The organism is Paraplanobispora siamensis, assembly GCF_016863175.1.
Lineage (GTDB): Bacteria > Actinomycetota > Actinomycetes > Streptosporangiales > Streptosporangiaceae > Planobispora > Planobispora siamensis.
The window spans coordinates 112890-226875 of sequence record NZ_BOOJ01000022.1; the positions used below are offsets into that span (position 1 = coordinate 112890).

Below are 113986 nucleotides of genomic sequence, written 5' to 3' on the forward strand. Positions count from 1 at the left end.
CGCCGAGGAAGACGATGCCGAGATAGTCGATGGACTGCCTGCCGGGCCGGGAGGTGGCCGGCAGCACCGAGGCCACGACGATCAGCGCGAGCACGCCGATCGGCAGGTTGACGTAGAAGACCCAGTGCCAGGACAGATGGTCGACGAACAACCCGCCCAGCAGCGGCCCGGCGATGCTGGAGACGGCGAACACGGCGCCGAAGAGCCCCTGGTACCTCCCGCGCTCCCTGGCGGGCACCACGTCCGCGACGATCGCCTGGGCCAGCACCATGAGCCCGCCGCCGCCGAGTCCCTGCAGCGCGCGGAACCCGATGAGCTGGCCCATGTTCTGCGACAGCCCGCACAGCGCCGAGCCGACCAGGAAGATGACGATCGCGCTCTCGAACAGCCGCTTGCGACCGTACTGGTCACCGAGTTTGCCCCACAGGGGCGTCGAGACCGTCGAGGCGAGCATGTAGGCGGTGACCACCCAGGAGAGATGGCTCAACCCGCCGAGGTCGCCCACGATCGTCGGCAGGGCCGTGGAGACGATCGTCTGGTCCAGCGCCGCGAGGAGCATGGTGAGCATGAGGGAGGCGATGATCAACCCCAAGCTCCTGGTCTGCCGCTGCGGTTCCCGAGTGTGCATCCTGCCCCCTGATTGACGCACGGCGCTTCATACCCAAAGCGACTAAACAGTCACTTAACGAATACAGTTATCCACAGCTTTGGGGCCCGATCTCTTCCGGCCCTCTCCGCGGGCGCTAGTGTCTGCGCCATGGTCACTCGCGCGGACGTCGGAGTCATCGGCGGCTCAGGTTTCTACTCCCTGCTCGACGACGCCACGGAGGTGGAGGTCTCGACGCCGTACGGCCCGCCCAGCGACGTCGTCACCGTCGGCCGGATCGGCTCCCGCTCGGTGGCCTTCATCCCCCGCCACGGTCGCGACCACCGCTTCCCGCCCCACCGCATCCCCTACCGCGCCAACCTGTGGGCCCTGCGCTCCCTCGGCGTCCGCCAGGTCCTCGCCCCCAGCGCCGTCGGCTCACTCCGCCCCGAGATCGGCCCCGGCACCCTGGTCGTCCCCGACCAGATCGTCGACCGCACCTCCGGCCGCGTGCAGACCTACTACGACGCCGGCGGCGTCGTCCACGTCGCCTTCGCCGACCCCTACTGTCCCACCGGCCGCCAGACGGCCGTCGAGATGAGCCGCTCCGCCGGCTGGGACGTGGCCGACGGCGGCACCCTGGTGGTCATCGAGGGCCCCCGCTTCTCCACCCGCGCCGAGTCCCGCTGGTTCACGGCCAACGGCTGGACCATCGTCGGCATGACCGGCTTCCCCGAGTCCGTCCTGGCCCGTGAGCTGGCCATGTGCTACACGTCGCTGTCCCTGGTCACCGACCACGACGCGGGAGTCGAGGCCGGCGAGGGGGTCACCCACGAGGAGGTCCTGGCCTTCTTCGCCGCCAACGTCACCCGGATGCGCTCACTGGTCACCGACCTCATCACCGCTCTCCCCCAGGACCGCACCTGCCAGTGCCCCCGAGCCCTCGACGGCCTGAAGCTCCCCTTCGAACTGCCCCAGTAACCGCCTCCGGAGGCCGCCGCCGGCTTTCCGCCCCCTCCCTCCGCCACCGTTCATCCGGCCTTCCGTTCATCATCTGATCTGCCACCGTGCACTTCCCGTCTCCCTCAACCGCTCGTCACCTGCTCACCTCGTCGCACCCGTACGGGACCCCCACCCACCAAGTCGGCCCCTGGTCCCCGAGAAGCCCGTTCCTCGTCCACCCACTGTTCGGCGCACTCACCACCGGGCTCCCCGCGCCCACCCGCCATCTGCTCACTCCGTACGGGAGCCCCCGCTCCCCGAACCGGCCTGCGGTCCCGGGCAGGTCCGCCCTCTGCCGCCTTCCGTCCGTCTGCTGTTCACCGCGCCCGCCACTCGGTGAGGGACATCCGCCTCCGGAGGAGTCTCCGACTCCGGGTGAGCCTGTTTCCCCGTCCGTTCGCTGTTCGTCCCGTCCGTCTCCGGGCTCCGCGCCGCCCGGCTTTCCACCCATGGAGTCAGCCATGCGCGTTCCCGGCCGTCCGGCGAGCCAGAGTTCCCCCGATCGCGGTCTCCTCGGCCGTGGACCCTCGGCCCCGGGGCACGGGCCTCTCGCCGGAGGGTTCCCCGGCCACGGCATTCCGGCGGACCGCGGGCCCTCGGGTCACGGCTCGCGGGAAGGCCACGGGCTTGGCGGGGGTCGCGTCTCCTCGGGTCGCGTCTCCTCGGGTCGCGGGCTTCCGGTGGGCCGCCTGCTGTCCCGCGGCCTCCTCGGCCGTCGCCGCCGGGTGCTCGCCGCCGTCCTGGCCGCCCTCGCCATGGCGTGTGCCGCGATCGGGCTGCGGCCGGACACCTCGTCCGTGACCGTCCTCGCGGCGGCCCGGGACCTGCCCGGCGGCGTCCTGACCGCCGCGGACGCCGTACCCGTCGCTTTGAGGCCCGGCACCGCCCCCGACGGCGCCCTGAGACCGGGCACCCCGGTCGCCGGCCGGATGCTGGCCGGGCCCATGCGCCGGGGAGAGCCCTTCACCGACGTCCGGATGCTCGGCCCCGACCTGCTGGCCACCCACCGCCCGGGCACGGTCGCCACCCCCGTCCGGGTCGCCGACCCCGACAGCGCCCGCCTCCTGTCGCCCGGGGACACCGTGAACGTCCTGGCCTCCCCGGCCGACTGGGACGGCTCCGAACCCGCCCGGAGCATCGCCGAGGGCGTCACGGTCCTCGCCCTGCCCGCGGACGAGTCCGGCCGCGGCGCGCTCATCGTGCTGGCCACCACGCCCGGGCAGGCGGCCGAGCTAGCCTCCGCCCAGTCCGGTGGCAGACTGTCGATCACCATGGACGCTCTACGGCGGTAATTCCGCCGCGCAGGGGTAATGGGACATCCACCACATCGGAAAGACGCGTGCCCGCCGTCAATGTTCTGGGCAAGGAGTAGTGACCATGCTGAGCGGATTCAAGAAGTTCCTGCTGCGGGGCAACGTGCTCGAACTGGCCGTGGCGGTGATCATCGGTGCCGCCTTCAACTCCATCGTGCAGTCGCTCGTCAAGGACGTCTTCACTCCACTGCTCGCGGCGGTCGGCGGTCAGCCTCACTTCGAGAATCTGGAGATCAAAGTGGGCGCCAGCGCGATCAGGTACGGCGTGTTCCTCAACGCGGTGATCTCGTTCCTGATCGTGGCGGCGGTCGTCTACTTCTTCATCATCACCCCCTACGAGAGGCTCACCGCCCGGTTTTCCACGCCGGAGGAGACGTCGCTGCGCGAGTGCCCGGAGTGCCTTTCCGAAATCCCCAAGGCAGCCGTCCGCTGCTCGCACTGCACCGCGCAGATCGCCCCCATGACCGAGCCGAAGAGCGCGTCCTCCTAGAGGCCCGGGAGTTCGCCGAAGGCGCGTGGAGGCCGCCGGGCTTTCTGCGGACGCCGGAGGGCGGGCGGGGTCTCTGAGGCTCTAGAGCAGCGACCCGATCTTCGGGTCGTACTCCCAGTGCCAGGGCTCGAAGGGGCTGACGTAGGCCCACTGCGGGTGGATCCAGCCGAACTTCTTGCCGTTCGCCTCAAGCCAGTTGAACTCCGGCGACCGGAAGTTCTGCACCCCGCCGCACAGGTCCACGGCCAGCCCCAGCCCGTGGTTGCTCCGGCCAGGTACGGCCGCCAGCCCCGGGCGCCGGTAGTACACCGACTGCTGCTCGGCCAGGCTCCGATAGCTGTCCGTCACGCACATGGGCTTGCCGAACCGCTTGCGGTAGGCCTCGTTCAGGCTGATGAACGCGAGCGCCGCGTCGGCCCGCAGCTCCTCCCCCTTCTGCTGGAGGGGGCACAGATAGAGCTTCGGGATCAGGCCGTTGGGGAAGTCCTGGAGCGAGGCCGCCCTGGTCGGATTGCAGCCTCCCGCCGCCTGACCGGACTTGTCGACCTTGACGCCCAGCTTCACCAGCGCCTGGGTCAGCGACTTGACGATCTTGTCCGAGCGCGTCTTGAGCGTCTGGATCTCGGCGCCCATCTGGGCCTCGGCCAGCAGGCCGTCCGCCCGCAGCTCCTGCGCCTCGGTGGCGAGCCGCTCCCGTTCGGCCTGCAGGCGGCTGCTCTCCTCCAGGATCCGGTCCCGCTGGGCCACGAGCTGGGTCGTGTCGGCCATGGCCCGCAGCGTGGAGCTGTCGGAGGACCCCGACAGCAGGCTCGCCAGGTCGCCGCCGACCGGCTGCTGGTAGATCAGAGTGATGAGATCCGACAGCGGCTGCCGCACCTGGGCGAAGGCCCTCTCCGCGGCCTGCAGCTCCCGCAGCTTGGCGGTGAGCTCCTTCTGGGTGGCCTGGATCTTGGCCCGCCGCTGCTCCAGCGCCTTGGTCGCCGCCTCGAGGTCCTTGGCCGCCTTCTCCGCCTCCCGGCGGAGCTCCGTGAGGTTCACCGGGTCACGAGTGAGAACGGTCTCGGTCTCCACCTGCTGACGGGCGGGAACGGTCTTCGCCTCCACCGGCGCCCGCTCCGCGGCAGCGGTTCCCGGCAAGAGGGACGTCATCGTCGCGACGACGGCGATCAGACCCGCTGATCGACGAGGTGGCACGTTCGACCCCTCCGTTTGCGAACTCGTGACCTGGGTCAGCCACGCACGCTACTACAGCTCACCGAGTGCACGAGCCAGCCTCCCACAGCCGCTATGCGCCGAACGCCCGTTTCCGGATTTTCCCGGCAAAGCTCTTACGGTCCCCCGTGGCGCCTCAGGCTTCTTACCGGGCCTCCTCCAGGCAGACCTCCCAGAGCCAGGTGCCCCGCCATTCCGGCGAACATCCGACGCTGACATCCACGTCCACCCCGCCCGAGACGTTGTTCACCTGTCCCTTGCCACCGGAACCGGAACCAGGGCCGGAACCAGAGCCTGAGCTGGAGCCGGAACCCTGCCCGTTCCCTCCGACACCGGGCCGCTGCCCGTTCCCGGCCCCCTGTCCGCTCCCGCCTCCGGCCGGTCCGCTCCCGCCTCCGGCCTGTCCGTTTCCAGGACCCGCCTGACCGCCTCCGAGGCCTGCCTGACCATTCCCTCCGGGCCTGGGCCCTGCCTGCCCGGATCCTCCGCCCCCAGGCCGGATCCCTCCGCTTCCGGGCCGGGTTCTCCCGTCTCCGGGTCGCTCGCCTGCCCGTACTCCGGGTTCCGCACGCCCGTCCCGCCCGTTCCCGCGACCGGCCTGCCGGGCCCCGTCGTTCCCGGCACGCCGATTCCCCCCGGATCCCGTACGGGCCTCCCCGGGCACCACCGACGGCCCGTAGGCAGACGAGCCCGCCCACACCCAAGGCCGCTTCCGGCCGCCTTCCTGCTGCTCCCGGGCTCCCCACGGGCCGACGGAGGCCCCCCACATCACATGGGGAGCCTCGCCCTCCCAGCCCGTCGTGACAGAGGGCATCCATCCGCCGTAGGCCCGATCAGGAGAGGAAGTACGGCCGGACACCGAAGCCACCGGCGGCGGCACCCGCCTCGGCTCCGTCATCACCACGCTGGCGGGCACGAGCGTGACTGGCATCATGGCGATCGTCCCGTCCCAGGGCTGCGCGCTCACGCCATGTCCGCAACCCGCCGTGCCATAACGCGAGTCCACAACCGCCGTCCCATGGCGGGAATCCGCCGTCCCGTATGGGTGGCCTACATCCGGCGTCCCATGGCAGGAGCTCGCATCCGCCATCCCGTACGGCGAGCCCACGTCCTTGCCACCACCCGCCGCCTCGTATCGCGCGCCTACGCTCTCCCCGCCGGCAGCCGTCCCATATCCGGTGATCGCCGTCTCGTATCCGGCGAGTTCCCCGACCAGCAGGCCACCCGCCAGCAGCGCCGGGGCGCACATCGCCGCCCCCAGCACCGCCGGCCGCACCACCCGCCGCTTCCGGCTCCGTCCCCACCGTCCTCTGATCACGAAGCGTGACACTAGTCATCCCGGTACTCCCCCCACCCGCCCGCTTGCCATCCCTTTATCCCAGCTCAGCGAACCGATGACCCGCCAACTTCCCCCCACAGCCCTCCCAAGCGCGCACGAACGCTCCATTTTCGCTACTCTTACATGCAGTCCCTGCCTCCGTAGCTCAGGGGATAGAGCACCGCTCTCCTAAAGCGGGTGTCGCATGTTCGAATCATGCCGGGGGCACTCTCTTGACCAGCCGCCAAGCCTCTGACCAGGGGCTCAGCGTGCGCTCTTCCAACGATCACATGCAGTCGAGTGCCACCGCAGGCAGCCATAGGCCAATGATCGCGAACCATGCGCGAACCAGACCCGCCAGCATTTGCCCAGGTCGTCCCAAGAATGCGAAAGCACTGAGGATCCGACTCCATGGTGCATAAGGTTGTTGAGCAGGGGAACGCCGTGTAATCGCCCACGAGAGGCGCATGCGTTCTGGGAGCATGCCAGCATGCCCCCCATTGAAGCGCTAGCGATCAAGGCCGCCACGTCATCGCTTGGAACGCTCCTAAAGATGGCCAACGACGCCGGAGTGAAGAAGTCGGTGAAGCGGCAACGGAAGATCGAGACAGGTGATCGACTACTGGTAGCGGCGACCGGCTTGTGTGCCTGCGTGACGGCACACCATGTGGCGTGGGAGTCGCCGCGGTCCAAGTGGTTGACAATATTGTCGTTCATCGCCCATATCCTGCAGGGCCGAGCATGGACGGGTGAGTGGAGTGCAGGCCTCGGGAACGCCTCCCAGCAAGTCATCGCTTGGGACACCGCTGGCGCTAGAGAGCTGATACCGGCTGTCTTGGATAAGAGCGAACGGATGGCCCTGCTCTTCCTAGAGCTGAGCATGTGCGGCGACAAGCAGCTCGTCGCAGCCGGCTACCAGATGGCAACCACTGCGCTGGAGTTCCGTGGAGGACAGAACGATCGGCAGCGTATGGAGGCTGCGGTAGAGGTGTTCGGGATGCAGCGCGAGTGGCTCTCCCGGCCATGGTGGCGGCGGTTGGTGTGGTGGCGACGGCCGAAGGTCACAAGGTGAACTGAGCAAGCGGCTCGGTTTCATTACCGAGCCGTGTGCTCCCATCCGCAGAACTGCGGGTTACTCGTCGAGCGCTTCGGAGATCTTGCTATTAGCTCGCGCCTGCTGTCCTTCAATGCACTTCGCATAGACGCGTAAGAGAACGTCAACGCTGTGCCCCGCCCGCTTGGCCACCTCGGTAGCCGGGACTCCGGCGTTCAGCCACAGGGACACGGCGGCGTGCCGCAAGTCATACGGCCGGGCCGCGAGCGGCGAGGCGACCTGTTCGGCAGTGAGTGCCCGCCTCCGAGCCTCCTGCCAGACGCCCGAGTATGCCGAGGAGGAGAACGACTGTCCCTTGGAGGTACGGAACAGCCGCCCATCAACGGCAACGCCGTACTTCTCGATGTGCGCTTGCAGGACAGCAACCAGGACGGGCGGGATCGGGATCTCTCGTGTGTCGTCCGTGGCCCGGTGCTTCAGGCCCCGAGAGTCGTGGGTCTCCCCCGAGTTGGTCCACCGCTTGTTCGCCTGGGGGCGCGCCTTCTCAACCGTGAGCAGGCCCCAGCCTTCTTCGGGGAGGTGGCAGTTCTGACGGCGCAGGCCCGCCGCCTCCTCCGGCCGGAGCGCGGCGTAGTACATGCACGCGAACATGCCGTGGAGCCGCCCGCCACGGGTTCGGCCAATCGCGGGCACGGCGGCCAGCAATGCACGGGCTTGTTCGGGGTTGACGACCGTACGGGGGTCGATGGTGCCCACGGCCTTGGGCGGAGTCCACTTGACCGAGTGCAGCGGATTGGCGGGGAGCTCCTTCTGCTCCACGGCGAGTTCGAGTAGGTGGTGAAGAACCTCCCGCTTGCGGCGCACCGTATTGGCAGCGGCATCCTTGCCGATGAAAGTCATCGAGATGGCATCGAGGGCAGTCCGCACGACGCGAGGATCTTGTAGGTCGACCAGGGGCAGCGATGCCCTCTCCAGCCAGGACAGCACCGGCACCAGGGCACGGGGCAGCTCCGCGCGTCGCTCCTCGGGCAACAGGGCGTGATTGCGCAGCACTTCGCGCATGTCGCTGTCCTTGGGCCGGTTCGGCAGGTCAGCCACCAGCGCCGGGACGAGAGACAGCAGGCCGTAGACGTCGGTCTCCCGGGTCCGCGCCGCCGAGGTACGCCACCGGTCGACTACGTAGGCCCGCGCGAACTCCAGAAACGTCGGCCCCACCGGTTGCTCAGCGGCGAGCATCGACAACGGCAACCCGGTATCGACGTCGAACGCCTCCCCCGCCTTGGCTGCCTGCCGCAGATCGGACAGGAAGCTCTCGGCGAGGCCTTTGGTTCGAAAGCTCTTGGACTTGGGTTTACGGGCCACCGTCCAGCGCACGAGGTAGGACAGCGTCTTACGATCCTTGCGCCGCTGGATCTCCCAGAACTTCACGTCATAGCTGGTGTTCACGCCGCCTCCCGGCGAGAGTCGAGCCAGGAGAGGAGATCGCTCCGCCAGACGCGCAACTCACTGTTAGGGAGCTGAATGCATACGGGCGCACGGCCGAGCTCACGCCAGCGGTAGAAGGTCCGTCGAGAGACGCCACCCAACTCGTCGAGGACCTGGGGGACGGTCAGAAGTTCGTCACGCCGACTCATCCGGCATCACCCCCGCCGCCGGCCGCCAGGACGGGTAAGGCCGTGCCGGTCAGCGCGGCGGCCAGAAGGGCGTCACCGGCCGAGTAGCCCTTGCCCGCGTACTCCCACTCGGCGATCACGAGAACGGTGTCCTCGTCGAACAGTGGAAGCCGTCCGGTCGTGGCCGCTTCGTCCCGAACGAAGGCCGTCCGATCGGCCCGGATATCGCCCAGGGTGATGGAGTAGTGCCGGGACCGGGTGGAGAAGTGGCCCCGGAAGCCGAGCATGTGCGCCCAATGGATCAGCCGGAGGTCGGCCAGCTCGCCGAGTTCGCCGAGGCGGAAGCATTCGGCGATGAGCCGCCGGGCGTGCTCGCGCAGCGGCAAGGCGGCCAGGTCGTCGAGTGGGCTGAGACGTCGATCCAGGGTGCTGACGCATTCGGCCGCCTTGGTGGCGTACTTGGCGATGTAGCCCGCCACCGCCTGGTCGGAGAGGCCGCCGTCCATGGTGATCGGGCGGACGTCGAGCTGATCGCCCCAGCGCAGCACTCGGGCGGGATCGTCAACCGTCGCCGGGACGGTGAAGCTCACGGCATGGACCGCATGCTCTACGGCCTCTGTCAGCGCCTCAACCGTCGCCCAGGCCGGAGGAGACGCGGCCGGTCCCGCGGGACCGTCGAGGCGGATGACGGCGTGGAAGTGGACCACGCCGCGCCGCTGGTACTCGGCGACCTTCGCAAACGAGATCGTCAGGTGCTGGCGGAGCTCCCGCAGGGTCAGGCCCTCACTCTTGGCAAAGCGCCGGCGGAGGGCATCGGTGAAGCGCTGCCAGAGCTTCGGGGATACGGCGTTGAACAGCACGCTGCCCGCGTAGTCGTAGCAGTCGGGGCAGAGCGGTTCGCCGAGGCGGGGATCGTCGGCGCTGTGCCGGGCCGTGCAGGACATGACCTTCCCGTGCGGGCAAGTCGGAGCGTCGCGCCGGGCATGGCAAGGCAGGATCTTGCCGTCCTTCTCCCGCCGGGCGTGCACGGTGCCGAAGGACGGAGCAGTCAACGTGACGAACAGGCACGGGTGCGCGGTGACGGTGGCCGGGACGCCCTTGCCGCCGACCAGGCCCGCGCGAATGAGTTGGTAGGTGTCGGCGCGATAGGTCTCGGCGCAGGTCGGACAGCGCGAGGCCCGCCGGGTCTTGCACGGCAGGCGAAGCACGCCGTCCGGCTCGTGGCGGGTGCTGTAGGAGTGCAGGAGTTCGCCGGTGGCCCGGTCGATGTGGTCGACGCGGCCCCGCAGGTGGATCGGCTGTCGGCATCCCCCGGTGCGGTGGATCTGGGCGGCCCAGCGGGCATAGCGCGGATCGTTCAGGCGGGTGATCATGCCTGCGATTGCGTGCGGACGCATGTGGGTTGCGGGCAAGATGGAGACCTCCTTTCGCTCGTTCGGGTGAAGGGATGGCCCCCGACCTGGCAGGCGTCTTGGCGGATGTACGGCCAGGCCGGGGGCGCCGAAGGCTCAGCAGAAGCCGAGGCCCTCGCAGTGGAGACAGATCTCTCCGTAGGAGTCGAGGCCGCCGCCGCCGCAGTAGCAGCAGCACCAGCGCTTGGGCTCGATCGGTGGAAACGGCTGAGGGTCTGGCGAGGTGATCGCCTCGTCGGCGAGGTCAGGCCGCATCGGCGGCCTCCGGGATGACACAGCCGGAGTAACTGGTGTCGGCCGCATGCTGGGCGCGCCGGGCGGCCAGGATCGCGAGTGCCTCGTAGCCGACCGGGCCGAAAGCGAGGCGCGCCTTATGGTGACCGTAGATCGTGTCCGAGGGGTCGGGTACGGTGCCGAGCAGCGCGGCGATCCGGTCGATCTCGGCGATCATCTCGGCGTCGGTGCCCCGAGTGGGGAAGTACAGGAACGTCATGTCGTGACGGGGTACGGGAACAGCGGGGTTTGCCTCCAGGAAGGCGGCCAGGTCCCGAAGGCCCCGGATCACGGCGGTTCGGTAGTCGGTGTTGGTCATCGGTGCTTCTCCTTTCGTCAGGCGGTTTGCAGGGCGCTCAGCAGGTCTGTGGCGAGCTGGTGGGACACGCCCAGCCGGGCGCGCAGGGTGTCGCGGGTGATCGGTCGGCCGTGGGTGGCGTGGTAGTCGTCGGCTACACGCCGGGCGTAATCGACGAGTTCGGATGCGGGTTCGGCGGAGACGAGCGCAGGAACTTCGGCCGGTCCGGTGACGATCTCCGGGGCAGACTCCGGCAGCGGTACCGGGGACGGTTCGGGGTGAGGAGCCGAGGCGCGGCGTTCCAGCATGGAGACGGCGGTCAGGAATGCGCCCGCCGGGGTCGCGGCGCAGATCCATCCCCACGCCGACGGGTCGGCCTGGTTGAGGTTGGCGGCCAGGGACAGGACGATCCCGGCGGTCAGGACCAGGGTCGGCCAGGAGATCGGTCCGGAGCGGACGCGGCCGGTCTTCTTGTCGCGCTGGCGTTCCCGGGCGGCCATCACGCAGGTGAGGTCGATGCACACGGCCACCGCCCAGGCCATCCAGCCGGACTGCCCGTGTTCGGTGGCCGTGTCGCGGATGTGGGTGAACGATCCGGCACCCGCAATGACAGCCAGGATCAGAATCGGTCCGGAGTCCAGCAGTCGGCAGGCAAGGCGTCGCATCGCATCCCCCTTTCAAGTGATCGTTCAGGCCTTGAGCAGCTCGTCGAGGTCGGCATCGTTGATCTCGGCGTCGTGGGTGCCTTCGGTGAGATCGGCCCAGGACGGGGTCAGATCGGCATACATCCGGGCGGCGTGTTCGGCCGCGTGCTCGGCGACGTAGAAGGAGCGCGCCCGATACCACTGGCCGTCTTGAGAGGCCACGATGGCGACGCCGGGTGTCTCAGCGGCGATCGAGCGAGCCGAGACCAGGGCGGCCGGGTCGAGATCGCCCAGGGTCATGGTCGCGGTCTCCGGATCGTTGACCCGGTGGCAGATGCGTCCGGAGCACTGCGCGCGGAGTGCGGTCACGCCGGGGCCGAGGTCGGAGCCGATGCGCTGGCCGCAGCAGAACAGGTAGATCCCGAAGGCCCGCCCGAGCTGCGCCACCCGCAGGAGCGCAGTCGAGGTCTTGGCGATCTCGTCTTTCTCGCTCTTGTCGGCCATCAGGTACAGCTCGGCCAGCTCGTCGACCAAGACCACGATCGGGACCGGGCGGATCGCCGGCGGGAGCTGCCAGATGTTGCGTGCCCCGGCTTGGCGGCACAGGCCCATGCGGTCGGCCATCAGCGCCACCAGGTCATCGAGCAGGCTGACCGACTCGGTGCGGCAGGTTGCCAGGGCCGACAGCCGAGGCGCGTAGGGGGTGAACTCCACGCCGCCCTTGAGGTCGAAGCCGACCAGGGCCACCGGTTGCGGTGCCAGTCCGACGATCAGGGCATTGGCGAGGTTGGACTTGCCGGACTGGGTGGCTCCGGCGTTCATCCAGTGCGGGACCGTACGGAAGTCGAGCACCCAGGGTTGGCCGGTCTCCAGTCGTCCCACGGTGACCTTCAGCAGTTCCGTAGAGGCCGGGATCTGGTCGACCCGCACCAGTGGATCCCGCATGGTGGCGGCCAGCACGATCCGGCCGGGGCGCGGGGAGGAGACCCGGACGGCGTGCACCCGCCAGGAGTGGGCGAGTTTCTCAGCGGCCTGGTTGTAGTCCTCGGGAGTCTGCCCTTCCAGGGTGTGCAGGGTGACGCGCCAGCCGTAGCGGGTGGGCTTGGGCAGCCACATCCACGGCTTGGTGTCGACGGCGACCCGTTTGAAGCGGCGGCGGACCGTCACGGTGCCGGTGGAGACGAGGGCACTGGGAGCGAGAGTGAACCAGAAGCGTTGGCGCTTCTTAGTCAGCCCGCAGCCCAGAGCGATCTTGCGCCAGGTGGCCCGGACTGTGATGGCGGTCAGCGGGTAGCCGATCAGCAGCCAGAAGGATCGGTAGTGGGTGCGCCGCCAGACCCACAGGCACACCAGCAGGCAGAGCAGGCCGAGGAGTGACCAGAGGACGTCAGTCACGTTCGCCTCCTGCCGGCTTGCCGGAGACGGGAACGATCGAGGCGGCCTTGTAGCTGATGCCCCAGCGCAGTTCGCCGTTGCGCATCTGCTCCCAGGGGTAGCCGATCATGCCGGTCGGGATGACGTCCTGGCCCTGGGTGATCGGGGGTTCGCCGGAGGTGCCGACCTTGACCAGTTCCATCCGGCCGAACTCGTCTTCGGCCAGCAGCACGGTCTCGTAGATGGTGTTGCCCTGCTTGTCGACCTTGATCTTGCCGCTCTCGTAGTCGAGCAGGCGGGGACGGGGTGCCTTGGCGCAGCTGAAGCGCAGGCGGTGGGCGTCGACGGGGATCGGGATGTTGCGCATGATGGGTGACCTCCTTATTCATCCTGGTCAACATAGTTAACCTAGTTGGCTGGGTTGTCAATGTGCTCGTGGTTGGCTTGGTCGCCGCCCTGTGCTGAACTAGAGGCACTGACGGCGAAATGAGGGGCGGGATGGTCAAGCACACCGGGCGGCCCGGCTACCTGCAGATCGCCGACAATCTGCGCGAGAAGATCCGGGGCGGATCCCTGGCGCCCGGCACTCCGTTGCCGTCCACCGCGCAGCTGGCCGAGCAGTACGGCGCGTCCTTGAGCGTGGTGAAGATGGCCGTCGGTCTGCTGCGCAATGAGGGCTTGGTCATCGGCCAGCAGGGCAAGGGCGTGTTCGTCCGGGACGATGTACCGCCGGCCCCGCCGCCCACCGACGAGCTGGCCGAGATCCGCCTCACGCTGCGCGACCTATCGGAACGACTGGCGAAGGTCGAGGCGCAGCTGTCCGACCGTAGGTGAGGCTGTCACCTCGCACGTGGCAGCCGGTAATCCGGCGTGCCAGACCTGCCGCGCGACTCGGCGGCACCTCAGTCAGACGCATCCGCCGGTCTTCCTGGCGCATGCCGATCATGACGAGCACGTAGCCGACAAACACGGCGGCGCTGAGAGCCAGGCCGATGATCAGCGGGATCGCGCTCATGACCAGATCACCCGCGCCTGGCTGCGGTTGCGGGGACGGCCGGCCGGACGGCGGGTCTCGCCGCGCCGGGTGCTCGCCTTGCGCTTGCCCTCCTGGCGCTTGAGCCAGAGCTCCCGCGCCCGGCACTTGCGACACAGGGTCTGTCCCTCGCCCAGAGCCGCGCCGCACACGCAGGTGGGGGTCTCGTCGAACTCGTCGGTGATGGTCGTGTTGATCATTGGTATCGCTCCTCTCGGTTGGTGGTTGCTGGCTTGCGATACCGAGAGTGCGCCGATCAGGGGGGACGAGATCACTACAGGACGGGACATGTTCAGGACGTCCGGTCTACGATTGCCACGTCCCTGGACGTCCCCTCTGGGCAGGTGGAATGGCGAACGAGCGACTGCGCGCGGCCCTGCTCGAACGCGGGGCATCGGTGGCCGAGCTGGCCGAGTCGATTCAGGTCGACCCGAAAACCGTGGAGCGGTGGATCACTAAGAACCGCACGCCGTACCGGAAGCACCGTTTTGCAGTGGCGTCGTTCCTGAAAACGGACGAGTCCTACCTGTGGCCCGAGGCGCTCACGCCTCAGCAGGTAGCCGCCGCATCCGAGAGCGAGATCGTCACGGTCTACCCGCATCGCTGGGCCGTACCGAGGGACGCTTGGGGACGTCTGTTCTCAGCGGCCAACCAGGAGATCGGCATCCTCGTCTACAGCGGCCTGTTCCTGGCTGAAGACACCGGTGTCCTGCGCTTACTCGCCGAGAAAGCTGAGGCGGGGATACAGGTACGCGTTCTCTTCGGTGATCCCGACTCCGCCGAGGTCGCCCAGCGTGGCGCGGATGAGGGCATCGGTGAGGGCATGGCCGCTCGCATCAAGAACGCTCTCGTATTGTTCCGGCCGCTTCTGCGGCTCGACAGCGTGGAGCTCCGGCTGCACCGGACCGTGCTGTACAACTCCGTCTACCGCGCCGACGATCAGCTTCTCGTCAACACCCACGTGTACGGCCAGCCCGCCGCCAACGCGCCCGTGCTGCACCTGCGCAGAGTGGCCGGCGGCGACATGGTCACCACCTACACCGACAGCTTCGACGCCGTCTGGGCCGGCGCCCGGCCCGTAGAGTCCTGATCATGGCCCGCCGCATCGACTTCTACGACGACCCCGCCGCACCCAAGCCCAACAGTCTCGTGCCCTCGGTGAACGTCGTGGTCACCAACGACGCAGGCGAGATTCTGCTGATCCGCCGCAGCGACAACGACAACTGGGCCGTGCCCGGCGGAGCCATCGACCTCGGTGAGTCACTGCCGGAGGCGGGCATCCGCGAGACGCTGGAGGAGACCGGTATCCGCTGTGAGATCACTGGAATCGTCGGCACCTACACCGACCCCCGCCACGTGATCCTCTACACCTCCAACGGCGAGGCGCGTCAGGAGTTCTCCATCGTGCTCACCGGCCGAGCCGTCGGGGGCGAGCCGACACCGAGTGACGAGTCTCGGGAAGTGCGCTGGATGCCGCGCCAGGAGGTCGAGGCGCTGACGATGGACCGATCGATGCGCCTGCGAATCGGCCACTTCCTGGCCGGCCGGGCGACGCCGTACATCGGGTAGAAAGCGCCGGAACTCCGGATGCCGCCACGGAGAGGGAGGCGTCTCCGGATTCGCCGGGAAGTGTCTGAGGCGAGCTGTAGGGTCCGGCATCGAGTCAGTACCGATCATGGAGAGTCACTGTGGACGTTCATGAAGCCGCTTTGCGCTGGACACAGGTGTGGACCACGGGATGGGTGCAGAAAGACACCGAAGCCATCGTCGCGTGCCAGGCCGAAGACGGCGTCCATTGGTCGACGCCCTTCAGCTCCCCTCACCAAGGGCGCGCCGGGCTCAGGAAGTACCTTCAGGAGGCGTTCGCGTCAGAGGTCGAGCCCACACAGGCCCGGTTCGCCATACCCCTGGTCCGGGGTGACCGGGCTGCGGCGGAGTATTGGGCGTTGTGCCGCTACGCCAGCGGTCCGCTGACCATCTCGGGATGCACGATGCTGCGGTTCAATGCGGAAGGCTTGGTCATCGAGTCCCGGGATTATTCGTACGTCAAGCCTGGTCATCAGCCTTTCCCGTTCAGCTGGTGAGCTGAGCTCCCTGACCGGCAGCGAACTATGAGCCGGATACCAAAGCAGTTCGGACCGCGTGGACGGCTGAGGTGATGCACGGGGTGGCATTGCGGATGGAGCGGCTGACCAGGTGCTCGGGGCCGTAACGGGAATGGATCTCCGCGAGTCGGTCGACGACGTCGAGGGGAAGGCCATCGGGACTGGTGGTCATGTCGCAGTAGATCAGCGCCTTCACCAATTCCGGACGTTCCTGATCGAACTCGGTAGTCAGCGCGTCAATCAGGCCGCGTTCGGTGGCTTCGTAGACCGCGCAGGAGTGGTACGCCACGAGGCGGCACAGCACCTCGTCGGCGGCGTGCACGTCGCGCAGGTAACGGGCGCCATCGAGGGCGTGAAGGCCGGTGTCGACGAGATCGGGCGCGTATCCGATGTCGTGCAGCCAGGCAGAAGCGATCAGCAGGTCTACCTCTGGGCCGAGGATGGGTGCGAGTGTCTCGGCCCGCGCGGCTACCCCTTGCGAGTGTGCCCACCGGCGTGGCAACGGCTCTTCGAGGAGGTCTCTGGCCAGGTCACGCGCCCACTCAGCTTGTCCCATGCGGTTCACGATAAGGGCCGGACCTGGGGAGACTTCCAGCGTCCGGCCCAGACGTCCCAAGACGTCTCAGCGCGGCAGGGCACACACGAACCGGCCCTTGCCATGCTCGGTGGTGATCAGTCCCTCATGCTCCAGCTCGGCCAAGGCCTGACGGATCGTGTTACGCGAGACCCCGTGCTCACGCCGCAGGGCATGCTCGCTGGGCAGTACGGCGCCGGCCGCCAGCATCCCACCGCAGATCTGAGTACGCAGGGCCGCGGCGATCATCTGATAGCGATACAGCGGCCCATCAGGCGAGCCGTCACCAATCACCACACGCCCTTTGCCTGGCAAAGTAGCGATCAGCCCTTCGGCCTCCAGGAGGGCCAGACCCCGGCGGGTCGTGGTCCGGGCCACGTGGAACTCCGCCACCAAAGCCGCCTCAGACGGCAGCGCGCTTCCCGGCGGATAGGTGCCTGTGGCGATCCGGGCGCGGAGTCGAGCGGCGATCTGGTCATAGACCCGCCCACCGGTCAGCCACCGGCCCTCGTGCTTTGGCATCGGCTCAGCCGCGGTAGGCATCGATAATCTTCGTGAGGTCGAGGCCGAGGTCTCCCTGTTCCCCCTCGTGCCACCCGGTCCGGGCCGCCACGACGATCTGATCGGCCGCCGGCAGAAGGTGCAGGCACGAGACCCGCTCATCGGCCTGATCTCCCCAGTAGAACCACTGGAATGCCAGGTGGACATAGACCCGGCGGGTCCGGAAGGCGTGATCGGTCACGTCCAGGCACGGGCGGCCCTTCTGATCGACGATCAGGACCGCGGTCGTGTTCCGGTCGATCAGTTCCCCGCGCAGCGCGGTCAGTAGCTCGACCTGGTAGGCGTGCTGGCTGGCTTTCAAGGTGCTCACGGCAGGACTCCCATCGGTGTGGAGGGGCGGGGAGCCCCGGGCGCTGGGCTCCCCATGCCGTCGAGCGTGGTTTCCCGGGGAGGACTCCGGCACCGCGAGTTAGGGACGTCTAGGGACGTCTTGTGTTAGCGTCGCAGGTACCGACCCTGCGAAGGGACGCCCCTCATGAACGAGAACCTCCGGCACGCCCTCATCCGTGCACGGCTGCAGCCCGTCGATGTGGCCGCCCGCCTGGCCGTGGACCCCAAGACCGTCTCCCGCTGGGTCTCCGGACGCATCCCCCATCCCCGCCATCGTCTGGCGGTCGCCGATCTGCTCGGCACCGACGAGGACGAGCTGTGGCCGGAGGAAAGCCGGGGCCGGCGAGGTGTCTCCGGAGAGCTCAAGGCGATCTACCCGCACCGCTGGGCCGTACCGGCTGAGGTCTGGCGCAGCTTCTTCCAGGCCGCCGAGAAAGAGATCGGCATCCTGGTCTACAGCGGCTTGTTCCTCGCCGAAGACACCGGGATCCTGCGTGTCCTCGTCGAACGAGCCCGCGCAGGCGTGCGAGTGCGGATCCTGCTGGGCGACCCCGACAGTCCGGCTGTAGCAGCCCGAGGCGCAGAAGAAGGCGTCGGCGGCGACGTCATGGCCGCCCGCGTGCGCAACACCCTTGCCCTGTTCCAACCGCTCCAGGACGTCGAGGGCATCGACATCCGGCTCCACCGGACAGCGCTGTACAACTCGATCTACCGCGCCGATGACGATCTGCTGATCAACCTGCACGCCTACGGCACCCGCGCTCCCGAGGCACCGGTCATCTACCTGACCCGCAGCGAGACCGACAGCATGGCAGCGACCTACCTCGACAGCTTCGAACGCCTCTGGGCCGGCGCATCACCGCTACCGCGATCGTCGAAGCGGACGTCTCGTTGAAGAAGCCGCCTGCACTCTGCTGTCACCTTGGCCAGCTCTTCCCGAAGGCTCAGCATCCGCTGCCAGCGGCAGTTCCCACTGGGAACAGGCGCGAGATCGATCACCAGAGCACGCAGAGACTGAAAGTGAAGGTCGATCTCGCCCAGCCGCTCCATGAAGGCCGAATAGCCGAGAACCGTGGAGACACCCCCCTCGTGAGAGATCAGCGCCTCTCCGATGGCGACCTGCTCCCACTTCATAACCTGCCTGTCCTGGCCGGCACAGCCCGGACTGTAGGAGGTCGGGTAGTCCGCCAGCGCGCCCGTTACTCCTCGCACGCGTGACCACAAGTCGTCCTTATCGCGCTGGAGCAGATACTCATCCACTCCCAGCCGATCCTTCATGATCTGCACCCGCGCGAAGTACTGCCCGAACAGGTAGAGAGTCGATGTCAGGAAGTACTCGTGGGTGTTGGACCAGTTCTGATCACGCCTGGTCTCCCAGTCACGAGCTAGCGCGGGGAACCCCTGGTTGTTGAGGATGTTGTCCAGTCTGGCGGAGAGCTCCTCTGCGGCGACGAACAAGGGGCCGGCACAGACAGCGATCTGGCGCTGCACCTGATCAGCCCTATCTTCAGCTCGCAGCCGGAGTGCGGCATCCAGCTCCCGCCGGAAGGTCGCCTCGATCTCCGGTTTCCTGGCGAAGCGGAAGGTGAAGTGCGCGAGCGCCAACGTGAAGATCGTGGACAAGCCTCCTGTGATCAGCCCGGTTACAACAAGATCCCTTGCAGACTCTGCGGCCATGACGCCCCCGACACAGTGAAGATCCTGTCACCCGTCTAGACATCCCACGATCACACAGTGATCATTCAATCACAATGAGCTACTTGCCCGATCGCGTGCCAAGATCGAAAGAAACTTATCTCTACGTCTTTAAAGGCGGCTCGCCTGCGGCGATCCGCCGCGCGTTCGGGCGGTCTGCTGGCCGCGCTGCGGCTCTCCGGCCGGTCGCGGCCAGCACCGGCCTACGCGCAACCAATCCCTAGATCACACGCAAGCTCGTAATCAAGATCGAGGCCCCACCCGTGTCGAGGGCTCGCAGCAGGTCCGCACCTGTGGAGCCTTCGTCATCACTCATTCACTGCCTGCCAGTTATAGTACTAAGATTTCGCAGAAGCCCAGAGCGCGGGGCATCGGCAGATGGATGGGAGTCTCGTGAGTACGGAAGAGCTGGCCCAAAAAGGCTACCTCACCACAGAAGGCATCAAGGGGAAACGCTTTGGTGATTTCGAACTACTTGAGCTGGGCGCCACTACGCTCTCAACTTTGGCAAAAGAAGGACTAGACTTCACTCCCGCGAGTACAATCTCATTCCCATGCACGCAATATAAACCTCCCGCCCGCGCTAACCTATGCAAGCCGGATTCCGTATACCTTCACCGCGTTGGAAATCGAGCTTTCCCAATCGCGGTTGCCGAGTGGAAAGCACGAAGCCGCTTCAAAAAGGGTAACGACGCGCTCGCTGCTGCAGAGCAGGCAGTCGTGAGCGCGTTGGCCATGGGAGTGAGAATTGCCATTACTACAGATGGCACGCGCTTCCAGTACATTGATGCAGTTGCCTCGGCCAGCGAGGGAAGGATTGTCAACTTCCCGGAAACGCGCGACTTCGGCCCTGCGGTTCTATCCGATCTCTATCGCGGCGAATCTGACGTCGTGCGCGACCCCAAGCCTCTAGCGGAAACAGTCTGGCAGATAATCTGGCACGCAACAAAAGCTGAACCAAAGGACTGCCTTCTTACCTTTGTTGAAATCTTCATGCTCAAGTTCCTGTCGGATAACCTACCCCTGGCGGTACTCCCTGCAGACTTTCGGTTCGATATTCTCCTCACCGACCCTGAAGAATTCGCCAAAGCGAAGGGTAGCACTCAGATCGAATACTACGTCAATAGTATTCGCCCGAAAATTAAGCAGATATTCGCGGAACGCCTGACGGTCTCAGATGAGCACGTGCGCAATATCTTCGGTCTCGCAGCCGTCGTTTCCCAAACGACCATTATCAATGGTTTCGCATTCCTGCGTTCATCGCCTACGACCACCATCCCTTCGTACAATCGCACCTTCTGCGAGATTCTTGCAGAATTTCAACGATTCGGCGCCCTAACGAACATCGATCCTGAGTTTAAGCTTCGCCTGTACGAGACCTTCCTGCGTCGCTCGGCTCGCCAGCAACGGCTCGGTCAATTCTTCACACCCAGAAACATCGTTAAGCCGATGATCAGGATGGCAATGCTCAACGCCCTGCCAGATAACTCGGTCGTTCTAGACCCCGCAGCAGGTGTCGGCGGATTCATACTTGAACCGCTTCTATTCCCCGATGCGCTTCCCGGCAACGTCACATTCAAGGACGGTGAACCGCAACAGAGGGTAAAACTCATCGGTGTCGATGTAGATGTCTCCACAAACATTCTGGCTAAGGCGAATATGCTCCTTCATCTCGCCGAGTCGGTTAGAAACCCGGATACAACCACAGATGCTCTAAACCAAGCGCTAGCAAATACATTCCTGCTGATCAATGAAAATGAAACGCTGGGATCATTGCTACAGCCGCCACGGGATTCCGTTGATGTCATCCTTACTAATCCCCCTTACGTCACGCAAGGGTCCTCAATCTACCGCAAAGAGATTGAGCATCTGCAGGGTCCTCGTAATGGCGTATCTCTTCGCGATTACTACGATGTTGGAGGGTTGGGCGTCGAAGCCCTCTTCCTTCGCTATATTTCAGGAGCCCTAAAGCCTGGCGGTCGAGCCTTCGTCATTGTTCCTCTAGGCCTGCTGAATCGCACGGCCCAACGTCTAAAAGATGAACTACTCAGTGAATGCAATATCCGGGCAAGCATCCAGCTTCCTCGGAATGCTTTCTTTAATACAGCCCAACCCACATATATTCTGGTTCTAGAGAAGCGGAAGACTTCAGCACAATCCCGTCCCCCGGTATTCTGTGGGATCGCTCGAAGCATCGGGGAGACACTGGACTACGAACGCGTCCCCACGCCAAACGACAACGATTTGTCTGTATTGGCGGATCTATTTGTTCACTACCTCCAAAATCCCGTGGAGGTAACACCGACCCGCCCGTTGACATACGAGGGTTGCGAATTCGCGAAGCTCGTCCCTTCTGACGCATTTGCACCTGACGAGCGCTGGGACGTCGTAAGGCACTGGACTGACGCTGAGCACGTTGCTCTTGGTGAGCGCGCAGAGACCATTGATCGTGCTGAGTTCATCGACCTAGCAACTGACACCCTGCAGGACCTAATTGGAGAACTACAGCAGGCAAAAGAAGAGCTCGCGAGTCTCTCGGCAAGGAAGACGGCGAAGTTCAGTCTTTCTGACCCCGAGAGGTTCCAAATCCGCTCAGGAATCCGAATCCGAAACGTAGATCTCCGCGAGCATCCAGGAGACGTGCCTGTATATTCGGTGTTTACGCGACCCGATACCGTTAAGGGCCATATATCACTTGCATGGCTAGAGGAGAAAGGTTATCCGCCTGAGCCTTTCCCCTCTGTTACGGTGATGGCTACTGGTGCGTCGGCAGTGGGCACTGTCTTCTACCGCGAAGCTGACTGCGTCATGACGGATGACGTAGTAATAGTGCAACCATGGTCGATTGAGCGTGGGGCAGAGTGGCTCGACGATGCCATACGTAATGGTGGACCGGTTGAGCCCCCGTCCTCAGACATAGATCTTGGCTATCTAGCCGTTGCTCTTAGCCAAACGATTGCTCAAGGCGGTTATCTCTATGAGGCGAAGCTGTATACGCGACGCGTCAGGCAGCTAGAGATCGAAGTGCCAATTACGGAGACAGGAGAGCCCGATCTCGATCGGCAGCGACAGATAGCAGCGGTTGTTAAGCGCTTGGATCACATCCGAGCCAAACTGCAGGAGGCAGGTGCTTGGAGTAAGAGCGTCCGTCTCTCTTGATCTTATCAAGCTATTGGACCGATGGCCCGTTCCACATGCCCTCTGTCGGTTCTTCTTCAACTGCCGGCTCTTCGTCTTGTCTGGTGGCTTCCACAAGTTCTCCGGAAGCCACCGCAGATAGAGCACGCGCAGCCCCATCGATCAGATCTTTATAGGTGATCACTTCAACGCGGTTCAGGGCCGCATTGTATGTACGAAGAGCCTCAGCTAGTTCCCGCTCTGTACAATCCTTGACGAAAAGAGGATGTCCAATCACCACAACTGCAGTAGCTCTACTGCAATCTATTTGAAAATCCGTCCATATAGAGTCCCGCTTATGGTCCAGAGATCGCAAGTAGTTAACACATTGCATGGCGGCTTCATGAACCTTGCCGCTTACAATGAGATGCTTACGGGGCTTCTCCACTAGTTGAGGGACATTGGCCTGCTTCAGCTCCACAATATGCAGAGACCCATCAGCCCTAATTAGAGGGATGTCGATGATATCCAGGACCGTTAGTCGACGCCTATCTTCCTTTCGGATGAAATGACCGCCAAATATCCACCAGTTGTCATCCAAAACTTTCTGGATATCATGCTCGGTTGAGCGTGGGTTCTCTACTACAGCGCGAAGATTTCCGAGGGCCTTGTGCTGCCGTCGAATTTCGAAGAGCCCGGAAAGTAGTGCGATTCCCTCACTATCTATAAGCTGATCAACCAGGCCGGGTGCCGAAGCGAGTGTTTTTATGACCTCTGCCACTCTATCCAAAGACAGGTCACCTGTGTGAATGGATTCAAGCATTGCCTCAGGCAACGACACATCATCAACCCTGATGTAAGTTCCTGTGCTAGGCATGGCGCCGTTAAGAAAAGCAAGTAGTGCATCAATCTCTGCGTCTTCGCAATACCATCTGCGCTCAGGCTTTTCGTCGAATCGATATCCAGCACCCCATAATTTCGCGGCGTACTGCTCTACCGAGAACTCTCTCTTCCTGATCTCTCCTGTGTCCCTATCACCGTAGGTACGGAGTTTAGCGGCCTTCCACGCCTGAGGACCCTTTTTAACCTCAAGCGTCTCAGCGGAGAGAACTTTCGGGTTGCTGATGTCTTCTGCAACCCTGACACGGAAAGCCCGTTCGGCAGCGGTACGGTCCACAGCCCGGAAGGCTACATCTGCTGCACTTCGTTGTATAGCCGGTTGACGGCAAACGAGCGATAGACGGTCGATTTGCGACGCGAATCCGTTTGATTCAACGGCCGACACGATCATGTCATCCTCGACAAGGACAAGCTTGCTGCCTACCGCCTCAATGTCATGAGCAACCGGGTGTGAGCGCGCCCACCTGTCGAGTCCATAACCTACTAAGCGTTCATATTACGAAGCTCTGGGAGACTTTCCGCAGGTCAGAAGCCGAGCTGAGCCGACTGGCCCCTCTCCTAATGGAAGTCCTTGTCCTGCCGCGGGGCTTCCGTTCCTCGGGCCTGACGGCCCTGCGGTACGGGTCCCCTTGCCACCGAGTGAGCAGAGTTGGTCACCTGCCGGGGCGCTGTACCGCAGCGGGGTACAACACTCTCGCCTCACACGGGCGCACGCCGCCGGTCGGCATCTGCCACTTGAGTAAGGACGCCCCCCGTCGTACCTGGCCTCCGTTTGCAAGCAGGCAGCCATGCCCCGCACCGTTTCCGACCCCGAGCCTGGTGAGTGCGGGACATGTGCGGGATGACCTTGCAAGAGGTGCGGGTTGCGTGGGACGTTCAAGCAGCTCACACCGCATGTGCCAGCCATACGGCCGCCGCTCTCCTAAAGCGGGTGTCGCATGTTCGAATCATGCCGGGGGCACTTATCGCGACAAAGCCGGATAAAGCCCCTCCCGCTTCTGCGCGTCGGCCGCGAAGATCAACTTGGGTCACCGGGCAAGGGCTCTCGGATGGGCTGCAACTGGAGTGTTTTCGCCCCACCTTCCAGCATGCTAATTAGCATGCTAACTAGCATGTTAGTTAGCATGTCTCGTCTGGGCTGGTCAGGGGATACGGATGCAGGACGAGGAGCTCTTCGAGATCATCGCGAACCTCCGCACACTGGGTGGGGACGTCTCTGACGTAGAGGTGAAGAAGTCCCACCGTGAGCTGCCGAAGACGGTCCGGGAGTCCCTCTCCGCCTTCGCCAACACCCATGGCGGAGTGCTCATCCTCGGCCTGGACGAAACCGCCGGGTTCGCGGCGACCGGCGTGCACGACGCTGCGAAGCTCTCCAACGACCTGGCCTCGCTCTGCTCCACCGACATGGAACCCGTCCTTCGGCCATTGATCCGCGTCCATGACTTCGAAGGCGTGAAGCTCATCGTCGCGGAGGTTCCCGAACTCGACCCCGCCCAGCGGCCGTGCTTCTACCGGGGCGCCGGGATGACCAAGGGCAGTTTCGTTCGTGTCGGTGACGGCGACCGGCGGCTGTCGAGCTACGAGGTCCAGATCATGCTGTCCTCCCGAGGCCAGCCGCGCGAGGACGAGCAGAGCGTTCCCGGGACCGGTCTGGAGCTACTCGACCCGATCATCCTGGAGACCTTCATCGCGCGGCTCCGGGTCAGCAGGCCGTACGCCTTCAAGGACCTTGATCGAGATGCTCTGCTCAGGCGGGCCAAAGTAGTGGTGACCGGGCCTGACGGCACGGACGCGCTGTCTCTGGCGGCGCTGCTCGCGCTCGGTTCCTACCCCCAGGAGCACTTCCCGCAGCTGATGGTCAGTTTCGTTCACTATCCCCCGTCCGCCGGTGACGCATCGGCTGCGGAGACCCGGTTTCTGGACAATGTCACCATCGAAGGCCCTATCCCCGTCATGGTTCGCGACGCTCTGGCCGTGATCCGGCGGAACATGTCCCGAAGAGCGATCATCGGCGGAGCCGGTCGCGAGGACGTCTGGGAATATCCGGAGACCGCGCTCCGGGAGGCCGTGGTCAACGCGCTCGTGCACAGGGACCTCTCCAGCGCTTCCCGAGGCACACAGATCCAGATCGAGATGTATCCGGACAAGCTGATCGTCCGGAGCCCGGGCGGGCTGTTCGGTCCGGTGACCATCGACAACCTCGCCGACGAAGGAATCTCCTCCACTCGAAACGCGACTCTGATGAGGATCCTCGAGGAGGTTCCCATCCCCGGTGAGACGCGGACCGTCTGCGAGAACCGTGGCTCTGGAATCCGTGCCATGGTCTCCGCCCTACGAGCCGCGGGGATGAGCCCGCCACAGTTCGATGATCGAATCGCTTCTTTCACCGTCACCATCCCCAACCATGCGCTTCTGGGTGAGGAGACCGTGAGATGGATCCAGAGTCTCGGCGAGAGAGGTCTCGCTGACAGCCAATGCATCGCGCTGGCAATGCTCCGGGACGGAGAAATCCTGGACAACCGCTCCTATCGGAGCACGGCCGGTGTGGACTCGCGTGTCGCCACGGCCGAGCTACAGGACCTCGTCGCCCGCGAACTCGTCGTCCAGATCGGAACCAGACGATGGGCACGCTACGAGCTGTCGCAGCGGTTACGTCGCCGAGTCTCCGGAGAGACGCCGGCCTCCACCCGGACCGACCGGCGTCCGCAGTTGCTGAACGCGCTCGGCGATGAGACCCTCTCGAGGGCCGAGCTGGCCCGCCGTACCGGACTCACCGATCAGACAGTACGGCGCTGGCTCTCGCTCATGAGGAAGGAAGGCACGGTCGAACTGGTCGGAAGCTCGCCGAGGAGTTCAAGCGCCCGGTACCGCCGGACCCGCCAAGGCTCCCTCTTCCCAACGACCGATCCCCGTTGACGGGATCTCGCCTGGACGTGCCTCTCGGCTACCCTCTGGATGGATCTCCTCATCGCCCCTTGACCGCTGCGACGTACCTCTCCATTGCAAGGCGGCCGGGAGAAACTGCAGGTCCAGACACCGTAGATTTGCGCCGTGCCCGGCCGGGGGCACTCTCCTGACCGCCGGCTACCTCGCCCACTGCCGCCCGGAAGTGCTGGCGGGACTGCCTGAGCTGCGTGCCACAGGATGGTTGGTCGGGATCGTCACCAACGGAACCGCGGACGACCACTCCGGCGAGATCCGGCGGACGGGCCTGGCCCATGCCGTCGAGGGCCCGGCGCTCTCGGGCATCGAGGGCATCGAGGGCATCTGCGATCCTGAGACGGGTCTATTCGAGATCACCACCGAAGCTCGGATAGTCGGAGACATCCCGTTGCGGGCATCAGTGGAGGATGCGCGGCCGGCCTGCGCACGATCTGGATCGACCGTGGTGTCCAGGCCCGCCGTACATCCTCCGCCGGCCACGTCGTTACCGATGTCATCCACACGATCGGCATCCTGGGCGACACCGGTGAACGACTTCTCAGGCAGACCTCGAACACTCCCTGGGATGCGAACAGACTCCACCTCGGAGAGCGGAGCCCCGGAGAAGCTCCTCAGACGCGCCAGGGCATGTGCTGGAGGGTCCAGGTGTTGCCGTCCGGGTCGGCGAAGCGGGCGTAGTAGACGCCGCCCAGGTCCTCGACCGGCTCCACGTCCGTGCCGCGTTCGATGAGTTCCGCGCGGGCCTTCTCGATGTCGCTGACCACCAGGTGCAGGCCGCGCAGCGTGCCGGCCGGCATGTCGAGGGACTCGATGCCCTCGGTCAGAGTGATCGAGCAGGCCGAGCCCGGCGGGGTGAGCTGGACGACGCGGACGCCCTCTGCGGGCCGTACGTCGACGTCCGCGTGGAAGCCGAGGCAGTCGGTGTAGAAGGCCTTGGCCCGGTCGATGTCCGTGACGGGCACGGGGACGAGTTCGAGGAGGAACATGCCGGGGCGGACGGGCGGGGCGGTGTGGTCGGCGGGGACGTCGGTGACGTCGGCGGGGATCTCGGTCTGCGTGGGCCGGGGCTGAGTGGCCTGGGTGGGCTGGGTGTCGGTCATTGCGTCTCGCCTTTCGTGGTCATCCCGTTGAGCATCTCGGCGAGACGGTCGTACGCCTCGCCCGCGCCGCGTTCCATGGGGGTACGGAGCACGCTGTCGCGGATCTCCCGTGAGGGATAGCGCGCCGTGGTGGTCATCGCGGTCCGGCCGTCCCGCTCGTCGAGGACGGTCGTGACGAGGGCCTCGCCTTCCTCCCAGCCGTCATGGACCTCGCTCTGCACCAGCCGGCCGGGTGCGTCGATTTCGTGGAACACCCCGCCGAGACCCATCTCGGCGCCGTCCGGCCCGCGCGACACGAAGCGCCAGGCGCCGCCCGGGCGCAGGTCGACCTCACAGACGACGAGGTGCCAGCCGCGCGCGCCGTGCCAGCGCCGGAGCAGTTCGGGCCGGGTGAAGGCGTCGAAGACGAGCCGGCGGGGTGCGGTGAAGGTCCGGGTGAGCAGGAGATCGGTGTCGGACAGCGCCCGCACCGTCAGGCCTTCGGCCTGTCCCTGCCCCGAAGTCATGGGGTTCCCCGTTCGGTGGCGTCCGGTCCGTCGTGATCGAGCTCGCCGAGCAGGGCGTCCAGCCGCTGGTAGCTCTCCTCCCAGTAGGAGCGGTAGTCCGCCAGCCAGTCGACGGCGTCTCTGAGCCGAGCGGCCTCCAGGCGGCAGGGCCTGCGCTGCGCGTCGCGTCCACGCGAGATCAGCCCGGCCCGCTCCAGCACCCGCAGGTGCTTGGAGATGCCCGGCTGGCTCATCGCGAACGGCGCGGCCAGTTCGGTCACCGTGGCCTCGCCCTCCCTCAGCCGGGCCAGGATCGCCCGCCGGGTCGGGTCGGCCAGCGCGGCGAACGTGGCGTCGAGAACGTCGGTAGCCATGTTGATTACCTTCCGGTTTTATAACCAGACAGTTTTCTACCGCGCCGGTCTCGGCCCCGTCAAGGACTCGGGTCGAGTGATCACGCCGCAGTACGGCTGCAGCGCCTCGGCTGATGTCGCCGTCACCGGTTTTCCGTGGTCAGCGGTGTCCCAGGACGTTGACCACCCGGCCGTTCGGGTCGCGGACGAAGAACCGGCGGACGCCCCACTCCTCGTCCTGCAGCGGGTGCACGATCTCGGCGCCGTGCTCGCGCATGGCCGCGTAGGCGGCGTCCACGTCGTCCACCTCGATGCTCATGTCGGGGGTGACGGGTGCCGTCTTGTCCGCGGTCATGATGCTGACCTGCGCGGTGGGAGCGGACGGGGAGGCCAGGGTCACGATCCAGCCGTGGTTCATGACTTCTTCCAGGCCCAGGAGACCGTAGAACTCCGCGCTCTCCTTCGGGGCCTCGGACTGGACGTTGGGGACGATCCGGCGGGCGGGCATCGGCGGCTCCAATGACGAGCTCGGCTCCTGTGACGAGCCGGGGAATGCGGTTCTGATCCTTTTGCCTACCGCGACAGGTGGAGCCGCGCTACCGCGGCGGGTGGAGCCGGTTTTCAACCCGGTGGTTGTATTCTGCAAGATCTCTCCGGGCTAGGGTTCCTCCCGCGGCTTCTCGTGTGGACATCAGGACATCGGGGGAAAGGCCCTATGAGAGCAGCACTCGCTGTCGTCTCCGCTCTGCTCGTGGCTACGCTGGCGGCCTGCGGCATGCTTCCGACCGGAACCGGAACCGGAACCGGAACCGGAACCGGGGCCGAAGCCGGGGCGGGGGCCGGAGGCAGCAGTCAGGAGCAGTCTCGCGTGGCCCGGTCCTCCACCCCATCGGTCACCACCCCTGCCCCGTCGGTCACCGGCTCCCCCTCGGCGTCCGCAGGACAGGAAACCGCCGAACCGACCAGCTGCCCCCACGGCGAGCTCATCCCCGCCGTGGAGATCCCGGCCGTGCACGCCGACCCCGTTCACATCCCCGAGGCGACGATCGGCGGCGAGAAGATACCGGCGGCCACCATTCCGGGGGTGGACATCCCGGCCCAGCGGATCCCCGCCCAGTGCACCGAGATCAAGCCCGCTCCCGGCGGTTGTCTGGGCGCGGCCAGCATTCCGCCGGTGACGATCCCGGCCGTGGAGATCCCCGGGGTGGAGATTCCGGGAGTGGAAGCGGGCGGCATCAAGCTCGACCCCGTACGCGCCGAGGCCGTCAGCGCCGAGGCGGTCCACGCCGGCGGCGTCTCCACACCCGAGGTGTGTCAGATCAAACCGAAGGACGGCGGGCTCGTGCCGTACGTGATCAGGCCGTACATCATCCGCCCCTTCGTCATCAGGCCCTTCGTCATCAGGCCGTACATCGTCCGTCCTCACGCATGCAACGACCAGGGGGAATGCATCCCCTCCGTGGAGGTGCCCTCAGTAGAGGCACGGGCCGTGGAGGTGAAGGCGGTGGAGATCCGCGCGGCCGAGCTGAAGGCGTACGAGGTCGGCAAGAGCGAGGTCCTGGAAGGCGAGGACACGATCGCCTTCAGCCTCGACGCGGACGTCCTGTTCGACTTCGACAGCGCCGCCGTCAAACCGGCCGCCGCGGCCGAGCTTAGGCGCATCGCCCGGCGGATCGCCGAGAGAGCCTCCCCGGACGCGACCATCCGCATCGACGGCCACACCGACTCCCAGGGGGAGGACGCCTACAACGTCACCCTGTCCCGCAAACGCGCGCAGGCCGTCCTGGACTGGCTGACGGCCAAGGGAGGACTGGACCGCTCACGGCTCGAGGCAACCGGGTACGGCGAGACCCGGCCGACCCGGCCGAACACCGCCGAGGAGGGCCGGGCGAAGAACCGCCGCGTGGTCATCTCCACCGACACCTGAGTCCGGGCCGTCGCTTCCCGTCGCTTCCCGTCGCTTCCCGTCCTTCCCGCGCCGCCTCATCGGACAGAAACGGCTCCGGCACCGCCCCGCTTCGCCGTATGACGTCGGACCGTCGCGACTTCCGTCTTTTTCAACCTCAAAAGCACCGTACGGCTCGACTGCACCGTCACCCACCATTCAATTTTGTCCGCCTGCGGCCAGCGGCCTTCACGTTCACCTTGAACGGTTCTACGGTGTGAACGGCTGCAGCTTCACTGTGCGACGGTGCACCGTCGCAAACGCGTTTCCTCTTTCCGGCGAGATCGACACATCGGCCGAAGACTCGCTCCTCGGTTCCGTCGGCCTTTTCGAAACGTAATCCGTACGGCGGATCACCGGAGATGCGGAGTATTCCCAACCGCCGCCGTCCGCCTCGGCACCGTACACGGGGCGAACCTCCGGAGAGCGCCTGCGGCACGTCCCCCGCCATCCCTGAGAAGCCCGGATCCCGGGCCCTACACCGAGGACGACACATGACCGAGTCCCCTCAGCGCGGTCACAGCGCGGCCGAGTTGCTGCAGCAGGAAGCCGCCGCATTCCGCAGTCGGCGCCGCACCTTCGACAAGGGTCTCATCGCCGATACGGCGTGGAACGGCTGGCGCCTGTCCCCCGACTCTCTCGTCCTGTTCCTCTACGACAATGACGGGCACTACGCCTACGAACTCGAGCTGCTGCGGTTGACCGACTCGGCGCACATTCTCGACTGGGTGCTCATGGTGAACAAGAAAGGGCTGCAGGCGATCGACACCGCCAAGGTCACCCTCGGATTCATCCGGATGATCGACGACATCCTGAACCTGCAGTCGAACGTGTGCGGTTCCGGCGCGAACAAGCAGCTGACAGCCCAGCAGATACGCGACCTGGCAGCCGCGTATGTGCACCGTTTCAATACGGCCTGACACTCCGGCGGGCCGGTCGGCACCCGAGTCCAGACCGTGACTCCTGCTCACCCCACCGGGCGGTTCAGACCCCGGGTGGCGACGGGCCGCCCCGCGGTCGCTACTTTGTCCCCGGCGAGGGTCCCCATCGAGCACGGGAGCAGGCGGGGCGACAATGGCCGTGGCCGAGGTGGATCGGGCCGACATCGCGTGGCTGCACGCAGCCGAGGCCCTGGGGATGACGTGCAGCCTGACGTTCGTCCGAGGGGTCGACGAGGTCGAGGCGCTGCGCCGCCTGGGTGCGGACGAGGGTGACATCGAGCTGTTCACCGGCGGGGAGTGTCCGGTGCCCGAGGCCGTGCGCGCGTGGCGGTCGGGCGAATGGACCGTGGTCATCGAGAGATGGGACAACCGGCTGGTCGACTCCGGGGCCCTGGACGCGCTCTCGGCGGGGACCGAAGCGATAATGATCTTCTGCAACGTCAACGCCTGGAGCGGGTTCGAGTACGTGGTCGACGGCGAGCCGGTGACCTCTTTCGACCCGGTGACCCCGGACTGGCGTGAGGGCAGTGATCCTGACCGGTTCGTCGAGATGATGCGCCAGGCCGGTTTCGATCCCGGCACCGATCCCGTAGACGTCGACTACGAGATCGATTCTCCGGGCTTCGAGGGGGCGTTGCTCCTGGCGACCCGGCTGACAGGCGTCGTCCTCACCCCCGAGGTCTTCCACGGCCCGCTCCCCGGCGCCCGGGTGAAGTGACCGCCGGGGAGCGGGACGGGACGGCCGGTAGTCAGAGGCCGCGGACGGCGGCGATGGTGAAGGGGGTTCGGGGGGTGCCCTCTCCCAGCGGGCCGCCCTTGTCGAACTGTGAGCGGACCACGTAGAGGGTGCCGCCGACGCGGACCAGTGTCGTCGGGAGTTGCAGTGCCTCGTCGGTCGCCGTGCGCTCGATCCGGGCGGTGGAGCCGTCTCCGGAGATCCGCCAGCGGCTGATCGTGTGGGTGGTGTTGTGGACGGCCCAGAGTCTGCCCTTCTGCAGTTCCAGGCCGTCGGCGTGGAGCATGTCGCCGCCGTGCAGGGCGACCCGGCGGATCGCGCCCGAGGCGAGGTCGATGCGGTAGAGGTCGCCGCCGACCATGTCCACGGTCAGGAGGTGGCGCCCGGTGGGGTCGGCGACGATTCCGTTCAGGCTGAAGGCGCCGGGCTCGCGGGGGTCGAGGACGCCGCTCAGGTCGAAGCGGGGGGTCAGCGGCACGGGGTCGCCGCCCGCCTTGGCCAGTTGCCCGGGGGTGACGCGGTAGACCACGGCGCGGATGCTGTCGGTCAGGTAGGCGGTGCCGTCCGGGGTGACGGCGAGGTCGTTGACGAAGCGCGCGGCCTCGCCCGGGACCTCGAAGCGGGCCAGCAGGCGGCGGCTGCGCGTGTCGTACACCGAGACCCCGGTGCTGGAGTCGGTCACCCAGAGGCGTCCGCGCCGGTCCACCTTCAGTCCGTTGGCGGTGTCCCGGCCGTCCGCGCCCGCCGGCAGGAATACCTGGGCCACGCGCCGTCCCGGGGTCATCTTGAAGACCGTTCCGTCGGTGAACGACCCGGCGTACAGGTCGCCGGTGCGCGGGTCGGCGGCGATCCCCTCGGGATAGACGCGGTCTCCCGGGAGTTCGTAGGCGGTGGAGACGCGCAGGCGGGTACGGAGGCCGGACGGGGTGGAGGCATCGGCCGCCGAGGCCGTGCCGTACGGGGTCACGGTGCTCGCGGCCGCGGGGAGGACCGAGGCCGCTCGGGCGTTCGGGGATCCCGGGGCCGCGTGGGCGGCCGGGGCGAAGGACAGGCCGGCGGCTAGAGCCGCGGTCGCCACGGCGAGGGGCTGGCGGAATCGGGACACGCTGTTTCTCCGTTCGACCGTTCGGGAGTCATTAGATAGCCGTCTTTAGAACGAGTCCTTACAGTAATTAGAGTTCTAATGCTCGTCAACATACAAACCTTCTGGGCCGTTAACATGCACAGATGACCTCGATGCCGCTTCCGGAGCGCCTGGGCTCCCACCTCAAGCGCGCCGAGCAGGCGCTGAGCGCGGCCAAGCAGGCCGCGCTGAAGCCGGCTCAGCTGACGGTGTCGCAGTACGCGGCCCTGCTGCATCTGTCGCAGAGCCCCGGCATCTCGGCCGCCGCGCTCGCCCGGGCGTGCGCGGTCACCCCGCCGACGATGAACACCGTGCTCAAGAACCTCCAGGAGAACGGCCTGATCGAGCGCACCCCGCACGAGTGGCACAAGAACATCCTGGAGACCCGGCTCACCGAGAAGGGCGAGCGGGTGCTGGCCGAGGGGGACGTCCGCGCGGTTGAGGTCGAACGGGCCCTCGCCGCCGAGTTCAGCCCGGAGGAGCGGGAGACGCTGATCGCCCTGCTGGGCCGCTGCACCGCGTTCCTCCAGTCGGCCCGCCCCGACTGAGACCCGGCCGCTGAGACCCGGCCACTGAGACCCGGCCGCTGAGACCCGGCCGCTGAGACCCGGCCCGCCCCGGCGAGCCGGAGACGCGGTCCCCGCGACCGTGGTCCCCGCGACCGTGCCTTGCACGTTTTCGCAGGCGGCGGTAAAGCCGGTGGCAAGCGGTGCTCTGTATCACTGGGACATGGCGCCCGCGGCGGCAGGGACGGCGGGCCTCACCCCGGGAGTGCCCTCGATGAACCGTCGCCTGACCTTCACGATGACCACCGCGCTCGCGCTGGCCGCCACTCTGTCGGCCGGACTGCCCGCCCACGCCGACACCGCCGACACCGCCGACACCGCCGCGACGACAGCGACGACAGCGACGACAGCGACGACAGCGACTAAGACTGCGAAGACGACGACCGGCAAGTGCAGCATCCAGCCGTACGGCCTGATCGGTGCCCGGTGGGCCGAACTGGGCGGCGAGGACAGCGTGTTCGGCTGCCCGACCACGCACGAGAGCGACATCCTGCTCAACAACGTCGGCAAGGCGGGACGTCGGCAGAGCTTCACCAACGGGCAGATCGCCTGGTCGCCCCGGCAGGGGCCGAACATGGTGGTGGCCGCCTGGTCCCGCAACGGGTACGCCTACTTCGACTGGAAGACGACCGCCCCGCGCCGCTACGACAAGTTCATCGTCCGCTGGACCAGCGCCGCGGACCCGCACGGAGCCCAGAAGGACGTCGCCGGCGGCACGCGCGGGCGGACGTGGACACGCGTCCGGACCAACAGCGGCTACCGCTGGAACGTCGAGGGATGCGACACCGGCGTCTTCGGCTCCAGCTGCGAGCAGGGCTGGACGATCTCGGTCACCGGATGAGGAACCCGGCCTTTCACGGACGCAGGGCCTTGAGGGTGAGGTCGACGAGGGCGTCGGCGTACTCGGGGGTGAGCGGCCCCGAGCGGTGCAGCCAGCGCTGGTGGAGCGGCCCGTAGAGCAGTTCGAGCGCCAGGTCCAGGTCGGCGTCGGCGGCGATCTGACCGGTCTCCTGAGCGCTGCGCAGGCGGGCCTTCTTGGCCTCGTCGAGCGGGCCTGCCAGTTTCTCGCGGTACTGCGCGGCGAGGTCGGGATCGTTGATGATCTCGGTGGTGAACGCCCGGATCGGCGCCTCGAAGCGCGGGTCGGCGAACTCGGCGACGGTGGCCCGCATGACGGCCTTGAGGTCGGCCTCGATGTCACCGGTGTCGGGCAGGGCGATCGACTCCTCATCGCCGCTCCGGCTCAGCGAGAGGAAGGCGTCGAAGACCACGGCCCCCTTGGAGCGCCACCACCGGTAGATCGTCTGCTTGCCCACGCCCGCCCGCGCGGCGATGGCCTCGATGGTGAGCCTGGCGTAGCCCACCTCCAGCACCAGCTCGCGGGCGGCTTCCAGGATGGCCTGCCGTGATCGCCGGCTGCGGCGGGCGGGGTTCGGCTCCTTGGCGGCGGACACGCCGGTGAGGCTAGCACGGGGCGAAACGAGACGTTCCGTCTTCACGCGCTGACCTCGGCGGAGCGGAATTATCTCGGCCCCGTCTGACGCCCACGGTTCACGATCTCCTCGCCGCGACGTACCGTCGGGCCATGACCGATGATCCGCTGGAGTCGCTGCGACGGCTCTGCCTGGCGTTGCCGGAGACCACCGAACGGCTCAGCCACGGTGAGCCGACCTGGTTCATCCGCGACAGGAAGACGTTCGTGACGTACGCCGACCACCATCACGACGACCGGCTCGCCTTCTGGTGCGCCGCCCCGCCCGGCGTGCAGGAGGCTCTCGTCGCCCAGGACCCCGAGCGTTTCTTCCGCCCGCCGTACGTCGGCCACCGCGGCTGGCTCGGGGTCTATCTCGACGTCCCCCAGGACTGGGACGAGATCGCCGAGATCGTCACCGAGGCCTACCGGGTCGTCGCCCCCGCCCGTCTGGCCGCCCTACTGAAGTGACACCTAGTCCTCCGTCCTGGCCGGCCTGAGCGGGTCGTGGCCGACCGCCATCAGGGACCGCCGCTGCCGGTCGTCCTGGGCGGCGGAGGCGGCGTGGGCCTCGGCGTCCTCGGCGATGCCGACAACACGGCGCATCGTCTCCAGGTCGCCCGGGGTGAGATCGACCTTGCGCTTGCCGAGGATGTTCAGCACCTCCTGGCCGAGCTCGGGCATCCAGCGGCCGGGATTCTCGGGCGAGGCGTCCTCCCCCGAGCCGGCGGCCATGAGGAAGTCCCTCAGCTCCCCCGACGACATGTTCACGAACTCGTGGAACTCCTGCCACAGCCGGTCGAGCTCCGGATCGGAACGGTCGGTCATGGTGTTTCCCCCTGTCACTGTCATATGAGAGACCCGGCGCGGCCATATGAGAGGCCCATATGAGAGGCCAGGTACGGCCGTGCCCCGGGTCGGCGGGATCGGGGGGACTCAGCCTCCCGGGGCTTCCGTTCCCCGGACCGGGCGAGCAACGCGCTAGATACGGACAAATGGCGCTATTTTTCCGTCGCGTCGACGCGAGCACCGTACGGTCCCGCTGTCGACGCGAGCACCGCAGGGCCCCGCTGTCGACGCGGGCACCGTACCGCCCCCGTCGCTCCGTCGCGTCGGCACGACCGCCTCACACCGCGGACGGGTAGGTCTCCATCTCCTTCTCGTCCGACGGCTCCTCGTGCAGCGGGTGCACCGCCTCGGTGCGGTCCAGCCAGATGAACGCGTCATAGCGGCGGCCGAGCGCCGTCGGCACGTAGTTCCCCCACCGCTCGCGCTCCGGGTGGTAGACCACGCCGACGGCCCGGTGGCCCATCGGCCGGTCGTACCAGGCGGGCCGGTCCCCGGCCTCGGGCACGATGAACAGCGCCCGCTCCAGCCCGGAGCCGTGCAGCACGGCCTCCAGGGACGCGGCGCGCGCGGGCGGCACCTCCATGACCTCGGCCCGGCCGCCCCACCGGTCGGCCGCCACGACCGTGCCCCGGTGCGTGCCGAAGCCGACGAGCACCACGTCGTCCTCACCGTGGCGCTCGCGGACGAGCTGACCGAGGTTGGTCATCCCGGCGGCGGCCATGTCGGTGGCGCGGGCGTCCCCGATGTGGGTGTTGTGGGCCCAGACCACCCCTCTGGCGTCGTCGCCGTAGAAGTCCGTCAGCCGGTCGAGGGTGTCGGCCATGTGGATGTCGCGGATGTTCCACGACTCCGGGCCCCCGCCGACCATGGCGCGGTAGTACTCCTCCGCCCCGGCCACCACCTCGGCGTTCTGCCGCGCGGCGAAACCCGTCTCGTCGTCGGGCGTCGCCCGGTCCACCGCCGCCAGCAGGCCGACGACCTCCTTCTCGCAGGACTCGGGGGTCAGGCGGGTCATCATCCCGTACTGCTGCGGGTCGTGACCGTACGCCTCGAAGCAGTGCACCGCGCGCATCACGGTCTCCATCTGCCCGGGCAGGTGCCGGGCGGCGTAACCGCGGACGGCGTGCAGCGAGTCCCACAGGCTGTAGACGTCCAGACCGTGGAAGCCGCAGCGCCGATCGGCCGGCTGGGTCTCGTTCCACCGGCGCAGCCACCGGCAGAACTCCACGACCTCCTCGTTGGCCCACATGAAGGTGGGCCAGCGGGCGAAGGCGTACAGGGCGTCGTAGGGGTCCTCGGCCCCGGGACGGGTGACCGACCGGTGCACCCGCTCGCAGTCGGGCCAGTCCCCCTCCACGCCGATGAACCGGAAGCCCTTCTCCTCGATCAGCCGACGGGTGAGCGCGGCCCGCCAGGAGTAGAAGTCACGGGTGCCGTGGCTGGCCTCCCCTATCAGGACGTGGCGCGCGTCCCCGATGCGCGCCAGCAGTGGATCGAGGTCCTCCGGCGCGGCCAGCGGCAGCGCCGAGCGCCTGATCTCACCGACCGACCGCCCGATCTCGTCGGCCGATCGCCTGATCTCCTCGGCCGACCGCGTGATCTCGTCGGATGACATCTCCGCCCCCTGGGGACTACTTCCCGCGGACCCGGCCGCTCCGGGGCCGCCCACGGCCCCCTACCCCGGGGGTTTCCTCCCATTCCGGTGCTGAACTGCGGGGACGCCGCCCGCCGCACGTCCCGGCGGCACGACACACACAACGCACACGCAACGCACACGCAACGTACACAGACGGTGAATCTCTTAGATCGGAGGGTAACCGTCCGATAGGAGCGCAAAGAAACGGGTGCCGCCGTCAGCGAAAGGAGCGGAGGATGGGACTGCCGTTCCTCATTCTGCTGTTCACGCTGGCGACGGTCGCGGCCACCGGCGTGGCCGTCGCGGCCTGGCGCCGGCGCGCCACACCGGCGGTCGGCATCGTCGCCCTCATCGCCGCGGCGATCGCGATGTGGTCCGCGACCGAGGAGCTCACCGTCCTGAGCTTCGACCCCGGGGTCATCCGGCTGCTGACGGTCGTGAAGTACCTCGGCGTGTGCGGGTGCATGGCGGGCTTCCTCTGCCTGTCCAAGGCCATGATCGACCGCACCTGGCGGGTCCCCCGGCGGACCGCCCTGCTGCTGACGATCGAGCCCGCCCTCGTGACGGCCGCGATCGTGACCAATCCCTGGCACCACCTGTTCTTCGTGTCGGACGAGCTGACCGGAGCGCCCGAGGTGCGCATCCCCGAGTTCGGCCCGCTGTTCTGGGCGCACACCGGTTACAGCTATCTCCTGCTGTGCGTCGGCGTGGCGAGGCTGGTGAGGGCGTGGATGCGCGGCCCGCGTTTCCAGCGCCCGCTGTACGGCTACAGCCTGCTGAGCCTGACCCCCTCGACCGTGTGCAACACGATCGGCCTGCTGGGCCTGGTACGCGTCGCCGACATCACGCCGATCGGCTTCTGCGCCACCACGATCATCGTCTACACGGTCATGGTCCGCCGCTCCCTACTCGAACTCGTCCCGGTGGCGCGCGAGCAGCTCTTCGACGTGATCGGCGACGCGGTGATGACGGTCGACCTCTCGCACCGCATCCTCGACCTCAACGCCGCGGCCGACCGCATGGCCCGCAAGCTGGCCTCCGGCCTGCCCTCCCGGCTCATCGGGTTCTCCTTCACCGAACCGCTCGGCAGGCTGTCGCTGCCCGACCGCGGTGAGACGGACGTGACCATCGTCGCGAGCGGCGGCATCGAGCTGAACATGCGCATCAGCGCCCTGCACGACGACCGGGCCGGGCACGTCGGCTGGGCCATCGTCGCCCGCGACGTCACCGCGCTCCATCAGCAGCGCCGTGAACTCGAACGGGCCAACGCCTGTCTGGAGGAACAGCGCAGCGAGCTGGAGTCGGCCAACGCCCGCCTGCACGAGCAGCGCAACGAGCTGGAGTCGGCCAACACCCGCCTGCACGAGCAGTTGCGCACCATCGAGGCGCTCCGCGCCGACCTGGCCGAGCAGGCCGTACGGGACGCGCTGACCGGCCTGCACAACCGCCGCCACCTGATGGAGGTGCTCCAGCGGGAGGTGGCGCGGGCCGCGGCGGAGGGCTCGCCGCTCAGCGTGGCCGTCCTGGACGTCGACCACTTCAAGCAGGTCAACGACCGTCACGGCCACCGCGCGGGGGACGAGGTCCTGGTCCGCTTCGCGCGGCTGCTCACCACGCTGGCCGCTTCGGCCGGTGAGGGCACCGCGGTGGCGCGCCACGGCGGCGAGGAGTTCGTGATCGTGTTCGCCGGCGCCACCGGCGAGCAGGCCAGGGCCAGGGTGGACGCGCTGCGCGAGCGGGTGGCGGGCGAGCCCGTCACCGTCGGCGGGCAGGAGCTGTACGTCACCTTCAGCGCCGGCGTCTCGGCCATCGTCCCCGGACAGAACCCCGACGACCTGCTGCACGCCGCCGACGAGGCCCTCTACGCCGCCAAGCACGGCGGCCGCAACCGGGTCGAGCTGGCCGCGGCGCCGGACACCGGAGCACCCAGCGCCGCGGCGTGACCCCCGCGGCCGACGCCGGCACCGCGGCGTGACCCCCTCAACGGCAGCCGGCACCGCCGCACGGTCCTCACCGAGCCGTCAGGGACGGGCCTCGATGATCAGGTTGTAGTCGGTGGCCAGTGCCACCCGGACCGTGCCGAACCCGGCCTCGCGGAGCACCTCGGTCAGGCGCCCGGCCCCCGCCTGCGCGCCCAGCCCGACCCCGGGGCCCGCGGGCTCCCCGGACGGGACCTGCGACAGCGCGTTGGGCACGCACAGGAATGTCGAGGCGGCGTAGTAGCTCATCGAGATCGGGTTGCCGATCCGGTCCTCCAGCCGGTCGGCGGCGGCGGGCTCGACCAGGAGCAGAGTGCCGTCCGCAGCCAGGCCCCGCCTGGCCGCACGGGCGGCCGCCACCGGGTCGCCCATGTCGTGCAGGGCGTCGAAGAAGCAGATCAGGTCCCAGGGACCGGCGGGGTCCTCGGTGGCCTCGCCGACGTGGAAGTGCACGCGGTCGTCCACCCCGGCCTTGACCGCGGCCTGGCAGGCGGCCTCGACCGAGGCCTCGTGGGAGTCGATCCCCTCGAAGCGCGAGGCGGGGAAGGCCTGCGCCATGAGGACCGTGGAGGTGCCGTGTCCGCAGCCGACGTCCAGGACGCGGGCCCCGGCGCGCAGCCGGTCGGCCACGCCGTCCAGGGCGGGCAGCCACTGGTCCACGAGCGACATCCGGTAGAGCGGCCCGAAGAAGCGGTTCACCCCGCTGAACAGCCGCGCGTCGTGCCGGTGCCAGCCGAAGCCCGCCCCGGTGCGGAAGGCCTCGGCGATCTCGTCGACCGCCAGCCACATGGCGGCCCCGCCCTCGATCTGCCCGGAGCACGCGGTGACGGCCTCGTCGTCGGCCAGCACGGCGGCGTGCTCGTCGGGCAGCTCGAAGCCGCCGGTCGCGGGATCGTAGGCCAGGTGGCCCGCGACGGCCTGGGTGGACAGCCACTCCCGCAGGTACCGCTCGGACAGGCCGGTGCGTCCGGCGAGCTCGGCGCTGCTCAGGGAGCCGGCCCCGGCCATCGCCCGGAAGATGCCCAGCGTGTCCCCGAGGTAGTTGGACAGGCTCAGGCTCGCGCCCAGGGACTCCTGGGCGATCTGAAGGTGGAACTGCTCGATCTTGCTGGCGTCCATGTCGTGTTCTCTCCGTTGGTCGTCCGGTGGATCACCAGGAGCATCGGGGCCGGTGCTGTCACGGCCCTGTCGTACGGCTGTCGCGCGCGGCACGGCCGTACCGCGGAAGCCGCGGCGGGGCCGTACCCCGGAATCAATTGGCACATCGCCAACAACGCTATTGGCGATGTGCCAATAGCGTGTTTCACTGAAGTCATGGACGAGCCCCGAACGCTTCCCTTCCGGCCCGGCGACCTGTCGTGGAAGATCATGCGTGAGCCGATCCTGGCCCTGGGGTCGGCGCCGACCCTGCTGCTGCAGGTGACCCACCCGCTGGTCGCCGCGGGCGTGCGCGACCACTCCGACTTCCGTTCCGACCCGTTCCGCAGGCTCTGGCGTACGGCCGACATCATGCTGAAGCTGTCCTTCGGCACGCCTGAGGTCTCCGCCCGTCAGTCGACGATCCTGCGGCGCATGCACGAGCGCGTCGGCGGCACCAGCGACGAGGGCGTGCCGTACCACGCGATGGACCCCGACCTGCTGACATGGGTGTGGGCGACGCTCGTGCAGAACGGCGCCGACCTCTACGGCCGGATCTTCGGCGCGCTGTCGCCCGGCGAGCTCGAGCGGTTCTACCGGGAGCAGAAGCTCGTCGCCTACGCGTGCGGGGTGCCGCAGGGACACTGCCCGGAGACCTACGCCGACTTCACGGCCTACTTCGACCGCGTGGTCCGCCAGGAGCTGCGGTCGACGGACGTGGCCCGGATCGTCATCGAGACCGGGCAGCGGTTGCGGGTCCCGTGGCCGCTGGGGCCCGCCTCCCACCACCTCAGCATGCTCGTCGCAGGAGCGCTGCTCCCGGCGAAGCTGCGCGGCGAGCTCGGCATCCCCTGGAACGCCTCCAGGGCGAGGGCGTTCGCCGCCGTCATCGCCGCCAACCGGGTGGCGGCCCGGGCCGTCCCCACCCGCCTGCGGCAGTGGTCGACCGGCTATCTCGTGGCGCGCGAACGCCCGCTGAAACTGTTCACCGCCGCCGCGCGCCGGTGACCTAGGCTGGCGGCATGGCCTCTCCCCGCTACCGCCGGCTCGGCCGTGACGAGCGGCGGGAGCAGATCCTCGCCGTCGCCCGCCGGATGTTCACCGAACTGCCCTACACCGAGGTCTCCACCACGGCGATCGCGCGGGAGGCGGGCGTGCAGCGCGGCCTCGTGCATTACTACTTCGGCGCCAAGCGGGAGCTGTTCCTCCAGGTCGTGCGCCACCTCACCGCGACCCTGGCGACGCAGTTGCCGCCGCTGCCGGAGGGCCTGTCGCTGGAGGAGATGGTCGACCTGTGCGTGGCGCACTTCCTGGACGCCGCCGACGCCAACGCCACGACCTGGTTCGCGGCGGTCGACGCCGAGGGCTTCGGCCAGGACCCCGAGCTGACGCGGATCGTCCACCGGACGCGAGACCTGACCGTCGAGCATCTGCTGAAGGCCCTGCGCGTCCCCGGGCCGACCGACACCCTGCGCGCCGTCCTGCGCGCCTACTCCGGGCTGGCCGAGGTCGCGACCCGCGAGTGGCTGCAGCACAAGGCCCTGAGCCGCGCCCAGGCGCACACCCTGCTGGCCAGGTCGCTCCTGACCCTGGTCAGGGACATCGCCCCGGCCGTCGAGCGCTCCTGATCACCCGCGTCCCTCCGGACGGTCGCCACGCACCACCGGATGCTCCGGCAGCTCGTCCTCGTCCATCTTCCGGGTGTCGCGCGGCTCGACGTAGGGTTCCTGATCCGGCGGAAGGCCTTCCTCGATCGCGCGGGCGCGGGCGAGCTCGGCGTCGAGCTCCACTCCGAGCAGCACCGCGATGTTGGTGATCCACAGCCAGACCAGGAAGACGATGACGCCCGCGAGGGCGGCGTAGGTCTTGCTGTAGGAGGCGAAGTTCGCCACGTAGAACCCGAACGCCAGGGAGGCGATGATCCACACCACGACGGCCAGCACGCTGCCCGGCGTGACCCACTTGAAGCCCGGATGCGAGACGTTGGGCGCCGCCCAGTACAGCAGGGCCAGCACCAGCATCACGGCGATGACCAGGACCGGCCACTTGGCGATGCTCCAGACGGTCATCGCGGTGTCGCCGAGGCCGATGAGATCTCCGGCCCTGCGGGCCAGGTCGCCGGTGAACACCACCGCGACCGCGCCGGCCGCGGTCAGGATCACCAGGACGGTGGTGATGGCCAGCCGCAGCGGCAGGGTCTTCCAGATGGGCCGGCCTTCGGGCATCTCGTACACGACGTTGGCGACGCGCATGAACGCGGCCACGTATCCCGAGGCCGACCAGAGCGCGACGGCGATACCGATGATCGCGGCGATCCCGGCCGCCCCCTGGCTCTTCTGCAGCTCAGTGAGCACCGACTCGATGGTGGTGCGGGCGGGCCCGGGGGCCAGCGTTCCCAGGTTGTCGATGAGCGACTGGGTCGCCGACTGGCCGAACAGGCCCAGCAGGGAGACCATCGCCAGCAGCGCCGGGAAGATCGACAGCACCGCGTAGTAGGTCAGGGCCGCGGCCCAGTCGGTGAGCTTGTCCTGCTGGAACTCCTTGGCCGTGCGCTTGAGGACGCCCCACCACGAGCGCTTGTGCAGCTCGGTGGGGCCGTCGGGAGAGCTCTCACCCCGCGGTCTGCGGCCGCCGGAAAGGGTCCCCTTCTCCGTCCCACGCGCCCGGCCGTCTGAGCGGTTGCGGACGTCGTGACCGGATGACTGGTGGACGTCGTGATGGGTCATGGGTGCACCGCCTGTGAGTCGGAGCCGCCCGTGTCCCGCCGCGGCGGGACACGGGCGTGGTTCGTTCGCCGGCTAGGAGCCGTAGTGGGAACGGGACTGGTCGGTCACCTGGTGGGCCTGTTCCCTGGCCTGCTCACCGGTGTTCTTGGCCGCGTCGGTGGCCGTCTCCCTGACGTTCTGGGCGGCCTCCTGGGCGGTGCCCTTCACGTTCTGAGCGGCCTCCTGGGCGGTGCCCTTCACGTTCTGGGCCGCCTCCTGGGCGATGCCCTTGGCCTCCTGGCCGAGGTGCTGGGCCGAGTCCTGCAGCGCGTCCTTGACGGGCGCGATCACGTCGCCCGCCTGGTCCTTGAGCTGCTCGACGGCCCGCTGCTCGGCCTCGGTCCTCGGGATGAGGGTCGCGGCGAGCAGCCCGGCGCCGAAGGCGATCAGACCGGCCGCCATCGGGTTGCCCTGCGTGCTCCGCATGGCCTGCTCGGGCGCCTCCTTGACCGCCGTGGCGGCCTGCTGCGCGCCGTGCTTGACGGTCTCGGCCGCCTGCTGGGCACCGTGCTTGACGGTGCCGGCGGCGTCGGAGGCGGTGCCCCGCACGGTCTCGGCGGCACCCGCGGCGGTGTCGCGGACACTGTGGGCGGCGTGCCCGGCCTGCTGCCGCACCTGGTGGGCGGCGTGCGCCGGGGTACCCATCACGCGCTCGCGCACCGTGCGCATCTTCTGACGCACCCGGTCCTTGCGGCGCTGCACGATCCGCGTCGGGCTGGTCCGTTCGGCGAGCCGGTCCACGTCGGCGGCCAGCTCGGCCCGGGTGGCGTTGATCTCGGCCCTTATTTCGTCAGGTCCCGCGCCCATTGCGCATCCTCCTTGAGCGTTTCGATGGTCTGTTCCGGCTTGGGCGACACCTGCTTCAGCTTGGCGCGTCCGCTCAGGAACAGCGCCGCGCCGATTCCCGCCCACACGGCGGCGACGATGAGGGCCGCCCAGCCCAGGGGCATGACGGCCCCCAGGCCGAACATGACGGCCAGCGTCACCAGCAGCGCGACCATGTATCCGGCGAACCCGGCGCCGCCGAGCATTCCGGCGGCCTTGCCCGCCTTGACGGCCTCCTGGCGGACCTCGGCCTTGGCCAGTTCCACCTCCTGGCGGAACAGTTTGGAAAGATCGTCCCCGATCTCACTGACCAGCTGCCCGAGAGACGGCTGCTGGTGGTCGGACTGGGCCGGCATGCTCATCGCGGCTCACCACCCCAACCCGTCGGCGGGGACGTGGGGGTCCCGGTCGGCCGCTCCTGCGGGTAGCCCGGCTGGGCGGACGGGACCGGCGGGGCCGGGTAGGTCGTCTGGACGGGCTGCGTCGGGTAGCCGGTCTCGGCCGGCGGCACCGGGTAGCCCGTCTCGACCGCCGGAGCCGGATAGGTCGTCTCGACGGAGCCCAGAGTGGACGGGGTCGTGGAAGCGGAGTCGTTCTGGCCGGAGGAGCCAGAGGAGTCCGTGACGGCCTTGGCGATCCGGCCGGCGAGGAAGCCCGCGGCCAGCGCCCCGGCCAGGAACACCCCCGGACGGCGCCGCGCGAAGTTCTGCAGGTCCTCCACCACTCCGCCGAGCCCGTACTGCTCCAGGTAGTCGGCCGCTCGCCGTCCTCCGTCGGCGACCTGCTGGACCACCCCGGAGACCGGGGAGTCCGGTTTGGCTGCCTCACCCATCGAGGCCAGGTCGTCGGCCCACTGGCGGATGCCCTGGGCCGCACGCTGGCTCTGGTACTGCACCTGAGCGCCGGCGCGGTCCTTCAGCTGGCTGGCGGCGCGGAGCGCCTGGTCCTTGGCCTCTCCGGCCACCACCCGCGTCTGTTCCTTGGCCGTTCCGGCCACGTCCCCCGCAGCCTGCCTGGCCTGCTGGGCCGTCTCCCCCACGGCCTGCTTGGCCTGCTGGGCCGTCTCCCCCACGGCCTGCTTGGCCTGCTGAGCTGTCCCGCCCCCGGCCGACCCGGCCGGTTGGGCCGTTGTGTGCAGCTCCCCGCTCTGCCCCGGGCGCTCCCCCATCCCGGCTGGATACTCGTTCACCGATGCCTCCAACGGTTGTGCGTCTTCGGTCGAAAGCGCCGCTACCCCCGTCGGACCTGGGCATTCATAAATCATCCAAAACAGGCCCAACGATTTCCTTTCGTGGACGAATTTTCGGGCCACGACCTCGGGTTGGAGTCCCCGACGACATCGGTGAAGAAAAACGTGAGAGATCCGCCGGGCGGACGCGACCCATCGCCCGGCCAAGGAATCCCCCGCCGGATCCCGCCGGGACCAAGTCCTGACCATGATCGCCCCCAGTCCGGCGTCCCGTTCCGGGCCCCGGGTACGCCTGCCTCTGATGGCATGGTTGGCCACGTATCGGGGGGTTCGTCATGAAGAAGTTCGTCATGCAGAGGAAGGCATGGGCGACGGGTTGCGTCGCGCTCGCGGTGACGTTCGGGGTGGCGGCGTGCGGAACCGCCGGGCAGACGGGCGAGACCAACAACGACGCCGCGACCGTGGCTCCCAGCAACACCCCCGGCGCGACGGGCAACGCCGCCGGATTCAAGATCGGGCTGCTCCTGCCGGAGTCGAAGACGGCACGGTACGAGAAGTTCGACCGCCCGTACATCACCGAGGAGATCGCGGCGCTGTGCCCCTCCTGTGAGGTCGTCTACAACAACGCCAACCAGGACCCGAACCAGCAACAGCAGCAGGTCGACTCGATGCTCACCAACAACGTCAAGGTCCTCATCCTCGACGCGGTGGACGCCAAGGCGATCGCCTCCTCGGTGGCCAAGGCCAAGCAGCAGGGGGCCAAGGTGGTCGCCTACGACCGCCTCGCCTCGGGCCCGGTCGACGGCTACGTCTCCTTCGACAACATGCAGGTCGGCAAGATGCAGGGCCAGGCCCTGCTCGACGAGCTCAAGAAGGGCGGCGACCCCAAGCGCGGCCCGATCGTGATGATCAACGGCTCGCCCACCGACCCGAACGCGGGCGACTTCAAGAAGGGCGCCCACTCCGTCCTCGACGGCCAGGTGACCATCGGCAAGGAGTACGACACCCCGGACTGGAGCCCCGACCAGGCCAACACCCAGGCCACCGGCGCGTTCACCGCGCTCGGCGCGGACAAGGTCATCGGGATCTACTCCGCCAACGACGGCATGGCCGGCGGCATCGCCCGCGCGATGCAGAACGCCGGCGTGCCCAAGAACACGCCGCTGACCGGCCAGGACGCCGAACTCGCCGGCATCCAGCGCATCCTGCTCGGCACCCAGACCATGACCATCTACAAGCCGATCAGGCCCGAGGCGAAGGCCGCCGCGCAGATGGCCTTCGACCTCGGCTCCGGCAAGACCGTGCAGGGCAGCGGGACTGTGGACAACGGGAGCGGCTCGCCGATCCCCGCCCAGATCATGCAGCCGATCGTCGTCAACAAGGACAACATCAAGGACACCGTCGTCAAGGACGGCTTCTGGAAGATCGAGGAGATCTGCACCGCCGACGTCCAGGCGGCCTGCCAGTCCGCCGGGCTCTCCTGACGGTCATGACGACCATCACGAGAACGCCCGTACTCGCGCTGGAGGGGATCAGCAAACGCTTCGGCGCCGTGCAGGCCCTGACGGAGGTCGACCTGGAGGTCCACGCGGGCGAGGTGGTCGCCCTGGTCGGGGACAACGGCGCCGGCAAGTCGACGCTCATCAAGGTGATCGCGGGCGTCGGGCCACCCGACAGCGGTGAGATCCGCTGGGAGGGCAGCGCGGTCACGATCCCCAGCCCCGGCGCGGCCCAGTCGCTGGGCATCGCGACCGTCTACCAGGACCTCGCGCTGTGCGACAACCTCGACGTCGTCGGCAACCTGTTCCTCGGCAGGGAGCTGGGGCACTTCGGGGTCCTGGACGAGGTGGCGATGGAGAAGCGCTCGCGCGACCTGCTGCACACCCTGTCCATCAGGATCCCCAGCGTCCGCATCCCGGTGGCCTCGCTCTCCGGCGGCCAGCGGCAGACCGTGGCGATCTCCCGGTCGCTGCTCGGCAAGCCCAAGATCGTGATGCTGGACGAGCCGACCGCCGCCCTCGGCGTGGAACAGACCGCCCAGGTCCTCGACCTGGTGGAGCGGCTCCGCTCCCAGGGGCTCGGAGTGATCCTGATCAGCCACAACATGGTCGACGTCAAGGCGGTGGCCGACCGTGTCGCCGTCCTGCGGCTGGGCCGCAACAACGGCGTCTTCGACGCCAAGCGGACCACGCAGGAGGAGATCATCTCCGCGATCACCGGCGCCACCGACAACGCGGTCTCGCGCCGGCGCGCCCGCACCGATCAGCCGAAGGACGGCGCCGATGACTGACCCCACGGGAGAGGACCCGCTGGCCGGCCCGACACGTTCGGGGCGTCACGCCAAGTCGGGGAGCTTCGACGATCCGGTGGCTCCGGCGGGCCCGGCCGCGCAGGCCCAGATCGACCCGCGGCTGCTGGTCCGCGAGCAGGGGCTGGCCGGATACCTCGGCGAGTTCAAGCGCCGGATGCGCAGCGGCGAGCTCGGCTCACTGCCCGTCGTGGTCGGCCTGATCGTCATCTGGGCGGTCTTCCAGAGCCTGAACAGCCAGTTCCTGTCGCCGCAGAACCTGTCGAACCTCAGCGTCGACATCGTGGCGACCGGCCTGATCTCGGTCGGCATCGTCTTCGTGCTGTTGCTCGGCGAGATCGACCTGTCGGCCGGCGCGCTCAGCGGGGCGGCCGCGGCGGTGCTGGCCGTACTCCACGTCAACCAGGGCTGGAGCCCGCTGGCGGCGATGCTCGCGGCCGTCGCGGTCTCCACGCTGCTCGGGTTCGTCCACGGGCTGTTCTTCGCCAAGGTCGGCGTGCCGTCGTTCGTGGTCACCCTGGCCGGGATGCTGGCCTGGACGGGCCTGCAGCTGTGGGTGCTGGGCCCCAACGGGACCGTCAACCTTCCCTACGAGGGCCTGGTGGCCAGCCTGACCAGCACCTACTTCAACCAGGTCATCGCCGCCTACGGCCTGGCGGGCGTGGCGGTGGCCGGCTTCCTCGTCATCTCGCTCGTGGGCAACGCCCGCCGCCGGAGCGCGGGGATCCCGACCCGCACGACGGGTGACGTCATCCTGCGCACCGCGGTCCTGGCGGTCGTGGCGTTCGGCGCGGCCTACGTCCTCAACCAGTACAAGGGCCTCCCCCTGGCCCTGCTGATCTTCCTGGTGGTCGTGGTCGTCGCCGACTTCGTCCAGCGCCGCACCCGCTACGGCCGCAAGGTCTTCGCTGTCGGCGGCAACATCGAGGCCGCTAGGCGCGCGGGCATCAGCGTGGCCACGGTGCGGATCTCGGTCTTCATGATCTCCGGCGCGATGGCCGCCGTGGGCGGCGTCTTCGCCGCCTCCCGCATCGCCTCGGCCAGCCAGGCGACCGGTCAGAGCAACGTGCTGATGATGGCCATCGCCGCGGCCGTCATCGGCGGCACGAGCCTGTTCGGCGGCCGGGGCACGGCCTACTCGGCGCTGCTGGGCATGCTGGTCATCCAGTCGATCGCCTCCGGCATGGCGCTGCAGGGCGTGAGCAACTCGATCCAGTTCATGGTCACCGGTGCCGTCCTGCTCGCCGCCGTGGTCATCGACTCGGTCTCGCGGCGCAGCCAGAAGGCCGCCGGGCGCGCGTGACCGCGTCGCCGGGAACCGCGTGAGCCGGGCGGTCCGGTCGTCCGGCGGTCAGCGGTCCGGCGAGGCGTCGTCCCGCCGGGTCACCTCGAAGTAGACGCGGATGGTGGTGCCCCGCGCGTCGGTGTGCATGCGGACCAAGTCGCTGAGGAGATGGGTGATGAGCAGCCCGCGGGAGCCGAGTGCCCGCAGGCCGGCCGGGTGGCGTCCGGCCAGCGGGTCGGTGATGTGGCCGGCGTCGCTGACGGCGCAGACCACCCGGCCCTCCTCCAGCCAGATCCGCAGGGTGCCGGACCCTCCGCCGTGGTCGAGGCTGTTGGCGGCCAGTTCGTTGACGACCAGCCGCAGGTCCTCCAGGCGATCGCCGCGCAGTCCCATCCGGGTGGCGTGCTCGACGGCGAAGGCCCGGGCGCGCGCCAGCGGGTCGCTGCAGAAGCCGTCGCCGTAGCTCATCCTGGGGACGCCGGGCGGAGCGGTCAGCGGCAGGTTGCATTCCTGCGCGACCTGCTCGGGGGCGTAGGCGTCGCTGGCTCGGGAGCCGGAGTCGTCCACGAGGACCGGGTGGGTCCGCTCGGCGTCCCTGAGCACCTCGGGGTCCAGGCGCTTGACGTCATAGGGGCACAGGATCGTGACGTCCCGGCCGGAGAAGGCGAGGTTGATCAACGCCTCGTGCTGGAGGCACGCCGGGTACTCCATCGGGGAACGGCCCGGCCACACCGGCTCGCCGACGATGCGGACGCGGCCGCCGGAATGCCGGTCGGCGAAGTCCCGCAGCACCGTGGAGATGATCCGCCCGGGGTTGCGCCCGGCCTCGTTCATGTCGAGCAGCTTCACCCCGGCGCCCTCCGCGCCCAGCCCCTCGCGGATCAGGCGCAGGTTCTCACCCGGTACGGCGACGGCGACCGGCTCACCCGTCTCCAGCCCCTCCCGGATGAACGGCAGGGTGCCGGCGAGATAGTCGTCGGCCTCCCGGTAGAAGAGCGCCGGATGCTCGAACGGCCCGGCGGGAGAGTCCCAAGACGGAGGCGTCTCTCCCGCGCCTGGCTGGATCGTCACGCTGACCGTCCCACGTTAGGTATATCGACATTCACAACGTACCCTCTGCCCCGTTTTCCGGTACGGGCATCCTTGGCATCCATTCAGATGGCGGTGCGGGCGTCTCCGCCGAGGAGGCCGGTGATCCGCCGGACCGAGCCGTCCCACGGGCGCGCGGCCACGACGGGGACGCCCGCCTCCACCGCCCGCTCGGCGAGCCAGTCCCCGTAGCGGGCGCTCACCTCGGCGCGTTTGCGCTGCTCCCCCGCGCCGGGCTCGCGGCGGCGGTAGTTCTCCACGAGCTGCCCGGGATCCGGCTCGTGCAGGACGATGCCGGCCACGCCCTGCCCCACCGCGAGATGGGGCAGGAGGTAGTCGCCCTCGATGATCACCGGCATGTCCGTCTCCAGATGGTTGGACACGATGGCGTCCACCGCCGGGACGAGGGCCCGGGCGGTGGCGATCTGCAGCTCGACGATGTCGTCCACCGGCAGGTCGGCGGCCTCGGGGTGCGTCCTCCAGTGGTGCAGCAGCGGCTGCTGCCGGGGCGTGGTCATCGCCAGGAGCGCCTCGACGATGTCGTCCACCTCGACGACGGGGATCCCGTAGTGCCGTGCCAGCGGGTAGCCGACCCGGCTCTTGCCCGTCCCTGACGCACCCGCGAGCAGGAGGACCTTCCAGCTGGTCACGGGCACAAAGTTATCCCATATGCGGAAAGATGACTGATATGCGAATTCTGATTATCGGCGGCACCCGGTTCGTGGGCCGGCACATCACCGAGGCCGCCCTCGCGGCCGGGCACGAGGTGTCCCTCCTGCACCGCGGGCAGACGGGACCGGGCCTGTTCCCCGAGGCCGAGCACCTGATCGCCGACCGCAACGGCGGCCTGCCGGTCCTGCGGGGCCGGGAGTGGGACGTGACGATCGACGTCAGCGCCTACCTGCCCGCCCAGATCGAGTCCCTCGCCGAGGCCGTCTCGACCGGCCGCTACGTCTTCGTCTCCACCACGGCCGTCTACGACGCCCCCGGCAAGAAGGCGGACTTCACCGAGGACGCGCCGCTGGCCGAGCTCGACGGCCCCGTGCCCGACACGGTGACCGGCGCGACGTACGGCCCGCTGAAGGTCCTGTGCGAGCGGACCGCGATCGAGCGGTTCGGCCCCGGGACGCTGGTCGTGCGGCCGACGTACGTGATCGGCCCCCACGACTACACCGGCCGCTTCACCTACTGGGTCAACCGCATCGCCCGCGGCGGCGAGGTCCTGGCCCCCGGCGACCCGGCGGCCCCGATCCAGGTGATCGACGGGCGTGACATGGCCTCCTGGATCATCGCGATGATCGAGAAGGGTGACGGCGGGACCTTCCACGCGGTCAGCCCGCGCCCGCCGTTCGGCTTCGGCGACATGCTGGAGGCGATCGCCGCCGAGGTCGGCCCGCCCGGGACCACGCTGACCTGGGTCGCCGGGGACTTCCTGCGCGTCGAGGGCCAGGACGGGCGCACGCTCCCCCTGTGGGGCGAGGACGGCGACAGCACCGTCATCAACACCGCCGACCCCTCCGCCGCCTACGGCGCTGGGCTGGCCCCCCGGCCGCTCGCCCGGTCGGTCCGCGAGATCCGCGAGGCGGAGGCGGACTTCTCGGTCGCGACCACTATCACGCCCGAGCGGGAGGCCGAGATCCTGGCCGCCTGGCACGCCCGCTGACCCGCTCCCGGCCGCACGGATCCCGCTGACCGGCTCCCGGCCGCACGGCCCGTCCGCCGGCCGGGTTCTGCCAGAATCGGATCATGCTGAACATCCGGACCGTCGTCCTCGGCGTCGGCGACATGCGGCGGGCGACGGAGTTCTGGACCCGGGCGCTGGACTACGTCCCGCGCGAGGAGGACTCGCGCGACGGCTGGGCCGTGCTCGTGCCGGCCGACGGCGGTCCCGGGATCCAGCTGGCGCTGGGGCTCAGCCGCTCGCCCGTCCAGGAGCACCCGCGCGTGCACATCGACCTCTACGCCCGCGACACCGCCGACCAGGCCGCCGAGGTCGAGCGGCTGGTCTCCCTCGGCGCCGAGCGGGTCGAGTGGGACCTCTACCCGGACGACCCCGACTTCGTCGTCCTGGCCGACCCCGACGGCAACCGCTTCTGCGTCATCGACCCGACCCACTGAGCTCCGGCGCGTCGGTCAGGGCCAGGTCCACGGCGCGCTCGACGTGGATGCGGGTGGAGTCGAACACCGGGACCGGGCTGTCCGCCGGGCCGACCAGCAGGGTGATCTCCGTGCAGCCGAGGATCACCCCCTGGGCGCCGCGCGCGGCCAGGTCCGCGATGATCCGCCGGTAGGCCTCGCGGGAGGACTCCTCGATCCGGTTGCGGGTCAGCTCCTGGTAGATGACGTCGTGCACCAGCGTGCGATCGGGCTCTTCGGGGACCAGGAGCTCGATCCCGTGCCCGCGCATGCGGTCGCGGTAGAACTCCATCTCCATCGTGAAGCGGGTGCCGAGCAGCCCCACGGTGGTGAGCCCGGCCGTGGTGATCCGCTCCGCCGTGGCGTCGACGATGTGCAGGAACGGCACCTCGATCGCGGCCTCGATCTCCCCGGCGACCCGGTGCATGGTGTTGGTGCACAGCAGGACCAGCTCCGCCCCGCCGCGCTGGAGCGTGGCCGCCGCCCCGGCCAGCAGCCCGCCGGCCGCCTCCCATTCCCCCGCCCGCTGCATCGCCTCGATCTCGGCGAAGTCGACGGTCAGCATGAGGCTCCGGGCGCAGTGGTGCCCGCCCAGGCGGCGGCGCACCTCCTCGTTGAGGAGGCGGTAGTACTCCGCCGAGGACTCCCAGCTCATGCCGCCGATCAATCCGATTGTCCGTGTCATGGAGAGATCGTGACGCGCCGACGACCTCTTAGGTAGACCTGTGTTGATTGGGCGAGACCCAAGCGATACTTATGGCGTGGCACACGGCATGGACCCCCACCGCCTGCTGGTCTTCCGGGAGATCGCCCGCGCCGGGTCGATCGCGGGCGCGGCCCGCACCCTCGGCTGGACCCAGCCCGCGGTCAGCCAGCACCTGCGCCTGCTGGAGCGGCGCGCCGGGACGGCCCTGGTGCTGCGCCGCCCGCGCGGCGTCCAGCTCACCGAGGCGGGCCGGATCCTGCTGGAGCACGCCGAGGCCGTCGCGACCCGCCTGAGCGCCGCCGCCGACGACCTGGATGCCCTGACCCACCTGCGCGAGGGCACCGTACGGCTGGCCGCCTTCCCCTCGGCCAGCGCCACGATCGTCCCGGCCGCCATGAGCCTGCTCGGCGGGCGGCACCCCGGGGTGGACGTGCGGCTGCGCGAGGCCGAGCCGCCGGAGGCCCTGAAACTGCTGGCCGCCGGGGAGGCCGACCTGGCCGTGACGTTCGCCCACGGCGGGCGGGAGCTTCAGGAGCATCCCGGCTCCGAGGAGCACCCGGGCATGGTGCGCACGCCGGTGGGCGAGGACCCGGTCCTGCTGGTCCTGCCGCGTTCCCACCCGCAGGCCGGGTCCGCCGACCGGCCGGTGGACCTGCGGTCGCTGGCCGCGGAGCGGTGGATAGCCGGCTGCGAGCGGTGCGCCGCGAGCCTGCGCCGGGCCTGCGGGGAGGCCGGGTTCGTCCCCGACGTGCGGCACGGCACCGACGACTACGTGGTCACCCAGGCGCTGATCGCGCGGGGCCTGGGCATCGGGCTGCTGCCCCGCCTGGCCCTGGACGCCTTCACCGCCCCCGGCGTCGCCGTCCGCGCGGTGCCCGGCCTGCGTCCCCGGACCCTGTATCTGGTCCATCCCCGCGAGGCCGACCGGATCCCCGCGGTCCGCGCCGCCGTACAGGCCCTCCGTGACACTCTCATTCCTGCCCCTGGCGCCCCATGACGGACATGGGGGGACGAATGTCCCAGTACTCTCGGGGCATGTCCGACCAGCCTGCCTGCCACTGCCTCCTGTGCGAGGAGCCCGACGTGGAGCCCGACGACGCCGACCTGCGCACGATACGCGAGAACGTCCGGGGGCACGGGCGGGCGGTCGTGGTCGTCCCGGAGGACGAGGACGGGCCGGGCTGGGCGTTCACCGTCGGGCTGTGGCACACCCTCCGGTCGCCGGAGATCGCCGTGTTCGGGCTGCGCACCGAGGTGATGCACGGCTGCCTCAACACGCTGGCGGACGGGATCGCGGCCGGCCGCACGGTCGCCGCCGGGCAGGAACGCCGCGACGTCATCAGGGGCTACCCGGTCGCGGTCAGGGACGTCCACGCGAGCTGGTACCGGTCGCTGTTCGGTACGGCGCTGCACTTCTACCGGCGGCCGCCGCTGCCCTTCACGGAGATCGTGTGGCCCGACGCCCGTGGGCGCTTCCCCTGGGAGCGGGAGGCCGTCCCCGGCCTCGCCGAACGCCAGCCCGCCCTGTGGATCCCCAAGGACGACCACGCCCCCGGCTACTGGTCGAAGCTGCCGTGAGCCTCCAGGAGGAGCTGGTCCGGCCGCAGGCGGCCGTGCCGGCGGCGGACGGCGACCGGGGCAGCGCCATCGACCTGCTCCAGCGGATCGGCTCGGTGATCCTGCCGGTGGGCGTGGCCCTGTACGCCCTGCTCTATCTCGGCATCCAGCAGGTCTACGGCGTCTTCAACCTCACGCCCGAGCAGGCCGGCATCGACCAGGCCACCATGTTCGGCCGCCTGGTCGGGGCACTGGTCCTGCTCGTCATCGGCGGCGCGCCGGTCCTGGGCGTGCTGGTGGCGCTCTGGTGGCTGCTGGACAAGGCCAGCCTCGGCCGGGCGTCCGCGCTGGCCCGTGCCGTACGGCGCAGGCCCTGGGCGGCCGCCGTCCTCGGCGCGCTGTGGTGCGGCGGGAGCTACTGGGGCTTCCTCGGCTATCTCGGCCTGGGCGAGGGCGTGGGATCGGCCACGATCGTGATCGTCTCGGCCGTGATCGGGGCCGCCGCCTTCCTGGTGCCGTTCCGGCTGCTGCGCTCGCGCCCGGTGGGCCGGGCCGGGATGCGGATCACGGTCGCCGTGTTCACCGGCATCGGCCTGGGCTTCGCGCTCATCGGGCAGATGGAGGCCGACGCGACGGAGCTGGCCGCCACGGGCCGGGGCAGCGTCGTGCTCAGCCTGGTCGGCTTCCAGGACCAGTGGGTGACCGTCGCCGACGCCGCCGGCAGGCCCCGGCGCGGGGGCGTGCCCGTGCTCCTGCTCGGCGAGCGCGAGGGGGCCTACTCCTTCTACGACTGCCTCCGGCGGGAGACCTTCCGTCTGCCGGTGGGCTCGACCTCGCTGTACCACTTCGAGCTCGAACCCGACCGCCCCGACGGCTTCACCTGCGAGGCTCTCAAGGCCGCTCCCTGAGCGGAGGGACGGCGACCGGGCGAGCGAGCAGCGCTTTCCGTCATTCCTTACATAACCGGCATCCCCGAATGTGCGAACACCTGAGCGACATGTACTTTTTGTGCGATCGTTGAGCGGGATTCACCGAACGGGGAGGTACACCGGTGTCGAGGCCGACACGCCAGGAGCGGCTGCGTTACTGGTTCGACAACACCATGTCCCGGGGCACCGTGGCGTTGATCGGATGGCTCGCGGTGATCTCGGTGGGGCTCATCGCCGTGGTGGCGGCACTGGTGCTGTGGCTGACCCCCGACGACGCCGCCGAGAACCACGGCGTGGCCGGCGTGTTGTGGATGACGCTGATGCGCACCCTCAGCCCGGGCAAGGTCGCCAGCGACAGCGGGAGCGCGCCGTTCATCGCGCTGATGTTCGTGGCGTCGCTGGGCGGGCTGTTCATCGTCAGCGCCCTGGTCGGCGTCCTGGCCAACGGCCTCAAGGACAAGTTCGAGCAGCTCCGCAAGGGCCGGTCGCGGGTCATCGAGAACAGGCACACCGTGATCCTCGGCTGGTCCGACCAGGTCTTCACGATCGTCAAGGAGCTGGTGCAGGCGCACGCCAGCCAGCGCGGGTCGGTCATCGCGATCCTCGCCGACATGGACAAGATCGAGATGGAGGACGCGCTGCGGACCCACGTCGGCGACACGGGGCGCACGAAGGTGGTCTGCCGGACCGGCCGGCCCGTCGAACCGGCCGACCTCGACCTGATGAACCTCGACTCCGCCCGCTCGGTCGTGGTCCTGTCCCCGCAGGGCGACGACCCCGACGCGCACGTCATCAAGACGCTGCTGGCCCTGGACAAGCGCGACGGGGACCACCCGCCGGTGGTGGCGGCGATCGCGAGCACGGCCAACATGGCCGCCGCCCGGCTGGCCGGGGGCCCCGACGTGCACCTGGTCGACTCCGACGACACCGCCTCCCGGCTCATCGTGCAGTCGTCGCGCCAGTCGGGCACCTCGGTGGTCTGCATGGACCTGCTGGACTTCTCCGGCGGCGAGATCTACCTGCGTGCCGATCCGGACCTGGCGGGCCTGACGTACGGCCAGGCGCTGCCCGCCTACCAGTCCGCCACGGTCATCGGCCTGCGCCGCCGCGGCCGCGTCATGCTGAATCCCTCGATGGACACGGCGATCGAGGCCGAAGACGAGATCATCATGATCGCCCAGGACGACTCGATGATCCACCTGGCCGAGGGCATGCCGAAGGCCCAGGAGGACGCGATCGTCACGGCCGAGCCGGTCCCGCAGGGACCGGCTCGGACCCTGGTGCTCAACTGGAACGGGCGGGGCCACCAGATCATCCGCTGCCTCGACGGCTACTCCGCCCCCGGCTCCGTGCTGGACATCGCCTCCGACCACCCCGACGCCGCGACCGGCTTCGACGACCTGGTCAACCTGCGGGTCAACGTCAAGGAGTGCGACACCGCCGACCGCTACGCGCTGGAGGCCCTCGGCCTGGGGGTCTACCAGCACGTGATCGTGCTGTCCGACGACCGCTACAGCCCCGCGCACGCCGACACCCGGACCCTGATGACGCTGCTCCAGCTCCGCGACATCCAGACCACGCTGGGCGAGCGCTACTCGATCGTCAGCGAGATGCACGACGAGAACAACCGCTCCCTGGCCGAGGTCACCCGGGCCGACGACATCGTGATCAGCGACACGGTCATCGGCCTGCTGCTGGCCCAGCTCACCGAGAACCGGCACCTGGCCGACGTCTTCGGCTACCTCTTCGACTCCAAGGGCTCGGAGATCTACCCGCGCCCCGCGGGCGAGTACGTCCGCGCGGGGGTGCCGATCAGCTTCGCCACGGTGATCGAGGCGGCCCGCCGCCGCGGCGAGACCGCCATCGGCTACCGGCTGGCCGACCGGATCAACGAGGCGCCCCACTTCGGGGTGGTCCTCAACCCCGACAAGTCCCGTCTGTTCCGTCTCGGCCCCGGCGACTCCGTGATCGTGCTGGCCGAGCACTGACGGACCCGCCCGCCGGACGGGCGGCGGGCGGGGACCCGGGCGGACCCGGTCAGGCAGTGATCATGTAGGCGAGGCCCAGAAGCACGACGACGGGAATCAGCCACACCACGGCCTCGATCGCGAACTCCTTGTACATGGTGAACTTCTCTCCCTCTAGAGCGTGCTATGTCGACCTATATGTCGACCCGTAGCATAAGGGGTTGAGGGAAAGCCGAAATCCCCTTGGCGGTTCTCGCGTCCGCGGAACACCGGCGGCTCCCGCGATGCTGTGATCCCAGTAGTGATCCCGACAGTGATCCCAGCAGCCGCAGCACGTCCCCCGAGGAGCCGTCATGACCGTCCGAGAACTGCGCCTGGTCGTCACCGCCGCCGACTACGAGGAGGCCCTGCGTTTCTACCGTGACACGCTCGGCCTGCCCGAGCGCGCCGCCTACGCCTCGCCCGACGGCCGGGTGACGATCCTGGAGGCCGGGCGGGCCACCCTGGAGATCGCCGATCCCGGCCAGGCGGAGTTCATCGACCGGGTCGAGGTGGGGCGCCGGGTGGCCGGGCACATCCGGGTCGCCTTCGAGGTGGACGACTCCGCCGCCACCACCCGGGAGCTGGCCGCCGCCGGGGCCGAGGTGGTCGCCGAACCCGTGCGGACCCCGTGGAACTCGCTGAACTCCCGCCTGGAGGGGCCCGCCGGCCTGCAGCTCACCCTCTTCACCGAGCTGGGTCCCGAGGAGGACTGAGCCGCGCCGGGTCCCGGGGGAGGCCGAGCCGGGCCGCGAAGGCCCTGGCCCCCTCCTCCCAGGTCAGCTCGAGGTCCGAGCCCTCCGGGTAGCGGCCGTCGAGCTCCAGGATCACCATGCCGTGGGCGAAGGACCACAGGGCCTGGGCGAGGTACGGCTCGCCCGCGGCAAGGAAGAACGGCGTGCCCGACCACTCCTCCAGCCCGGGGGCCAGACGCTCGCGGGGCAGCCTCCCCTCGGTCGCCAGGCGGTAGAGGTTGGGACGGGCCAGCGCGGCGGCCCGGTAGGCCCGCAGCAGGGCCCCGATCGCGCCCGCGCCGTCCGCGCCGTCCGCGCCGGTCTCGCCGGACCGGCCGCCCGCGTCGCTCGCACCCGTGGTGGTCGCGGCGGCGTTTTCGAGGGCCTCGTACAGAGCGGCGCCCACCTCGGCGAGTCCCTGTTCGATGAGGGCGGCCTCGACGGCGGCCTTGTCGGGGAAGTGCTTGTAGAGCGAGGGCGCCCGCATGTCGAGCCGGTCGGCCAGCGCCCGCATGGTGAGCGCGTCGCGGCCCTCCTCCTCCAGCAACGCCCGCGCGGCGGAGACGATCTGCGCCGCGCGCGGGGTCAGGCGGCTCGGCTTCGGATGGTCGTTCATCAGGGCATCTTCTCAGCGCGGACCTTCGTCACCGCGTCCGTCAGGCCGTCTTCTCGGCGCGGGCCTTCAGCGCCGTGTTCATCGCGGCGAAGTCGTCGGCCACGTCCAGGAGCTTGCCGGCGAACGGGACGAGCGCGCCGGTGAAGGTCTCGCCCTGGACCAGCCGGCTCCGGCCGCCGCCGAGATCCTCGATCAGGAAGTAGTGCTCGCCGTCCGTGATGCCCGGCATCACGAACCGGCCGATCCAGCGCAGTTCCCGGCCGGGGGTGGCGGCCAGGACCGTCGGGGAGAAGGTCATGACCCTCCCGTCGTTGGAGAGCTTGTTGGTGAGCCGCGCGCCCACCCGCGCCTCGCCCCGGGCGCTCACGATGAACGGGTTCCACTCCGGGTAGGCGGCGAAGTCGGTCAGCACCCGCCACACCTTCTCGGGAGAGGCGTCGATCTCGACCTCGGTGCGGATGCGGTGCGGCCTGATCAGGGTCCAGGCGTACACCGCGGCGGGCACGACGAGCAGGACGGCGAGGGGGGCGGCGATCCAGGCGAACATGTTTCCTCCACGGCTAACGCTGTTAGCCACAACAGTAGGCTAACAGCGTTAGCCGCGCAAGCGGCCCGCGGCGGAAAGCTCAGGAACTCTTGGCCGAGGCGTCCTCCGGAAGCTCGTCGGGTACGGCGACGCGGAACCAGCGGCAGCCGTACGGGCCCAGCGTGAAACGCACCCGCCCGTCGGAGGAGACCTTCGACGTCCCGTCCACCAGCAGGTCGATCAGGATGTGCGAATCGTCGACCCCCTTCAGGGTGAGCTCCACCTCCGCGTCGCGGTCGGCGAAGTTGTGCACGGCGACCACGGTGCCGCCCTCGGCGTCGGTCCGGTGGGCCAGCACGGCCTCGTCGCCCGGGTCCAGGACCTCGTACTCGCCCCAGGCGAGCTCGGGGCACTCCCGGTAGCGCTCGATCAGCATGGTTGTCCACTGGAGCAGCGAGTCGGGGTCGCGGCGCTGGGTCTCCATGTTGACGTTCTGCGGGCCGAACCGCCCGGACGGCGAGGGGACGGAGACCTTCGGGTCAGGCGAGAAACCGCCGCTCGGCCCCCACTGCATGGGGACGCGCACCGCCATCCGGCCCTCGGCGTCGAGGTTCTCGCCCAGGCCGATCTCCTCGCCGTAGAAGAGCACCGGCGTGCCCGGCAGGGAGAACATCACGCTGTAGGCGAGCTTGAGCCGGCGCAGGTCGCCGTCGAGCATCGGCGGGAGCCTGCGGCGCAGGCCGCGCCCGAACACCTGCATGTCCTTCTCCGGGCCGAAGGCGTCGAAGATCTCCTGGCGCTCGGCGTCGGTGAGCTTGTCGAGGGTCAGCTCGTCGTGGTTGCGGACGAACATCGCCCACTGGGCGTCGTCGGGCGCCTCGGGGCGCTCGCGCAGCGCCTCGGCCAGGGCCGCGGGGTTGCGGCGGGCCATCGACAGGTGGAAGCGCTGCATGGCGATGAAGTCGAAGCACATGGTGACCTCGTCGCCGTTGCCGTCGCCGAAGTACTTCATCAGCTCCGGGTAGGGCAGGTTGACCTCGCCCAGCAGGATCGAGGTGCCGTCCCGGCGGTTCATGAACGCCCGCAGATCGGCGAGGAACTCGTGCGGGCCGCCGTCGATGCCCTCGATCAGGAACGGCACCGCGTCGACCCGGAAGCCGGACAGCCCCAGCTCCATCCAGAACCCGAGGATGCGGACGATCTCGTCGCGGACCTCGGGGTTGGCGGTGTTCAGGTCCGGCTGGAACCGGTAGAAGCTGTGGTAGTAGTACTGCCCGGTCCCCTCGTCCAGCTCCCACAGGCTGTCCTCCTTGTCCGGGAAGACGATCGCCGAGGGGTCGAAGGGCTGCGGCTCGTCCCGCCAGACGTACCAGTCGCGCTTGGGCGAGTCGCGGCTGGAGCGGGCCTCCTTGAACCAGGGGTGCTCGTCGGAGGTGTGGTTGACCACCAGGTCGGCGATGACCCGGATGCCACGGTCCCTGGCGGTCCGCATGAACTCCACGAAGTCGCCCAGCGTGCCCAGTCGGGGGTCCACAGAGTAGAAGTCGGTGATGTCGTAGCCGTCGTCACGGTCGGGGGTGGGGAAGAACGGCATCAGCCAGATGCAGGTCACCCCGAGCCGGTCGAGATAGTCGACCTGCTGGGTCAGACCCCGGAAGTCGCCGATGCCGTCGCCGTTGCCGTCCTTGTAGGTCTCGACGTCCAGGCAGTAGACCACGGCGTTCTTCCACCACAGATCAGCGGTGTAGGTCAGTCGCATGTGCCCGCACTACCCTGTCGCGGATCGTTTATGAGGACGGCCCGCAGGGAATGCCCCGTCGTTGCCCGCCTTCCCGGGCGCGGGGCACCCCGCCGGGTATGGTGAGGAGGTCACCTTCAGGTGATCTGTGATCCACCGGGGGGCATGATGCGGCAGCCGAGGCGCGAGGCGCTCTTCGGCTGGCTCCTCGCCCTGCTGTTCCCGCTGTTCGTCCCCGGCGTCCCCGCGGCCGTCACGGCCGCCGCCCTCACCGGCGCTCCGGCCACCGCCGAGGCCGCCCAGGGCCAGCACCCGCTCTCCCGCAAGCTTCCCGCCGGCGAGCGCCACCACGCGTTCGCCTCCGCCCTGGCCACCGCCGGCGCCGCGGGCTCCCATCCCGCCGCGGCCCTGCCTCCCGGCACCGGTCATCCGCCGCTCTCCCCCGGCTTCCGCCCGTCCCCCGCGCGGGACGACGGCACCCGTTCCCTCGCCGCCCTGCTGGTCCGGCCGGGCCGTGCTCCTCCCTCCACGGACGCCTGAGGCTCCCGGACGCGTTCCGGGCGCTTCGCCGTACCCGGAAACGTCCCTTCGAGCCCGTGGAGGCTTCTCATGTCACGCGCCCCCGTGGTGCGCGCGATAGCGGCGTTCGCCGTGATCGCGACCTCTCTCTACATCGCATTGACCATGACCCCGCGCCTGGGACTCGACCTGCGCGGCGGCACCCAGATCGTCCTGGAGACCCGGGACTCCCCGACCGTCAAGGCCGACGCCGAGACCACCGACCGCGCGCTGGAGGTGCTGCGCCGCCGGGCCGACGGGCTGGGGGTGGCGGACGCGCCGCTGTCCCGCTCCGGCGAGCGCCGGATCATCGTGGAGCTGCCCGGCGTGCTGGACCCGGCGAAGGCGGCCGAGGTCATCGGCAAGACCGCGCAGCTGACCTTCCACCCGGTCGTCTCCGTGGCCGACCAGACCACCAAGCCCGGCGAGGGCGAGCAGGTCATCGCCGACGAGGACGGCAACCGGCTCCTGATCGGCCCGGCCCGGCTGACCGGCGACGGCGTCAGCGGGGCCGAGCCCGGCCTCGACTCCCAGACGGGCACCGGCTGGTTCGTCACCGTCGACTTCCGCGACTCGGGCCGCGCGGCGTGGGCCAAGCTGACCGGCGAGGCCGCCTGCAACGCGCCGGGCGATCCGAAGCGGCGGGTCGCCATCGTCCTCGACGACAAGGTGATCATCTCCCCGCAGGTGAACGAGGGAGTGGCCTGCAACGTGGGCCTGCCCGGCAACTCGACCCAGATCACCGGCTCCTTCACCTCGCAGGAGGCCGGGGACCTGGCCGTGCTGATCAAGGGCGGCGCGCTGCCGGTCCCCGTCGAGATCATCGAGCAGCGGACCGTCGGCCCGACCCTCGGCGCCGCCGCGATCTCCGCCAGCGCCGAGGCCGCCGTCATCGGCGTCGTGCTCACCGCGCTGTTCATCATCTTCACCTACCGGCTGGTGGGCCTCATCGCCGCCTTCGCGCTGGCCTGCTACGCGCTCATCTCCTACGCGGCCCTGGTGGCGCTCGGGGCCACGCTCACGCTGCCGGGCCTGGCGGGGTTCGTCCTGGCGATCGGCATGGCCGTGGACGCCAACGTCCTGGTCTTCGAACGGGCCAGGGAGGAGTACGCCGCCGACCGCCGTCCGGCGCAGGGCGGATCGGGTACGGCGGGCGGAGCCGGCAAGGCCCGCGCGTCCGGGGCGGGGGGCGGCTCCGGGACCTCGCGCTCCTCGGCCTCCGGCGGGGGCACGAAGCTGCGCCAGGCGCTGGAGAAGGGCTTCCGCAACGCCTGGAGCGCGGTGGCCGACTCCAACATCACCACGCTGCTCGCCGCCGGCCTGCTGTTCTTCCTGGCCTCCGGGCCGGTGCGCGGCTTCGGCGTGACCCTGTCCATCGGTGTGATCGCCTCGCTGGTCACCGCGATGGTCATCACCCGCGTCCTTGCCCAGTGGGCGGTCAACCGGCGGGCCGTGGCCGCGCGCCCCCGGATCACCGGCCTGGCCGACATCGGGCGGGTCCGCAGGTGGCTCAACGAGCACGATCCCGACCTGATGCGCCGCCGTACGGTCTACCTCGTGATCACCGGCGCGGTGGTGGTCGCGGCGCTGGCCGGGATCGCGCTGCGCGGGCTGAACTTCGGCGTGGAGTTCACCGGCGGCCGGATCATCGAGTACTCCACGAGCCGGCCGATCACCGCGGACGCGGCCCGGGAGCTGGTCGGCGGGGCCGGGTTCCCCAGCGCCGTGGTGCAGACCTCCGACGCGGGCATCTCCGTGCGGACCGGCCAGATCGGCAACGCCGAGGTGGCGCGGATCGAGACGGCGCTGGAGCAGGGGGCCGGGCAGGCCACCAAGGTCCGCGACGAGCTCATCGGCCCGAGCCTCGGCGACGAGCTGCGGCGCAACGCCCTGATCGCCCTGGCCGTCGCGCTCGCCGCGCAGCTGGCCTACCTGGCCTTCCGGTTCCGCTGGACGTTCGGGCTGGCGGCCGTGCTGACCCTGGCGGCCGACGCGGCGATCGTGATCGGCGCGTTCGCGTGGATGGGCAAGCCGATCGACGGGGTGTTCCTGGCCGCGATGCTCACCGTGATCGGTTACTCGGTCAACGACAAGGTCGTGGTCTTCGACCGGATCCGCGAGCTGTGGGGCGCCCGCCCCGGCCGGCCGTTCGCCGAGGCGGCCAACACCGCGGTCCTGCAGACCGTGCCGCGGACCGTGAACACGGGCCTGGGCGCGCTGTTCATCCTGGCCGCCCTGGCCGTGCTGGGCGGCGCCTCGCTGACCGACTTCGCGGTGGCGCTGCTGATCGGCATCATCGTCGGCACGCTGTCCTCGGCGTTCGTCGCGACACCGCTGGCCATCGTGTTCGAGCGGCGTCATCCCGGCGCGCCGCCGAAGCCCAAGCAGCGCGTCAGCCGTCCCCGTGAGGGCTCGGGAGCGGTGGTCTGACAGGGCGGAGTCCGGGGCCCCGGAACGGCAGCGGGCCGGGGCCCCGAATTTCGGGATTATGCCGCTAATGTGCTTCCCGTCTTGTCATATCCGCTCAGGAAGGCGGCTGCACTGTGAGCAACGACTACGCGACTACCTTCAGAATCGTCGACGCCGACGACGACGGCCTGATCTCGGCCCCCGAGCTGACGCGCCTGATGGAGGTGCTCGGGCAGCCCATCACCCCGGAGGCCGCCACCGCCGCCATCGCCCGCATGGACAAGGACGGCGACGGGCGCATTTCGCTGGAGGAGTTCGCCGCTTATCTCGGATAGGTCTCAATCCCTTTCCGCGGACGCGCCAGGTGTTGCCTTTGAGACAAGAACAAGCGTTTGCTACTAACTCAAAGTGTCGACCGTCACACATGGGACGCGCTCCGACGGGAGGGTCTATGCCGACGAAGGAACACACCCGGGTCGCCGCCACGGGCTTCGGTGGCCGCAAGGCAAGGTCCCACGATCTGTCCGACCAACGCCTGTGGGGGTCGGCCCCCGCGGATGTGGCCAGGCTGCTCCGGCCCGGCCTCTCCGAGGTGGCCGACCAGGTGATCGACGAGATCACGGTCCGCATCCCGGAGTACTCCCGTCCGGCCGACGAGATCTACATCAAGGCCATCCGTCTCGCCGTGGACGAGGCGCTGCGCCAGTTCGTGGACAGGATCGAGAACCCGAACCGGCCGTGGGAGCTCGACGTGTTCCGCACCATCGGGCGCGGCGAGGCCAACGAGGGGCGCAACCTCGACCCGCTGCAGACCGCGATGCGGCTCGGCGCCCGGGTGGCCTGGCGGCGGCTGACCGAGCAGTCCGGGCAGCTGGGCCTCACCCCGCAGCACCTCTACGACCTGGGTGAGGCCATCTTCGTCTATCTCGACCAGCTCGCCGACGCCGCCGCCGAGGGCTTCGACGAGGCCAGGGCCCGGGCGGCGGGGGAGATCGAGCGCCGCCGCCACCGCCTGATGGACCTGCTGCTCAGCCAGCCCCCCGCCTCCCCCGAGGCCATCGTGGACCTGGCCAAGGCGGCCGGGTGGCGGCTGCCCAAGACCGTCGCCGGAGTCGCGCTGGACGAGCGCTCCGGCGCCTACCGCCCGCCGTCGCTCCCGCCGGACGTGCTCTCCGGCCTCGACCGGCCCAACCCCTGCCTGATCGTCCCGGACCCCAACGGCCCCGGCCAGGCGCAGACGCTGGAGGTGGGGCTGCGCGGCTGGAAGGCCGCCGTCGGCCCCGCCGTACCGCTGTCGGCCGCCGCCACCTCGCTGCGCTGGGCCCGCGAGGCCCTGGACCTCAGCAGGCGCGGCGTGCTCACCGAGGAACGGGGGCTGGTCCGCTGCTCCGACCACATGGCGACGCTGATCGTGTTCAAGGACGAGGAGCTGGTCAACGCCCTGGCCGAGGTACGGCTCGCGCCCCTGGCCCACCTGCGCCCCAGCCAGCAGGACCGGCTGGCCGAGACGCTGCTGGCGTGGCTGCGGCACGGCCGGGGCGCCGGGGAGGTCGCCGCCCGGTTGCACGTGCACCCGCAGACCGTGCGCTACAGGCTGCGGCAGCTGGAGGAGCTCTACGGCGACCAGCTGGCCGACCCCGACATCCGCTTCGAGCTGGAGATCGTGCTGCGGGCCCGGCAGTCCACCGGGTTCGAGACCCCCTGACCGTCCGCCGGCCGGCCCCGCGGCCCGTCCGGCGGCCTGTCCGGCGGCCCGTGCGCCGGGCCGGGCCTCCGGACAGGCCGGGTCCACGGGCATCAGCCCCGGAACATCCTGATCCGGTCCTCGCCGATGCGCTCTCTGAGCGCGTGGTCCTCGATCCCGAGATCCTCGGCCGGGGCCAGGCCCAGCACGCCCACCTTGCCGACGTGCTCGTTGCGCTGCACGGCGCGGGCCGCGTCGCCGGTCCGCTCCAGCGGGTAGACCGTCGAGAGGGTGGGCTGCAGCATGCCCAGCGAGAGCAGCCGGTTGACCTCGTGGCACTCCTGGTAGTTGGCCCCGTGCGAGCCGATGATGCTCTTGAGCTTCATCCACAGGTGCCGGTTGTCGTAGGCGTGGGCGTAGCCGCTGGAGGAGCCGCAGGTGACCACCGAGCCGCCGCGCCGGGCGACGTAGACGGACGCGCCGAAGGTGTCCTTGCCGGTGTGCTCGAAGACGATGTGCGGGTCCTCGCCCACCTGCCGGCGGATCTCGGCGCCGAACCTGCGCCAGGACTTCTCGTCGTCGAGGTGGTCGAACTGCGAGCGGTCGACGATGTGGTCGCAGCCCATCCGGCGCAGCAGGTCGGCCTTCTGCGGGGAGCTGACCACGCCGACCGGGATGCCGCCGCCGTTCCTCACCAGCTGCACGCCGTACGCGCCCAGACCGCCGGTGGCGCCCCAGATCAGCACGACGTCCCCCTGCTTCATCCGGGAGCCGCGCTCCCCGACGAGCATCCGGTAGGCGGTGGAGGCGCACAACATGTTGCAGGCGGCCTCCTCCCAGCTCAGGTGCCTGGGCTTGGGCAGCAGCTGGGTGGCCTTGACCACCGCGAACTCGGCCAGCCCGCCGTAGTTCGTCTCGAACCCCCAGGCGCGCAGGTCCTCGCCGAGCATGGAGTCGGAGTGGGTGATCGGGTCCTGCTCGTCCACGTAGGCGGGCGAGGTGACGACCCGGTCGCCGATCTTCCAGTGCCGTACGGCCTCGCCCATGCGGACGATCACGCCGGAGGCGTCCGAGCCGAGCACGTGGAAGTCCCGGTCGTGCCGGGGGTCGGTGCGGCCGAAGCGCTCCAGGAAGGCGAAGGTGGGGATCGGCTCGAACATGGCCGTCCACACGGTGTTGAAGTTGATGGCGCTGGCCATGACGGCGATCAGCACCTCGTCGGGGGCGAGTTCCGGCATCGGCACCTCGTCCACGTGGATGGACTTGGTGATGTCCTTGTCCACGCCGTCGACGCCGTGCGGGACGCGGCCGAACATGCCGACCTCGTCCTTGCGGGTGTGGGCCGCCCTGAAGGTCGAGGGGACCTCCAGGCGGGCGAGCTCTTCGGGGTCGGCACCGTCGACGACGGCCTGGGCGAGGGTCATAGCTGATCTCCTAGATGAGCGGCGATGACTTCCACGTACGGCGGGTCAAGCAGGTTGAGGTGGTGCGATCCGGGGACGGTGACGATCTCCAGCCCCGGGCTGTACGGGCCGAACCCCCTGGTGGGGTCGTCGGCGTGGGCGTAGCGGGCGTCCTCGACCGCCCACGGGGTCGGGTCGGTGGAGCGGTAGAGCACCACGCGGCCCTGGTAGGAGCCCGGCCGATAGCGCTCCAGGGCCCGGGTGTCCTCGTGGGAGGTGATCTGGTGGCGCAGGATCGCCTCGCCGAGCATGTCCGGCACCCCGGCGGCCGCCAGGCGCTCCCCGGCGAGCGCGAGCTGCCCCGCCTCGTCCAGCCCCGCCAGCTCGTCGTAGGACAGCTCGATCCGCGCCCCGTAGGTCTCGCGCAGGTAGGCGGCGAAGTCCGCGTACCTGCGGGCGGTGATCCCCGCCCGTTCCCCCGGGTCGGTCTCCTCCGGCAACCCCGAGTCGATCATGGCGACCAGCTCGACGTTCTCCGCCCCCAGCTGCCGCGCGATCTCGAAGGCCAGGATCCCCCCGAACGACCATCCCCCCAGCCGGTACGGCCCCTGCGGCTGCACCTTCCTGATCTCCTCCGCATACCGGGCCGCCCGCTCGGCCACCCCCGGCTCGTCCCCGGGCCCCGAGCCCGCCTCCAGCCGCTCCAGCCCGAAGACCACCCGCCCCCGCCCCAGCGACCCCGCCAGCGTCGCGTACACCCCCGTCGTCCCCCCGGCCGGATGCCCCAGGAACAACGGCGTCCCCACCGCCTCGCCGGCCGGTGCCGCCAGGTAGGCGCGGGCGGCCTCGGTCAGGGGACGGACGACGCCCTGGGCGGCCTCCTCCTCGTCGACGGCCCGGACCAGGTCGGCGACCCGGGCGCCGGTCAGGACGCCCTCCGCGGTCAGCTCCCGGCCGATCTCGCGGCCGAGGACGCCGAGCACGATGGGCAGGACGTCCGCCGGGATCTCCTCGTTCACCCCGGGCGCGTGCCCCAGGACCTGGGTCAGGACGGCCACGACCTGGCGTTCCGCCGCGTCCCTTGGCTCGATCGGCCGGACCGCGGGCGCGGTCCCCCGGATGCCCAGCTCCGCCGCGACGGCCGCGGCCACGTCGCCGAGCGTGGCCCCCCGCAGCAGCAGAGCCGCCGGGAGGCCCACCCCGAAGTCGTGCTCGATCGTCCCGCGCACCCGCGTGGCCGCCAGTGAGTCGAGCCCCGCCTCGGTCAGCACCGTGCCGTCCTCCAGCCAGGACTCCTCGAACCCCAGCACCACGGCCGTGCGCTCTCTGACCTTGGCCGTGATCACCGCCAGGGCCTCGCCGGGGTCCATCTCCCCCAGGGCCTCGGTCCCGCCCCACTCCGCGCCGGTCGCGCCGCCCGCCAGCTCGGCGAAGTACGGCATGCGCGCCAGGCCGGGGAAGGCCGCCACGGCCATGGCCGCATCCAGCCTGACCACGCCCGCCGCGTCCACGTCCCCGCCCAGCAGCGCCTCCAGCGCCTCCACCCCCTCCTCGGGGGTGATCGGCGCGACCGCGGGCAGGGCCGCCCCGCTCGCGCCGCCGACCTCGGACCAGGTGCCCCAGTTGATCGTCGTCGCGGGCAGCCCGTCCGCCCGGCGCAGCGCGCACAACGCGTCCAGCCAGGCGTTGGCCGCCGCGTAGGCGGCCTGTCCCGGCGATCCGAGCAGCGCCGCCGCGGACGAGAACGCCACCCACCAGTCGGGATCGGCGTCCCGGGTCGCCTCGTGCAGGGCCAGGCCGCCGTGCGCCTTGGCCGACCAGACCCGGTGCAGATCCCCGGCCCCCATGTCGGCGACCAGGCGGTCGTCCAGCACGCCGGCCGCGTGCACGACCCCGCGCAGCCGCAGGCCGCCCTCGGTGACGGACTCCACCAGGCGCGCGGCCACGCCGGGCTCGGCCAGGTCGCCGGTCACCACCCGGACCTCCGTCCCGGACTCCCGCAGCCGCCGGATGACCGCCGCCCCCTCCCGGGAGGGACCCGAACGCCCGCCGAGCACGATGCGCCCGGCCCCCCGCTCGGCCAGCCACCGGGCGACCACCAGGCCCAGCCCGCCGTACCCGCCGGTGATCAGGTATCCGCCGCCGCGCCGCACGACGGGCCGGCCCGGCCGCCGGACGGGCGGGGAGGGCACGGCCAGGCGGGCGCCGTACCGGACGCCGTCCCGCCAGACGACCTCGTCGTCGGAGGCACCGCCGGAGGAGTCGTCGGAAGCCTTGCCGGGAGCCCTGTCCGGAGCACCGCCCGGGGCGGCGCCGGGAGCACGCTCTCCGGGCCCGGCGAGCTCGGCCACGAGCGCCTCGGGACCGTCGACGTCGAGCAGGCAGGCGCGCAGCTCGGGACGCTCGAAGGCCAGGACCCGCACCAGGCCGCGCAGAGCGGCGGCGCCGGGGTCGCCCCGCTCCCCCTCCCGTACGGCCTGAGCCCGCTCGGTGACCAGTCGCAGGCGCGCTCCGCCGGACCCGGGGAGATCACGGGCGATCATCGCGACGGCCAGCAGCAGCCTCTCCGCCCCGGCCGGATCGAGCCCGGAGGGGACCATGACCACCACATCTTCTTCAGGTTCGAAGACGGGGGATGTCGTTCCAGGAGAAACGGGCCGCGTGGCGGGCGCGGGGCGCTGGGCCGGGACGAGGAAGGCGGGGACCGCGGAGGGTCCGGCGCGGAGTGCGGAGGTTCTGGGCAGCGGGACGCGCCGGACGGCGTGCCCGGCGGCGCCGAGAGCCGCGGCGAGCCGCTCGGCCCGCGCGTCGTCTCCTTCGCCTGCGACGATCAGCCAGCTCCGCCGCGAATCCGTCCCGTCCCCGGTCCCGGCCTCCGGGGCGAACGGGGTCTGGGTCCACACGCGCTCCAGGAGCTTGGCCGCCAGCGGGACCGGTACGGCGGTGGGCGGGATCCGCCGGGTCTGCACGCCCGTGGGGGTGCCGTCCGCGGCGAGGTGCTCGATCTCGACGGGGAGCTCGGCGGGGTCGGCCGGGGAGGCGGCGGCCAGGCGCGCGGCCAGCTCCGCTGGACGGGGAAGCGCCTCCGCGGGGGGCGAGTCGACGGCGACGGTCGCGGTGCCGTGGCGGACCCAGACCCCCGCGGCGTTCCTGGCGTCGATCTCGACCCCGCCCGAAGGGGTCAGGGTGGTGGTGATCGTGGCGGGCAGCGGCAGCAGCGCGTCCAGGGTGACGTCGGTCAGCTCGGCCCCGCCGTACACCTCGGCGGCGGCGGCCTGGGCGAGCGCGGCCACCGCGGCCAGCGGCAGGACCGGCAGGCCGTGCGGGCGCCAGGTCGCGGGGTCCAGCCGCCAGGGCGCGTCCGACAGGTCGTCCACGACGGTGCTCCACACGTGCCCGGCGGGCCCCTCGACGTGCACGCCGAGCAGGGGGTGGGCGCCCGGCGGGAGGGCGGAGCGGCGCGCGGCCGGGGCCCAGTGGCGCTCGTGCCGCCAGGGCGACGGCGGGAGGTCGACGACCGCGCCGGGCCGGGTGAGCACGGCGGAGGGCGCGGCGACGGCGACGGCGGCCAGCTGGACGGGGAACTCCTCGTCGTGGCCGCGGCGCAGTGAGTGGGTGACGACCGCGTCGCGCCCGAGGGTGTCGCGCAGCGGCGCCGCCAGGACCGGGTGCGGACTGATCTCGGTGAAGACGGTGTGGCCGTCCTCGGCCGCGGCCCGGACGGCGGCCAGCAGCCGGACCGGGCGGCGCACCCCCGCCGCCCAGTAGGCGGGCTCGAAGGTGGGGATCTCCCGGGGGTCGTCGAAGACGGTCGAGTAGAACGGGATCTCCGGCTTGCCGCCCGCGATGCCCTCCAGCGCCTCGCGCAGCTTCGGCAGGAGCGGTTTGACCTGGGGCGAGTGCCCGGCGCCCTCGGCGGTCAGCAACCGGGCCAGCAGGCCCCGCGCCTCCACCTCGGCGGCGAAGGCCGCGACCCGGCCGGGGTCGCCGGTGACGACGCACTGCCGCGGCGAGGCGTGGACCGCCACGTGCAGGTCGTCCGGGACCTCCTCGGCGGCCACCTCCAGCACGGCCATGGCGCCGCCGCCGCCCAGCGTGCCCAGCAGGCGGGCCCTGCGGCAGACCACCCGGACCGCGTCGGCCAGGCCGATCCCGCCCGCGACCACGGCCGCGGCCACCTCGCCCATCGAATGCCCGATCACTGCGGCGGGCCGTACCCCGCAGGCCGTCCACAGCCGGGCCAGCGCCACCTGCACCGCGAAGATCACCGGCTGGACGACGGCCACGCCCTCGACCTCACGGCCCTCGGCGACGATCTCCCGCAGCGGGATGTCGGCCTCCGCCAGGAACATCGGGTCGAGCTCGTCGATCACTGCGGCGAAGACCGGCTCTCCGGCGTACAGGCGGGCGCCCATCCCGGTCCACTGCGAGCCGTACCCCGAGAACACCCACACCGGTCCCCCGCCCGCCGCGGCCGGCCCGGTGGGGGCCCGCCCCTCGTGCACGGCCCGCAGACCGGCCACCAGCTCCCCGGCGTCCCGCGCCACCACCGCGGCCCCGATCCGGCCCCGGCCGGCCCGCCGCGCGAGCGTGCAGGCGACGTCGTCCAGCGCGGGCGTGTCCTCGGCGTCGTCCGGCGCGGGCCCGCCCGCGGTGCTCCCGGCGCCGGATCCGAGCCGGTCCGCCAGCACCCCCGCGTACGCCCGCACCCGTTCCGCCGAGGCGTCCGTCAGCAGGAACACCCGCGCGGCGTCCCGATCCCGTCCCCCGCCGGAGCCCGGCCCGGCGGGGGCCTCGGGAACCTCGGCGCGGTCCAGCACGACGTGGGCGTTGGTGCCGCCGAAGCCGAAGGAGGACACCCCCGCCCTGGCCCGCCCGTCCGGCCACGGCGCGGGGGCGGTGACGACCTCCAGCCGGTCCCACGGTATGTGCGGGTTGGGCTCGCGGAAGTGCACGCTCGGCGGGATCACCCCGTGGTGCAGCGCGAGCACGGTCTTGATCAGGCCGGTGATCCCGGCCGCGGCCTCCAGGTGGCCGAGGTTGCTCTTGGCCGACCCGAGGAGCACCCGGTGCCCCGGGGGCAGGGCCGCGTCGATCGCGCGGGCCTCGATGGGGTCGCCGAGGAAGGTCCCGGTGCCGTGCGCCTCGATGTAGTCCGGCGGCTCCAGACCGGCGTAGGCGGTGCGCAGGAGCTCCTCCTGCGCCTCGGGGTTGGGGGCGACCAGGCCGTTGGAGCGGCCGTCCTGGTTCACCGCCGTGGCGCGGACCACCGCGAGCACCCGGTCCCCGTCGCGCCGCGCGTCCGACAGCCGCTTGAGCACCACCACCCCGCAGCCCTCGGCGCGGACCATCCCGTCGGCCGAGGCGTCGAAGGCCTTGCACCGCCCGTCGGGCGCGGTCCCCCCGCCGCGGTCGAAGGCCACGGTGACCACCGGCGACAGCAGCAGGTTGACCCCGGCCGCCAGCGCCAGGTCGCTCTCGCCCGACCGCAGGCTCCGCACCGCCAGGTGCGCGGCCACCAGGGACGACGAGCAGGCGGTGTCCACCGCCAGGCTGGGCCCGCGCAGGTCGAGCACGTACGACAGCCGGTTGGCGGCGATGCTGAAGGCCGCCCCCGTCGCCGTCCAGGCGTCCACCCTCGTGAGGTCGGCGGTGGTCAGATACGCGTACTCGTTGCCGGAGACGCCCACGAACGCCCCGGTACGGCTGCCGCGCAGCGAGCGGGGCGCGAGCCCGGCGTGCTCCAGCGCCTCCCAGGCGGTCTCCAGCAGCAGGCGCTGCTGCGGGTCCATGGTCTCGGCCTCGCCGGGCACGATCCCGAAGAAGTCGGCGTCGAACCCGGTCACGTCGTCGAGGAAACCGCCGTGCCGGGTGGTGCCGGCCAGCACCTCGGCCGTGTGCGGGGACCCGTCGTCGAAGGCCTCCCAGCGCCCTTCGGGCACCTCGCCCACCGCGTCGCCGCCCGCCATGAGCAGCCGCCAGAAGTCCCCGGGCCCGCGCACCCCGCCGGGCAGGCGGCAGCCGACGCCGATCACCGCGATCGGCTCGTCGGGGTCGGCGCGCCGTACGGCCTGCGGGGCGGGCGCCGCGCCGGAGGCGAGCCCCCGGGCGAGGCGGTTGATCGTCGGGTACTCCCAGACCAGCGTGGGCCCCAGCTCCCGGCCCAGCAGCGCCTCCAGCTCCCCCGCCACGGCCACCGCGTCCCGCGAGGACAGGCCGAACTCCTCCAGGGGACGGTCCGGGTCGACGCCGGTGAGAGGAAGGCGGCAGCGGGCGGCGATCCGTTCCGTCAGGAAGCGGCGGATCTCGTCTTCACCGAGCAGGTTCACGAGGCGACTCCCCAGAACAGCCGAAGTGATCGGCCAACTTACGCGAGAGGCCTCGTTGTGAGGCAGACCTGTCAACCCACAATCCACCAGGGCGTTTTGTCACGGTTGTGATAACGACCACACGCGAGAGGTGATTTGTGCGCGAGGCTCAAGCGGCCCTCACCGTTTCGTTGCGCGCACGTATAGGCACGCTCGATCACCGGGTCTAGGGTCGCCTGCCACGGCCCCTGTCTTCAGGCCGGTGGAAGGAAAGACGATGCGACCTGTTCGACACGGGCTCCTCGCGCTCGCCACCGCGGTGGCCGTCGGCCTGCCGGGGGCGGCGCACGCGGCCGCGCCGCCGTACCCGGCCGCGGCGGACGGGACCCGGCAGGCGGAGCCCGCCCCGAAGGGCAAGAGCCCGTCGGGCCCGTGGCAGGCCGCGTACCCCGGTGGCGCCCGCGTGGTCCAGGAGCGCTGGCTCGACTCGCGCACGCTCGACATCCGGATCTCCTCGCCCTCGGTCAACGCGATCCTGCCGGTCCGGCTGCTGCTGCCCGAGGGCTGGTCGAAGCGGGCCAAGCGGACCTGGCCGGTGCTCTACCTGCTGCACGGCGGCGCGGACGACTACACCTCCTGGACCCGGATGACCGGCGTGGAGGAGCTGACCGAGAACGTCGACGCGATCATCGTCATGCCCGAGGCAGGCCGGGCCGGCAACTACAGCAACTGGTACAACAAGGGCAAGGGCGGTCCACCCGCGTGGGAGACCTTCCACACCTACGAGGTGCGCCGCCTGCTGGAGGTGGGCTACCGGGCCGGGACCCGCAGAGCCGTCGCGGGCCTGTCGATGGGCGCCTACGGAGCCATGAAGTACGGCGCGCGGCACCCCGGCATGTTCCGCTTCGTCGGCTCCTACAGCGGCGTCATGTCCACCCGCCTGCCCGGCATCCCCGACATCATCATGAACGCCCAGGCCGCCGAGGGGCAGGACCCGAAGGCGCTGTGGGGCGACCCGATCAGGAACCGGGACGTGTGGCGGGCCAACGACCCGGCCCACCTGGCCGGGAACCTGCGCGGCACGAGCATCTACATCTCCAGCGGCACGACCAGCCTGAACGGCGAGCTCGATCCGCCCGGCGCCCCCTGGCACCCGGCCCACCTGGGCGAGCCGGTCTCGGCCTACACCGCCAGGCACCTGGTGGCCAGGCTCCGGCTGCACGGGATCAAGCCGGTGGTGCACCTGTACAAGAAGGGCACGCACACCTGGCCCTACTGGGAGCGCGAGTTCAGGCGCTCCTTCCCGATGATCCTGAAGGCCCTCGGGCTGAAGGCTGACCCCGCGCCGAGCGAGGACGCTCCCCCGCCGGCCGACGAGGACTCCGGCTGGGGCCTCCAGGAGCCCTAGGAACGCTCAGGACGCGGTCAGGTAGACCTGGCCGAAGACTCCGCCGATCTTCTTCAGGTCGGCGGCCACGTCCGTGACGGGCGCCGACGGGTTGTAGACGGCGGCCATGCGGCGCTGGATCGGGCCCAGCTTCTCCAGCGCGTCCCAGGCGGTCAGGTTCTTCACGGCCCCCTGGGCGTCCGGCACGCGGGTCCACAGGTTGACCTGCTGGGCGGCGCCGTCCATGACCGGCGCGGAGACCCGGGTGGCGACCTGCTCGGCGGCGACGTCACCGGTCAGGCCGGTCTCCTCGGCCGCGACCTGGGCCAGCACGTCCCAGGCGCGGGCGCGGACCTGGATCCACTGGTTGCGCTGGGCGGCCTCGGCGTCGATCTTCCAGGTCTCGTAGCCCCCGTACAGCAGGCCGGTGTCGAGGGTGATCTGGTCGGCGTACCCGGCGATCAGGTGCGACTCGACCTTCTCCGGGGCGAGCAGCGGGTGGCGCTTGGTCATCTCGGCCTTGCAGTCCTCCTGCGCGCCGCAGGCGAACACGGGCACGACCGTGTGCAGCCCGAGCTGCTTGCCGGGGGCCGCCTGGCGCAGCGCGGCGGAGGCGGCGGAGACGAAGGCGGTGATCTCCTCCTGGGTCGCGAACGTCGTGTTGTAGCCGAGCTGCGAGGTGTAGCGGATCCCGGCCACCTCGGGACGCGCGGCCAGCGCGCCGATCCGCTTGACCGCCGCGGTGAAGGCCGCGGTGCCCGCCTTCCAGTCGTCGGCCAGCTCGGTGTCGATCCAGATCCGCAGCCCGTTGTCCTTGGCCGCGGCGACCGCCTGCCCGGCCGGGGTCTGCGCGGCGGCGGCGATCTCCTGCGCCGTCGCCGGCTGCACGGCGGGGGCGGCGGGCTGCGCGGTCTGCGTCGTCCGGCTCCGCGCTGAGGGGTCGGCGGGGCTGCCCGGCTCCGGCGCGCTCACCGTGCCGTCGCCGCCCTCCTCGTGCCCCTCGACCCAGCAGTTCTCACCGACCTCGCACTGCGGGGCGCCGGTGTCCTCGCCGCCCTCGGGCATCGGGGAGTTCTCGTCGCCGACGGCGCCGTCGCCCTCCAGTTCGGGGCAGGAGTTCCCGGGGGCCGAGCAGTCGATGAACTTGCCCTCGTACGGGCTGGCCTCCTTGAGGTGGGCGTTGTCGTTCTCCGCCCAGAACTTCACGACGTCGTAGGCCTCGTCCGGCTTGGCCAGCCAGCGGCACTGGATGAAGGCCGGGGCGTCGGCGCCCATCAGGTCCCGGCAGCTGCGGGGGTCGTCCTGCGAGGAGGCCGCCGCGGCGGGGGTCACGACACCGATCAGGGTGAGCATCGAGCCGACGGCGACAGCCCGCCGCAGAGTGATTCGCATGTCCTGAAACTCCCCGGGAAAGCCGGTCAAAACAACCGCATTGAACCCTATCCAGATCATCACTGTCCGAACAGGTCCGGTAAGGGATTCGTCAAACTTCCGGCACCCCGGCCCCCGCAGCCCCAGTCACGCCGCCCGTCTCCGGGTCCCCTTCGTCTCCCCGCCTTCCGGCGCCCTTCACATCCCGAGCGCGTCACACGCCCGCGCGACCCCGTCCTCGGCCCGCAGCCGCTCTCCCAGCCGCGCCGCCGCCGCCCGCATCCCCGCGTCCCGTACGGCCGCCGCCACCCGCGCGGCCAGCGCCCCGGCCGTCAGCCGCCGCACCGGCAGCGGGGCGGGCCCGGCGCCCAGCGCGGCCACCCTCGCGCCCCAGAACGGCTGGTCGGAGAAGAACGGGCAGATCACGCTCGGCACCCCGGCCCGCAGCGCGGTCCCCGTCGTCCCCGCGCCCCCGTGGTGCACCACGGCCGCCACCCGGGGGAACAGCCAGGCGTGGTCCGCCTCGCCGATCACGAACATGTCGTCCGCCCCGCCGTACGGCAGGCCCTGCAGCACCCCGCGCACCCCGGCCGCGCGCAGCGCCGCCACCACCGTCTCAGCGGTCGCGCCCGGATCGGCCGGGGCCATGCTGCCGAAGCCCGCGTAGACGACGGGCGGCCCGTCCTTCAGGAAGACCTCCAGCTCCGGCGGCGGGCTCCACGGGCGTTCCAGCGGCCAGTAGCCGGTCAGGTGCACATACGGCGGCCAGTCCGCCGGGCGGCCGACGACCACCGGGCTCACCCCGCACAGCACCGGCACCGCACCGGCCCGCGCGCTCCGGAACGGGCTGTCCCGCATGGGGCCCAGCGCGAGCACCCGGCCCCTGAGCCGGTTGACCATGCGGCCGAGCAGCAGCCAGCTCAGGCCCTCGATCAGGGCGTAGCTGCCCCTGTTGCCCCAGGACCCGAGCGTGCGCAGGGGGACCAGCGGGTTGGGGAAGGCCCGGGTGGGCTCGCTGGGCTGGAAGTGCATGAGCGCGTACGGCATGCCGTACCGCTCCGACAGGTGGTGCCCGAACCCGCCCAGCGCCGGGGCCAGGACCAGCTCGGCGCCGGCGCAGGCCGCGTCCACCTCGGCGGCGAGCCGTTCGGCCAGCGGCTCCACGACCCGGCGGAAGCCCCGGACGAACCCGGCGGGCCCGCTGCGCAGCCACGCCTGCCCCTCCTCGGACTCCACGATCCGCAGCGGGTCCACGCTGATCGGGCTGAACTCCAGGCCCGCCTCCCCGGCCAGCCCGCCGTACCGCCCCGCCGCGACGACCTTCACCCGGTGCCCGCGCCCGGCGAGCCCCGCGCCGAGGGCCACGCACGGCTGGGTGTCCCCCCGCGACCCGAAGGCCAGGATCGCGACCCTCACCGGAGGGTCACCAGGCTGACGACGGCCCCCACCGTGACGAGCCCGGCCGCGGTGAGCAGACCGGCGGAGTAGCCGAGGGTGAAGCTGGCGGAACCGTTGACGATCACACCGACGACCGCGATGCCGAACAGCCCGGAGACCTCGCGCGCGACGCTGAACACCCCTCCCGCCACGCCCGCCCGCGCCTCCGGGACGGCGCCCAGGACCGCCGAGCCCAGCGGCATGGTGAGCGCCGAGCCGATCCCGATCACGCACACCGCGGGCAGCAGCCCGGCCCAGCCGTCCCCCGGCCGCAGGAAGGCCACCGCCACCATGCCCGCCGCCACGAGGACCAGGCCCAGCGCGACCGTGCGGGCCGCGCCGAGACGGCGCTCCAGTGCCGGGACCAGCGGGGTGACCACCACGACGAGCAGGGCCAGCGGCACGAAGGCCAGGCCCGACATCGCCGGGCTGAAGCCGAGGACTCCCTGCAGGAACAGCGCCGTGAAGAAGAACACGCCGTTGACGCCGAGCCCCCACAGCACCTGGGCGATCACCCCGCCGGTGAACGCCCGCGCCCGGAACAGCGCCAGGTCGACCATGGGCTCCCGGCCCAGCCTCTCCACCGCGACGAAGACGGCGGCCGCGACCGCGGCGACCGCCAGCGCGGCCACGATCACCGGCGAGGCCCAGCCCAGCTCCGGCCCGAAGGTCAGCCCGAACGTGCCCGCCGAGAGTGCGACGACCGAGGCCGCGACGCCGGGGACGTCCACCCGGGCGGCCGCCTCGTCCCGGGAGTCGGGCACGGCCGCGACCGCGAGAGCGATCATCAGCACGCCGAGGGGGATGTTGAGCAGGAAGACCCAGCTCCAGTGGAGATGCTGGGTGATCCAGCCGCCGACGACCGGCCCGAGCGCGAGCGCCGCCGCCCCGGAGGCCATCCAGACCGCGACGCCGACCGACCGGCGCCGGTCGTCGCCGCCGACCGACACCACGGCCAGCATCGCGGGCAGGATCAACGCGGCCCCGCACCCCTGCACCAGCCGGGCCGCGACCAGCCCGCCCGCCGAGGTCGCCAGCCCCGCCCCGAGTGAGGCCGCCGTGAAGACCGCGAGCCCGATGACGAGGACCGTGCGACGACCGTACACGTCGGCCAGCCTGCCCCCGGCGAGCATCAGTCCCGAGAAGGTGAGGACGTATCCGGTGACGACCCACTCCAGCGCCGCCAGCGTGGCACGCAGTTCACTCTGGATGGTGGGCAGAGCGACCGTGACGACCGTGTTGTCCAGAGTCGTCACGAACCCGGCCAACCCGACGACCAGCAGAAGCAGCCCCCGCCGGTCCCTCGGACGAGGTGGCGAGAGGACGGGCCGTTCGGGCGAAGGCGCCCGGTCGGGTGGAGACGGCCGGGCGGTGAGGTCGCTCACCCCTCCTCCACCTCCACCCATTCCCACCCGGCTCCCCCGGCCTTGGGCCGTACGACCCTGGTGGTCCGCCGCTCAACGGCCACCCATCCCCCGGCCCGTCCCGGCTTCCGTTCCGGTTCCCGCCTCGGAACGGGCACGGGCGGCGGCACAGGCTCAGGTTCCGGCACGGGCTCCGGCGTGGGAGGCGGCATGGGAGGCGGCATGGGAGGCGGCGCGGGCGGGCCCTCCGGCCGTGAGGGCTCGTGCCTCGACTGGAACGGCTCGGAAACCGGCTTCCCCGGAGGCGGCGTCCCGGGAGCCCAGGCGGGTCTCTCCCCGCTCACCGGCGCAGGCCGTTCCTCGATCATCGGTGCAGTCGGCACCGGCTCCTCCGGGGACACCGGCGCGGCCCTCGTGATCCCTTCCCCGGCCACCGGCCCAGTCGGCGCGGGCGGTACGGCGAGCCCGGTTTCTGCCGCCGTTCCCGGAACGGGTCCGGCGGGTCCGGCAACCGGAGGGCGAGTGATCGGGACGATCGCCTTGTCGGCCTGGCGCCGTACCGGCGGCTCCAACTGGTCGATGAGGTGACTGCTGACCACCGGACCGCGCCGTACGGGGCGCGCGCCCTCGGCATCCGCCTCGGAGTCACGCGGGGGCGCCGGCGGTGCGGCGGGGGCCGGAGCCGATGACGTTGCGGCGGGCCGTACAGGCAGCGGGGGCGGTGGCGTCAGGGGGGCCGCCTCCGGCCGGACAGGCGACGAAGTCGGCGGGGTCGCCGCAGGCCGTACAGGAAGAGTCGGTGACGCTGCGGCGGGCTGTACAGGCGGCGGAATCGGTGGGGTCGCCGCAGGCCGTACAGGCGGCGGCACCAGGGGAGTCGGCTCGGGCTGTACAGGTGGCGGAACCGGTGGGGTCGCCTCAGGCCGTACAGGTGGCGGAACCGGTGGGGTCGCCTCAGGCCGTACAGGCGGCGGAACCGGTGGGGTCGCCGCAGGCCGTACAGGCGGCGGAGCCGGCTGTGCCGGGGGCGAGTTCGGCGTTTGCCGCTCAGGCGATGGGACGGGGGCCGGTGGCGCCTGGGCGGACGACGAGTCGGAAACCGGCTGCGCCGGGGGCGGCGTCGGGACCGCTTGGGCGGGTGGTGGGGTGAGGAGCGGCTGGAGGGGAGGAGCCGTGGGGGGCTGGACCGGGTTCTGGGGGGGTGGGGAGGGGTCCTCGTCTTCCTCGGCCCAGTGCCAGCCGGGGCCGTCCACGTTGGGCTTGATGACTTTCTTGCGCTTGCGTGCGGGGGTCGGGGCACCCGCCGGTACGGCCTGCGCGGGAGGCATCGGGGGCCTCGGGGGTGCCGGGGGCGGCAGGGGAACGGGTTCGGGTGCCGGGGGCCGGGGCTCGGAACCGTTCGCCGGGACCTGCGGGGATGAGGCGTCCAGGGGGAGCCAGGGATAGGGGTTCGAGCGCTGCTGACGGGAAGACGACTTCGGCTCCGGGTCGGGCGGGGAAGCCGGTGGAGGGGCCTGCGGGGGCGGCGTGGGGGTCTGGGAAGCCGACGCGGAGGTCTGGGAGGCGGGGTCCGGGGAGTGGGGGGCCCGGGACGACGGGATCAGGGGGGAGAGCCGCGGCGCGGGAGGGGGAGGCGGGGAGGCGGGCGCCGAGGGAGACTCCGTACGGCGGGCGAAGGAGGGCCTCAGACGGCGGGAGGACGCTTCCCTGTGGCGCGGGGAGACGGTCTCCAGGAGGCGGGGGGAACCGGGCTCCGCGAGGTGGGGCGAGGCGGGTTCCATCGGATGGGCGGAGGCGGGCCCCGCGAGGTGGGGCGAGGCGGATTCCATCGGATGGGCGGAGGCGGGCTCCGCCAGGTGGGGTGAGGCGGGGGCCGGAGGGTGGGACGAGGCGGGTTCCAGGGGGCGGGCCGGAGGGGGGTCCAGGCGGCGGGCCGGTACGGGCTCCAGGGGGCGGGGGGTGCGCGGGGAGGCGGGGCCGCCTTCGCGTTCCACGGTGACGTAGGTGCCGCGGCCGGGCGGGAGCTCGCCGCGGGGGAGGACGTGCTCGCGGATCTCGATCCGGCGGTGGAAGCTCCGCAGGGACGCGGGCAGCCACCAGTTGGCGTCGCCCATCAGGCGCATCGTCGCGGGCACCAGCAGGGCGCGGACCAGGGTGGCGTCCACCACGATGGCCACGAACATGCCGACGCCGAGCATCTTCACCACCGTGATCCCGGCGGTGGAGAAGGCCGCGATGACCACCAGCAGCAGCAGGGCGGCGCTGGTGATCATGCCGCCGGTCCGTTCCAGGCCGGCCGCCACGGCGGCGGTGTTGTCCCCGGTCCGCAGCCACTCCGCGCGGACCCGGCTGAGCAGGAACAGCTCGTAGTCCATCGACAGGCCGAACACCACCGCCAGGATCAGCACCGTGACGGTCGCCTCGATGCTCCCGGTGGGGGTGAAGCCGAGGAAGCCGGCCAGGTGCCCGTCCTGGAACGCCCACACGATCACTCCGAAGGAGGCGCCCAGGGACACGACGTTCATCAGGATCGCCTTGATCGGCAGCAGGATCGAGCCGAACGCGACGAACAGCAGCAGGCCGGTCATCAGGCAGACGATGAGCGCGGTCCACGGCAGCGTGGACTTCAGGCTGGACTCCAGGTCGAGCTGGGCGGCGGTGGGCCCGCCGACGACGACGTCCTGGATGTTCGGCTCGGAGGCCAGGTCGCGGATCTCCTGGACCAGCGCCCTGGCCTCGTCGGACATCGGGTCCTTGTCGTAGCGGACCGCCAGCCGTACCGCGCCGTTGTTCTGCGAGACGCCCGTGACGTCGACCCCGGTGACGTGGTCCAGCTTCTCCAGCCGGTCCGCGAAGGGCTTGACGTCCAGCGGGCCGATCTCGGTGACGGGGGTGATCCCGGAGTTGCCGGCGCCGACGGGACCGGGCTGCCCGCCCACGTCCGAGGACAGCGCCCCCGGGGCCGCGGCGGTCATCGGCCCGACCAGGTCGCGCTCGACGAGCACGATCACGTCGATGGGCGACATCGCGTTCCTGGCGAAGTCCCGGTCGATCCGCTCGGCGACCTGGCGGCTCTCGAACCCCTCGGGCAGCACCCGGTGGTCCACGCTGCCGAACCGCGCGTGTCCGAACGGCGCGGCCAGCGCGACCAGCAGCACGCCGACGCCCACCAGATAGATCACGGGGCGTCTCATCACGCTGGAGGCGATGGCGTGCCAGGTCCCGCCCCGGTGCCGGCCGCCGAAGTCCGGCACGACCCTGATCGCGTCCACCTTCGGGCCGAGCACCGCCAGCAGGGCGGGCAGCACGATCAGCGCCGCCGCCATCGCGACGAGCACCACCGCCGCCGCGCCCAGCCCGATCGAGCGCAGGAACATCTGCGGGAACAGCAGCAGCCCGCACAGCGCGGTCGCCACGGTCAGGCCGGAGAAGGCGACCGTCCGCCCGGCCGTCATCATGGTCCGCACGATGGCCGTCTCCACCGGCGTCTCGCGGCGGATCTCCTCGCGGAAGGCGTTCAGGACGAACAGGGAGTAGTCGATGGCCAGGCCGAGGCCGAGCATCGTGACGACGTTCAGCGAGAAGACCGAGACGTCGGTGATCTCGGTGAGCAGCCGGAGCAGCGCGAGCGCGCCGATCACCGACAGCAGGCCGACGACGAGCGGGAGCCCGGCGGCCACCAGGCTGCCGAAGACGATGACGAGCAGGACGAGCAGGACCGGCATCGAGATCGCCTCGGCCTGCTGCAGGTCGAGGCCGGTCTGCGTGTTGAGGTCCATGAGCAGCGGGATCCGGCCGCCGATCTGGACGACGTATCCGGTGGGGGCGTCGCGGATCCGGTCCCTGATCGCGTCGTAGCCGCTCTGCTTGACCGGCTCGCCGCCGTGCAGGCTGATCAGCGCGTAGGTGGAGTGCCGGTCGGTGGAGGCGAGCTCCTTGGCATCGGTGCTCCAGTAGGTGGAGTACCGGGCGACGTGCTCGGCGGGCAGCGCTTTCAGCGCCGCGTCCACCGCGTCCCTGAACCGGTCGTCGTCGACGTCGATCGCCGGGTTCGTGTAGAGCACCACCACGTCGGGCGCGCTGCCGCCGAACCACTTGCCGCCCCACTGCGCGGCCATGGTCGACTCGGCGCCCGGATCGTCGAACCCGCCGTCGGACATCCGGCCGAACAGCCCCAGACCGAAGTATCCGGCCAGGACCGCGAACAGGGTCCCGAGTGCGAGCAGGGACCAGCGTCCGCGGTAGACGGTCCGTCCAAGCGACTCGAACATCAGGCCCGGGAGCCCTCTGCCGCCGTCGTGAAGGCGCCGTCCAGATAGGCCTGCGCGCACGCGCGGCGGGCGATCTTCCCGCTGGAGGTGCGCGGTACGGCTCCCGCCTCGACCAGCGCGAACTCGTGCACCCGAAGGTCGTGGTTCCTGGCGACGGCGGCCCTGACGTTGGCCGCGACCTCACGGGGGTCGCGGCCCTCGGCCCTGCGCGACCGCTCGGCCACCACGACCAGCCGCTCCGTCTCCTCGCCCGGGACCGCGAAGGCCGCCACGTGGTCCCTGCGGACGGCCTCGTCGGCCTCCTGCACGGTCACCTCCACGTCCTGCGGGTAGTGATTGCGCCCGTCGACGATGACCAGGTCCTTGATCCGGCCGGTGACGTAGAGCTCGCCGTCGTGGATCACGCCCAGGTCCCCGGTGCGCAGCCAGGTCCCCTCCTCGCCCTCCAGCTCGTTGCCGAAGACCTCGGCGCTGCGTTCCTCGTCGCGCCAGTAGGCCCGCGCCACGTTCGGCCCCCGCACCCAGATCTCGCCGACCTCCCCGTCGGGCACGGCCCGGCCGTACGGGGAGACGACGGCCACGTCCTGTCCGGTCGGCACCCCGCAGGACACCAGCTCGCTGACCCTGCCCCGCCCGGCGTCCGGCCCGGTGACCGGTACGGCCCGCCCGGCGGTGAGCGCGTCCCGGTCGAACGCCGTCACCCGCACGGGCAGGTCGCGGTCCATCGCGGTGACGAACACGGTCGCCTCCGCCAGGCCGTACCCCGGGGTGTGCGCCTCGGGCCGCAGCCCGCACGCGGCGAACTCCTCGGAGAAGCGGTTGATCGTGCTGCCGCGCAGCGGCTCGGCGCCGTTGAGCATGACCGCGACCCCGGACAGGTCGAGCGCGGCCTTCTCCGCCTCGGTCACCCGGCTCGCCGTGTACTCGTAGGCGAAGTTGGGCCCGCCGGTGAACACGTCGTCGTACGCGCTGAGCATGCGCAGCCACCGGACCGGGTGCATGACGAAGGCCACCGGGTCCATGAACACCGCCCGGTTGCCGCCGACGATCGGCGCGGCGATCGTCGCGATCAGGCCCATGTCGTGGAAGAGCGGCAGCCACAGCGCCGCCGTGGACACCCGGGGGGTGGCCCGGAAGGCCCGCCAGAGCTGCTCGGCGTTGGCGGTGACGTTGCCGTGGCTGATCTCGACCCCGGCGGGGGCGCGGGTGGATCCGGAGGTGTACTGCAGGTAGGCCAGGTCGCCGGGGCCGATCGGCTCGGGCTCCCACTCGTCGGCGAGCAGGTCGGAGACCGTGTCCAGGGTGAGGACGGCCTTGGGCCGGGGGACGGACCGCCCGTCGATGAAGGTCCGGACGCTCTCCAGCGCGGAGGTCGTGGTCAGCACGCAGACGGGGTCGGCGTCGGCGTAGGCGCGGATCAGCCGGTCGGCGTGGCCGGGCAGATCGGGGGCGAACAGCGGCACCGCGATCACCCGGGCGTACATCGCGCCGAGCATCGCGACCACGTACTCCAGCCCCTGCGGCGCCAGGATCGCCGCCCGCTCCCCCGGCAGCGCCACCTCGCGCAGCCGTACGGCCAGCGCCCTGGCCCGCAGGTCCACCCGGGACCAGGACAGCGTGCGCTCCGTGCCGTCGGCGGAGTCCGCGTAGTCCAGGAAGGTGTAGGCCGGGGCGTCCGGGATCTCCCTCGCCCACCGTGAGACTCGGAGGATCAGCGGCTCGCTCATGCTCGGGGTCCCCTCGCCGGAGTACAGGGATCTAGCAACTTACGGCAGGCGATACGTGCGGTTCTTGCCAAACCCCTGCACATTCCTCGTCGCCGGTTGTTACCGGCATGACAAGTGGGACCGGCCGTCCACGGCGACCCGGACCGGCCGTTCCCGCCTCCCTGCGCCGGGTCCGCCATCCCCGATAATCGGAACCATGCACCCCACCCCGCGGACGCGCTGATGGCGGCCGAGTCGTCGCAGACCCTCGAGCGCGGCCTGCGCCTGCTCCGCCTGCTCGCCGACGGCCACCGGGGGCTCACCCCCACCGAGCTGGCGGCCGAGCTGGGGCTGAGCCGGCCCGCGGTCTACCGCCTGCTCACCACGTTGCAGGAGGGGGGTTTCGTCCGCCGCGACGGTGACGGCCGCGTGCACCTGGGCTTCGGCGTGCTCGTGCTGGCGCGGGCCGTTCACCCCCTGCTCCGCGAGGGGGCGCTGCCGGCCCTGCGCCGGCTCGCCGAGGAGGTCGGCGCCACCGCCCACCTCACCATCGCCGAGGGTGACGACGGCCTCGCGGTGGCGGTGGTCGAGCCGTCCTGGACCGACATGCACGTCGCCTACCGCGAGGGTTCCCGTCACCCCCTGACCAGGGGCGCCGCGGGCCTGGCCATCCTCGCCCTGCGGCGGGGCGGCACCGGCTACGTCGCCACCGAGGGCCAGCTCCAGGAGGGCGCCCACGGCATCGCCGCCCCGGTCCCCGGCCTGCCCTGGCTGGAGGCCTCCGTCGGCGTGATCGCGTTCACCCCCCTGGACCCGGAGACCGTCGGCCCCCGGCTCACCGCCGCCGCGGCCGCCCTGTCCCGCTCGCTCGCCTGACCCCCTCCCCGGACTCCCCGGTCTCCCAGGACTCCCAGGACTCCCAGGACTCCCCGGTCTCCCCGGGCGAGGCGGGAGCGAGACGGTCGAAGACGACTCGCCACTGGTCGGGGTGGACGTAGGCGACGACCGTGCCGGGGTCGAGGCCGGCGGCGGCGAAGGCCTCGTCGAGCGGGCCGGCCGGGTGGCGCGTCCGCAGGGTCGCGTACAGCGAGCGGCCGGGCCCGGTGAAGCCGTACTCGACGAAGGCGCGATAGCCGGGCAGGTCGGGCGCCTGCTCGCGGCGCTCGATCCGCAGGACGGCCGAGTCGACGGAGGGGACGGGCCGGAACGCCTCGCGGCCGACGCGGTCCGTCATCTCCCAGGCGTACCAGGGCCAGGTCCGCACGGTCAGCATGCTCCATCGGCCGAAGCCGCCGGTGCGCTTGCGCGCGTACTCCTCCTGGGTGACCAGGGTGGCCGAGGTGAGCCCGGGCGCCCGCAGGCACCAGTCGACGATCTTCGAGGTGATCGCGTACGGGATGTTCCCCACGACCGCGAACGGCTCGCGCGGCACGGGGGCCTTCAGGAAGTCCCCCCGGACGACGCGGATGCGGGGGTCGTCCCGGGTTCCGGCGGAGAGCCTGACCGCCAGCCGGGGGTCGACCTCGTAGCCGATGACCCGGCCGCAGGTCTCGGCGAGCGCCCGGGTCAGGACGCCCTCCCCCGCGCCGGGTTCGAGGACCAGGTCGTGGTGGCCGGCGGCCTTGACCACGCGGTCCACGATGTCGCCGTCGACGATGAAGTTCTGCGACAGGACGCGCCTGGCCCGGTCACGATCGTTTCCGCCGCCGGTCCCGCCGCCGCGGACACGGGCTTTCTTCTGGGTGTGGGAGTGGTTTCCGTGAGCGAATGAGTGCGCCACAGATATCGCCCTTTCGGGTCCGAGAGGAAATGGTCTCGGAAGGCCCGGGGCGCGAGTGGAGAAAGGCGTGCGTCCCTCTGGAAGGCGTGCGTCCCTCTCTACCGGCCCGGGGCCGGGTGGAGACGTATCCGGATGAACATCTGGGGTGCACGGCATATGACCGACATGCCGCTCACGCTAGACACCGCCGCGACGGCGCACAAACGGTTTTCCGGCGGCGGGCCGCCGCCGTGCGCCGGGGGTGAACACCCCGCGCCGGCCGGCTCGCCCGGAGGTAGGTTGCCGGCGTGACGATGATCGAGTGCAACGGGGCACGGCTGGCGTACGACGAGGCGGGGCACGGGCCCGCGGTGGTGTTCTCGCACGCGGGGATAGCCGACCGGCGGATGTGGGAGCACCAGTTCCGGGCGCTGTCCGCCTCTCACCGGGTGATCCGCTACGACTGGCGCGGCTACGGCGAGTCCGCCGACGCCGAGGGCGAGTTCGCCCACTACGAGGACCTGCTGGCGCTGCTCGACGCGCTGGAGGTGGACCGGGCCGTGCTGGTCGGCTGCTCGATGGGCGGGGCCTACGCGGTGGAGGCCGCCCTGGCCGCGCCCGGCCGGGTGGCGGGCCTGGTGCCGATCGCCTCCGGACTGGCCGGGCACGCGTGGCCGCCGGAGATGCTGGAGCAGGCGCGCGAGCGCGTGCACAGCTCCGTCCCCGCCGACCGGCTGAGCGCCTACCGCGACAGAGGCGCCGCGGTCGATCCCGCCGACGTGGATGCGATCGCCAGGGCCCAGGTCCTGTGGCAGGTCGCCGGTCCCGACCGCGGGAAGGACGACCTGGCCCCCGAGGTGTGGGAGGCGGCGGTGGAGATGTGCCGGGGCGTCTTCACCCGGCTCTGGAGCGGCCCGCCCTCGGCCGAACGGCTGCTCGAGCCGCCGGCCGCCGGCCGCCTGGACGAGGTGCGGCAGCCGACCCTGGTGATCAACGGCCTGTGCGACGTCCCGGGGATCCAGGCGGTGTCGGACCTGCTGGCCGACGGCATCGCGGGGGCCCGCAGGATCGACCTGCCGCGCACCGGCCACCTGCCGCCCCTGGAGCGCCCGGAGGAGGTCACCTCGGCCCTGACCGGCTTCCTGGCCGCCCTCCCCTGACCGGCCGCCCCGGAATGGCTGTCCGTTCTGACCCATTGACTACATGAATGGGTTGCCTTGTCCAAAGCTGGGCAGACACACGAGGTGCGGACGAGCTCAGGGGGGGACAGGGCCGTGACGACGGTGGACGCCGCTCGTGACTCGTGGCTGCGGATACTGCGCGCGACGGGTCTCCTCGACGCCCCGGAGACGTCGTCGCTGGACCGCCTGACCCGGCTGGCGGTCCGGCTCGCCGGTGCGGCCGCCGCCTCGGTCGCCCTGGGCGACCGGGACCGCCAGGTGATCATCAGCGCGGCGGGGCCGGACAACGCGCCGCCGGTGCCGCGCGGGACGCACATGACCTCCCCCCTGTGCAGGCGCGTCATCGACACGGGGGCGCCCGTCGTCCTGGACGACACGCGCTGGCACCATCAGACCGTCCACGGGCTGGCGGTGCGGGCCTACGCGGGCTTCCCGCTGCGCGCGGCCGACGGGGAGATCCTGGGGTCGATGTCGGTGACCGACACCGAACCCCGGACGTGGAGCGCGCGGGAGCTGGAGGAGATCGGCGACCTCGCCGCGGCGGTGGAGACGGAGCTCAGGCTGCGCCTGGCCCACGGCCGCTCCCTGATCACGGCCGCCCGGATGCGGGCCGTCCTCGACCACACGCCCGAGGCCCTCGTCTCGATCGACGCCGACGGGACGGTGACGGGCTGGAACGCCGCCTCCGCCAGGTTGTTCGGCTGGTCGGCCGAGGAGGCCCTCGGCCGGGACCTCGCCGAACTGGTCGTCTCCCGCGGCTCGCGGCACGTCTACTACCAGAGCCTGCGGCGGATGCGGTCGTCCGGCAGGCCTTCCCAGTCGGGGGACCGGACGGAGCTGGTCGCCGTCGACAGGGACGGGCGGGAGCTCCCCGTGGAGATGAGCCTGCAGGTCAACATCGAGTACGGCGAGCCGGTGTTCCACACGTTCCTGTACGACCTCAGCGCCCGCCGCCGCGCCGAGACGCTCCGCGAGGCCCAGCACGCCGTGACGCGGGCGCTGGCCAACGCCGGGTCCGCCGAGCAGTCCGCGACGGGCACGGTCACCGCGGTCGTCGAGACGCTGGGCTGGGCCTGCGGGGAGTACTGGCGCGTCGACCCCGACGAGAACGGCATCACCCGCGTCTACTCCTGGACCAGGCCGGATCTCGACCTGTCCGAGTTCGTCGACGCCGAGCCGGTCACCCTGCGTCCCGGGCAGGGGCTGCCCGGGGCGGCGTGGATGAGCGGCCACGACATCTGGATCTCCGACCTGACCGGCGACCCCCGCGACTTCCTGCACAAGGGGGCCGCGCTGAAGGGAGGGCTGCGCACCGCCATCGGCCTGCCGGTGCGCAGCGGCAGGCGCGTGCTCGGGGTCCTCGCCTTCTACGACCAGGCGGTCCAGGAGCCCGACGACGACCTCGTGGCCATGCTCGACGGCGTCGGCGCCCATCTGGGCCGCTACAAGGAACGCCGCCGCGCCGAGGAGCTGTCCCTGGCCCTGGCCGCCAGCCAGCGCCACCTCGACCGCATCGTCTCCCAGCTCAACGACTTCGTGTGGACCTTCGAGGTCACCGACGACCGCGACCTCAAGACGGTCTACACCAGCCACCCCGACAGCTTCGGCGTGTTCGGCATCCTGATGTCGCACGACGCCGAGGCCATCATGGAGACGGTGGCCCGGCACATCCACCCCGATGACGCGCCCGCCTTCGCCGCCTACCGCGAGACGCTCGCCTCCGGGATGGCCGCGGAGTTCGAATGCCGCATCACCGGCCTCGACGGCGGGATCCACTGGGTCTGGACGCGCGCCGTACCCCGTCGCCAGGACGGCCGCCTGTTCATCGACGGCATCAGCACCGACGTCACCGAGCGCCACCAGCTCGCCGACGAGCGCGAGCGCCTGCTGGCCCAGGAGCAGCAGCAGGTGCGCCGGCTGAAGGAGCTCGACAAGATGAAGGACGAGCTCGTCGCCGTGGTCAGCCACGAGCTGCGCAGCCCCATCGGAGCCATCCGGGGCTACGCCGAGATGCTCATGGACGACCCCGGCCTCGCCGGGGAGCACCGCACGTTCGTCGACGTCATCGACCGCAAGAGCGCGCACCTGCAGCGCCTCGTCGACGACCTGCTGGACCTGGCGCGCTTCGACGCCGGGCACATCGGCCTCGACATCCGGCCGCTCTCCCTGGAGCAGCTGGCGCTCCAGGCCATCGACGAACACCGGCCCGCCGCCACCGTCAAGCAGATCGTCCTGAACACCGCCCTCGCCCCCGGCCTGACCGTGCACGCCGATCCGGTACGGCTGCGCCAGGTGCTCGACAACCTGCTGTCCAACGCGATCCGGTACACCCCGGAGAACGGCGTCGTCACCGTCACCTCCGGCAAGGAGGACGACCGCGTCACCGTCACCGTCGCCGACACCGGCATCGGCATCCCCACCGAGCAGTACCCACGGCTGTTCGACCGGTTCTTCCGCGCCTCCACCGCCCTGGAGTCCGGCGTCAAGGGCACCGGCCTGGGCCTGGCGATCACCAGGGCGATCGTCGACGCGCACGACGGCACCATCGAGGCCCGCCCCGGCCGGGAGCGCGGCACCGTCTTCACGGTGCGCCTGCCCGCCACCCCGGCGAAGGACTGACTCGGGCCGCCTCACCCGGACGGCTCAGGCCGCCTCGCCGGGACCGGATTCCAGAGCGCGCGGCGGGTGGGCGGCGGCGAGCTCGACCCGGTCGCGCCCCAGCCGCTTGGCCCCGTACAGCGCCCGGTCGGCCTCCCGCAGCAGGTCCCTGGGCCCCTGCCCCGGCGCGAGATCGGCGACGCCGGCGCTGAAGGTGACCGTCAGGTGGCGCCCCTCGACCTCGACCGGGGTCCGGCCCACCCGGCGGCGCAGGTCGTCGAGCCGGGCGCGGGCCTCCTCGGCGCCGGCTCCGGGCAGCAGGAGCACGAACTCCTCCCCGCCGTAGCGCACGACCACGTCGTCGTGACGGACCTCACCGGCCAGCAGCGCGGCGACATGGGTCAGGACGACGTCGCCGGCGTCGTGGCCGTGGGTGTCGTTGATGCGCTTGAAGTGGTCGACGTCGATGAGCGCCACGCTCAGCGGCGTACCCTCCCCGGCGGCCCGCGGGATCTCGCGGGCCAGGATCTCCATGAGGTGGCGGCGGTTGTACAGGCCGGTCAGCGTGTCCCGCACGGCCTGCTCGACCAGGTCGGCGCGGAGCGCCTCGATCGTCTCCAACTGCTCGCGCAGCCGTACGTTGGACTCCTCGGCCTCGCGGCGGCGCCGGTTGGCCTCGGTGATGTCCCGGGCGACCAGCGCCCAGCCGATGCAGCGGCCGCGGCGGTCGTGCAGCGGGCTGATGCGCAGGTGCAGGTCGGCGCCCCGGCCCAGCACGTCCGTCAGGGTCTGCTCGGTGTCGGCGTTCTCGGACAGGACGAAGTCGAGTCCCAGGAAGTCGGCGATCGGCGTCCCGCTCGGCCCCTCCGGCAGTCCGGCCTTGCGCATCAGGGCGCGGGCGGCGGCGTTGACGTCGAGGATCCGGCCGGACTCGTCGATCACGGCGACCGCGTCGGCGATGGTGTCGAACACCTGCCGGTGCGCCACCTGGATGTACTGGGGCAGCGACCTGGCCAGCGCCCCGTAGACGATGAGCATGGTGACGGCCAGGCCGATGGCGGTCATGTCCACGGTACGGCCGTGCATCGGCATGCCGGCGATGTTGACCACTATGGGCGGGACGAAGGCCGCCAGCGTCCAGTCGTACAACTTCCGCTTGTCGCGTGGCGCGTGATGGCGCACGCGGGCCACCCGCACCATGCTCGCCGTCAGCAGGCCGTAGATGTAGACGGCGCTGACCCAGTAGCCCGGTCCCGGGACGGGGACGAACATCCCGTACGGGTCGACCGGCACCATGGCGGTGTAGAACCATCCCGACCAGGGGTCGCTCACGAGCAGGCCGAGGAGCAGCAGGGGCACGACCGCCAGCCACGCCACGATCCGGCGGGAGACCCGCCAGGCGCGGTCGGCCACGGTCATCGACAGGCAGAGGACCCCGGCCACGATGACGTGCATGACGAGGATCCCGCTGCTCACGACCAGCCGCGCCCCGGCGGGGCCGGGCGTCAGGATCTGGATGACGTTCAGCACGTCGAGCGCGACGATCCAGAAACCCACGAAGGCGTTCATCCGGAACAGCGGCGTCTCGCGCCGGTGCCAGGCGAAGACGGTGACCGCGGCGGTCAGAACGGCCGACAGCGCGAACGCGAGGGCGAGAGGCAGCACCGTGGACTTCCCCCTTCCACTCTCCGTGACCGTTCCGGCGCTCGATGTTTTCCCATATCGGCGCGCGGGCCGCCCGGTTGAGCACAAGCGGGAGGCGAATCACAGGGCACGCCGTACCGGAGATCCGTACCGGCCCGGCCGGGCCGGCGGGCGGCGGCGCGTTCACGGCCTCCGGGCGCGAGCTGGTCCGGGTGTGGCGTCCGGCGCCGGGCAGCCGCTGATCCCTCCCGACGCGGACTCCCAGGGGTTTGACATCCCCTCCCGGGTGACCGATGGTTGTTCGTATAGAGGACACAAATGTCCGTTAATCGGACGAGCGTGGGAGAAGCAGATGCCGTACTACCGCGTCGTGGGAGAGGTACCCCGTAAGCGACACGTCCAGTTCCGGCGGCCCGACGGCGGCCTTTACGCCGAGGAGCTGATGGGCGAGGAGGGCTTCTCCAGCGACTCGTCGCTCCTCTACCACCGGTACCTCCCCACCGCGATCATCAAGGCCGAGGCGGTCGAGCCCTCCGCGGCCTCGGTCCTGACCCCCAACCTGCCGCTCTCCCCCCGCCACTTCCGCACCCAGGACCTCCCCGCGGGCGGCGACCTGGTCACCGGGCGCGGGCTGCTGGCGGGCAACGCCGACGTCCGCATGTCGTACGTCGCGACCGAGGCCCCCAGCGAGCTCTACCGCAACTCCATGGGCGACGAGTGCGTCTACATCGCGAGCGGCCGGGTCGTGTTCGAGTCGACCTACGGCGTCCTGGAGGCCGGCGAGGGCGACTACGTCGTCGTCCCGACCGGGACGATCCACCGCTGGGTGCCGCGGGGCCGGGTGACGGCCTTCGTCATCGAGGCCGCCGGGCACATCCGCCCGCCCAAGCGCTATCTGTCGAAGTACGGCCAGTTCCTGGAGCACGCCCCCTACTGCGAGCGCGACCTGCGCACCCCGCAGGAGCCGCTGACCGTCGAGGGCGAGGAGGTGCCGGTGCTGGTCCGCACGCGCGGCGGGCTGACCCGGCTGGTCTACCGCAACCACCCCTTCGACGTGGTCGGCTGGGACGGCTGCCTGTACCCCTACGCCTTCAACATCAACGACTTCGAGCCCATCGTGAAGGGCATCCACGCCCCGCCGCCGGTCCACCAGACCTTCGAAGGCCCGAACTTCGTGATCTGCTCCTTCTGCCCCCGGCCGCTGGACTTCCACCCCGAGGCCGTGCCGATCCCGTACAACCACCACAACGTCGACTCCGACGAGCTGATGTTCTACGCGGGCGGCGACTACAGCGCGCGCAAGGGCTCCGGCATCGACGTCGGCTCGATCTCGCTGCACCCGGCCGGGTTCACCCACGGCCCGCAGCCCGGCGCCGTCGAGGCGGTCATCGACGCCGTACGGCAGGGGCACACCCGCACCAACGAGCTGGCCGTGATGGTGGACACCTTCCGGCCCCTGGACCTGGGCCCCGCGGGGCTGTCGGTGGAGGACCCCGCCTACGCGTGGACGTGGGCGCGATGAACCTCTTCCACGACCTCGTCGACGACGCGGGGCTGTTCCCGCCCACCGCCCTGCCGATGGCCGAGGCGCTGGAGCGGCACCGGGCCGACCTGATGAAGGCCCACCCCGTCCTCACCCACCGCTTCCTGTGCCCGGCCAGCCGGCTGCCCGCGCTCCGCGCCACCCTCACCTTCCCGATCAGGCTCGGGCTGATCCTCGACACCCCGGAGCTGCCGCCGCTCGGCGGCCTGGACGTCGAGCTGATCGAGATCCCCGGCGCCCGCTTCGAGACGCCCGCCGGGCGCGTCGAGGTGCCCGGCGGTCGGGGCGGCCCGCTCGACGTGAAGGCCCGCCAGTTCGTCGAGGTCACCGCCGGCCGGCTGCCCGTGCGCCTCCCGCCGGGGACCGGTCTGAAGATCCGGTGCGGCGGCCTGTCCGCGGAGGCCTTCCCCGGCGCCCACGACCTGGGCTCCTTCATCGCCTACTGCGTGGACAACGACATCCCGTTCAAGGCCACCGCCGGGCTGCACCACGCGGTCCGGCACTTCGACCCGGCGCTCGGCGTCGACCGGCACGGCTTCCTCAACCTCGTCCTGGCGGTCTGCGAGGCCGTAGAGGGGCACGACCCGGTGCCGGTGCTCAAGCTGACCGACGTCGGAGAGCTGGTCCGGCGGGCGGGGGCCGTACCCCGGGAGACCGCCGGGCGGGCCAGGGAACTGCTGGTGTCGTACGGCTCGTGCAGCACGAGCACCCCGATCGAGGACCTGCGCGCGCTCGGACTGACCGACGGACCACGCGAAGAGGAGAACGCCCGATGACCGCGAGCCCCTGGGGCCTGGACAACCTGCCCTACGGAGTCTTCACCCGGACCGGGGGTGAGACCCCGCGTGTGGGCGTCCGGTACGGCGACCACGTGCTCGACCTGGCCGGGGCGCTGCACGACGAGGTGTTCGCCACCGGCTCGCTCAACGCCTTCATGGCCAGGGGCGCGGCGGCGTGGCGGGACACCCGCGCGCTGATCCGCAACAAGCTGGACACCGACCCGGCGGCCGTCGAGCCGCACCTGATCCCGCTCGACCGGGTCACCATGCACCTGCCGATCGAGGTCGCCGACTACGTCGACTTCTACTGCTCCCTGGAGCACGCCTCCAACCTGGGCCGGATGTTCCGCCCCGACGACGAGCCGCTGAAGCCGAACTGGCGGCACCTGCCGGTGGGCTACCACGGCCGGGCCGGGACCGTCGTGCTCTCCGGCACCCCGATCACCCGTCCGTCGGGCCAGCGGGGCGCCGGGGTCTTCGGGCCCTCGGCCAAACTGGACATCGAGGCGGAGCTCGGCTTCGTCGTCGGCACGCCGGCCCCGATGGGCGCTCGCGCGGGCCGGTTCGAGGACCACGTCTTCGGTGTGACGTTGGTCAACGACTGGAGTGCGCGCGACATCCAGGCGTGGGAGTACGTCCCGCTCGGGCCTTTTCTCGGTAAGTCATTCGCGACCTCCGTCTCCCCGTGGATCACCCCGCTGGAGGCGCTCGCCCACGCGCGCGTGCCCGGCCGCGAGCAGGACCCCGAACCGCTGGAGTACCTGCGCCGCGGCGAGCCCTGGGGTCTGGACCTGGCTCTGGAGGTCCGCCTGAACGGCGAGGTCGTCTCGCGTCCGCCGTACCGCGAGATGTACTGGACGCCCGACCAGATGCTCGCCCACATGACCGTCAACGGCGCGTCTCTGCGGGTCGGCGACCTGTACGCCAGCGGCACGGTCTCCGGCCCCGAGGCGGGGCAGCGGGGCTCGCTCATCGAGCTGACCTGGAACGGAACCGAGCCGATCAAGCTGTCCGACGGGTCGGTGCGGACGTTCCTGGAGGACGGCGACACCGTCACGATCACCGCCACGGCGCCGGGGCCGGACGGCGGGTCGATCGCCCTGGGAGAGGTGTCGGGAACCATCCGTCCTGCGAGGTAGGTCCGCGATGTGACTCGGCGTGCTTAAGGAGTGACACAGCGCTAACCTAGGCAGCCGACTGTTCGCGAACTCCCCGGAGGCAGGAAGCGATGCGGCGCGCCGCAGCCCCTCTCACCATCCTTCTTCTCGTGTTCTCCATGACCGGCTGCCCTCCGGCCGCGCCCGGCGGTGACCGGACGCCCGAGGCGGCCAGGCCCACGGTGCGGATCGACCCGCAGCCGGGCTCGGAGCGGGCCCCGACCGGGCGGGGCCTGACCGTCCAGGCCAGCGCGGGCACGCTGACCGGGGTGGCCGTCTACGCGGGCGACACCCCGGTGCCGGGCCGCCTCGACGCCACCCGGACCGTCTGGCGCTCCGAGCGGCCCCTGGACCCCGGTCAGCACTACTCCGTCAGCGCCACCGCCACCGGCGCGGACGGCACCTCGGCCAGCGCCGCCGGCCGGTTCCGCACCCTCACCCCCAAGCAGACCTTCCAGATCGCCTCCGTCACCCCGGAGCCCGGCGAGACCGTGGGCGTGGGCATGCCGATCATCGTCGACTTCGACGTCCCCGTGCGCGAGAAGGCGGCCGTCGAGCGGGCGCTGGAAGTCCGCACCGGAACGCCCGTCGAGGGCGCCTGGCACTGGGCGGGCGACACCCGGGTGATCTACCGGCCCCGTCACCACTGGCCGGCCGGCACGCAGGTCGGCCTCACCGCGCACCTGTCCGGCGTGCGCGCCGCCAAGGGCGTGTACGGCACCGCCGACCGCGTCGTGCGCTTCGCCGTCGGGCGCGAGCAGATCAGCACCGTCGACACCCGGACCCACCAGATGGTGGTGCGCCGCGACGGCGAGATCGTCCAGCGCATGGCCATCAGCGCGGGCATGGCCACCACCAGGGAGTACACCACGACGAGCGGCTATCACCTGACCATGGACAAGGCCAACCCGGTGCGCATGGTCTCCCCGAACCGCAGCGAAGGGGACCCCGGCTACTACGACGTCATGATCGGCCATGCCGTGCGCATCTCCAACAGCGGCGAGTACATCCACGCCAAGGACAACCTCTGGGCCCAGGGCCGCACGAACGTCAGCCACGGCTGCGTCAACGCCCGCCCGGACCAGGCCGAATGGTTCTACGAGACCTCGCTGCGCGGCGACCCCGTGATCATCCGCGGCACCGACCGCGAGCTCGAGTGGGACAACGGCTGGGGCTACTGGCAGCTCTCCTGGGACGACTGGCGCAAGGGCAGCGCCCTGTATCTCGACCTTCCCGCCAACCTCCGATAACCGGGCGCAGGGCGGCCTGACAGCCGGGACGGGCGCGACATACGGTGGAGGGGAACCTCCCGGACGCCGGGCCCGTTGCACTGGTAGGAGGGCCGAGCATGGATGATTGGGTCATCTGGTTGATCCTCGCGGTGGTTCTCGGCGTCGCCGAGATCTTCACTCTCACCACCGCCCTCGGCCTGCTCGCGGGCGCCTCGCTGTTCGCCGCCCTCTCAGCCGTGATCGGACTTCCCGTCCCCCTCCAACTGCTCGTCTTCGCCGGATCCCTCGTCGCCGGGGTCGTCGTGGTCCGTCCCATCGCCAAACGGCACATGCTCCAGCCCCCGCCGTCCCAGCGGTTCGGCGTGCAGGCGCTGGTGGGCAAGACCGCCTACGTGACCAGCGAGGTCACCGGCCGCGACGGCCGCATCAGGCTGGCCGGCGAGGAGTGGTCGGCCAGGGCCTACGACGAGACCCTCGTGATCCCGGAGGGGGCGACCGTCGACGTCATAGAGATCGAGGGCGCGACCGCTCTCGTATATCCCAGGGAGTGACCCATGGATCCGCTGCTGGTCGTCGGTATCCTCATCGTCCTGTTCGCCTTCTTCACGGTCGTGAGATCGGTGCGGATCGTTCCCCAGGCCCGGGCCAGGAACGTCGAGCGGCTCGGCCGCTACCACCGGACGCTCCAGCCCGGCCTGAGCTTCGTCATCCCCTACATCGACCGGGTCTACCCGATGATCGATCTGCGCGAGCAGGTCGTCTCCTTCCGCCCGCAGCCGGTGATCACCGAGGACAACCTCGTCGTCGAGATCGACACCGTGCTCTACTTCCAGGTCACCGACCCGCGCGCGGCGGCCTACGAGATCGCCAACTACATCCAGGCGATCGAGCAGCTGACGGTCACCACGCTGCGCAACGTCATCGGCTCCATGGACCTGGAGATGACGCTCACCTCGCGTGACACGATCAACAGCCAGCTGCGCGGCGTGCTGGACGAGGCGACCGGCAAGTGGGGCATCCGGGTCAACCGGGTCGAGATAAAGGCCATCGACCCGCCGAAGACCATCAAGGACGCGATGGAGAAGCAGATGCGCGCCGAGCGGGACAAGCGCGCCGCCATCCTCAACGCCGAGGGCCAGCGCCAGTCGCAGATCCTCACCGCCGAGGGCGACAAGCAGAGCGCCATCCTGCGCGCCGAGGGCGAGCGCAGCGCGGCCATCCTCAAGGCCCAGGGCCAGGCGCAGGCCATCGACGAGGTCTTCCAGTCCGTGCACCGCAACGACCCCGACCCCAAGCTGCTGGCCTACCAGTACCTCCAGGTGCTCCCCGAGCTGGCCAAGGGCCAGGGCAACACCTTCTGGGTCATCCCCAGCGAGGTCACCTCCGCCCTGCAGGGCGTCTCCAAGGCCTTCACCGAGTCCCTCCCCCGCTCCTCCGCCACCCGCGAGCTGTCCGGGGAGGACAGGTCCACCGCCGCCAAGGAGGCCGCCCAGGCCGAGCGGGCCGCCGCCGAGGCGGTCGCCGAGGCGGCCGAGACCGACGCCGGCCCCCGCCAGCTCGGCCCCGGCCCCGTCACCCCCGACGCCCTCGCCGACCTGCAGCGTCAGCACGACAACGCCCAGCCCTGACCTCTTGCGATCCCGCCCGCGGCCCCCTCCCGCGCCGACCGTGAAGCCCAGCTGTGGGCGGGATTAAGAAAACCGCGATGGACTCATCTCGGATTGACCGGGCACAGTGCGTAGGGTCGCACTGAGGGGGAATCCGAGATGAAAGCGCTGGTCAAGGCCGAAGCCCGGCCGGGTCTGCAGCTGCTGGACGTACCCGAGCCCGAGGTCGGGCCCGGAGAGGTGCTGATCAAGGTGCTGCGCACCGGGATCTGCGGCACCGACCTGCACATCCGGAACTTCGACGCGTGGGCGCAGCAGACGCTGAGGCTCCCGCTCATCGTGGGGCACGAGTTCTGCGGCGAGGTCGTCGAGGTGGCTCCGGGCGTGACGGACGTCGCGGTCGGCGACCTGGTCAGCGGCGAGGGGCACATCGTCTGCGGCAAGTGCCGCAACTGCATGGCCGGGCGGCGGCACCTGTGCCGCAACACGATCGGGCTCGGGGTGAACCGCGACGGCGCCTTCGCCGAGTACGTGACGCTGCCGGCCTCCAACGTGTGGGTGCACCGGGTCCCGGTGGACCCCGACGTGGCCGCCATCTTCGACCCGTTCGGCAACGCCGTGCACACCGCCCTGTCGTTCTCGCTGGTCAGCGAGGACGTGCTGATCACCGGGGCCGGGCCGATCGGGCTGATGGCCGCGGCCGTGGCCACCCACGTCGGCGCGCGCAACGTGGTCATCACCGACGTCAGTCCCGAGCGCCTGGCCATCGCCGACAAGCTCGGGGTCAACCTGGCGCTGAACGTGGCCGAGACGTCCATCGCCGAGGGCATGGAGCGGCTCGGCATGCGCGAGGGCTTCGACGTGGGCCTGGAGATGTCCGGCAACCCGCAGGCGCTCCGCGACATGATCGCGAACATGACCCACGGCGGGAAGATCGCCATGCTGGGCCTTCCCGCCGAGGAGTTCGCCGTCGACTTCGCGACGGTCGTGACCTCGATGATCACGATCAAGGGCATCTACGGGCGGGAGATGTTCGAGACGTGGTACGCCATGTCGGTGCTCCTGGAGAAGGGCCTCGACCTGTCCCCCGTCATCACCGACCGCTTCTCCCACCGCGACTTCGAGGCGGCCTTCGACACCGCCGCGAGCGGCAAGACCGGCAAGATCATCATGGATTGGACGGCCTGATGTTCGACGACATCCGCGACGACCTGCGCGCCACCCTCGACGAGATCGCCTCCGCGGGCCTGCTCAAGCCGGAGCGGGTCATCACCACCCCGCAGCGGGCCGGCATCGCCGTCACCGCCGCGGGCGGGCCCCTCGAGGTGCTGAACTTCTGCGCCAACAACTACCTGGGCCTGGCCGACCACCCCGAGCTGGTGGCCGCCGCCAAGGAGGCACTGGACCGCTGGGGCTTCGGCATGGCCTCGGTCCGCTTCATCTGCGGCACCCAGGAGGTGCACAAGGAGCTGGAGGCGCGGCTGGCGGAGTTCCTCGGCCAGGAGGACACCGTCCTGTACAGCTCGTGCTTCGACGCCAACGGCGGAGTGTTCGAGACGCTGCTCGACGACCGCGACGCGGTGATCTCCGACGCGCTCAACCACGCGAGCATCATCGACGGCATCCGGCTGTGCAAGGCCCGCCGCCTGCGCTACGCCAACCGCGACATGGCCGAGCTGGAGGCCCGGCTCAAGGAGGCCGCCGACGCCCGGCGCAAGCTGATCGTCACCGACGGCGTGTTCTCCATGGACGGCTACTTCGCCCCGCTGGACGAGATCTGCGACCTGGCCGAGCGCTACGGCGCCATGGTCATGGTCGACGACTCGCACGCGGTCGGCTTCATCGGCGAGGGCGGCGCGGGCACCCCCGAGCTGTACGGCGTGCGCGACCGGGTCGACATCATCACCGGCACCCTCGGCAAGGCGCTCGGCGGGGCGAGCGGCGGCTACACGGCGGCCCGCAAGGAGATCTGCGAGCTGCTGCGCCAGCGTTCGCGCCCCTACCTGTTCTCCAACTCCCTCGCCCCGGTGATCGCCGCCACCTCGCTGCGCGTCCTGGAGATGATCAGCGGCTCCAGCGAGGCCCGCGAGCGGCTGCGCGCCAACACCGAGCGGTTCCGCACGAAGATGACCGAGGCGGGCTTCGACCTCCTGCCCGGCCACCACCCCATCGTCCCGGTGATGATCGGCGACGCGGCCCAGGCCGGCGCGATGGCCGAGCGCCTGCTCGAACAGGGCATCTACGTGATCGGCTTCTCCTACCCGGTGGTCCCGCACGGCCAGGCCCGCATCCGGGTCCAGCTCTCGGCGGCCCACTCCGCCGGGGACGTCGACCGGGCCGTGGAGGCGTTCGTCACCGCCCGGGGATAACCGCCCGGGGACGAGACCCGGAACGGCGTCCGGGAACGACGTCCGGGAACGACGTCCGGCTCCGGCCGGTGAATCGCGAGAGAGCACCGGCCGTCCTCCCCGACAATGGGAGGGTGATTGACACGCGTCGGCTGCGGACCCTGCGCGCGGTGGCCGACCACCGGACGGTCACCGCCGCGGCCGCGGCCCTGCACCTGACGCCCTCCGCCGTCTCCCAGCAGCTGGTCGCCCTGGAGCACGAGGTCGGCCACCGGCTGCTCGACCGCGACGGCCGCGGCGTGCGGCTCACCGCCGTGGGACGCATCCTGCTCGGGCACGCCAACGAGGTCCTGGCCCAGCTGGAGCGGGCCGGGGCCGACATCGCCGCCTACACGGCCGGTACGGCGGGCGAGGTGAAGGTCGCCTCCTTCGCCACCGCCATCGGCCTGGTGGTGGCCCCGGCGATGGGCCAGCTCCGGGAGAAGGAGCCGGGCATCCAGGTCCGGGTCCTGGACGCCGAGGGCGACCAGAGCCTCACCATGGTCCTGGACGGCGAGGTGGACCTCGCCGTCGCCGTCGAGTACCGCGGCGCCCCCGCCGAGGACGACCGGCGCCTGTCGCGCATCCCCCTGTACGCCGAGCCGTTCGACGTCGTCCTCCCCCGCGGCCACCGCCTGGCCGGGGACGCGCCCTGTCCGGCGGAGCCGATCGCCGTCGCGGATCTGGCCGGCGAGGTCTGGATCGGGCCCTACCCGGGCAACCCCTGCCACGACGTGATCGCGCTGGCCTGCGAGCACGCGGGGTTCACCCCGGACTTCGCGCACTCCTCCGACGACTTCAGCGCGGTGGTCGCGCTGGCCGCGGCGGGGGCGGGCGTGGCCATGGTGCCGCGCCTGGCGCTGCGCGGGGCGGACCTGTCCGGCGTGGTGATCCGCCCGGCCCCGGGCCCGCAGCGGCGGGTCTTCGCGGCGGTACGGCGCGGCGCCGAACGCCACCCCCTGCTCGTCCCCCTGCTCGACGCCCTCCACGACACCGCGGCGGCCCTGCGCCGTACCCCGCCGGCCTGACCGGGACCCCGGCCGGCCATCCGGGCCGGCGGTCCGGGCGCGTGGCCGCGGTCCCCCGGACGATTCAGCGGAGCACACCGAAACATCGCGCGGGATTCAACACTTCCGCCCCCGAACCCGTCTGGGAGGTGACGGACTCAGGAAGGCAGGGGTAAGTGGACGACGATTCCCGCTTCGAGGACTTCGTCGCCGAGCGGGCCGACGCACTGCTGCGCTACGGCTACGTCCTCAGCGGCAACCCGCACGACGCGGCGGACCTCACCCAGGAGGCGCTGATCCGGCTGCACCGCGCCTGGCCGCGGGTTCGCCGGAAGCACGAGCCGGAGAGCTACGTCCGCACGACCATGGCCCGGCTGCACGTCAGCGTCTGGCGGCTGCGCCGCCGTGAGCGGCTCGTGTGGGACCCGCCGGAGGGCTCCCACCTGGACGCGCTGCCCTCCGGCATCGAACAGGAGCTGTGGCGGACCCTTGGAACTCTGCCCCGCAAGCAGCGGGCCGTACTCGTCCTGCGCTACTACGAGCAACTGACCGACGAGGAGATCGCCGGGGTTCTCGGCGTCTCCAGGGGGACCGTCCGCAGCCACGCGTCCCTCGGCCTGGGCCGGCTCCGCTCAGCCGTACCGGACCCGGCGGGTCCCGGCCCGGAGGACCCGGCCGGCCCCGGCGCACCGAACCCGACAGCCACCGGCGGGAGGACCCGATGAGCGACCACCTGGAAGACAACCTCCGTACGACCCTCGGCCACGCCGCCGAACACGCTCCACGTGCCCCGGGCGCCCTGTCGGCGCACGTAGCGGCCCGCTCCCGGCGGCGCAGGGCGCGCGCGCAGACCCTGCTCGCGGCCGCCGCCGTCATGCTGGTGGCGGGCGGCGCCGGGATCGCCGTGCGCGGGATCGCGGACGGGCCCGTGACCCCCGCGGCAGGCCCGTTCCCGGCGCCGGGCAGCGGGAGCGCCTCCGGGGCGCCGTCCCCCTCAGGCGAACCGGTGGTGCCCGATCCGGTGGAGAAGGTCTGGCCGGAGGCCGTCTGGAAGATCCCGGCCAAGCTGTCCGACGGGCGCGAATTCCAGCCGCAGGCCTTCATCGACGACCGCACGCTGCTCCTGGAGACCTCGGAGGGCTTCGAGAAGGCCGACGCGATCTACTCCTACGATCTGGTCGAGCACCGGGTCCACAAGATCGCTGACATCGGCACCCCGAAGGGGGTGTTCGCCTCCGGTTACACGGTGGGCAACGGGCTGATCGTCTGGCAGACGATCGACGAGGCCGACGGCGACGAGAGCACCGCGCCCAGGACCACGGAGTTCTGGTCGGTCCCGGTCGAGGGGGGACGCCCCACGGCCATCCGCACGGACCGCCCGCTGAGGGGTGGGGCCGACAAGCTCACCGTGACCGGGGACAGGCTCGCCTTCTCCCTCGAACGGGGCGGTGTCTTCACGGTTCCTCTCGGGGGCGGGACCGTGGAGCCGGTGCCCGGAGCCGACAACCATCACATCTTGCGCTGGCCCTGGGTGGGTACGCCGGGCAGGCATCCGCGGGACGGGGCGACCGCGTTCGGAGAGCTGGTCAACGTCGAGAACGGCGATGTGGACGAGGCGGTCGTCCGGCCCGGCGAGCGAGATGTGAGGTGCGGCGTGACGGCATGCGTCGGCACGAGGCCCGACGGCGGATCCGCCTTCTTCCGCCTCCGCGACGGTTCCCGGGAACGCGACATCCCCGGCGGCGGGGAGCCGCCTGCGGGACTCGTCGCCGACCGCCTCCACACCGTGCGTCTGCCCGTGCCGCCCGGCGGGCAGTACCTGCACGACCTGGTCACCGGCAGGTCCGGCGACCTGGGGATCCGGCCCGACGCCAAGGGTCAGTCGGTCAGCGTGGAGCCCGGGATCGGCGACGGCCGCCTGGTGAGCTATCCGCTCAAGGGCGAGTATGTGATCATCGACCTCGCGAGGATCGCCGCGGAGAGTCCTGCGGGAACCTCATGAGAATCCGGTATGGACGCTCCGGGGGCGCCGGGGCACGCTGAACACGAGGACACCGGAGCGCACCGGGACCGCGGTGCCGGGAGGGAGCCGACCGCATGCGGATCGATCTGCTTGAGGACACCTGGGAGCGGGAGGTCCCGCACGACCAGTTCGCCTACCTGCGCAGGGAGGCTCCGGTCTTCTGGCACGACGTCCCGGACGACACCGGCTTCTGGGCCCTGACGCGTTACCACGACATCAGGACGGTCAGCCGCGACCACCAGACCTGGTCCACCGAGGCCGGCAGCACCTTCATCCGCACGCTCTCCCCGCAGGAGCTGGAGATCACCCGGATGATGCTGCTCACCATGGACCCGCCCAAGCAGACCCGCTACCGCAAGCTGGTCAGCGCGGGCTTCACCCCCCGCATGATCGGGAAGCTGGCGGAGACGATCCGGGAGCGCGCCGCGCGGATCGCCGACACGGTGGCCGAGAAGGGGGGCGAGGTCGAGTTCGTCTCCGACGTGGCCCAGCACCTCCCCCTCCAGACGATCTGCGCGATGGTCGGCGTGCCCGAGGCGGACCAGAAGATGATCTTCGACTGGTCCAACCGGATGATCGGTTTCCAGGATCCCGACTTCCTGACCAGCTCCGACGACAGCGACACCGCCGGGGCGGAGATGTTCGCCTACTGCGACGGGCTGGTCGCCGAGCGGCGCGCCGACCCCCGCGACGACATCCTGACCGTGCTGGTCCAGGCGGAGATCGACGGGGACCGGCTCACCTCCGACGAGATCGACGCCTTCTTCGTCATGCTCACCGTGGCCGGCAACGAGACGACCCGCAACCTGATCTCGCACGCCGTGCTGGCCCTGATCGAGCGCCCGGAGGTCTACCGCGAGCTGGCCGGGAACCTCGACGACGACGACCTGTGGCGCTCGGCCACCGAGGAGTTCCTGCGCTGGGGCTCCTCCATCCACAACTTCCGGCGTACGGCGCTGCGGGACACCGAGCTGCACGGTCAGAAGATCGCCGAGGGCGAGAAGATCGTCACCTACTACGCCTCCGCCAACTACGACGAGGAGGTGTTCACCGACCCCCGCACCCTCGACATCCGCCGCACCCCCAACGAGCACCTGACCTTCGGCGGCGGCGGTCCCCACTTCTGCCTGGGCGCGGGCCTGGCCCGCACCCAGATCACGGCGATGGTCCGCGAGCTGCTGCGGCGCTTCCCCGCCGCCGAGCTCACCGCCCCGCCCCGGCGCATGCGCTCCGACTTCATCAACGGCATCAAGCACATGCCGGTCCGCTTCCGGCTCTGAGCTGGGCCCGCCCGCCTTTCAGCGCCGGGCGATCGTGATCGCCTCGGTGAAGCGGCGGTGGCGGGCCAGCTCCTGCTCCACCGGCTCCAGCACGAGCGCGCGGGCCACCTCCCCCACGCTCGCGCGCAGCGCCTTGGCCGCCTTGCGCGCCCTGCGGCGGGCGCCGATCCAGGCGACGATCCGGGACAGCAGGGCCAGCACGAGGCCGAGCAGGATGCCGCCGAGCAGCAGCGCGGTGGGCCAGGGCAGCTCGCCCGCGGTCGGCACCGGCAGCTCGGGCAGACGGAGATAGTCCATGACGAACAGGCCGAGCAGCCACAGGGCGCCCGCCACCGCCGTGGCGAGCACCAGCCACTGGGCCGCCCCCGCCACCCGCCACCAGAGGGGCCGCCGGGACGCCCCGAGCGAGGTGGTGGCCACGGCCCGGTCGAGCCGGTCCTCCAGCTCGTTCACCCGCGACCGGGCCGCGTGCCGTACGGCGGCCGCCCACGCTTCCGGGAGTCCCGCCGAGGCGGCGGCGGCCGCGTCGCGGATCGCCGTGTCCATCTGGGAGCGCTGCACGGTGCCGGCCGTCGGGATCGAGGTTCGCCCGACCGCGTCCCCTGCGTTCTCCGGTCTCTCCGTGCCCGATGCCGGCTCCGACCGGCCCGCGGGCGTGCCGAGACGGAGCCTGCGGAGCGGATCCGGCCGGAGGCGGCGGATCCACCGGGTGACCGGCCAGCCGGTGGCGGCGACCGAGCGGTGCCGGTGCGCCTTGGCCACCGCCTCGACGACGAGCGGGACCCCGGCGGCCTGCGACAGCGCGGAGGTCAGCGGACCCGCCAGGGAGTCCGCGGGCACCTCCCGGACCGGCACGGGATCGGCCGGCGCCGGCCGCCGGGCCACCACCCCGCCACTCGCCGATCCGCCCGTGACCTCCCGGCCGCCCTTCGACAGACCGCCCTCCGATCCGCCCGTGGCCTCCCGGCCGCCCTTCGCCCGGCCGCCTGCCGATCCATCCGTGATCTCCCGGCCGCCCTTCGACAGACCGCCCTCCGGCCCGCCGGTGATCTCCCGGCCGTCCGGCGGCCGGAGGCCGGCGCCGTCCCCGCCCGGCCCGTGCGCCGCGCCGGCCAGGACGTCGGCGGCGGAGCCCACGTCGGCGGACAGGCGGGCGGCCCAGGAGCGCCGGTCGGCGACCCGTGAGGCGAGCAGGGAGCGCAGGTCGGGAACGCCCGCGCCGGTGCGCGCCGAGACACCGATCACCGGCACCCCGCCCAGGCCGTCCTCGGCGAGCAGCCGCCGCAGGTCCGCCAGGCACCGCTCCACCGCGGCCGGGGCGAGCCGGTCGATCTGGTTCAGGACGACCACCATGACGTCCCGGTGCCGGGCCAGGGGCTTGAGATAGCGGTCGTGCACGGCCGCGTCGGCGTACTTCTGCGGGTCGAGCACCCACACCAGCAGGTCGACGAGCCGGGCGAGCCGGTCCACCTCCAGACGGTGCGCCAGCTCGATCGAGTCGTGGTCGGGCAGGTCGAGCAGGACCAGCCCGGCCAGCTCCTCCTCCCCGTCGCCTCCGGCACGCGCGGCCCCGTCCCAGGGCGCCGCGCCGTCGGCCGCACCGTCCCCGCCGCCCACCTCGTGCCGGCGGGGGATCTCCAGCCAGTCGAGCAGCGGCCCCGACCCGGCTCCCCGCCACAGGGCGGCCTGCGCGGTGGAGGTGGTCGGCCGGGTCACGCCGACCGTGGCGAGGGAGGTGCCGGACAGCAGGTTGAACAGCGACGACTTGCCGCTCCCCGTGGCTCCGGCCAGCGCCGCCACGGTGTGGTCCACCGACATGCTCCGCCGTACCCCGGCCCGGGAGATCACGGCGCGCGCCTGCGCCACCGCCTCGCCGTCCAGCCGCCCCTCGGCCGCCCCGGCGGCATCCTCCAGGGCCGCCAGCCGGTCGTCCAGGGAGATCGAGCTCTCGCGCCGCAGCAGCTTCACCTCTCGCCCACCTCCCGACCGGCCGCCCTCCGCTCGGCCGCCTCCCCGTCCACCGGTACGGCTGCCTTCCGCCCGGCCGGCACGGCCGCTTCTCCCTCCACCGCCCGCGCCGCGGCGCGCAGGGCCGGGGCGGTCGTCTCCGGGGGCTCGACGGCGTCCAGCAGGGCGGTGAAGCGCGCGGCCTCCGCGTGCAGGATGTCCTCCACGCGGGTGCGCAGGTCGTCGCGGGCCTTGGTGGTCAGGGTGCGCACGGCCTGGTCGCCGAAGACGGCCTCCAGGAGCTTCTGGCTGAGCACGCTGGTCCCTCCGGCGATGCCGACCTCCAGTCCGGTCAGCCCGCCGGTGGAGGCGAACACCGCGATCATCAGCAGCAGGCCCGCCCCGTTGACGCCGAACGAGGCGATCCTGGCGGTGGTGCGCCGCTCCGTTCCCTCCTCGCGGACCAGGTCCAGCACGTACGCCTGCCAGTCCCTGACCGCCGTCTCCGCGGCCCGGCGCAGTCCCGCCGAGGCCCGGCCGAGCCGACCGGCCTCCACCGCCCCCGCCCCCTCCAGCAGCGTCCGCCCGGCGGGCAGGGACGACCACGCCTCCAGTGCGCGCTCGGCGGCGCCGTCGGCCGCCGCCCTGATCAGCGCCTCCACGCCGGTCTCCAGCGCCACCCGCAGCTCGTTCTCCGGCGCGGGCCGCCCGGTGAACAGGGCGACCAGGCGGTCGCGCAGCCGGCCCACCCGGCTCTCCAGGGAGCGCATCAGGTCGCCGGTGCCGATGAAGTCCTGCCAGCGGGCCAGCACCTCGCCGCGCAGCAGCGAGCCGTCCAGCATGCCCTCGTCGAAGGAGGCCAGCCCGGCGGCGTAGGCGGCGGTGATCGCCTCGCGCAGCTCCCCGGCCGCGGCACGCTGGCGGTCCACGGCGTCGGCGAGCGCGGGGACCCGTACAGCCAGGCTCTCCAGCGCCCCCGACAGGGTCTGGCGCACCACGTCGGCCCGCGCCTGGGCGTCGGCCGCGATGCCGGCCAGCCAGTCGGCGACCGGCCCGACCGCCGGGAGCGGCAGCCGGGCGTTCTCCTCCGGCAGCGTCAGCTCCGGCACCTCGAACAGGCGCGTCCCGCCCAGCCCGTTGGCCTCCAGCAGCCGGGCCAGGTCGGCGGCGACCACGCCCCGCGCCTCCGGCGGGACCCGGGACAGGATCACCGCCAGCGCCGTGCTGCGCTCCCGCGCCGCGCGCAGGAAGCTCCAGGGCACCTCGTCGGCGTAGCGGGCGGCGGTGGTGGTGAACAGCCACAGGTCCGCGGCGGCGAGCAGCTGGGCGGCCAGCTCCCGGTTGGCCGCGACGACCGAGTCGATGTCCGGGGCGTCGAGCAGGGCCAGGCCGGGCCTGAGCGCCTCGGCGACGACCACCCGCAGCGTGCCCGGCTCGCCCCTGCCGCTCCCGGTGACGCGGGCGAGGCCGGGCAGGACGCTCTGGGAGGTGAACCAGTCGAGGTCGGCGGGGCTGGTCACCAGCGTGGGCGCCAGGGTGGTGGGGCGCAGCACGCCGGGCTCGGTGACGTCGGCCTCGACCAGGGAGTTCACCAGTGTGGACTTGCCCGCCCCGGTGGAGCCGCCGACGACGGCCAGGAGCGGGGCGTCGATCGCGCTCAGGCGGGGAATGAGATAGTCGTCGAGCTGACCGGTCAGCTCCCGCAGCGCCCTGCGGTCGGCCTCGACGTCTCCGACCGCGAGCGGGAACAGGTCACGGTCGAGATGACGCCGCAACTCCCGCAGCGCCGTGAGCCTGTTGTCGTTCGCCTCCACAGGACCGGTCATTCCCGGCGAACAAGGCCCTAGACATGATTGTGCCCCACCACTCGACCGGGTCACGGGGGCGAACCCGGTAAAGCGGTGGGGCCGGCCCCGGCATCCGCAGGAAGGACCGGCAGCGGACTCGTCTCCCCCGCAGCTGGAGACGAGTCCCGGACCTTCCCCGTACTCCGGGGTGATCTGGGGTCATCTATCTCTATTGGAACGCATCAACCTCAATGCCAGGTGCGGCCTTCCTGAAAATTAGCTGAACGTTCAATCACCTTGAGGAGGCCTGAGAACGTATCCCACGCCGCGCAGGGTGTGGATCAACCGGGGCTCGGCCGTGTCGATCTTCCGCCGCAGGTAGGAGACGTAGGACTCCACGACCCCGGCGTCGCCGCCGAAGTCGTAGTTCCACACGTGGTCGAGGATCTGCGCCTTGGACAGCACCCGGCCGGTGTTGACCATGAGGTAGTGCAGGAGCTTGAACTCCGTCGGCGACAGCCGTACCACCTCGCCGGCCTTCCAGACCTGGTGGGCCTCCTCGTCCAGCTCCAGGTCCCCGACCCGCAGGCGGACCGGCAGGTCCAGGTCTCCCCGGGTACGGCGGAGCACGGCCCGGATCCTGGCCAGGACCTCCTCCAGGCTGAAGGGCTTGGTCACGTAGTCGTCGGCCACCTTCAGACCGGTCACCTTGTCGTCGGTGGCGTCCCTGGCCGTCAGGAAGAGCACGGGCATCTGCCCGCCCATCTCCCGCAGCCGCCCCGCCACCGCGAATCCGTCCATGTCCGGCAGCATCACGTCGAGCACGACGAGATCGGGGCGGATCCGCTCGGCGAACTGCACCGCCTCCCTGCCGTCCACCGCGGTCATGACCTCGAAACCGGACAGGCGCAGGCTGGCGGAGAGCAGTTCCCGGATGTTCGGTTCGTCGTCCACCACCAACAGGCGGGCCTCAACTCTGTCCAGCACATCCACGAGGCTCTCCCACCTCTCTGGAGAGCGGCTCAGCCCTGGCTGAACGTTTCCTGAGAGGAGTCTCAGCGTCCACGCGCGGCTCCCCCGCCGATCGACCCGGCACCTTCCGGGAGGGCTCAGTCGGTCTCGGGGGCGAGGGGGAGGACGACCCGGAAGGTCGCCCCCTTGCCGGGGACGGACTCCACGCCCACCGTGCCGCCGTGCGCCTCGACCATGGCGGCGACGATGGACAGGCCCAGGCCGCTGCCTCCGGCGGAGGGGTCGCGGCGGCCGCGGGCGGAGTCGGCGCGGTAGAAGCGTTCGAAGACGCGCTCGCGCTGCTCGGCGGTGAGGCCCGGGCCCTCGTCGGCCACCTCGATGACGGCCGTGCCGTCCCGCGCGCGGAGCGTGATCCGGACGGGGGTGCCCTCCGGGGTGTGGGTGAGCGCGTTGGTCATCAGGTTGCCCACGACCTGGCGCAGCCGTACCTCGTCGCCCATGACGATCAGCGCGGCCCCGTCGACCGAGAGCGTGATCTCCCGTTCCGGGGCCAGGATCCGGGCGTCGTGGACCGCGTCGGCGGCGATGGCCAGCAGGTCCACCGGGCGCATGGACATCGGCCGCTGCTGGTCCAGCCGGGCCAGCATCAGCATGTCGTCCACGAGCAGGCCCATCCTGACCGCCTCCGACTCCATCCGGGCCATCAGCGGCGCGGCGTCGATGTCGGGCGCCTGCCGGTAGAACTCGGCGAAGCCGCGGATCGAGGTCAGCGGCGTGCGGAGTTCGTGGGAGGCGTCGGCGACGAACCTGCGCATCCGCTCCTCGGACCTGCGGGCCGCCGTCTCCGACTCCGACCGGGCCCGGAACGCCGCCTCGATCTGGGCGAGCATCCCGTTCAGCGACCGGCCCAGGCGGCCGACCTCGGTGTTCGGATCCACGTCGGGGATGCGGCGGCTCAGGTCTCCGGCGGCGATCGCCTCGGCCGTGCGCTCGATCTCCTCCAGCGGGCGCAGGCTGCGCCGGATGACCGCCACACCCGCCCCGGCCAGCGCCAGCATCAGGCCGCCGCCGCCGAGGAGCTCGATCAGGGCGAGCTGGCCGACGATCTGCCGGACCTCCGCCATGTCGACGGCCACGACCATGCTTCCCCCGGTGTCCAGCCGGATGACGCGGACCCGCCACTCCCCGATGCTGTACAGCCCCGCCGCCGCGTCGCCGCGCACCGGCGGGATCTCCCTGCCCTCCACGTCCGCCCCGCTGAGCGGGACGATCACCCGTCCGTCGGCGCCGCGGAGCTCCGCCTTCATGTCGGGCGGCATGATCTTGTTCGCCAGGTCGAACGGGGCCGGGCGGTTCAGGCGGCGCAGCAGGTTGCCGGTGGTGATGTCGATCTGGCTGTCCACCCGGTCGATCAGGTAGCCCCGCATGATCGAGACGCTGCCCACGCCGATCAGGAGCAGCGCGATGGCCAGCAGTACGAGGATGACGGCGATGAGCTTGACGCGGAGGGGGGTGCGGGTGAGCATCACGGACTCGGTGGGAGGCGGAGCACGTAACCGACCCCGCGCAACGTGTGGATCATGCGGGGGTCGGTGTTGTCTATCTTCCGGCGGAGCACGGAGACATAGGATTCCACGATCCCCACGTCACCGCGGAAGTCGTAGTCCCAGACGTGGTCGAGGATCTGCGCCTTGGACAGCACCCGCCCGGCGTTCGCCATGAAGTAGCGCAGCAGCTTGAACTCCGTCGGCGACAGCGCCACGGCCTTGCCCTTGCGCCACACCTCGTGGCTCTCCTCGTCGAGCTCGATGTCGGCGAAGGTGAGCCGGGGCGGCCGGGCGAGCGGGTCTCCCCCGCCGGTACGGCGCAGCACGGCCCGGATCCGGGCCACGACCTCCTCCAGGCTGAACGGCTTGGTGACGTAGTCGTCCCCGCCGACGGTCAGGCCGCGGATCTTGTCCTCGACGGCGTCGCGGGCGGTGAGGAACAGCACGGGCGTGTCGGTGCCGCCGCCGCGCAGCCGCCGTACGACGTCGAAGCCGTTCATGTCCGGGAGCATCACGTCGAGCACGATGAGGTCCGGGCGGTGACGCTGGACGGCCGCGACGGCGTCGGTGCCGTTGCCTGCGGTGTTCACCCCGAATCCGGCGAACCGCAGGCTCGCGGCGAGGAGTTCGAGGATGTTGGGCTCGTCCTCGACGATCAGCAGGCGGGCTTCGGGGGATTCGCTCACGGGAATTATCTTCACCCGCCCACATGAGAAAGCCGTTAAGAGGACAGAACAGAGGTTATCCCCACCAGGTGCCTGGCTATCGCCAGGCTGGACGTCGCCGCAGGGGAGGGAGCGTTTCTGAGCAGAGCGATCCGGCCGTGCGCGTCCATCACGAAATCATCAGACAGGCTCCCGTCGCGGGCCACCGCCTGCGCCCGGACGCCCCCGGCGGTCCTGACGAGGTCGGCCCCGGTCAGCTCGGGAACGTAGCGGCGCGCGGCCCTCAGGAAGGCGCCCCTGGCCAGGGACCCGGCCACCTCCCTGATCCCGGTCCGCCAGTGCCGTACGGCCATCCTCCGGGCGCCCTCCCAGGCCGCGATCCGGCGCAGGTCGCCGAGATCGACGTCACGCCATGAGTAGCCCTCCAGGGCCAGCGCCATCACCGCGTTGGGGCCGACCAGCACCTCGCCGTCGATCCGCCGGGTCAGGTGCACCCCGAGGAACGGGTAGCGGGGGTCGGGCACCGGGTAGATCAGGCCTCGGACCAGGTGCCTGGCCCCGTCGGCCAGCGCGTAGTACTCCCCGCGGAAGGGGACGATCCGCACGTCCCCCTCGACCCCGGCCATCCGGGCGACGGCGTCGGTGCCGAGCCCGGCGCAGACGACCAGCCCGTCGAAGCCCAGCCTGCGCCGCCCGTCCGGGCCGTCGGTCAGCACCTCCACCCCGCTCGCGGTCTCCCGCAGCGCGCGGACCGTGTGCGAGAGCCGTACCGCCCCTCCCGCCTTCTCCACGTCGCGGGCCAGGCAGCGGGCGACCTCGGAAAAGTCGACGATCGCGGTGTGCGGGGAGTGCAGGGCGGCCACCCCGACGGCGTGCGGCTCGATCTCCCGCAGGCCCAGCGCGTCCAGCTCGGCGAGACCGGGGACGCCGTTGTCCCGGGCGCGCTCGGCGATGGCCCGCAGGCCGGACCGCTCGGCGGCGGTGGAGGCGATGACGAGCTTGCCGGCCTCGTCGTAGGGGATGGCGTGCTCGGCGCAGTACTCCCGCAGGAGCGCGACGCCGTCCCGGCAGAGCTTCGCCTTGAGCGAGCCCGGCCGGTAGTACAGACCCGCGTGCACGACCCCGCTGTTGTGCCCGGTCTGGTGGGCCGCGACGCGGTCCTCCTTGTCGAGGACCGTCACCCGGGCGCCGCGGGTCAGCGCGAGCTCCCGGGCGATCGCCAGACCGACGATGCCCGCGCCCACGACCCCGATGTTCATGACAGGACCTCCTCAAGAGCCCGGGACGCGCATTCCCGAAAGCTAGCGGCTACCCGGCCGCAGGAGAAGAGAGATGGGGTAGGAGGCCCCGGGACGGGGAAACGGCTCTGTGGAACCCCCGCTTCCGGGCAGAAAAATAAACCGGGTTTGATTTTGAACCGAGTTCGTTTTTATGGTGGGAAGATGACGGGCTTACGGGAACGGAAGAAGGAACAGACCCGGCGGCGGATCGCCGAGGTGGCCCTGCGGATGTTCGCCGAACGCGGCTTCGAGGCCGTGACGGTCAACGAGATCGCCGAGGCCGCGGAGGTCGCGAAGGTGACCTTGTTCAAGTACTTCCCCACCAAGGAGTCGCTCGTTCTGCGCGGAGTGGGCGAGGAGGACCTGGCCGGCATCGTCGCCGGACGCCCGCCCGGGCACTCGCCCCTCGAGGCGTTGCGGGCGCACTGCATGGCCCTGGTCGCCTCCTCCGCGGTGACGCGGGACATGGACGAGCTGGTCGCCCGGGTCCAGGTGATCCTCGGCAGCCCGGCACTGAGAGCCGGCGCCGGCGCCCTCCTCTACCGGCAGCGCCGCGCGCTGGCGAAGGCGCTGGCCGAGGAGCACGAGGAGACGGTCGCGGCCCTGATGGCGGCCCAGATCACCGCCTGCCTGCACACCGTCCAGGAGGAGTTCTTCCAGCGCCTGGCGGCCGGGGCCGCGCCGGAGGCGGCCTACGACCACCTGGCGGGGGACGTCAAGCTCGCCTTCGACCTGCTGGAGCACGGCATCGGACCGCGGTCGCCGCGGCTGTCCGGCGGTCGTCCCGGCGAGTCCGGCGGGCGCTGAAAGCGGTGCCCGGCGGATACCCCGGCGGATGCCCTAGCGGGCCCGGCGGGCGATGAAGACGATGACGCCGGTGGCTCCGACCGCCACGGCCAGCCACAGGGCCACGGCCGAGAAGGGCACGCCCGCGTCGTCCTGCGCCGGCTCGGCCTCCACCCGTTCTCCGGAGCCCTCGGCTCCGCCGCCCGGCGCCTCGGAGGCCGTACCGGAGGCGGCGGGGGTGGGCTCGGGGGCCGCCGCGCGCAGCACCTCCTCGGGGAGCGGCACCCGGTAGACCGGGCTGCGTGAGCCCTCGGTGCCGGTCAGCAGCGC

At 70.8% G+C, this 113986-nt stretch carries 101 protein-coding genes, 2 tRNA genes and 1 pseudogene (2 of these 104 only partly in view); 53 read left to right on the forward strand and 51 right to left on the reverse strand.

The annotated features are described in order from the left end of the window. A protein-coding gene (locus Psi01_RS11400) for an MFS transporter (RefSeq protein ID WP_204063925.1) crosses the window boundary here: on the reverse strand, positions 1-628 show its 5' portion. 1370 nt of this gene lie to the left of the window's left edge; the window shows 628 of its 1998 coding nt (coding positions 1-628); the start codon lies at positions 626-628; its stop codon lies off the left edge, out of view. Between the two features lie 129 nt (positions 629-757). Here Psi01_RS11400 and Psi01_RS11405 point away from each other — a divergent pair, with 129 nt between their 5' ends. The 3 genes from Psi01_RS11405 to mscL all read left to right on the forward strand — a co-directional run bounded on the left by Psi01_RS11405 (position 758) and on the right by mscL (position 3391). After that, complete coding sequence (locus tag Psi01_RS11405; protein WP_204063926.1) at positions 758-1567, forward strand: S-methyl-5'-thioadenosine phosphorylase; 810 nt, start codon at positions 758-760, stop codon at positions 1565-1567. A gap of 701 nt (positions 1568-2268) precedes the next feature. Beyond that, positions 2269-2880 carry an RcpC/CpaB family pilus assembly protein gene (locus tag Psi01_RS11410; RefSeq protein WP_204063927.1) on the forward strand — a complete coding sequence of 204 codons (612 nt, stop codon included), beginning with the start codon at positions 2269-2271 and terminating at the stop codon, positions 2878-2880. 85 nt (positions 2881-2965) lie between these two features. After that, positions 2966-3391, forward strand: a complete 426-nt coding sequence (gene mscL, locus Psi01_RS11415) for a large conductance mechanosensitive channel protein MscL (RefSeq protein ID WP_204063928.1) — start codon at positions 2966-2968, stop codon at positions 3389-3391. Between the two features lie 81 nt (positions 3392-3472). Here mscL and Psi01_RS11420 read toward each other — a convergent pair whose 3' ends face one another. Further along, positions 3473-4540 (reverse strand): M15 family metallopeptidase, encoded by a 1068-nt coding sequence (locus Psi01_RS11420; protein ID WP_204063929.1) that lies wholly within the window; start codon positions 4538-4540, stop codon positions 3473-3475. Between the two features lie 1536 nt (positions 4541-6076). Between Psi01_RS11420 and Psi01_RS11425 the strand changes: the two genes are divergently transcribed. Beyond that, positions 6077-6149: transfer RNA gene (locus Psi01_RS11425), tRNA-Arg, on the forward strand. Between the two features lie 262 nt (positions 6150-6411). Continuing rightward, positions 6412-6993, forward strand: coding sequence for a hypothetical protein (locus Psi01_RS11430; protein WP_204063930.1), 582 nt, complete (start codon positions 6412-6414; stop codon positions 6991-6993). A 60-nt stretch (positions 6994-7053) separates the two neighbouring features. On the opposite strand, the gene Psi01_RS11435 is transcribed toward Psi01_RS11430, so the two are convergent. The 8 genes from Psi01_RS11435 to Psi01_RS11470 all read right to left on the reverse strand — a co-directional run bounded on the left by Psi01_RS11435 (position 7054) and on the right by Psi01_RS11470 (position 12956). After that, a complete protein-coding gene (locus Psi01_RS11435) occupies positions 7054-8421 on the reverse strand; it encodes a tyrosine-type recombinase/integrase (RefSeq protein ID WP_204063931.1) in 1368 nt (455 codons plus the stop codon). Then, on the reverse strand, positions 8418-8609 hold the full coding sequence (locus tag Psi01_RS11440; RefSeq protein ID WP_204063932.1) for a helix-turn-helix transcriptional regulator: 192 nt from the start codon (positions 8607-8609) through the stop codon (positions 8418-8420). Before Psi01_RS11440 ends, Psi01_RS11435 begins: the two co-directional genes overlap by 4 nt. Beyond that, a complete protein-coding gene (locus Psi01_RS11445) occupies positions 8606-9961 on the reverse strand; it encodes a replication initiator (protein WP_204063933.1) in 1356 nt (451 codons plus the stop codon). Before Psi01_RS11445 ends, Psi01_RS11440 begins: the two co-directional genes overlap by 4 nt. A 135-nt stretch (positions 9962-10096) precedes the next feature. Beyond that, positions 10097-10255: a hypothetical protein gene (locus Psi01_RS11450; RefSeq protein WP_204063934.1), complete on the reverse strand. Its 159-nt coding sequence runs from the start codon at positions 10253-10255 to the stop codon at positions 10097-10099. Further along, complete coding sequence (locus Psi01_RS11455; protein ID WP_204063935.1) at positions 10245-10592, reverse strand: hypothetical protein; 348 nt, start codon at positions 10590-10592, stop codon at positions 10245-10247. Before Psi01_RS11455 ends, Psi01_RS11450 begins: the two co-directional genes overlap by 11 nt. A gap of 17 nt (positions 10593-10609) precedes the next feature. Beyond that, positions 10610-11236, reverse strand: a complete 627-nt coding sequence (locus Psi01_RS11460) for a DUF2637 domain-containing protein (protein WP_204063936.1) — start codon at positions 11234-11236, stop codon at positions 10610-10612. A 24-nt stretch (positions 11237-11260) separates the two neighbouring features. Further along, positions 11261-12610: an FtsK/SpoIIIE domain-containing protein gene (locus Psi01_RS11465; RefSeq protein WP_204063937.1), complete on the reverse strand. Its 1350-nt coding sequence runs from the start codon at positions 12608-12610 to the stop codon at positions 11261-11263. Next, positions 12603-12956 (reverse strand): SCO3933 family regulatory protein, encoded by a 354-nt coding sequence (locus Psi01_RS11470; protein ID WP_204063938.1) that lies wholly within the window; start codon positions 12954-12956, stop codon positions 12603-12605. The genes Psi01_RS11465 and Psi01_RS11470 overlap by 8 nt, the downstream gene beginning before the upstream one ends. Positions 12957-13087: 131 nt before the next feature. On the opposite strand from Psi01_RS11470, the gene Psi01_RS11475 reads away from it, so the two are divergent. Then, the gene (locus tag Psi01_RS11475) at positions 13088-13423 is read left to right on the forward strand and encodes a GntR family transcriptional regulator (protein ID WP_204063939.1); all 336 of its coding nucleotides are present in this window, start codon (positions 13088-13090) and stop codon (positions 13421-13423) included. Between the two features lie 177 nt (positions 13424-13600). Here Psi01_RS11475 and Psi01_RS11480 read toward each other — a convergent pair whose 3' ends face one another. Then, a complete protein-coding gene (locus Psi01_RS11480; RefSeq protein WP_204063940.1) occupies positions 13601-13822 on the reverse strand; it encodes a hypothetical protein in 222 nt (73 codons plus the stop codon). A gap of 149 nt (positions 13823-13971) precedes the next feature. Here Psi01_RS11480 and Psi01_RS11485 point away from each other — a divergent pair, with 149 nt between their 5' ends. The 3 genes from Psi01_RS11485 to Psi01_RS11495 all read left to right on the forward strand — a co-directional run bounded on the left by Psi01_RS11485 (position 13972) and on the right by Psi01_RS11495 (position 15706). Further along, positions 13972-14712 carry a DUF5919 domain-containing protein gene (locus Psi01_RS11485; protein ID WP_204063941.1) on the forward strand — a complete coding sequence of 247 codons (741 nt, stop codon included), beginning with the start codon at positions 13972-13974 and terminating at the stop codon, positions 14710-14712. A gap of 2 nt (positions 14713-14714) precedes the next feature. Then, complete coding sequence (locus Psi01_RS11490) at positions 14715-15191, forward strand: NUDIX hydrolase (protein ID WP_204063942.1); 477 nt, start codon at positions 14715-14717, stop codon at positions 15189-15191. 119 nt (positions 15192-15310) lie between these two features. Continuing rightward, positions 15311-15706, forward strand: a complete 396-nt coding sequence (locus Psi01_RS11495; RefSeq protein ID WP_204063943.1) for a nuclear transport factor 2 family protein — start codon at positions 15311-15313, stop codon at positions 15704-15706. A gap of 25 nt (positions 15707-15731) precedes the next feature. Here Psi01_RS11495 and Psi01_RS11500 read toward each other — a convergent pair whose 3' ends face one another. From Psi01_RS11500 to Psi01_RS11510, 3 genes are all read right to left on the reverse strand, one after another. Further along, on the reverse strand, positions 15732-16283 hold the full coding sequence (locus tag Psi01_RS11500) for an HD domain-containing protein (protein ID WP_204063944.1): 552 nt from the start codon (positions 16281-16283) through the stop codon (positions 15732-15734). Between the two features lie 66 nt (positions 16284-16349). Next, complete coding sequence (locus Psi01_RS11505) at positions 16350-16823, reverse strand: GntR family transcriptional regulator (protein ID WP_204063945.1); 474 nt, start codon at positions 16821-16823, stop codon at positions 16350-16352. Positions 16824-16827: 4 nt separating this feature from the next. Continuing rightward, positions 16828-17163, reverse strand: a complete 336-nt coding sequence (locus tag Psi01_RS11510) for a hypothetical protein (protein WP_204063946.1) — start codon at positions 17161-17163, stop codon at positions 16828-16830. Between the two features lie 174 nt (positions 17164-17337). Between Psi01_RS11510 and Psi01_RS11515 the strand changes: the two genes are divergently transcribed. Next, entirely contained in the window at positions 17338-18087 is a 750-nt protein-coding gene (locus Psi01_RS11515) for an XRE family transcriptional regulator (protein ID WP_204063947.1), read from the forward strand. Here the strand turns inward: Psi01_RS11515 and Psi01_RS11520 are convergent. Next, the gene (locus tag Psi01_RS11520) at positions 18012-18815 is read right to left on the reverse strand and encodes a hypothetical protein (RefSeq protein WP_204063948.1); all 804 of its coding nucleotides are present in this window, start codon (positions 18813-18815) and stop codon (positions 18012-18014) included. The genes Psi01_RS11515 and Psi01_RS11520 overlap by 76 nt on opposite strands. A gap of 465 nt (positions 18816-19280) precedes the next feature. Between Psi01_RS11520 and Psi01_RS11525 the strand changes: the two genes are divergently transcribed. Then, positions 19281-22046: an N-6 DNA methylase gene (locus tag Psi01_RS11525; protein WP_204063949.1), complete on the forward strand. Its 2766-nt coding sequence runs from the start codon at positions 19281-19283 to the stop codon at positions 22044-22046. A gap of 10 nt (positions 22047-22056) precedes the next feature. On the opposite strand, the gene Psi01_RS11530 is transcribed toward Psi01_RS11525, so the two are convergent. Beyond that, complete coding sequence (locus Psi01_RS11530; protein ID WP_204063950.1) at positions 22057-23181, reverse strand: Shedu anti-phage system protein SduA domain-containing protein; 1125 nt, start codon at positions 23179-23181, stop codon at positions 22057-22059. A gap of 621 nt (positions 23182-23802) precedes the next feature. On the opposite strand from Psi01_RS11530, the gene Psi01_RS11535 reads away from it, so the two are divergent. Next, positions 23803-23865: transfer RNA gene (locus tag Psi01_RS11535), tRNA-Arg, on the forward strand. Positions 23866-24059: 194 nt separating this feature from the next. Beyond that, on the forward strand, positions 24060-25820 hold the full coding sequence (locus Psi01_RS11540) for an ATP-binding protein (protein ID WP_204063951.1): 1761 nt from the start codon (positions 24060-24062) through the stop codon (positions 25818-25820). 638 nt (positions 25821-26458) lie between these two features. On the opposite strand, the gene Psi01_RS11545 is transcribed toward Psi01_RS11540, so the two are convergent. From Psi01_RS11545 to Psi01_RS11560, 4 genes are all read right to left on the reverse strand, one after another. Then, positions 26459-26947 (reverse strand): VOC family protein, encoded by a 489-nt coding sequence (locus Psi01_RS11545; protein ID WP_239127497.1) that lies wholly within the window; start codon positions 26945-26947, stop codon positions 26459-26461. Continuing rightward, complete coding sequence (locus Psi01_RS11550) at positions 26944-27453, reverse strand: SRPBCC family protein (protein ID WP_204063952.1); 510 nt, start codon at positions 27451-27453, stop codon at positions 26944-26946. Before Psi01_RS11550 ends, Psi01_RS11545 begins: the two co-directional genes overlap by 4 nt. Beyond that, positions 27450-27806 carry an ArsR/SmtB family transcription factor gene (locus Psi01_RS11555; RefSeq protein ID WP_204063953.1) on the reverse strand — a complete coding sequence of 119 codons (357 nt, stop codon included), beginning with the start codon at positions 27804-27806 and terminating at the stop codon, positions 27450-27452. The genes Psi01_RS11550 and Psi01_RS11555 overlap by 4 nt, the downstream gene beginning before the upstream one ends. 139 nt (positions 27807-27945) lie before the next feature. Then, complete coding sequence (locus tag Psi01_RS11560; protein WP_204063954.1) at positions 27946-28293, reverse strand: VOC family protein; 348 nt, start codon at positions 28291-28293, stop codon at positions 27946-27948. A 360-nt stretch (positions 28294-28653) separates the two neighbouring features. On the opposite strand from Psi01_RS11560, the gene Psi01_RS11565 reads away from it, so the two are divergent. The 3 genes from Psi01_RS11565 (at position 28654) to Psi01_RS11575 (ending at position 31389) form a co-directional block, all read left to right on the forward strand. Next, a complete protein-coding gene (locus Psi01_RS11565) occupies positions 28654-29712 on the forward strand; it encodes an OmpA family protein (RefSeq protein WP_204063955.1) in 1059 nt (352 codons plus the stop codon). A 512-nt stretch (positions 29713-30224) separates the two neighbouring features. Continuing rightward, complete coding sequence (locus Psi01_RS11570; protein WP_204063956.1) at positions 30225-30650, forward strand: hypothetical protein; 426 nt, start codon at positions 30225-30227, stop codon at positions 30648-30650. A 160-nt stretch (positions 30651-30810) separates the two neighbouring features. Then, positions 30811-31389 (forward strand): DUF6461 domain-containing protein, encoded by a 579-nt coding sequence (locus Psi01_RS11575; protein ID WP_204063957.1) that lies wholly within the window; start codon positions 30811-30813, stop codon positions 31387-31389. A gap of 31 nt (positions 31390-31420) precedes the next feature. Here Psi01_RS11575 and Psi01_RS11580 read toward each other — a convergent pair whose 3' ends face one another. Next, the gene (locus tag Psi01_RS11580) at positions 31421-32512 is read right to left on the reverse strand and encodes an SMP-30/gluconolactonase/LRE family protein (protein WP_204063958.1); all 1092 of its coding nucleotides are present in this window, start codon (positions 32510-32512) and stop codon (positions 31421-31423) included. 122 nt (positions 32513-32634) lie between these two features. Here Psi01_RS11580 and Psi01_RS11585 point away from each other — a divergent pair, with 122 nt between their 5' ends. Beyond that, positions 32635-33078, forward strand: a complete 444-nt coding sequence (locus Psi01_RS11585; RefSeq protein WP_204063959.1) for a MarR family winged helix-turn-helix transcriptional regulator — start codon at positions 32635-32637, stop codon at positions 33076-33078. 232 nt (positions 33079-33310) lie between these two features. After that, on the forward strand, positions 33311-33937 hold the full coding sequence (locus tag Psi01_RS11590) for an LGFP repeat-containing protein (RefSeq protein ID WP_204063960.1): 627 nt from the start codon (positions 33311-33313) through the stop codon (positions 33935-33937). Between the two features lie 13 nt (positions 33938-33950). On the opposite strand, the gene Psi01_RS11595 is transcribed toward Psi01_RS11590, so the two are convergent. Beyond that, complete coding sequence (locus Psi01_RS11595; protein WP_204063961.1) at positions 33951-34550, reverse strand: TetR/AcrR family transcriptional regulator; 600 nt, start codon at positions 34548-34550, stop codon at positions 33951-33953. 131 nt (positions 34551-34681) lie between these two features. Here Psi01_RS11595 and Psi01_RS11600 point away from each other — a divergent pair, with 131 nt between their 5' ends. Next, positions 34682-35038, forward strand: a complete 357-nt coding sequence (locus Psi01_RS11600) for an MmcQ/YjbR family DNA-binding protein (RefSeq protein WP_204063962.1) — start codon at positions 34682-34684, stop codon at positions 35036-35038. 3 nt (positions 35039-35041) lie between these two features. Here the strand turns inward: Psi01_RS11600 and Psi01_RS11605 are convergent, their stop codons facing one another. Then, entirely contained in the window at positions 35042-35395 is a 354-nt protein-coding gene (locus Psi01_RS11605) for a DUF3140 domain-containing protein (protein WP_204063963.1), read from the reverse strand. Positions 35396-35693: 298 nt separating this feature from the next. After that, positions 35694-37031, reverse strand: coding sequence for an erythromycin esterase family protein (locus tag Psi01_RS11610; protein WP_204063964.1), 1338 nt, complete (start codon positions 37029-37031; stop codon positions 35694-35696). 257 nt (positions 37032-37288) lie between these two features. Between Psi01_RS11610 and Psi01_RS11615 the strand changes: the two genes are divergently transcribed. Then, positions 37289-38995, forward strand: coding sequence for a histidine kinase N-terminal 7TM domain-containing diguanylate cyclase (locus Psi01_RS11615; RefSeq protein WP_204063965.1), 1707 nt, complete (start codon positions 37289-37291; stop codon positions 38993-38995). Positions 38996-39073: 78 nt separating this feature from the next. Here Psi01_RS11615 and Psi01_RS11620 read toward each other — a convergent pair whose 3' ends face one another. After that, positions 39074-40150 (reverse strand): class I SAM-dependent methyltransferase, encoded by a 1077-nt coding sequence (locus Psi01_RS11620; protein WP_204063966.1) that lies wholly within the window; start codon positions 40148-40150, stop codon positions 39074-39076. 195 nt (positions 40151-40345) lie between these two features. Here Psi01_RS11620 and Psi01_RS11625 point away from each other — a divergent pair, with 195 nt between their 5' ends. Both Psi01_RS11625 and Psi01_RS11630 read left to right on the forward strand, forming a co-directional pair. Next, complete coding sequence (locus tag Psi01_RS11625; protein WP_204063967.1) at positions 40346-41176, forward strand: oxygenase MpaB family protein; 831 nt, start codon at positions 40346-40348, stop codon at positions 41174-41176. 14 nt (positions 41177-41190) lie between these two features. Further along, positions 41191-41796, forward strand: a complete 606-nt coding sequence (locus Psi01_RS11630) for a TetR/AcrR family transcriptional regulator (RefSeq protein WP_204063968.1) — start codon at positions 41191-41193, stop codon at positions 41794-41796. On the opposite strand, the gene Psi01_RS11635 is transcribed toward Psi01_RS11630, so the two are convergent. The 4 genes from Psi01_RS11635 to Psi01_RS11650 all read right to left on the reverse strand — a co-directional run bounded on the left by Psi01_RS11635 (position 41797) and on the right by Psi01_RS11650 (position 44947). Continuing rightward, positions 41797-42894 (reverse strand): YihY/virulence factor BrkB family protein, encoded by a 1098-nt coding sequence (locus Psi01_RS11635; RefSeq protein WP_204063969.1) that lies wholly within the window; start codon positions 42892-42894, stop codon positions 41797-41799. It abuts the gene before it with no gap. Positions 42895-42966: 72 nt separating this feature from the next. After that, a complete protein-coding gene (locus Psi01_RS11640) occupies positions 42967-43740 on the reverse strand; it encodes a DUF3618 domain-containing protein (RefSeq protein WP_204063970.1) in 774 nt (257 codons plus the stop codon). After that, positions 43716-44120 (reverse strand): phage holin family protein, encoded by a 405-nt coding sequence (locus tag Psi01_RS11645; RefSeq protein WP_204063971.1) that lies wholly within the window; start codon positions 44118-44120, stop codon positions 43716-43718. Before Psi01_RS11645 ends, Psi01_RS11640 begins: the two co-directional genes overlap by 25 nt. Beyond that, positions 44117-44947, reverse strand: a complete 831-nt coding sequence (locus tag Psi01_RS11650) for a hypothetical protein (RefSeq protein ID WP_204063972.1) — start codon at positions 44945-44947, stop codon at positions 44117-44119. Before Psi01_RS11650 ends, Psi01_RS11645 begins: the two co-directional genes overlap by 4 nt. Before the next feature lie 335 nt (positions 44948-45282). Between Psi01_RS11650 and Psi01_RS11655 the strand changes: the two genes are divergently transcribed. From Psi01_RS11655 to Psi01_RS11665, 3 genes are read left to right on the forward strand one after another with little or no spacing between them, the layout of a single operon-like run. Further along, positions 45283-46431, forward strand: a complete 1149-nt coding sequence (locus tag Psi01_RS11655; protein WP_239127498.1) for a sugar ABC transporter substrate-binding protein — start codon at positions 45283-45285, stop codon at positions 46429-46431. A gap of 5 nt (positions 46432-46436) precedes the next feature. Next, complete coding sequence (locus tag Psi01_RS11660) at positions 46437-47237, forward strand: ATP-binding cassette domain-containing protein (protein ID WP_204063973.1); 801 nt, start codon at positions 46437-46439, stop codon at positions 47235-47237. After that, the gene (locus Psi01_RS11665; protein WP_204063974.1) at positions 47230-48558 is read left to right on the forward strand and encodes a sugar ABC transporter permease; all 1329 of its coding nucleotides are present in this window, start codon (positions 47230-47232) and stop codon (positions 48556-48558) included. Before Psi01_RS11660 ends, Psi01_RS11665 begins: the two co-directional genes overlap by 8 nt. 48 nt (positions 48559-48606) lie before the next feature. Here the strand turns inward: Psi01_RS11665 and Psi01_RS11670 are convergent, their stop codons facing one another. Next, positions 48607-49611 (reverse strand): anti-sigma factor RsbA family regulatory protein, encoded by a 1005-nt coding sequence (locus Psi01_RS11670; protein WP_239127500.1) that lies wholly within the window; start codon positions 49609-49611, stop codon positions 48607-48609. Between the two features lie 83 nt (positions 49612-49694). Then, positions 49695-50279, reverse strand: coding sequence for a hypothetical protein (locus Psi01_RS11675; protein WP_239127502.1), 585 nt, complete (start codon positions 50277-50279; stop codon positions 49695-49697). Positions 50280-50317: 38 nt separating this feature from the next. Here Psi01_RS11675 and Psi01_RS11680 point away from each other — a divergent pair, with 38 nt between their 5' ends. After that, positions 50318-51292: an NAD-dependent epimerase/dehydratase family protein gene (locus Psi01_RS11680; RefSeq protein WP_204063975.1), complete on the forward strand. Its 975-nt coding sequence runs from the start codon at positions 50318-50320 to the stop codon at positions 51290-51292. Positions 51293-51375: 83 nt separating this feature from the next. Then, positions 51376-51747 (forward strand): VOC family protein, encoded by a 372-nt coding sequence (locus Psi01_RS11685; RefSeq protein WP_204063976.1) that lies wholly within the window; start codon positions 51376-51378, stop codon positions 51745-51747. On the opposite strand, the gene Psi01_RS11690 is transcribed toward Psi01_RS11685, so the two are convergent. Continuing rightward, a complete protein-coding gene (locus Psi01_RS11690) occupies positions 51728-52450 on the reverse strand; it encodes an aspartate/glutamate racemase family protein (protein ID WP_204063977.1) in 723 nt (240 codons plus the stop codon). The two genes, Psi01_RS11685 and Psi01_RS11690, sit on opposite strands and share 20 nt — an antisense overlap. Before the next feature lie 76 nt (positions 52451-52526). Between Psi01_RS11690 and Psi01_RS11695 the strand changes: the two genes are divergently transcribed. The 5 genes from Psi01_RS11695 (at position 52527) to Psi01_RS11715 (ending at position 57679) form a co-directional block, all read left to right on the forward strand. After that, positions 52527-53468, forward strand: a complete 942-nt coding sequence (locus tag Psi01_RS11695) for a LysR family transcriptional regulator (protein ID WP_204063978.1) — start codon at positions 52527-52529, stop codon at positions 53466-53468. A 38-nt stretch (positions 53469-53506) separates the two neighbouring features. Beyond that, the gene (locus Psi01_RS11700) at positions 53507-54049 is read left to right on the forward strand and encodes a DUF4262 domain-containing protein (protein ID WP_204063979.1); all 543 of its coding nucleotides are present in this window, start codon (positions 53507-53509) and stop codon (positions 54047-54049) included. Next, complete coding sequence (locus tag Psi01_RS11705) at positions 54046-54936, forward strand: hypothetical protein (protein ID WP_239127504.1); 891 nt, start codon at positions 54046-54048, stop codon at positions 54934-54936. The genes Psi01_RS11700 and Psi01_RS11705 overlap by 4 nt, the downstream gene beginning before the upstream one ends. Positions 54937-55079: 143 nt before the next feature. Next, entirely contained in the window at positions 55080-56945 is a 1866-nt protein-coding gene (locus Psi01_RS11710) for a CASTOR/POLLUX-related putative ion channel (RefSeq protein WP_204063980.1), read from the forward strand. Between the two features lie 332 nt (positions 56946-57277). Further along, the gene (locus Psi01_RS11715; RefSeq protein ID WP_204063981.1) at positions 57278-57679 is read left to right on the forward strand and encodes a VOC family protein; all 402 of its coding nucleotides are present in this window, start codon (positions 57278-57280) and stop codon (positions 57677-57679) included. On the opposite strand, the gene Psi01_RS11720 is transcribed toward Psi01_RS11715, so the two are convergent. The 3 genes from Psi01_RS11720 to Psi01_RS11730 form a co-directional block, all read right to left on the reverse strand. Next, on the reverse strand, positions 57651-58313 hold the full coding sequence (locus tag Psi01_RS11720) for a TetR/AcrR family transcriptional regulator (protein ID WP_204063982.1): 663 nt from the start codon (positions 58311-58313) through the stop codon (positions 57651-57653). The genes Psi01_RS11715 and Psi01_RS11720 overlap by 29 nt on opposite strands. Before the next feature lie 40 nt (positions 58314-58353). After that, positions 58354-58860 (reverse strand): SRPBCC domain-containing protein, encoded by a 507-nt coding sequence (locus Psi01_RS11725; RefSeq protein ID WP_204063983.1) that lies wholly within the window; start codon positions 58858-58860, stop codon positions 58354-58356. A gap of 79 nt (positions 58861-58939) precedes the next feature. After that, entirely contained in the window at positions 58940-60598 is a 1659-nt protein-coding gene (locus tag Psi01_RS11730; protein WP_204063984.1) for an alpha-amylase family protein, read from the reverse strand. 144 nt (positions 60599-60742) lie between these two features. Here Psi01_RS11730 and Psi01_RS44085 point away from each other — a divergent pair, with 144 nt between their 5' ends. The 4 genes from Psi01_RS44085 (at position 60743) to Psi01_RS11750 (ending at position 65249) form a co-directional block, all read left to right on the forward strand. Beyond that, complete coding sequence (locus Psi01_RS44085) at positions 60743-61117, forward strand: hypothetical protein (protein ID WP_204063985.1); 375 nt, start codon at positions 60743-60745, stop codon at positions 61115-61117. 69 nt (positions 61118-61186) lie between these two features. Further along, positions 61187-63565, forward strand: a complete 2379-nt coding sequence (gene secD, locus Psi01_RS11740; protein WP_204063986.1) for a protein translocase subunit SecD — start codon at positions 61187-61189, stop codon at positions 63563-63565. A 113-nt stretch (positions 63566-63678) separates the two neighbouring features. Continuing rightward, positions 63679-63879 carry an EF-hand domain-containing protein gene (locus Psi01_RS11745; protein WP_204063987.1) on the forward strand — a complete coding sequence of 67 codons (201 nt, stop codon included), beginning with the start codon at positions 63679-63681 and terminating at the stop codon, positions 63877-63879. Between the two features lie 116 nt (positions 63880-63995). Further along, positions 63996-65249 carry a PucR family transcriptional regulator gene (locus tag Psi01_RS11750; RefSeq protein WP_204063988.1) on the forward strand — a complete coding sequence of 418 codons (1254 nt, stop codon included), beginning with the start codon at positions 63996-63998 and terminating at the stop codon, positions 65247-65249. A 92-nt stretch (positions 65250-65341) separates the two neighbouring features. Here Psi01_RS11750 and ccrA read toward each other — a convergent pair whose 3' ends face one another. Together ccrA and Psi01_RS11760 are read right to left on the reverse strand one after the other, a co-directional pair. Further along, the gene (gene ccrA, locus Psi01_RS11755) at positions 65342-66652 is read right to left on the reverse strand and encodes a crotonyl-CoA carboxylase/reductase (protein WP_204063989.1); all 1311 of its coding nucleotides are present in this window, start codon (positions 66650-66652) and stop codon (positions 65342-65344) included. Further along, on the reverse strand, positions 66649-72960 hold the full coding sequence (locus Psi01_RS11760; RefSeq protein ID WP_204063990.1) for a type I polyketide synthase: 6312 nt from the start codon (positions 72958-72960) through the stop codon (positions 66649-66651). Before Psi01_RS11760 ends, ccrA begins: the two co-directional genes overlap by 4 nt. A gap of 256 nt (positions 72961-73216) precedes the next feature. On the opposite strand from Psi01_RS11760, the gene Psi01_RS11765 reads away from it, so the two are divergent. After that, positions 73217-74347: an alpha/beta hydrolase gene (locus tag Psi01_RS11765; protein ID WP_204063991.1), complete on the forward strand. Its 1131-nt coding sequence runs from the start codon at positions 73217-73219 to the stop codon at positions 74345-74347. Between the two features lie 6 nt (positions 74348-74353). Here Psi01_RS11765 and Psi01_RS11770 read toward each other — a convergent pair whose 3' ends face one another. The 5 genes from Psi01_RS11770 to Psi01_RS11790 form a co-directional block, all read right to left on the reverse strand. Continuing rightward, positions 74354-75718 carry a hypothetical protein gene (locus Psi01_RS11770; protein ID WP_204063992.1) on the reverse strand — a complete coding sequence of 455 codons (1365 nt, stop codon included), beginning with the start codon at positions 75716-75718 and terminating at the stop codon, positions 74354-74356. A 177-nt stretch (positions 75719-75895) separates the two neighbouring features. Beyond that, positions 75896-77113, reverse strand: a complete 1218-nt coding sequence (locus Psi01_RS11775; protein WP_204063993.1) for a glycosyltransferase — start codon at positions 77111-77113, stop codon at positions 75896-75898. Continuing rightward, entirely contained in the window at positions 77110-78540 is a 1431-nt protein-coding gene (locus Psi01_RS11780) for an MFS transporter (protein ID WP_204063994.1), read from the reverse strand. The genes Psi01_RS11775 and Psi01_RS11780 overlap by 4 nt, the downstream gene beginning before the upstream one ends. After that, positions 78516-82769: an MMPL family transporter gene (locus tag Psi01_RS43285; protein ID WP_239127508.1), complete on the reverse strand. Its 4254-nt coding sequence runs from the start codon at positions 82767-82769 to the stop codon at positions 78516-78518. Before Psi01_RS43285 ends, Psi01_RS11780 begins: the two co-directional genes overlap by 25 nt. After that, positions 82769-84496: a fatty acyl-AMP ligase gene (locus Psi01_RS11790; RefSeq protein WP_204063995.1), complete on the reverse strand. Its 1728-nt coding sequence runs from the start codon at positions 84494-84496 to the stop codon at positions 82769-82771. The genes Psi01_RS43285 and Psi01_RS11790 overlap by 1 nt, the downstream gene beginning before the upstream one ends. 222 nt (positions 84497-84718) lie before the next feature. Between Psi01_RS11790 and Psi01_RS11795 the strand changes: the two genes are divergently transcribed. Beyond that, the gene (locus tag Psi01_RS11795; RefSeq protein ID WP_204063996.1) at positions 84719-85351 is read left to right on the forward strand and encodes an IclR family transcriptional regulator; all 633 of its coding nucleotides are present in this window, start codon (positions 84719-84721) and stop codon (positions 85349-85351) included. Between the two features lie 79 nt (positions 85352-85430). On the opposite strand, the pseudogene erm reads toward Psi01_RS11795, so the two are convergent. After that, a pseudogene (erm, locus tag Psi01_RS11800) lies at positions 85431-86255 on the reverse strand (ErmE/ErmH/ErmO/ErmR family 23S rRNA (adenine(2058)-N(6))-methyltransferase); the annotation flags it as partial. Between the two features lie 293 nt (positions 86256-86548). Here erm and Psi01_RS11805 point away from each other — a divergent pair. Both Psi01_RS11805 and Psi01_RS11810 read left to right on the forward strand, forming a co-directional pair. After that, on the forward strand, positions 86549-87394 hold the full coding sequence (locus Psi01_RS11805) for an alpha/beta fold hydrolase (protein WP_204064065.1): 846 nt from the start codon (positions 86549-86551) through the stop codon (positions 87392-87394). 114 nt (positions 87395-87508) lie between these two features. Continuing rightward, positions 87509-90034: an ATP-binding protein gene (locus tag Psi01_RS11810; protein WP_204063998.1), complete on the forward strand. Its 2526-nt coding sequence runs from the start codon at positions 87509-87511 to the stop codon at positions 90032-90034. 24 nt (positions 90035-90058) lie between these two features. Here Psi01_RS11810 and Psi01_RS11815 read toward each other — a convergent pair whose 3' ends face one another. Then, positions 90059-91678, reverse strand: a complete 1620-nt coding sequence (locus Psi01_RS11815) for a histidine kinase N-terminal 7TM domain-containing diguanylate cyclase (RefSeq protein ID WP_204063999.1) — start codon at positions 91676-91678, stop codon at positions 90059-90061. 331 nt (positions 91679-92009) lie between these two features. Between Psi01_RS11815 and Psi01_RS11820 the strand changes: the two genes are divergently transcribed. The 12 genes from Psi01_RS11820 (at position 92010) to Psi01_RS11875 (ending at position 104672) form a co-directional block, all read left to right on the forward strand. Further along, the gene (locus Psi01_RS11820) at positions 92010-93179 is read left to right on the forward strand and encodes a homogentisate 1,2-dioxygenase (protein WP_204064000.1); all 1170 of its coding nucleotides are present in this window, start codon (positions 92010-92012) and stop codon (positions 93177-93179) included. After that, positions 93161-93976, forward strand: a complete 816-nt coding sequence (locus Psi01_RS11825; RefSeq protein WP_239127510.1) for a hypothetical protein — start codon at positions 93161-93163, stop codon at positions 93974-93976. Before Psi01_RS11820 ends, Psi01_RS11825 begins: the two co-directional genes overlap by 19 nt. Then, complete coding sequence (gene fahA, locus Psi01_RS11830) at positions 93973-95118, forward strand: fumarylacetoacetase (protein ID WP_204064001.1); 1146 nt, start codon at positions 93973-93975, stop codon at positions 95116-95118. The genes Psi01_RS11825 and fahA overlap by 4 nt, the downstream gene beginning before the upstream one ends. A gap of 137 nt (positions 95119-95255) precedes the next feature. Continuing rightward, the gene (locus Psi01_RS11835) at positions 95256-96386 is read left to right on the forward strand and encodes a L,D-transpeptidase (RefSeq protein WP_239127537.1); all 1131 of its coding nucleotides are present in this window, start codon (positions 95256-95258) and stop codon (positions 96384-96386) included. A 98-nt stretch (positions 96387-96484) separates the two neighbouring features. Beyond that, complete coding sequence (locus Psi01_RS11840; protein WP_204064003.1) at positions 96485-96919, forward strand: NfeD family protein; 435 nt, start codon at positions 96485-96487, stop codon at positions 96917-96919. Positions 96920-96922: 3 nt separating this feature from the next. Beyond that, the gene (locus Psi01_RS11845; protein WP_204064004.1) at positions 96923-97996 is read left to right on the forward strand and encodes an SPFH domain-containing protein; all 1074 of its coding nucleotides are present in this window, start codon (positions 96923-96925) and stop codon (positions 97994-97996) included. A 138-nt stretch (positions 97997-98134) separates the two neighbouring features. Further along, on the forward strand, positions 98135-99163 hold the full coding sequence (tdh, locus tag Psi01_RS11850; RefSeq protein ID WP_204064005.1) for an L-threonine 3-dehydrogenase: 1029 nt from the start codon (positions 98135-98137) through the stop codon (positions 99161-99163). Then, entirely contained in the window at positions 99163-100344 is a 1182-nt protein-coding gene (locus Psi01_RS11855; protein ID WP_204064067.1) for a glycine C-acetyltransferase, read from the forward strand. The genes tdh and Psi01_RS11855 overlap by 1 nt, the downstream gene beginning before the upstream one ends. 113 nt (positions 100345-100457) lie before the next feature. Beyond that, positions 100458-101390 (forward strand): LysR family transcriptional regulator, encoded by a 933-nt coding sequence (locus tag Psi01_RS11860; protein WP_204064006.1) that lies wholly within the window; start codon positions 100458-100460, stop codon positions 101388-101390. Positions 101391-101545: 155 nt separating this feature from the next. Further along, complete coding sequence (locus Psi01_RS11865) at positions 101546-102094, forward strand: SigE family RNA polymerase sigma factor (protein WP_204064007.1); 549 nt, start codon at positions 101546-101548, stop codon at positions 102092-102094. Then, positions 102091-103371, forward strand: coding sequence for a hypothetical protein (locus Psi01_RS11870; RefSeq protein WP_204064008.1), 1281 nt, complete (start codon positions 102091-102093; stop codon positions 103369-103371). Before Psi01_RS11865 ends, Psi01_RS11870 begins: the two co-directional genes overlap by 4 nt. Positions 103372-103466: 95 nt before the next feature. Beyond that, positions 103467-104672 carry a cytochrome P450 gene (locus Psi01_RS11875; RefSeq protein ID WP_204064009.1) on the forward strand — a complete coding sequence of 402 codons (1206 nt, stop codon included), beginning with the start codon at positions 103467-103469 and terminating at the stop codon, positions 104670-104672. Positions 104673-104690: 18 nt separating this feature from the next. Here the strand turns inward: Psi01_RS11875 and Psi01_RS43290 are convergent, their stop codons facing one another. From Psi01_RS43290 to lhgD, 6 genes are all read right to left on the reverse strand, one after another. Further along, a complete protein-coding gene (locus tag Psi01_RS43290) occupies positions 104691-106640 on the reverse strand; it encodes a GTPase (RefSeq protein WP_239127519.1) in 1950 nt (649 codons plus the stop codon). Further along, positions 106637-108445 carry a P-loop NTPase family protein gene (locus tag Psi01_RS11885; protein WP_239127522.1) on the reverse strand — a complete coding sequence of 603 codons (1809 nt, stop codon included), beginning with the start codon at positions 108443-108445 and terminating at the stop codon, positions 106637-106639. The genes Psi01_RS43290 and Psi01_RS11885 overlap by 4 nt, the downstream gene beginning before the upstream one ends. Before the next feature lie 249 nt (positions 108446-108694). Continuing rightward, positions 108695-109399, reverse strand: a complete 705-nt coding sequence (locus Psi01_RS11890) for a response regulator transcription factor (RefSeq protein ID WP_204064010.1) — start codon at positions 109397-109399, stop codon at positions 108695-108697. Positions 109400-109515: 116 nt separating this feature from the next. Beyond that, positions 109516-110904 (reverse strand): sensor histidine kinase, encoded by a 1389-nt coding sequence (locus Psi01_RS11895; protein ID WP_204064011.1) that lies wholly within the window; start codon positions 110902-110904, stop codon positions 109516-109518. Beyond that, positions 110904-111611 (reverse strand): response regulator transcription factor, encoded by a 708-nt coding sequence (locus tag Psi01_RS11900; RefSeq protein WP_204064012.1) that lies wholly within the window; start codon positions 111609-111611, stop codon positions 110904-110906. The genes Psi01_RS11895 and Psi01_RS11900 overlap by 1 nt, the downstream gene beginning before the upstream one ends. A gap of 35 nt (positions 111612-111646) precedes the next feature. Continuing rightward, the gene (gene lhgD, locus Psi01_RS11905; RefSeq protein WP_204064013.1) at positions 111647-112849 is read right to left on the reverse strand and encodes an L-2-hydroxyglutarate dehydrogenase; all 1203 of its coding nucleotides are present in this window, start codon (positions 112847-112849) and stop codon (positions 111647-111649) included. Positions 112850-113032: 183 nt separating this feature from the next. Between lhgD and Psi01_RS11910 the strand changes: the two genes are divergently transcribed. Then, the gene (locus tag Psi01_RS11910) at positions 113033-113677 is read left to right on the forward strand and encodes a TetR family transcriptional regulator (protein ID WP_204064014.1); all 645 of its coding nucleotides are present in this window, start codon (positions 113033-113035) and stop codon (positions 113675-113677) included. 33 nt (positions 113678-113710) lie between these two features. Here the strand turns inward: Psi01_RS11910 and Psi01_RS11915 are convergent, their stop codons facing one another. Next, a protein-coding gene (locus tag Psi01_RS11915; RefSeq protein ID WP_204064015.1) for a hypothetical protein crosses the window boundary here: on the reverse strand, positions 113711-113986 show its end. It continues 891 nt past the right edge of the window; the window shows 276 of its 1167 coding nt (coding positions 892-1167); its start codon lies off the right edge, out of view; it ends in the stop codon at positions 113711-113713.

Excerpts from the sequence above, each read along its gene's own strand:
- Psi01_RS11405 (WP_204063926.1), top strand. The coding sequence starts at position 758 with ATGGTCACTCGCGCGGACGTCGGAGTCATCGGCGGCTCAGGTTTCTAC.
- mscL (WP_204063928.1), top strand. The coding sequence starts at position 2,966 with ATGCTGAGCGGATTCAAGAAGTTCCTGCTGCGGGGCAACGTGCTCGAA.
- Psi01_RS11420 (WP_204063929.1), bottom strand. The coding sequence starts at position 4,540 with ATGACGTCCCTCTTGCCGGGAACCGCTGCCGCGGAGCGGGCGCCGGTG.
- Psi01_RS11430 (WP_204063930.1), top strand. The coding sequence starts at position 6,412 with ATGCCCCCCATTGAAGCGCTAGCGATCAAGGCCGCCACGTCATCGCTT.
- Psi01_RS11440 (WP_204063932.1), bottom strand. The coding sequence starts at position 8,609 with ATGAGTCGGCGTGACGAACTTCTGACCGTCCCCCAGGTCCTCGACGAG.
- Psi01_RS11445 (WP_204063933.1), bottom strand. The coding sequence starts at position 9,961 with ATGATCACCCGCCTGAACGATCCGCGCTATGCCCGCTGGGCCGCCCAG.
- Psi01_RS11450 (WP_204063934.1), bottom strand. The coding sequence starts at position 10,255 with ATGCGGCCTGACCTCGCCGACGAGGCGATCACCTCGCCAGACCCTCAG.
- Psi01_RS11455 (WP_204063935.1), bottom strand. The coding sequence starts at position 10,592 with ATGACCAACACCGACTACCGAACCGCCGTGATCCGGGGCCTTCGGGAC.
- Psi01_RS11460 (WP_204063936.1), bottom strand. The coding sequence starts at position 11,236 with ATGCGACGCCTTGCCTGCCGACTGCTGGACTCCGGACCGATTCTGATC.
- Psi01_RS11470 (WP_204063938.1), bottom strand. The coding sequence starts at position 12,956 with ATGCGCAACATCCCGATCCCCGTCGACGCCCACCGCCTGCGCTTCAGC.
- Psi01_RS11475 (WP_204063939.1), top strand. The coding sequence starts at position 13,088 with ATGGTCAAGCACACCGGGCGGCCCGGCTACCTGCAGATCGCCGACAAT.
- Psi01_RS11480 (WP_204063940.1), bottom strand. The coding sequence starts at position 13,822 with ATGATCAACACGACCATCACCGACGAGTTCGACGAGACCCCCACCTGC.
- Psi01_RS11485 (WP_204063941.1), top strand. The coding sequence starts at position 13,972 with ATGGCGAACGAGCGACTGCGCGCGGCCCTGCTCGAACGCGGGGCATCG.
- Psi01_RS11490 (WP_204063942.1), top strand. The coding sequence starts at position 14,715 with ATGGCCCGCCGCATCGACTTCTACGACGACCCCGCCGCACCCAAGCCC.
- Psi01_RS11500 (WP_204063944.1), bottom strand. The coding sequence starts at position 16,283 with ATGGGACAAGCTGAGTGGGCGCGTGACCTGGCCAGAGACCTCCTCGAA.
- Psi01_RS11505 (WP_204063945.1), bottom strand. The coding sequence starts at position 16,823 with ATGCCAAAGCACGAGGGCCGGTGGCTGACCGGTGGGCGGGTCTATGAC.
- Psi01_RS11515 (WP_204063947.1), top strand. The coding sequence starts at position 17,338 with ATGAACGAGAACCTCCGGCACGCCCTCATCCGTGCACGGCTGCAGCCC.
- Psi01_RS11540 (WP_204063951.1), top strand. The coding sequence starts at position 24,060 with ATGCAGGACGAGGAGCTCTTCGAGATCATCGCGAACCTCCGCACACTG.
- Psi01_RS11545 (WP_239127497.1), bottom strand. The coding sequence starts at position 26,947 with ATGACCGACACCCAGCCCACCCAGGCCACTCAGCCCCGGCCCACGCAG.
- Psi01_RS11550 (WP_204063952.1), bottom strand. The coding sequence starts at position 27,453 with ATGACTTCGGGGCAGGGACAGGCCGAAGGCCTGACGGTGCGGGCGCTG.
- Psi01_RS11555 (WP_204063953.1), bottom strand. The coding sequence starts at position 27,806 with ATGGCTACCGACGTTCTCGACGCCACGTTCGCCGCGCTGGCCGACCCG.
- Psi01_RS11560 (WP_204063954.1), bottom strand. The coding sequence starts at position 28,293 with ATGCCCGCCCGCCGGATCGTCCCCAACGTCCAGTCCGAGGCCCCGAAG.
- Psi01_RS11570 (WP_204063956.1), top strand. The coding sequence starts at position 30,225 with ATGACCGAGTCCCCTCAGCGCGGTCACAGCGCGGCCGAGTTGCTGCAG.
- Psi01_RS11585 (WP_204063959.1), top strand. The coding sequence starts at position 32,635 with ATGACCTCGATGCCGCTTCCGGAGCGCCTGGGCTCCCACCTCAAGCGC.
- Psi01_RS11590 (WP_204063960.1), top strand. The coding sequence starts at position 33,311 with ATGAACCGTCGCCTGACCTTCACGATGACCACCGCGCTCGCGCTGGCC.
- Psi01_RS11600 (WP_204063962.1), top strand. The coding sequence starts at position 34,682 with ATGACCGATGATCCGCTGGAGTCGCTGCGACGGCTCTGCCTGGCGTTG.
- Psi01_RS11605 (WP_204063963.1), bottom strand. The coding sequence starts at position 35,395 with ATGACCGACCGTTCCGATCCGGAGCTCGACCGGCTGTGGCAGGAGTTC.
- Psi01_RS11610 (WP_204063964.1), bottom strand. The coding sequence starts at position 37,031 with ATGTCATCCGACGAGATCACGCGGTCGGCCGAGGAGATCAGGCGATCG.
- Psi01_RS11615 (WP_204063965.1), top strand. The coding sequence starts at position 37,289 with ATGGGACTGCCGTTCCTCATTCTGCTGTTCACGCTGGCGACGGTCGCG.
- Psi01_RS11620 (WP_204063966.1), bottom strand. The coding sequence starts at position 40,150 with ATGGACGCCAGCAAGATCGAGCAGTTCCACCTTCAGATCGCCCAGGAG.
- Psi01_RS11625 (WP_204063967.1), top strand. The coding sequence starts at position 40,346 with ATGGACGAGCCCCGAACGCTTCCCTTCCGGCCCGGCGACCTGTCGTGG.
- Psi01_RS11630 (WP_204063968.1), top strand. The coding sequence starts at position 41,191 with ATGGCCTCTCCCCGCTACCGCCGGCTCGGCCGTGACGAGCGGCGGGAG.
- Psi01_RS11635 (WP_204063969.1), bottom strand. The coding sequence starts at position 42,894 with ATGACCCATCACGACGTCCACCAGTCATCCGGTCACGACGTCCGCAAC.
- Psi01_RS11640 (WP_204063970.1), bottom strand. The coding sequence starts at position 43,740 with ATGGGCGCGGGACCTGACGAAATAAGGGCCGAGATCAACGCCACCCGG.
- Psi01_RS11645 (WP_204063971.1), bottom strand. The coding sequence starts at position 44,120 with ATGAGCATGCCGGCCCAGTCCGACCACCAGCAGCCGTCTCTCGGGCAG.
- Psi01_RS11655 (WP_239127498.1), top strand. The coding sequence starts at position 45,283 with ATGAAGAAGTTCGTCATGCAGAGGAAGGCATGGGCGACGGGTTGCGTC.
- Psi01_RS11660 (WP_204063973.1), top strand. The coding sequence starts at position 46,437 with ATGACGACCATCACGAGAACGCCCGTACTCGCGCTGGAGGGGATCAGC.
- Psi01_RS11665 (WP_204063974.1), top strand. The coding sequence starts at position 47,230 with ATGACTGACCCCACGGGAGAGGACCCGCTGGCCGGCCCGACACGTTCG.
- Psi01_RS11680 (WP_204063975.1), top strand. The coding sequence starts at position 50,318 with ATGCGAATTCTGATTATCGGCGGCACCCGGTTCGTGGGCCGGCACATC.
- Psi01_RS11685 (WP_204063976.1), top strand. The coding sequence starts at position 51,376 with ATGCTGAACATCCGGACCGTCGTCCTCGGCGTCGGCGACATGCGGCGG.
- Psi01_RS11690 (WP_204063977.1), bottom strand. The coding sequence starts at position 52,450 with ATGACACGGACAATCGGATTGATCGGCGGCATGAGCTGGGAGTCCTCG.
- Psi01_RS11700 (WP_204063979.1), top strand. The coding sequence starts at position 53,507 with ATGTCCGACCAGCCTGCCTGCCACTGCCTCCTGTGCGAGGAGCCCGAC.
- Psi01_RS11715 (WP_204063981.1), top strand. The coding sequence starts at position 57,278 with ATGACCGTCCGAGAACTGCGCCTGGTCGTCACCGCCGCCGACTACGAG.
- Psi01_RS11720 (WP_204063982.1), bottom strand. The coding sequence starts at position 58,313 with ATGAACGACCATCCGAAGCCGAGCCGCCTGACCCCGCGCGCGGCGCAG.
- Psi01_RS11725 (WP_204063983.1), bottom strand. The coding sequence starts at position 58,860 with ATGTTCGCCTGGATCGCCGCCCCCCTCGCCGTCCTGCTCGTCGTGCCC.
- Psi01_RS11730 (WP_204063984.1), bottom strand. The coding sequence starts at position 60,598 with ATGCGACTGACCTACACCGCTGATCTGTGGTGGAAGAACGCCGTGGTC.
- Psi01_RS44085 (WP_204063985.1), top strand. The coding sequence starts at position 60,743 with ATGATGCGGCAGCCGAGGCGCGAGGCGCTCTTCGGCTGGCTCCTCGCC.
- secD (WP_204063986.1), top strand. The coding sequence starts at position 61,187 with ATGTCACGCGCCCCCGTGGTGCGCGCGATAGCGGCGTTCGCCGTGATC.
- Psi01_RS11750 (WP_204063988.1), top strand. The coding sequence starts at position 63,996 with ATGCCGACGAAGGAACACACCCGGGTCGCCGCCACGGGCTTCGGTGGC.
- ccrA (WP_204063989.1), bottom strand. The coding sequence starts at position 66,652 with ATGACCCTCGCCCAGGCCGTCGTCGACGGTGCCGACCCCGAAGAGCTC.
- Psi01_RS11765 (WP_204063991.1), top strand. The coding sequence starts at position 73,217 with ATGCGACCTGTTCGACACGGGCTCCTCGCGCTCGCCACCGCGGTGGCC.
- Psi01_RS11770 (WP_204063992.1), bottom strand. The coding sequence starts at position 75,718 with ATGCGAATCACTCTGCGGCGGGCTGTCGCCGTCGGCTCGATGCTCACC.
- Psi01_RS11780 (WP_204063994.1), bottom strand. The coding sequence starts at position 78,540 with ATGGGTGGAGGTGGAGGAGGGGTGAGCGACCTCACCGCCCGGCCGTCT.
- Psi01_RS43285 (WP_239127508.1), bottom strand. The coding sequence starts at position 82,769 with ATGTTCGAGTCGCTTGGACGGACCGTCTACCGCGGACGCTGGTCCCTG.
- Psi01_RS11790 (WP_204063995.1), bottom strand. The coding sequence starts at position 84,496 with ATGAGCGAGCCGCTGATCCTCCGAGTCTCACGGTGGGCGAGGGAGATC.
- Psi01_RS11795 (WP_204063996.1), top strand. The coding sequence starts at position 84,719 with ATGGCGGCCGAGTCGTCGCAGACCCTCGAGCGCGGCCTGCGCCTGCTC.
- Psi01_RS11805 (WP_204064065.1), top strand. The coding sequence starts at position 86,549 with ATGATCGAGTGCAACGGGGCACGGCTGGCGTACGACGAGGCGGGGCAC.
- Psi01_RS11820 (WP_204064000.1), top strand. The coding sequence starts at position 92,010 with ATGCCGTACTACCGCGTCGTGGGAGAGGTACCCCGTAAGCGACACGTC.
- fahA (WP_204064001.1), top strand. The coding sequence starts at position 93,973 with ATGACCGCGAGCCCCTGGGGCCTGGACAACCTGCCCTACGGAGTCTTC.
- Psi01_RS11835 (WP_239127537.1), top strand. The coding sequence starts at position 95,256 with ATGACCGGCTGCCCTCCGGCCGCGCCCGGCGGTGACCGGACGCCCGAG.
- Psi01_RS11840 (WP_204064003.1), top strand. The coding sequence starts at position 96,485 with ATGGATGATTGGGTCATCTGGTTGATCCTCGCGGTGGTTCTCGGCGTC.
- Psi01_RS11845 (WP_204064004.1), top strand. The coding sequence starts at position 96,923 with ATGGATCCGCTGCTGGTCGTCGGTATCCTCATCGTCCTGTTCGCCTTC.
- tdh (WP_204064005.1), top strand. The coding sequence starts at position 98,135 with ATGAAAGCGCTGGTCAAGGCCGAAGCCCGGCCGGGTCTGCAGCTGCTG.
- Psi01_RS11855 (WP_204064067.1), top strand. The coding sequence starts at position 99,163 with ATGTTCGACGACATCCGCGACGACCTGCGCGCCACCCTCGACGAGATC.
- Psi01_RS11870 (WP_204064008.1), top strand. The coding sequence starts at position 102,091 with ATGAGCGACCACCTGGAAGACAACCTCCGTACGACCCTCGGCCACGCC.
- Psi01_RS11875 (WP_204064009.1), top strand. The coding sequence starts at position 103,467 with ATGCGGATCGATCTGCTTGAGGACACCTGGGAGCGGGAGGTCCCGCAC.
- Psi01_RS11885 (WP_239127522.1), bottom strand. The coding sequence starts at position 108,445 with ATGACCGGTCCTGTGGAGGCGAACGACAACAGGCTCACGGCGCTGCGG.
- Psi01_RS11895 (WP_204064011.1), bottom strand. The coding sequence starts at position 110,904 with ATGCTCACCCGCACCCCCCTCCGCGTCAAGCTCATCGCCGTCATCCTC.
- lhgD (WP_204064013.1), bottom strand. The coding sequence starts at position 112,849 with ATGAACATCGGGGTCGTGGGCGCGGGCATCGTCGGTCTGGCGATCGCC.
- Psi01_RS11910 (WP_204064014.1), top strand. The coding sequence starts at position 113,033 with ATGACGGGCTTACGGGAACGGAAGAAGGAACAGACCCGGCGGCGGATC.